Below are 110,876 nucleotides of genomic sequence, written 5' to 3' on the forward strand. Positions count from 1 at the left end.
TACGGGGAAGAAGCACTTGTAGACGTCCGCCAGGTTGCCGTCCAGGGGCGTTTCCTTGATGACCGTGCTGAACTTGGCGAACGGCTGCAGCACCGACACGCGGTCCTGAAGCAGCTGCGGCTTGAGCACCGTGGCGGGGGCAACGGCGCCCGCGCCCTGTTCCACATGGGTGTCCAGCAGAATCTCCTCAGGCATCTGCGGGGGCGTCAGCGCCGCGCGGTAGATGGGGCTGGGCGTAAAGAGCAGGTTGATGGCGGTGTAACGCGCCACCAGGGCGAGGTCTGGGCTGACCTTGCGCCCGAAGCCGATGCTGGCCTTGCGGGTGCCGTATTCCCAGATGGGCGGCATGCGGTAGTCGGGCGCGCCGTCACCGTCGGTATCAGGGTTGGTGATGTCAAAGGCGCGGGTCCAGGGATCGGGGTTGGCCGACAGGTCGTAGAACCACACGCGCTGCGCGGCGGCGCCCTGACGGGTGCTGCCCCCCCAGGCGATCAGGCGGCGGCTGCCACGTGCGCCGAAGACGGTGCCGGTATCGGTATCGGCGGCCGTGGCGCGGGTGTAGCTGTGGAACTTGAAGTCGGGGCGGTCAAACCAGTTGATGAAGTAGATGGTGTGCTCGCCGGGCTTAACGCCCACGCGGCCCACGTTGTCCGCCAGCCAGTTTTCCGTCTCCAGCGCGTCAATCTCGAGGTTGCCGGTGATGGGGCGGTTAATGTTGCCAGCCGGGGTTGCGCACGTGGGGTTCTGGGTGTTGGGGTCGGTCTGGCAGTTGTAACTGCGCTGCTGCACCGTCAGGTTCTTCTCGGTGCCCTTGCTCAGCAGGTACTTGAAGAAGTCGTCTTCAAAGGCCTGGTTGGCGAACACGTAGTTGTAGTCGAAATCGAAGGTGTTCCCCGTCTTCTCAATGCGGCCGTAGGCGCTGGGAATACGGTTGACCGCGTCGTAGGTCTTGGGCAGGGTCTGGGTAAAGTCCTGCGTGCTGATCTGGCGGGCGGTGGCCACCTGTCCGGGCAGCGTCTGGCGGTAGCCCACGAACACAATGTTCACTTTCAGCTTGGTGCGCACGGTGTCTTCCTGGCCGGGTTTCAGGGTCTGCAGGCGGCCAAAGTCCGTCTGGGTGCCGGGCGTGGGGGCCGGGGTGGGGGTCGGCTCGGGCGTGGGGGCCGGGGACGGGTTACAGGCCGCGAGCAGAGCGACGCTGAGCAGGGCGGTGGCCAGGGACAGTTTGCGCATGGGACTCCTCTGAGAAACAGCTCCAATGAATAAAAGGCGATCTGGCGCGTGTTCCGAAGACGTAAGGGGAAGTTGACGCGCGCGCCACTCATCCAATTTTCCGACGTTGCCCATCCTACCGCCTTTGGCGAGGGGGCAACAGCATCTCTGCTGCCTTTTGACTGTCGTTCCCCACGCAGTTGCAAGGTGGGTCAACAGGGCTGTCTGGACGCCCCTTCCTTTGGGTGCAGGCCCTGCCTTGACCCGCCCCTCCCCATGCCCTTACCCTGTCAGGCAGCTCCCGCGTGGAGCCAACACCCCCTTTAGAGCGCCCGAGAGACCTGGCTCGTAGACGGCGCGGCAACCGGACCTCATCACGTCACGGTGCCAAGGCCAGCCCGCAGGCGGGTCAACGATGACCGCCCGGTGGGACCAAGCGGGAAGGCTACGCGGACGATCACACGCTCAGCGCCCCTTCTCATTCGATTCAGAGCAGGGGCGCGCGCCTTTTTGACCCGGCGCGCCTCCATCCCCACCACTCCCTGAGGAGGCGTTTGTCATGGCGCACCGATTCGAAACGTTGCAGGTTCACGCGGGCCAGAAACCCGATCCCACCACGGGCGCGCAGCAGGTGCCTATTTACCCCACCAACAGCTACGTGTTTCCTTCCCCGGAGCACGCCGCCGACCTGTTCGGCCTGCGGGCCTTTGGCAACATTTACAGCCGCATTCAGAACCCCACCAACGCGGTGTTCGAGGAACGGATCGCGGCGCTCGAAGGCGGGGTAGGCGCCCTGGCGGTGGCCAGCGGACACGCCGCGCAGTTTCTGGCGATCACCAACCTTGCCCAGGCTGGGGACAACATTGTCTCCACGCCCAACCTGTACGGCGGCACCATCAACCAATTCCGCGTGACCCTGAAACGGCTGGGCATTGAGGTGCGCTTTACCAGCCGCGAGGAGCGCCCGGAAGAGTTTGCCGCCCTGATTGACGAGCGCACCCGCGCGGTCTACCTGGAAACCATCGGCAACCCCGCGCTGAACGTGCCTGATTTCGAGGCGATTGCCGCCGCCGCCCACGCACAGGGCGTGGCGGTGGTCGTGGACAACACCTTTGGCGCCGGCGGTTACTTCTGCCAGCCGCTGAAGCACGGCGCGAACGTGGTGCTGCACTCGGCCAGCAAGTGGATCGGCGGGCATGGCAACGGCATCGGCGGCGTGATCGTGGACGGCGGCAACTTTGACTGGGGCAATGGCCGCTATCTCCTTTTCACCGAGCCGAGCCCCAGCTACCACGGCCTGAACTTCTGGGAAACCTTTGGCGAGGGCAACGCGCTGGGGCTGCCCAACGTGGCCTTTGTGATCCGCGCCCGCACCGAGGGTCTGCGCGACCTGGGGCCCACCCTGGCCCCGCAGCAGGCGTGGCAGTTCCTGCAGGGCCTGGAAACCCTGAGCTTGCGCGCCGAGCGCCACGCCCAGAATGCCCAGGCGCTGGCTGGCTGGCTGGCCGCCCACCCCGACGTGGCCCGCGTCACTTACCCCGGCCTGAGCAACCACCCCCACTATGACCGCGCCCAGCACTACCTGCCGCGCGGCGCCGGGGCGGTGCTCACCTTCGAACTGCGCGGCGGGCGCGCGGCCGGCGAGGCATTTATCCGTTCGGTGGCCCTGGCCCAGCATGTGGCGAATGTGGGCGACACCCGCACCCTGGTCATTCACCCGGCCAGTACCACCCACAGCCAGCTGGACGAGGCCGCGCAGCACGCTGCCGGGGTCACGCCGGGGCTGGTGCGCGTGTCGGTGGGCATTGAGCACATTGACGACCTGCGCGAGGACTTTGCCCAGGCGCTGGCCGCCGCGCTGGTCGAGGGCGACGCCCTGGAGGCCGCCCCCGGAGAGGAGGCGTGACCGCCCTGCCTCGCCCCGCCCCCCTGATCCCCCCGCCCCTGGCCCCAGAGGACAGCCCCGAGCGATGTTCCCCGGCCCCCCGGCGCCAGACCGCGCGCCTGTTCCGGGACGCCCCGCTGCTGCTGGACTGCGGCCTGCCCGTGAGCGACGTGCGCGTGGCCTATCACACCTACGGCGAGGCGCGTGAAGAGGCCACGTTGGTGCTGCACGCCCTGACCGGCACCAGCGCCGTGCATGAATGGTGGCCGGATTTTCTGGGCGAGGGCAAGCCCCTGGACCCCACGCGTGACTACATTGTCTGTGCCAACGTACTGGGCGGCTGCGCGGGCAGCAGCAGCCCCGGTGAACTGCCCACCCTGCGCGGGACCGACGCGCCGCTGACCCTGCGCGACATGGCGCGGGCCGGGCGGGCCCTGCTGGAACACCTGGGCGTGCGCCGGGTGCGGGTGGTGGGGGCCAGCATGGGCGGCATGCTGGCCTACGCGTGGCTGCTGGAATGCCCCGATCTGGTGGAGCGCGCGGTCATCATCGGCGCGCCCGCGCGGCACTCGCCCTGGGCCATTGGCTTAAACACCGCCGCGCGCGGGGCCATCCGCGCCGCGCCCGGCGGCGAGGGCCTGAAGGTGGCGCGCATGGTGGCCATGCTCTCCTACCGCAGCCCGGACAGCTTCGCCCAGACCCAGAGCGGCCTGCGTGCCCCAGGGGTGCCCGCCATCACCTCGTACCTGCACCACCAGGGCGAGAAGTTGCAGGCCCGCTTCTGCGAGCGCACGTATCTGGCCCTCACCGGGGCGATGGACGCCTTTCAGCCCACAGACGCCGAACTGCGCACCATCCAGGCGCCAGTGCTGGTGGTGGGGATTGCCAGTGACCAGCTGTACCCGGCCGCCGAGGTCGAGGCCTACGCCCGGCAACTGCCACACGGCACCTACTGGCAGCTGGACAGCGTACACGGCCACGACGCCTTTCTGATGGACCCCGGCGGCCTGCCGGGGCAGGTGGGGGCGTTTCTGGGCGGGGGGGCGGCATTGCCCTCGGCCTGACCGGGGGCGCAGGGGTGCCCCACAGACGCCACCCTCACGCTTGCCCCCCTGGCCAATGGGGGGCCCTCTCATGTTCCCGCTGGCGTTCTCAGGGCGAACCGGGCATAGTAGCAGGGTTGCAGCGGCGGCCCCTGGCTGCCCGCGCCCGAGGTGACCCTTGAGATACGTGCTGATCGCCATTGACCTCATTGGCCTGCTCCTGTTTACCCTGTACGCGACCCAGCAACTGCTGAGTGCCGTGCAGCGTCGTCTGCGGCCACCGGAGCGCGAAGACGGCGTGCGCCTGACCTTCCTGATTCCGGCGCTGAATGAGGCGCAGGTGATCGGCGCGACGCTGGCCAACCTGCGCGCCACGGTCCCTGGCGCCCGGCTGGTGGTCATTGACGACGCCAGCGACGACGACACGGCCGATATTGTGGCCCGGGTGGCGGCGCGCGACCCCCTGGTGACCCTGCTGCGCCGCCAGCCCCCCGAGGCGCGCCAGAACAAGGGCCGCGCCATGAACTGGGCGGTGCGCCATCTGGTCCAGGGGGGCTTTTTCCCGGAGGCCCAGGACGACGTCATCGTGGTGCTGGACGCCGACGGCCGGGTGGGCCCCGACTTTCCCCGCCAGGTGCGCGGCGCCTTTGCCGATCCCCACGTGATGGCCGCCCAGGGCTGGATGCGCTTTCGACAGACCGGCGCCCCAGCGGGCCTGCGCGGCGCGCTGGGGCGCACCCTGCTGCTCCAGCAGGACATCGAAGCGTTTATTACCGGCCACATCCAGCGCTACCGGCACCGGGGCGGCACCGCCTCGCTCACCGGCAACGGCCAGTGCATGCGCGTGAGCTACGTGGCCGACCAGCTGGCCCGTGGCGTGGACCCCTGGCCCGAAGTGCTGCTCGAAGACTTTGCCAGCGCCGTGGAGATCCGCCTGCACGACCCTGCGCACCGCGTGGCCGCCCTGACCGCGCACGTTAGCCAGCAGGGCCTGATTGAGGTGCCCGGGTTTATCCGTCAGCGGGTGCGCTGGACGCAGGGGGCCATGGAATGCCTGGCCTACCTGCCCCGGCTGTGGCGCCGCCCCGGGCCGCTGCTGACCCGGCTGGATTTCAGCTACTTCATTCTGGGCCCGTGGCTGAACGCCCTGCTGATCCTGAGCATTGCCAGCCAGGGCCTGCGCCGCGTGTTCGGCTGGGAGGGCCTGCCGCTGTCTCCAGCCGCTGGTCTGGTCCTAAGCGTGCTGCCGCTGCTGTTCCAGCTGAACTGGGCCGCGCGCTACTGCCTGGAGCGCCGCCTGCCCTGGATCATGGTGCCGGTGATTCTGCTGGGCTTGCCGGTGTATTCCTTCGTGCTGCTCACCAGCCTGCCGCTGGCCTACTTCAACCACTTCACCGGGCGCCGGGGCTGGTACAAGAGCGTGCGCCACGACGACAGCGAGCCTGAAGCCCCCGAAGACACGGCCCAGGCGGCCTACGCTGCCCAGGACCCAGACCTGTCCTTCCGCTGAGTCAGGGAAGAAAAGAGCGCGCGCCTTTGACCGGGCGCGCCTGTTTGTTGTAACGCGAGGGCGTAAACCCCGTTCAGCGCCCGCTCAACCCCGCTGAGCCCCTACTCCACCGGCTCGCCGCGCTGCAGCTTCACGGCGCGCACCAGATTCTGGTACATCAGGGCGCTGGTCAGAGGGCCCACGCCGCCGGGCACCGGTGTCTGGGCCTGCACGGGCAGATTGGCCTGGGCGTCGCCCACCACGCCGTCAGGCTGCACGTTGATGCCCGCGTCAATGACCACATGATGCGGCTGCACGTGCTCGGCGCGCAGCAGCCCCGCGCGGCCCACGGCCACCACCACGGCGTCCTGAGGGGTTAGCACCGTGCCCAGATTGCGCGTGTGTTCGTTGCACAGCGTCACCGTTACGCCCCGGTTGTTCAGCATGAAGGTGAGGGGCCGGCCCACCGTGCGCCCCGGGCCAATCACCGCCACCCGGCGCCCGCGCAGGTCGTCGCCCAGGGCCGAGCGCAGCAGAAAGCGCACTGAACGCGGTGTGGGGGGCAGCAGCGCCTCGCTCTCGCGCCCGGCGGCGATCAGGGCGAGGTTGGCGGGGCTCAGGCCCTCAATGTCCTTGCGGGCGGTCAGGCGCAGCAGGGCGGCGTCGGCGTCCAGGCCCGGGGCCAGGGGCAATTCCAGCACGATGCCGTGCACGTCTCCATCGGCCGACAGGTCATCCAGCGTGTCGTGCAGCGCGGCCTGGGTGGGGGCCTCGCCCAGGTCGCGCACGCTGAAGCGCACACCCAGACGCTGGGCCCGCCGGGCCTTGCTGTCCACGTACACCCGCGACGCCGGGTCGCCGGACGCCAGCACACTCACCAGATGCGGCTGGAACTCCCAGGCCCGCAGCGCGGCGCGCACGCCAGCGGTGACCTCGTCGGCCAGGGCCTTTCCGGCCAGGGAGTGGGGGGCGGCAGGGAGCTGGGCAGGGTCAGGTCTGGGCATGGGGGCGTCCGTTCAGGCAGGAGTGTACCCCGGGGCCCGCGCCAGAGGGGCGCACCTGTCAGGAATCCCCCCCCTGGGGATAGCGTGAACTGGTTCACAGCGGAACTGACCACCGGCCACTATGGTTTTGTTCGATGTCAAGCACTTCTGCCCGTCCCGCCCGCGCCCGCAGCGCCGAAGAAAAACACCAACGCCGCGACGATATTCTGCGCGCCGCCGAGCGCCTGTGGACCACCACCAGCTACGCCGAACTGAGCATGAATCAGGTCGCGCGCGAAGCCGGCCTGGCCAAGGGCACCCTGTACCTGTATTTCGACACCAAGGAAGAACTGTTCCTGGCGCTGCTGAGTGAGCACCTGCACCGCTGGATCGAGGCCACCGCCGAGCTGTTTACCGAGCGCCAGCCGCGCACGGCCGAGCAGGTGGCGGCGGTGCTGCTGCACCACGCCGAGCACCTGACCCCGCTGCGCCGCCTGCTGGTGCTGCTGGGCACGGTGCTGGAGCGCAACGTGCGCCCCGAGCTGGCCCTGGAATTCCGCCGCGACCTGGACCTGCAACTGCGCCGTCTGGTGGGCCACATGCCCTACGACGCAGAGACCGCCATGCGCGTGCTGCGCCACCTGTACGCCATGACCATCGGCTGGCAGCAGCTCAGCGAGTCTTTGCCCGGCACCGACCCGGTGACCGCTCAGCTGCGCTCGCCCCAGGACACCGACCTGTACGGCGAATTCGAGCTGGCCCTGCGCGCCATCCTGGGGCAGCTGACCCCGGCTGAGCCCCTGGCCGCCACCGCCAGCTGACGCCCGCTCCTTTCGGCCGCCGCTGGAATCGGTTACAACCTCGGTATCAACCAAGAGAACTGGCGCGCAGGGGAAACCCACGCGCCAGTTCTCTTGACCCCCACCTCTACCAGCCAAACTTCCCGGCCCCCGCCTGCCAGTTCAGGCGCAGGGGCCGGGTAACCGCATTCAGGTTCACCCCGGCCGCCGCACAGGCGCGCGCCGCCTGGGGGGGCAGCAGCGGCAGGGCGTACAGCGCGGCGCCCTGACGGGCGGGCAGGTAGGACACCCCCAGCGTCACCCCGCGCAGGCAGGGGGGCACGCTGCCTGGAAAAAAAGCCGCGTCCCGGATCAGGGGGATCAGCGCCTGTTCGGTGGCAGAGCGCAGGCCGCCCGGCCCCAGCCACGCGAAGGCGCTGCGCTCCTGGCACTGCCCCTGCACGCACCACTGGCGGCTCAGCACCAGCAGCGCCTCCTGGCCGCGCAGGTACGTGGCGGCCCGCACGGTGGTGAACACGCTGCCCTCGGGTGTCACGCTGTGCCCACGCCAGTCCAGAAAAAACGCGGCCTCGTCGCTCAGTCGGGTGGAAAAGAGATTGCGGGTGGCGGTCCAGTCCAGCCCTTCACGGCGGGCCAGGGCCAGCAGCGACTGTTCCCCAGGCACAGGCGCGAAGGTCTGCATGAAGGCCTGCAGCGCCCGCTCTGGCCCCAGGGCCGGTTGTGCCTGCGCGCCGGCCCCGGGGCCGCCCAACAGCGCCCCCAGCAGGGCCGCCGCCAGCACGCGCACCGGCCAGGGGGCGCGCTGGCCCACGTGGTGTCTTGAACCGCTAATCATCCTGTTCTCATTCTGCCGCAGCCGGTCGGTGAGGGGTGCCGGAAATCCGGCATCTGCACAGCGGGGCTGGCCGGTGCGGGCCAGCCGCGTATGCTGGCGCACGTGCGCGTTGTTCTGAAACTGGGCACAAGTGTCCTGACGGCCGGCACCGACCGCCTGCACCGCCCCCGGCTGGTAGACCTGATGCGGGGACTGGCTGCCGTGCGGCTGGCGGGGCATGAGGCCGTGCTGGTCACCAGCGGCGCCGTGCTGGCCGGCTGGGAGGCGCTGAATTTTCCGCCCAGAACCCGCACCCTGGCCGAAAAGCAGCTGCTGGCCGCCGTGGGCCAGGGCCGCCTGATGCACCTGTACGCGCAGCTGGCCGACCTGTATGGCCTCAGCGTGGCTCAGGTGCTGCTGACCGCCGACGATTTCCGCAGCCGCACCCGCTACCTGAATGCCCGCACCACCCTGACCGGCTGCCTGGCGCGCGGGGTGCTGCCCATCATCAACGAGAACGACGCCGTGGCCCTGGAACAGCTGAAGGTGGGCGACAACGACACCCTGTCGGCCTTTGTGGCCAACCTCGTGGAGGCCGACCTGCTGGTGATCCTGACCGACGCCCCGGGCCTGTACACTGCCGATCCCCGCCTTGATCCGCACGCCACCCTGATTCCGGTGGTGGAGCGGGTGACGCCGGACATCTGGGCGCTGGCGGGCGGCGCGGGCTCACACCGGGGCACGGGCGGCATGCACACCAAGATTCAGGCCGCCGAGATTGCCACCCGCGCGGGCACCCCGGTGGTGATTGCGCCCGGCGACGCCCCCGACGCCCTGGCACGCATCGTGGCGGGCGAGGCGCTGGGCACCCGCTTTCAGGCGCACGGCTCGCGCCTGGAGGCCCGCGGGCGCTGGATTCTGGCCGAGGTGGCCGCCGGCAGCCTGCACCTGGACGCGGGCGCCGCGCAGGCCGTGCGCGAGCGGGGCGCGAGCCTGTTGCCCGCCGGCATCACGGCGGTGGAGGGCCGCTTTGAGCGCGGCCACACGGTGCGCCTGCTGGGCCCGGACGGTGCCGACCTCGCCCGGGGGCTGGCCCGCTACGCCTCAGGGGACCTGACCCGCCTTGCGGGGCGGCACTCGCGCGATATCGAGGCGGTGCTGGGCTACTCCCACGGCCCCGAAGCGGTGCACCGCGACGATCTGGTGCGCCTGTAGCGCGCCTATACTGCCGGGCGTGCTGGCCCTGCTCGCCTCGACCATAACCCTGTCCGACCCTGCTGGCGACGCGCGCGGCGACGGCGGATACGTGCTGCCCACCCGCCCCGCCATCACCCCGGACATGCTGGACCTGCGCGCCTTTTCGGCCCAGCCGCAGGGCGAGGGCATGCGCCTGACCGTCAGCTTCTCGGCTATGGGCAATCCGTGGAATGCCCCCTCGGGCCACAGCGCGGGCGTGACCGACATTTTTGTGAAAGGGCCCCTGGGGGGCCAGCAGGCGCTGGCCGACACGGGCTTGCGGGTACGCGGCCAGGGCGGCTGGGCCTACCACCTGCGGGTTTCGGGGGGTGGGGCCTCTCTGGTGCGGGCTGACAGCCAGGGCGCGCTGACCCGTCTGCCCACGCCGCAGGTGCAGGTGTCCGGCACCAGCCTGATCATTGACGCGGCGGTGCCGCCCGGCACCTACGGCTACTGGGTGACCAACAGTGTGTATACGCCGCTTTCGGCCACCGGGGTGCTGCGACCGGTGACCCAGACCGGGCCCACGCTGCTGCAGGCCGGGCGCGCCGACGCCCCCACGCCGGTGGACGTGCTGGCCCCGGCCGGGGACACGCAGGTGTACAGCGCCCTGACCCTGGCCCCGGTGGGCGAAACGCGCGACTGGGTGAGCCTGACCCTGATTGCCCTGGGGGTGGGCGGCCTGCTGCTGACGGTGGTGGCCACTGTGATCGTGTGGCGCCGGCTGGCCGGGCGGCCATGATCCGCCCCGCCCTTGGCGCGCCGCTGCTGATTCTGGCGGCGGCGGTGCTGTGGGGCCTGCTGGGGATTCTGGGCAAGCAAGCGCAGTCGGGCGGCCTGGGGCCGCTGGAGGTGGCTTTCTGGCGGGCGGTGCTGGCCGGGGGGCTGTTTACGGCGCACGCGGCCTTCACACGCGCCCGTTGGCCACGCGGGCGCGATCTGCTGGTGACGGCGGCCTTTGGGGTGGTGGGGGTGGCGGTCTTTTACGGCGCCTACCAGCTGGCGGTGCAGGCTGGGGGCGCGAGCCTCGCCAGTGTGCTGCTGTACACCGCGCCCGCCTTCGTGGCGCTGCTGGGCTGGGGGCTGCTGCGCGAGCGCCTGGGCCTGCGCGAAGGGCTGGCGATTGCGGGCACCCTGGGCGGCATTGCCCTGATCAGTCTGGGTGGGGGGCAGGGGATCACGGTCAGCGGGCCGGCGCTGGGCTGGGGCTTGACTGCAGGATTCACCTACAGCCTCTATTACCTGTACGGCAAGGCGTTTTTTACCCGCTACGACCCAGCGGCGCTGCTGGCGGTGGCCCTGCCCGTGGGCGCGCTGGCCCTGCTGCCCTTCGTGACCTTTACGGCCAAGACGCCGCCGGTGTGGGGCAGTCTGGGGGCCATTGCCGTCCTGTCCACCTATCTGGCGTATCTGGCCTACAGCGCGGGCCTGCGGCGCCTGAGCGCCACCCGCGCCAGCGTGATTGCCAGCCTGGAACCGGTGGTGGCCGCCGCCCTGGCCGCCGCACTGTTTGACGAGCGGCTGGCCGCCCTGGCCCTGCTGGGCGCCGCATTGGTCATCGGCGCCGCGCTTCTCTTAAGCTTCAGCCCCGAAGAAGCCCATCCGCAGGCCGAGTAAGAGGGGATGGGCAGAGCGCGGGTTCTGCCTGGGCTCTGGTTTCTGGGGACAGCTTCGCCTGGGCGGGAGCGTGGGATGTCCGGCCAGCTCCCGTCTGCTTGAAGTGCTCAGACGGGCAGGCCGCTGCACCTCACTCCGCAGCGGAAACGGATTTTTCCTCCGGGAGGATGGAAATAGAGATCGGTGCCGGAAGCAAAAGGGTGCCGCTCCACTTCGTTTCTCTAAGAACAGTTGAACATCTCGCGCCCCTCTTCCTACTTCTTCTCTTCCAGGGTGAAATTCCATTCGAACGAGCGGCCCCAGGGCAGTTCGGCGTCGTCCAGGGTATAGGTGTTGCCCACGCGCAGCGGAAAAAAGCCCTCGGCGGCCTGCTTCAGCGCGGCCTGCCCTTCGGGGGTGTTCAGTTGCGCTTCGGGAATCTGGGCCCGCAGCCGGGCGCGCACCTGGGCGGAATAGATCACGTCGTTGGTGAATTCGCGCGCCAGCAGGGCGTCCTGGCGAATGGGGTCGGCGCCGCGCAGGCTGAGCTTGGCGTGGGCCAGGGCCGAGCCCAGGTTGTTGCCCGGGGTGCCCCACGCGGCCAGGGCGCGCAGGTTGGCGTGCTGGCGCAGGGTGCGCAGGTCGCCCCAGAACCGGGTGTTGCCCAGGTTCACCTGCGCCACGTCAGCCACGGCCACGGGCCCCTGGCGCAGCAGCGCGCTCACCCGCAGGGCCGCCCGGCGCGGGTCGCCGCCGTTGTACACGTACAGGGTCAGGTCGGCCCGGCCGTCCACCACCGTAAACCCGGCGCCCTGGGCATGGTTCAGTGCGCTCTGGGTCAGCGGAATGCCCTCGTACTTCATGACGGCCTGCGCGGCTTTGGGGTCGCTGTATTCCAGGCGCACGGTGGCCGCTTCCGGGGCCAGGGCGCGGGCGGCCAGCATGCTCAGCACCTCGTCGGCGCCGGGGTAGACGCGCACGTTGCCCGGCGCCTCCTGGGCCAGGGCGGCCCCCTCGCCTGGGGCGGGGCTGCCGGGCAGGGCGTCGTCCCAGGTCACATGCAGTTCCTTCAGGTGGCCCTCGCGCGCCCAGTCCATCACCGCGCGCACCACCGCCAGATTGCGCGCGCGGTTGGTGGCGTCCGGCTCGCGCGGCAGGGTGATAAAGGCGTACACCGGCTGCCCGGTGCGCGCCTGCCAGGTGCGCAGGGGCGCCAGCCGCGCCAGGGCCTCCTCGGCGCTCAGGGGACTGGTGCGTGACTGCACCAGCCCGCCATAAGCCAGGGCGTCCAGCGCGGCGATCAGCGGGCCGGTGTTCGGCTGGGCCTGCAGCCACGCGCCCAGCGCTGCCGGGTCGGCCCCGGTGGTGGCGGTGCCCAGCAGCGTGGCGGGCGGCACCTGCACGTTCGCCCCGCGTAGGCCCGCCACCAGCGCGGGCAGCACCCGGGTGGCGGGGCGGGAATCCAGCGGCAGCAGGGTCTGGGCGTGGGCCGCCCCGAAGGACAGCAGCAGGGCCAGGGGCAGCAGGGCGCGCATGGCTGCCACCCTACGGGGCCCCCATGAGCGTGCCTTGCGGCTGGGGTGTGCGTGCGGCCCGCGCGGGTTCATGAGTGCCGCGCGGCGGGTGTCAGGCGGGCCCGGGGCGGCGCCGCCTCTCCGGGCCCTGCCGCCATGTCCCGCCCGGCGCAGCGTAGCCTGAGGACCATGAAGGCAGCTGACCTCTGGAGACTCGCGTGGCGGGGCCTGACCCGGCGCCGGGTGCGGACCCTGCTCACGGCGCTGGGCATCACGGTGGCCGTGGCCAGCATGGTGATTTTTCTGTCGCTGGGCGAGGGCATCCGCAAGGTGTTCGTCTCGGAACTGGGCGGGATTGGCCCGGATATTCAGGTCAGCCTCACCCCGCTGTCGCAGGGCATGTCGCTGCACCCCAACCTGCCGCAGAGCACCGTGGCTGACCTGCAACGCCTGGCGCCGGAACTGGGCATTCAGAGCGTCACCCCGGTCATCATGGCGGTGCGCGGCAGCCTGGACCCCACCCAGAGCGCGGTGCTGTATGGCCTGCCCGCCGGGGGGCAGGGTATTGCCGCCGTGTTTCCCAGTGCGGCGGTGGCCCGGGGCCGCACCCTGCAGGCGAGTGACAACGCCGGGGGCGCGGCGGTGGTGGGGGCCAAGGCCGCGCAGAACCTGCGGCTGGACCTGGGTAGTCGCCTGAATCTCAACCGCCGCTCCAGCGTGAAGGTGGTGGGCGTGCTGGCCCCTGAATCGGGGCTGGTGGACAACTTCATCTTCCTGCCGCTGGACACCCTGCAGCAGGCCGAGGGCGCCCAGGACCGCGTGTCGCTGGTGGCGGTCAAGTTGCAAAACCCCCGCGAGGCCCGGGCCGTGGCCACCCAGATTGCCCAGAAGCTGGATCTCGAAGCCGCCACCCAGTCCGATTTCCTCAGCTTCATTGAGCGCGCCCTGCGCATCAGCGACGCGGTGCGCTTCGGCATTTCCCTGATCGCCCTGATCGTGGGCGGGCTGGCGGTAGCGAACACCGTCATGATGGGCGTCTTTGAGCGCACCCGCGAATTTGCCACCCTGCGCGCCATCGGTGCCCGCCCGGCCTTTGTGCGCGCGCTGGTGCTCACCGAATCGCTGCTGCTGTCGCTGGCTGGTGGGGTCTTCGGGGTGCTGCTGGGGCTGGTGGGGATTGTGGTCGTGAACCTGTACACGCAGCAGCTGGCGGGCATTGACGCGGCGGCCCTGACCCCACGCCTGACGCTGCTGGCGCTGGGCATTTCCTTCCTGCTGGGGTTGCTCTCGGGCCTGCTGCCCGCGCGCAGTGCCAGCCGCCTGAACATCACCGAAGCGCTGGGGCGGGTCTGAGATGAGCGGAGCCCAGATGACGGTGCCTGCCTCTGCCCACCCCCTGACCCTGCGCGTACAGGACCTCTCGCGCGTGTATCCCAGCGGCGACGGGCAGGTGCAGGCCCTGGCCCCCTTCACCCACGCCTTTGCCCCCGGCCTGACAGCGGTGGTGGGCCCCTCGGGCAGTGGCAAGAGCACCCTGCTGAACCTGCTGGCGGGCTTTGATACCCCCACCACCGGGCATGTGGAGGTGGGCGGCACCAACCTCACCGCCCTGCCCGAAGCCGCCCGCGCCGATTTCCGGCTGGCGCACTACGGCTTTGTGTTCCAGAACCACAACCTTGTGGGCATTCTGAGCGCGCAGGAGAACGTGGAGTTCCCGCTGGCCCTGGCCGGGCGCCCGCCCCGCGAACGCCGGGAGCGCGCGCGCGAACTGCTGGCCCTGGTGGGCCTGGAGCGCCGCGCGGGCCACCTGCCCGGGCAGCTGTCGGGCGGCGAAGCGCAGCGGGTGGCGATTGCCCGCGCTCTGGTGGGCAACCCCGGCGTTCTGCTGGCCGACGAACCCACCGGCAACCTGGACACCCGCACCGGCGAGCGCGTGCTGGAACTGCTGCGCGGCGCGGCCGGGCAGGGGCGCACCGTGGTCCTGATCACCCACGACCGCGACATCGCCGCCCAGGCCGACCACCACCTGAACGTGCGCGACGGCGCGGTGACCCCGGGGTAAAGTCAGCGGGGCCGCAGAGCGCCTGAGGCCTGCGCCGCGTCGTTGAGCGCCTGCAGCAATGATTGGCGCCGGGCGGGCGTCAGCTGCGCCCGGACTTTGGGGGAAAAAAGCCGCTGCAGGTCGCCGGAATACAGGCTGCCGTCGCGAGGGGCCCGGAGGCGCAGCAACTGACCTGAGGCATTCAGCTCCAGCCGGTAGGGCACGACTTCCCCCGCCTGGAACGTCAGCCCGCCGCCCCTTACCTGAATCTTCGCGCAGGCAGCGTAGACACTGACGGCTGCCGGGGTGCGTTCCAATACCTGATGAACACACACGCTGTCTCCTCCGCCAAACCGGGCCCTGAACTGGTGTTCAAGGGCCACGTTCACCTGTCTGGGTGTCAGCGCCAGCGCGGCAGAGCACAGGGACAGGAACAGCGCCAGAGCGCCACCAGACCAGATGGCCCTCCCCGCCCTCTTCAGGGGGCCTGACCCACGCGGGTCTGGGCGCCGCGCAGCCACAGCACGCGGCCCCGGTCGTCCAGCAGGCGCACGACCACCTGCACCGGCTCGCCGGGTTGCAGGCCGGCCACGTTGCGGCCCCACACCGTCGCCTGGGTGCCCGCGCCGCGAATGGGCGCTTTCCACAGGCCCTCGCCGCCCACCACAAAGACGCCGTCCAGCCGCACTGGCGGCAGGGGGCTGCGCGCCGAATTCAGCTGCACGCGCACGCCAAATCCCCCGGCGCCCGCCGCCGGGGCCGCGCCCACCGTCACCATCTGGCCATTCACGTTCAGGGCTGTGGGCGCATTCAGCAGCTCGCCCACCTGCGGCGGGCTGGGCTGCACACCACAGGCGGCGAGCCACAGGCCCAGGAAGGCTGGCAACAACCGCTTCATGACCTCCAGCCTACCTGAGAACCATTGGCAAGGCGTGAACATTTAGGTGGAGGCCGGGCGGTTCACCAGACCAGATCGGGCGGGGTGACCACCCGGTCGGCGGGCTGGTCGGTGAACAGGGTGTAGGTCAGGGTGTAGGTGCCGGGAATCACGCGCGTCAGCACAATCGCGTCGCCCTCAAAGCGGGGATTGGTGTTGGCGAGGCTGGGGCCCTGCACCTGCAGCGGCCCGCGCACGGCCGGCTGCGCGCCGCCCGTGGGCAGGGGGTCGGTCAGGCGCACGTTCTCCAGCGTGCTGTCCACGGTCAGCACCAGGGTCACCTGATAGCCCTGCGCGGCGGCCTCCACACTCTTTTGCAGGCTGGCGCGCGCGCCGCCCTCCACGGTACGGGTCACGTTGGCGCCCCCGGGGTTGCGCACCCGCGCCTGCCCGGTTACGCGCAGGGCGGCCGGGTCCAGCGTGGCCTCGGCGGTGTCGGTGCGGCACACGCGCACTGGCACCTTCAGGCGCAGCGGCTGCGCGGCGCTGAATTCACCGGCCACCTCCAGCGGGTAATCGCTGGTCCAGCCGGTTGGCAGGGTCAGGTTCAGGCGGCCCGGCAGGCGGTAGGGAAAGTCCGTCTTGGCCAGGGCGGTCAGCTGCGTCACGTCGCACACGTTCAGGATGTCCGGGGCCGTGACCAGCGTGAGGTCGGTGCGCACGCGGTACTCGATGGTCACGCGGCCCGCTGCGCCGTCGCTCACGCGGCCGGGCAGGGGCGGGGTGACCGTGCTGCCGGGAATGGGCGTGGGGGTCACCGGGTAGTCGCCGGGCGCCAGGGGCACCGTGGCCGGCGTGGTCAGCGTGCGCCCCGCCACCTCAAACGGCACGCCGCTGAGGGGAAGACGCTGGCCGCCGTACAGCGCCACCGCGTCCACCTGCAACTGCCCTTCCGGCGCGCGGGCCACAAAGCGCACCTTGGTAAAGCCCGGCTGGTAGCGAACTTCGGTGGGGGAGACCATGTTGCCGGTGCCAGTGACCAGCACCGAACTGACCGGCAGATACCCCGCCGGCAGCACCGGGCGAACCACCGTGTCGCCCACCAGGGTGTACGAGGCCCCAGGAATGGGGCGGCCCTGGGGGTCCACCACTTCCACCAGCAGCTGGTTGGCGATTTTCACCGTGTCGGGCAGGGTAAACCCGCCCACGCTGGCGCGCACCGCCTGTTCACCCAACCGGAAGCTGTAACGGATGGCGTTGCTGTACTGCTTGGTGGTGGGCAGCACCCGGATGTACATCCCCCACTCGCCCACCAGCGCCGGGGTGATGGCGAAGCTGTCGGTGGCCGTCTTGCCGTTGTCGCTGGGCGTGAGGTTCACGCGGGCGCCACCGGGCTGCACTGCCCACAGTTCCGCTTCCTGGGGGCCGTCCACGTCGTAATTCAGCAGGTTCAGGGTCTTGCCCACCCAGTCGGCAGTCACGTTCAGCCGGGCGGCCAGCAGCGGCTCGGCGTCGGTGCTGCGGGCGTTCACGCTGAAATCGCTGGTTTCCAGCACAAAGGGCGCGGCCACCCGCAGGGCAAACGAGTTCTTGCCGTCGCCCCTGCTGGTGACCTTCAGGGTGTAGGTGCCCGCCGGCAGACCGCCCGCGAACAGGCCTTCCCAGGTGTGCTCGCGCCCCAGGCCGTAGCGGCGCTCGGTGACGGTGCCGCCGGGGCCGGTCAGGGTGAAGGTGGTTTCAAAGGGCTCGTTTTTCTTGTACAGCTCGTCGCCAAAGTACCCGTCGCCCCGGCGGCCGTCCACGTAGTCGGCAAGGTTAAAGCCCGGCGAGTACACCTCCAGCCCCAGCGGCCGACCGGCGTTCTGGGGCGAAACCCGGATTTCGTAGGATTCCTGGGCCTGCGGCCATTTTTCCCCCACCGACACCAGCGGCAGGATGCCGCCCGTCTGGGCGGCGGCGGCGGGGCTGAGCAGCAGGGCCCCGGCAAGAACCAGGGCGGCGGGCAGGGCGCGGGCAGAGAACAGGGTGGGCATGAGCTGCCGCCCAGCATACCGCCGGCGTCTGGCGCTCAGCTCAGGTCCCTTCGCTGCCGATCTTCAGCTCAACCAAGCAAAGCGAGCAGCGAAAAACGTGCCTCGGACCGGGAATGAAAACGCTTCGGCACTTGTCTGAAGCATTGAAAGAGGAGGGGCGAGGCCCTTAGCATTCAGCCCTGATGCGCCCTGCCCTCCCGCCCCTCCTGGCCGCCCGCGCCCGCGCCCTGCTGGGCGGCGAGGCGCTGCAGGCCAACCTCCGCGCCCTCTCGGCCCGGGCCGGCGCACCGCTGCTGCTGCCGGTCAAGGCCAATGCGTATGGGCACGGGCTAAGTGAGGTGGCCCACCTCGCTGCGCCCCACCCGAACCTCTGGGGCCTGGCGGTGGCGACCCCGCAGGAGGCAGCGGCACTGGCCGCGCTGAGGCTGGGCCGGCCCGTGGTGCTGCTGACCCCGCCCATGCCCCAGGAGGTGGCCCCCCTGGCCGACCTGGGCGTGCGCCTGCCCGTGGCTTCCCTGGCCGAAGCCGAGGCCCTGCCCAGCCACGCCCGCGCGCACCTGAAGGTGGACACCGGCATGAACCGCCTGGGTGCCCGCCCCGAAGACGCCGTGGCCGTGGGCCGCCGACTGGCCGAGCGGGGCCTGCTAGAAGGCGTGTACACCCACTTCGCCACCGCCGACGAGCCCGACCCCCGCTTTGCCCACGAGCAACTGCGCCGCTTTCAGGGGGTGCTCTCGGCCCTGCCCGAGACGCCAGCGCCGCTGCTGGTGCATGCCGCCAATGGGGGCGCGGTCCTGAGCTTCGGGGCGCTGCCGGGCATGGCCTTGGCCCGCCCCGGGCTGGCTGCCTACGGCTTTGCGCCCGCCCACCTGCACCGTGTTGTGCCCCTGACCCCGGTGATGACCTTGCAGGCCCGGATCACGCACCTGCACACGGCGCGGGCCGGCGAAACGGTCAGCTACGGCGCCCTGTGGCGCGCGGCGCAGGACACCTGGGTCGCCACCGTGGGTCTGGGCTACGGCGACGGCTATCCCCGCAATGCCACCGGGCAGGCGCAGGTGCTGGTGGCCGGCGAGCGCCGCCCGGTGCTGGGCCGCATCTGCATGGACCAGCTGATGGTGGACGTCACAGGCCTGGACGTCCAGGTGGGCGACTGGGTGACCCTGTGGACCAGCCAAGGCGTCACGGTGACGGATGTGGCGGCCTGGGGCGGCACCGTGGAATACGAGGTGCTGACCGGGGTGGGGGAACGGGTAGAGAGGGTTGTGGGCCGTGGGGTGTAGGTTGTGTGGGTTTCCTACAACCCATTCCCCACAACCTACATCCCCTTAAAAAAACCGCGTGACGTCCCGCACCACCACAAACACCATCAGCGCCATGACCAGGGCAAAGCCGGCGAGGTTAATCGCCTGCTCCTGCTGAAAGCTGAGGGGTCGGCCGCGCAGGGCGCCCACCAGCACCAGCAGAATGCGCCCGCCGTCCAGACCCGGAATGGGCAGCAGATTGAAAAACGCCAGCGAGAGATTCAGCAGGATGGCCACCTGAAGCAGCGCCCAGGGGCTGACGGCGGCGGCCCGGCTGACAATCTCGGCGGTGCCGATGGGTCCGCTCACGTTCTCGTCGCGTGAGAGGTCCAGGGTAAAGAAGCGCTGGAACAGGCCCGCAAAGGAGCGCAACACCTGCGGCACCGCCTCGGCTGTGACCTGCCAGGAGCGCACGAACGCCGTGCCCACGCCCACCGGCGCCACATCTGGGCCGTAGCGGATGCCCAGCAGCTGCCGCTGGCCGCCCTGCACCGGGCTCCAGTCGAATCGCACCTCGCGCGGCTGCCCGGCGCGCTCCACGGTGAAGGTGTGGGGGCCCGGCCGGGTCAGCACCTCGCGCAGCCCCTCCCAGCCGGCCACGGGGCGGCCCCCCACCTCGGCCGAATCGGGAATGTCGCGGCCGTTGATGGCGGTGATCACGTCGCCCGTCTGCAGGCCCAGCGCCTGGGCCCGCGAGCCGGCCACCACCTCTTCAATCCGGGCCCGGTCTGGCTGCGGCACGCCCTGGGCGCTGAAATTCACCGTCATTAGCGCCACGGCCAGCAGCAGGTTCACCAGGGGCCCAGCCAGCAGCACCGCCACCTTGCCCCAGGCAGGCAGCGCCGCAAAGCCCCGGGTGGGCTGGCGGTGACCGCCCTGGCCGTCGTCTTCCGGGGCCATGCCGTCAATCTCCACGTAGCCGCCGATGGGCAGCAGCGAGAGCCGCCACTCGGTGCCGCGCCAGAGGCGGCGCAGGAGCACCGGCCCCATACCAATGCTGAACGACTGCACGGCCACGCCCTGCCAGCGGGCCAGTGCGTAGTGCGCCAGTTCGTGAATAAAGGTGGCGGCGCTGATAATCAGCAGCGTCCACAGCAGCCCCAGCGGGGTCAGGGCGGCAGCAATGCCTTCCAGAACATTCACGCGCGCACCCCCGCCGCGCACAGTTCCCGGGCCCGCGCCCGCGCCCAGCCATCGGTGTCGGCCAGGGCCGCCCAGGTCAGGGTGCCGGCCGGCGTTTCGTCCAGCACCCGCTCGATCAGGCGTGGAATATCGAGAAAGCCAATCTGCCCGGCCAGAAAGGCGTCCACGGCCACCTCATCGGCGGCGTTCAGGGCCACAGGGCTCAGGCCCCCCGCTTCACCCGCGCGGTAGGCCAGCGCGAGGCAGGGAAAACGCCCCTGGTCCGGTGCGCTGAAGGTCCACTCGCCGCGCATCGGCCAGCCCAGATGGGGGCCCACTTCGCGCCCGCGCCGCGCGCCGTGCACGTCGCCGGGGCGGGTCATGCCGGTGGGGGCGGCGTCTATGGCATACGCAATGGGCAGCCGCATGTCGGTGGGGCCAAACTGCGCCTTCAGGCTGCCGTCCCGAAAGCGCACCGCCGCGTGAATCAGGCTCTGGGGATGAATCACCACGCCCACCTGAGACAGCGGCAGGCCATACAGGCTGGCGCACTCCATCACCTCCAGCCCCTTGTTCATCAGCGTGGCACTGTCAATGGTGACCTTCGGGCCCATGCGCCAGGAGGGGTGCCTCAGGGCCTGTTCGGGGCCCACGCCGCTCAGGTCAGCCGGGCCCTCGCGGAAGGGCCCGCCGGAGGCGGTCAGAATCACCTCGGCCACATCGGCCATGTGTTCGCCGGTCAGGCACTGAAACACGCCGGTGTGTTCCGAATCAATGGGCACCACGCGCCCGCCGCCTTTCGCCGCTGCCTCCCACATCAGATGGGCGGCCGTGACCATCGCTTCCTTGGTTGCCAGGGCCACGGCTTGCCCGGCCTCCAGCGCGGCGCGGGTGGGGGCCAGCCCAATCAGACCGCTCATGGCGTTCACCACCACGTCGGTCTCCAGCACCGCCAGCGCGCTGGGGTCGGCCACCACCGTCCGCCCGGCAAAGCGCTCGCGGGCCTGGGCATACACGGCCTCGTCCACGCTGACCACGTCCGGGCCAAATTCGCGCACCTGCTCGGCCAGCAGGTCCAGGTTCTTCCCGGCGGCCAGGGCGGTCACCCGGTAGCCCCGTTCCCGCGCGATGTCCAGTGTCTGCGTGCCGATACTGCCGGTGCTGCCCAGCACGGTGATGCGGTTGTCCTGCCCCAGCTGCGTCATTGCGGCCATGCTAGTGGAAGACCCGCCCCAAAGCTGTGGGCAAAGGCCCCGGAAACGCCAAGCGGGCGACCTCCGCAGGCCGCCCGCTCTTCTCCTGCTCCCCTCCCACGGCCCTACCGCGTAAACACGCTGATGTTCAGAAACAGATAGGTGGCGGGCACGGCGAACAGCAGGCTGTCCACCCGGTCCAGAAAGCCGCCGTGGCCGGGCAGGCTGGTGCCGCTGTCCTTGGTTTTCAGCGCGCGCTTGAGCAGGCTCTCGGCGAGGTCGCCCAATTGGCTGGCGCTGGCCACCAGAATGGAATAGAGCAGCGCCTCGAACGGTGTCCAGATGTGGGTGAGGGTGGTCAGGCCCAGCACCATCAGGAAGCTGAACAGCAGCCCCCCAATCGAGCCTTCCACCGTTTTGCCAGGGCTGACTTCCGGGGCCAGTTTGCGCCGCCCGAAAAAGTGGCCCACAAAGTACCCGCCGATATCCGCCGCGAAGGTCGCCAGCAGCGGCAGGGCAAAGTACAGCAGGCCGTCATGCCCATCCGGGCTGTAGCGCAGCAGCAGGAAATAGCCCAGCAGCCACGGGATGTACAGCAGCCCGAAAATGGAGTACACAATGCGCTCCAGGGGCCGCTCGCCGGGGCGGATCACCTCCACCACCAGAAAGTAGCCAATCGCCACCGTCAGCACTGCTTCGCGCCACGAGCCCCCGGGCCAGGGCGTTCCGGGCCACATGGGCAGGCTGGCCACCAGCAGCGCGGCGGCAAAGACCCCCAGGCTCATGCGCCGCACGTCGATGTCGTTGCGGTCCAGCATGCGGATGTACTCGCGTAGCGCCATGACCGCCACCACGATCAAGGCGGGCAGCAGCGCCCCCCAGCCGATCCACACGACCACGCTGAGAATGACAAACCCCACCACGCTGGTGAGGATGCGGCTGCTCAGCGACTCCATGCTGCCCCTCTCAGAAGGGATGTGGGCTGTGGGTTGTCGGTGGTGAGCACGGCCCCACCCCCCACAACCCACCCCCCACGACCGGCGCGCAGCGCCTTCACCCGAGGATTTCCTGCTCCTTCTTCTGGAAGGTGGTGTCTACCTTGGCCACGAACTCGTCGGTGAGTTTCTGCACCTCGCCCTCGCCGCGCTTGATGTCGTCGTCGCCCATGCCCTCGACCTTCTTCACTTCATCCAGCGCGTGCTTGCGGATGTTGCGAATGGCAATGCGGGCGTCCTCGGCGTAGTTCTTGGCGTTCTTGACCAGGTCCTTGCGGCGCTCCTCGGTCAGCATGGGCAGCGAGATAAAGATGGTGTCGCCCTTGTTGTTGGGGTTCAGGCCCAGGTCGCTGTCGCGGATCGCCTTTTCAATGGGGTTCAGCGCGCCCCGGTCCCAGGGCGTGATGACCAGCGTGCGGGCGTCGGGGGTGGTGATGCTGGCGACCTGATCAATGGGCATGGTGGAGCCGTAGTAGTCCACCAGCACCTTTTTCAGAATGCCGGGGTTGGCGCGGCCCGTGCGCAGCACCGAGAGGTTGTTTTCCAGCGCTTCAATCGCCTTGCCCATCTTCTCGCGGGCGTCGGCCTGGATGGATTTCATGTCAGCCATGGGAAAGTCTCCTTACGGGGAAGTGGGGTCAGTGTAAAGGATGGGGAGGCGGCAGGCAGGAGGCGGGGCGCGGTGAAAGGCATGGTGGCTGCCTTGCAGGTGAGCGTGATAGCCAGCCCCCCTGTCATCCCGCGCACCGCTCCTCGCACCCCGCTGCCTAACTCTGAATCAGCGTGCCCACGCGCTCGCCCTGCAGCAGGCGGCGCAGGTTGCCTTCCTGGAACAGGTCGAACACCACGATGGGCAGGCCCCGGTCCATGCACAGGGTCAGGGCGGTGGCGTCCATCACTTCCAGGCGCTGCTCCACCACCTGCAGGTGCGTGGCCTGGGCAATGAACTTGGCGTCCGGGTTCTTGCGCGGGTCGCTGTCGTACACGCCGTCCACCTTGTTTTTCGCCATCAGCACCACCTGGGCCCCAATTTCCAGCGCGCGCAGGGTGCTGGTGGTGTCGGTGGTGAAAAAGGGCGCGCCGTTGCCGCCGCCAAAAATCACCACGCGCTCCTTTTCCAGGTGCCGGATGGCGCGGCGGCGGATATAGGGCTCGGCCACCGCCGCCATCTGAATGGCGCTCATCACGCGCGTGGGCCGGCCGGCCGTTTCCATGGCGTCTTGCAGGGCCATCGCGTTCATGACGGTGCCCAGCATGCCGATGTAATCGGCGGTGGCCGGGTCCATGCCCTTGCCGTTGCGCTCGCCGCGCCAGAAGTTGCCGCCGCCAATCACGATGGCCAGCTCGACCCCCGTGCCGTCCAGCGCCGCCGTGATGCGCCGGGCCAGCGCCGCAGTGGTTTCAGGGCTGATGCCAAAACCGGATTCGCCAGCCAGAAATTCGCCTGACAGCTTGAGTAAGACGCGCTTGAACATGTGTACCTCGCTCGGGGGCGTGAACAGAAATCCGGCAGCCAGGACACGCGGCTGCCGGAGAAACGTACAGAAAAAGAGGCCGCGTCAGGAAAAAGGCCCCTTCTCAGGGGCCCTGTTCAGATTTACGCGCCGATCTCGAAGCGCACGAAGCGCTTGACCTTGGCGTCGCCCAGGTACTTGGCAACGGTCAGGCTGTTGTCCTTCACGAAGGCCTGCTCGGGCAGCACCTTCTCGGAGTAGAACTTGCCGATCTGGCCCTCGACGATCTTCTCGACGATCTGCTGGGGCTTGCCCTCGTTCAGCGCCTTGTTCGTGAGGATTTCGCGCTCTTTCTCGATGTCGCTGCTGTTCACTTCGTCGCGGGTCAGGAACTGCGGGCGCTCGGCGGCCACGTGCAGGGCCACGTCCTTGGCCTTGGTGTCGTCGCCGCCTTCCACGTCCACCAGCACGCCAATCTTGCCGTTGCTGTGCACGTAGCCGGCCACGGTGCTGCCTTCCAGGTAGGCCACGCGGTTCAGGACGATGTTCTCGCCGATCTTACCGGCGGTCGCGGCGACCAGGGTGGCGACAGTCTCGCCGTTCACGCTGAAGTTCTTGAATTCTTCGAGGTCGCTCGTCTTGGCGTCCAGCGCGGCCTGGGCCAGCTGCTCCACCACGGCCTGGAAGTCGCTGTTGCGGGCGACGAAGTCGGTTTCGCTGTTCACTTCCACGATGGCGGCGCGGTTGCCGTCCACCTTGAAGCGCACGATGCCTTCCTTGGCTTCGCGGTCACCCTTCTTCACGGCCTTGGCAATGCCGCGCTCGCGCAGCAGGGCAATGGCCTTGTCTTCGTCGTTGCCGGCGTCGGCCAGGGCCTTTTTCACGTCCATCATGCCTGCGCCCGTCAGTTCACGGAGTTTCTTGATCGATTCCAGCATGGGTATCCCTCCTGGGAAAGAAAGTGAAGCGGCTTTGGTGCGGCTTGAAAAAGGGGCGGTCCGGGCAAAGCACCTTCGCCGGACGCAGCCCCCTTCCGGCCTCTGTTTAGGCTTCGATGCTCTCGGTGTCTTCGGTCTGCTCGGCGCCGCCCTCGGCCGCGCCCACATCTTCGCCGCCGCCGCGCGCTTCGACCAGCAGGTCGCCGATGCGGTGGGTGATCAGCTGGATGGAACGGATGGCGTCGTCGTTGCCGGGCACGATGTAGTCAATGACATCCGGGTCAGAGTCCGTGTCAGCCAGGGCGATCACGGGGATGCCCAGACGGTTGGCTTCCTGCACGGCGATAACTTCCTTGGTGGGGTCCACCACGAAGATCGCGTCGGGCAGGCGGCTCATCTTGCGGATGCCGCCCACGAAGCGCTGCAGGCGCTCGCGCTCGGCGGCCAGCTTGATGCGCTCGGCCTTCAGGCGGTCATTGACGCGGCCGGACTCGAACATATCGTCGAGTTCGTTCAGGCGATCAATGCGGGTGCGCATGGTCTTGAAGTTGGTGAGCATGCCGCCCAGCCAGCGGCTGGTCACGAAGGGCATGCCGGTGCGGCGGGCTTCCAGTTCCACGATTTCCTGGGCCTGCTTCTTGGTGCCCACGAACAGGATGACGCCGCCGCGCTCGGCGAGGTCCTTGATGAAGTCGAAGGAGCGGTCCACCTGCTTGAGGGTTTTCTGCAGGTCGATGATGAAAATGCCGTTGCGCTCGGCGAAGATGAAACGCTTGAACTTGGGGTTCCAGCGCTTGGTTTCGTGGCCGAAGTGCACGCCCGCTTCCAGCAGCTGCTTCATGGAGATGTACGACATGGAAACTCCTGAGCGTTGAGTGGGAAAAAGTTTGCCGTCCGCGTGCCAGCCCCGCGTTCAGGGGCCAGGCCCAGGCGCGACGCTCGAGCGCGCACAGGCAGGGTCACGGGGGCACCCAAACGGAGAGTATAGACCAATTTCACAGCGCGGGGGAGAGGCGCAGGGCTTCCTGGGCGACCTCCAGTGTCTGCCGGGCCATGTCGGTCTGATCTTCTTCCGTATGCCACGCCGCCGATAAGCCCGCGTAGGCCGCCACCCAGGCCAGCAGGCGGGCGTGGTCCAGCCCCGCAGCGGCGGCAAGCACGCCCGCCTGCCGCGCCAGTCGCCCGGGCTGCGTTGCCACCTCCAGCGAGGGGTTGCACAGCATGTTGGCGAAATCAAAGGTTCGCTCGCCAATCAACCCCTTGGGATCGATCACCAGCCAGCCGCGTTCTGCGCTGTGCAGGACATTGCCGTGATGCAGGTCGCCATGCAGGGGGCGCACGTCCCGGGGCGAGGCCAGCAGGGTCTGGGCCACCCGCCAGCACTGCGCGAACAGATCGCTCTGCGTGGAAGCGTCAAAAAGGGCCTCAAACCACCAGTCCAGAGGAAGAAGTTGGCGTGGCGGATCAGGGCGGGGGAGATGCACCTGCGCGGCGGCCTGACACAGAATCCGGCTGGCGTCATCGTCTTGGCCTGCCGCTACCATCGCCATCAGGTCGTGTGCGCCTTCAACCCGTTCCAGCACAACCGCGCGCCTACCCTGGCGGTACACCTGCGCGGCGCCCACGCCGCCTAGCCACACCATCAGGAGGTTTCCGCGCCGCTCTTCCTCGCTCCTGGCCACTTTCAGCATGGCTTTTCTGCCCTGCCAGCGTACCGGGCACAGGTCGCTGCTGTGGGTGGCAAAGGGCTCGCCGTCCGGTTCCAGACCCCAACGTCGGATATAGGTCTGTGCCCTCATCCCCTCAGTCTGCACCTTCCGGCGGACGCCACTGCCGCTTCAGGCCGTACACTGGCGCCTTATGGACTGGTTGTACGCCATTGTGTATGGGATCGTCGAGGGAATCACTGAATTCCTGCCCATCAGTTCCACCGGGCACCTGATCCTGACGGGCAACCTGATGGGCGTGCCCTGGACCAAGGAGGTCAAGGACGCCTTTGAGGTGGTGATTCAGGGCGGCGCCATTCTGAGCGTGCTGGTGTACTACTGGCGCGACTTTCTGAAGATCCGGCATGTGGGCAGTGACCCGACCCAGCGCACCCTGTGGCTGGGGGTACTGGTGGCGTGTATTCCGGCGGTGGTGCTGGGCCTGCTGTTTGGCGACGCCATCAAGGCGTTCCTGTTTCGCCCCAGCGTGGTGGCCTGGGCCCTGATCGTGGGCGGCGTGCTGATGTGGCTCATCGAAAGCCGCAAGGTGACGCCGAACGTAGACGCCATTGAAAAGATCGGCGTGAAGCGCTCGTTCCTGATCGGCGCGCTGCAGTGCCTCGCGCTGCTGTGGCCGGGGTTCTCGCGCAGCGCCAGTTCCATCCTGGGCGGCATGGTGCTGGGCCTGGACCGCGCCACCGCCACCAAGTTCAGCTTTTACCTGGGCGTGCCCACCCTGGGCGGCGCCGCCCTGCTGAACCTGATTCAGGAGCGCGAACTGATTTTCCGTGAGATTGGCCTCGCCAACGTGCTGCTGGGCGCCGGGGTCAGCTTCGTCACCGCCTACCTTGCTATTGGCTGGCTGCTGAAGTTCGTCTCCACCAACACCTTCAAGGGCTTCGCGGTCTACCGCGTGGTGGTGGGCGCCTTGATTCTGGTGCTGATCGCCACAGGCGTGATGACCAACGGCAATCTGGCCTGAGCAAAGAGGGGGCCGCTTTCGGGCTCAACGAGTGGGTTGACAGAGATGAGGCGTGGGGGTGTTGATCCTCGGAAGGCCCACCCGCTCTGAGGGCGCTCCCAAGACCACTGCGCCCCACCACAACCCAAGCCGGCGGGCTTGCCCAGGCGGCGCAGGGAATGAGCGAGCCCCCTGCGCCGCTGCGCTTTCGGTGTTCGGCAGCGGAACAAAGAAGTTCGCTGCCGGGTTTGGGGTGTGGACACTTTGCCCGGTCCTTGGTCTGCTCCCCGACTCGCCTAAGCCCATCTGCCAGAATGCCCCGGTGGCGTCCCCCACCCTTTACCGCCCCTTCCTCAGTGGCGTCTACGCTGTCTCGGCTGGACTGTATCGCCTGGGGGCGCAGGCCATCCCCTGGCTGGACCCCCCCGCGCCCGAGCACCACACCTTCGCCTTCGATGACACGTATGCCTCGTTTATCGCCAGCAAGGCGGCGGCCCATCGCCGGGCGGCCTGGGAATACATGGGCGAGGCGGCTCTGGGTCCAGACCTGCGCGAAGTGGCGCTGACCCACGTGGCCCGTACCCTGGCGGCCGACAGCGGGGGGCAGGTGACCTGGGACGGCCGGACCCTGCGCAACATGGCCCTGGGCTGGCAGGCCACGCTGAACCTGCGCTGGAACGCCGTGGAGGACCTGCAGCGTTTTGGCGCCCCCAACGCCGCGCTGGTCCACGACCTGACCCCCCTGCACGCCCTGGACTTTCTGGGCCTGAATGCCCCCGAGGACCTTGCCCTGATCGCCCGCGACCCGGCAGGCGGGCGCGACTGGCTGGCGGCCACCCATGTCCTGAGCCCGCAGCACTGGGACCCGCGCGACAAGCTGGGGCGCGACTTCGTGGCGGTGCATACCCCGGTGGCGGGCAGCGGGCCCATGAACGCCACCGCCCCCAAACTGGTGGACGCGGTGATCGGGCGCGGGCCCTTCGTGCGCTTTGCCTGGGGCATCAGCATGACTGACCGCCTGGACCACCACCCCGCTGCCCCTGCCGACGCCGACCGTGCCCCGGACACCACCTTTGACCCGGACGCCGCGTTTCTGCGCGTGGAGCGCCAGACCCTGACTGGCTTTCCGGCCGCCCACGGCGCGCTGTTTACCATCCGGCCCTATACATATCCGCTGCACAGGGCCGTTGAAACCCCTGCCCAGGCCTGCGCGCTGGTGGCGGCGCTGCGCAGCATGACCCCTGAACAGGTGGTCTACAAAGGATTAACCCAGGTGCTGCCTGGGCTGCTGACGTGGCTGGACGAGCGCCTTCTAGACTGAACCGTATGAGGTCTGTCCGTTCGCGGCTTTTCCTGCTGGCCCCCCTGCTGCTGGCCGGGTGGCTGGTGGCCTGCGAGCCTGCGCCGGCCCAGACGACGGCCGAACCAACCACTCCTGAGCAGACCAGTCGTGGGCAGAGGGGCCGCGAGGCGCCGGCCAGCTCCGTACCCACCGCCCGCGATCCAGTCAGTGGCCTGCCGTGGATCACGCGGGCGGCCCTGCCTCCCGAAGGCCGGCAGGTGCTGGCCCGCATTGCCCAGGGCGGTCCTTTTCCGTACCGCAAGGACGGCGCGGCGTTCGGCAACCGCGAGCGGCTGCTTCCCCGGCAGCCGGGCGGCCACTACCGCGAATACACCGTGCCCACCCCCGGCGAAACCGACCGGGGCGCGCGGCGCATCGTGTGTGGTGGCGTGCCCGTGACCCGCACTGCCGAGTGCTATTACACCGCCGACCACTACGCCAGTTTCCGGAGGATTGCGCCATGATTCAGGTGTTCAATGAACCGCCCCAGGGTCTGCAGGCCGCGCCCCACGAGCCCCGCATTCTGGCGGCCGGCCACCAGATCGGGGTGCGGGAGATCAAGTTTGGTGAAGTGCACGACAAGGGCGGCCTGATGCTGGCCCTGGGCGCGGGGCTGGCCCTGCCCGGCGCCTTTGGCCGCAACTGGGACGCCCTGTACGACGTGCTGACCGACCCTGACCGCACGCCGCCCCGGCTGGCCCTGCTGCTGTGCGATTACGCCGACTTCCGCCGCCGCCATCCCCACCTCAGCCAGGAACTGGAAGCCACGCTGCTGGATGCCCAGCGCAGCGCCGCTGGGCAGGACCGGGCCCTGTGGCTGCTGCTGGAAGAACCGGAGAGTGACCCCACAGCGTGGTAGTGCGCCCGGCAGCGTGGCGTGAGCCCCCCGTCCTTCAGCGGGTCTGATCGCGTTCGTCCTCGGGGGTGCGGGCCTCAGGGGGGTCCGCGTCCGGGCGCTCGCGGCGCTGGCGGTAGTAGCGGCGCAGCCACTGGCTTAAGCCGCTGAGGTCGGGAAACAGGGTGCGCTCATTGATGTTGAACTGGTCCAGGCGGTCACGGATTTCCCACTTCAGCTCGCGCGCCACCACCACCCGCCGCGCCAGCTCCGGCTGGCGGCGCAGCCAGTCTTCGGGCCGCACATCGGGGCTGGACAGCAGGGCAAACAGGGCCGACTGCTGCACGATGCGCTGGTCAATGGAAGGCGGCTCAAGGAGTAACAGGAACGGCTCGCCGTGTTGCGCTTCCAGGCGGTCCAGCCAGCCGATCTCGGTGTCGTAGGGGAGGGGCAGGTTGGGGGCGGCGCGGCCAAAGGTGCTGAGCATCTCGGTGGTAAACACGTTGCCGCCCTCGCGCTCCAGCAGGTCGCGCAGGTCCGGGGGCAGGCCCGCCGCGCTGGCCGGGGCGTCCAGCAGCCACACCACGCCGTCCTCGTCGTCGTGGCGCTCGTCACTGGTGGCAAAGTGCAGGGCCACCAGCGGCGAATAGCTCCAGTCCAGCAGCCGGGTGGGCAGGCCGTGGTGCTGCCCGATGGTCAGCCACGTCCACAGGTCGTCCTGCGGGGGCACAGTGGCCAGCGCGTATTTGCGAAAGGCCCGCACCAGATGCCGCTCGATCTCGCGCGGGGCCTCCGAGAGCCGCTGCAGTGAAGTGGTCAGCGGCGCGGGCGTGCCCTGCCCCCGAAACACGTAGGGCGAGCGAAAGCGCCGCAGCTGCGGATTCCAGGTGTTGTGCTGCAGGGCGTCCAGCAGCGCTGACCACGATTGGGGGCGAATGTCGGCCACGGTCAGGCGTCTCCGGTCTTGTCGTTGGGGTCCGACAGCGCCTTGGACTGCGACGAGCCCACCTGCCGCAGGAAAATCGTGAGCACCACAATCGCCACCACCGCCAGGAATTCGCTTTGCCAGTTCTGGAAGGACTCGAACCAGAATTCCGGCCGGCCCATGAAGGCGCCCAGGCTCAGGGCCTCCTGCCCCCGGGCCTGTTCTTCCAGGTTGAAATCCTGCCACGAACTTACAAGGTGCAGCGCCAGCGAGCCCAGGAACAGCCCCCCCAGCACCACCGAGAGGCCGTTGCGACGCCAGAAGCCGGGCGTGGCGGCGTCGTCGGCGTCCTTCTGGCGTTCCTCGGCCGTCTGGTCCTCGGGAAAGGGATTGGATTCGGCCGAGCCGCGCTGGCGCAGGTAGATGGTGAGCGTCACAAAGGCCGCCATCTGCAGGAATTCACTTTCCCAGTTCTCGGCGGTGGCCGACCAGAAATGGGCAGACGCAAGGTACTCCCCCCAGCCCAGGGTGTGCTGGTGCAGGGTCTGCAGCTCTTCGTTGTGCACCGCCCAGCCGGTGAGGGCCTGCCCCACCCAGAACGCGGCGAACAGCAGAACCAGGACGATGGACAGTGCGTTGTTCGCCCAGAAGTGCCTCATGCTTGAGGTTATAGACAAGAGCCGGGGCTACAATTTGCGTTTCGACTTGGGCAGGCATTTAGAGACGCCGCCCAGCGCCCAGCGCAAGCGCGACCGCACGCACGCTGAAGAAAAACCCAAGAGGACCCCAAGAGTTTCTGTTCGGTGCCCGGCAGGCCTGCGTGCGATCTTTCTTCGTAGCTACGCACACAGTGCATAGGAGGAGGCTTTATGAAGCGAGACATGAAAAAGACGCTGCTGGTTCTGGCTCTGGCCGCCGCCCCCATCCCTGCCCTGGCGCAGGACACAAGCGATACGGCGACCACCACCGAGACCACCACCACCACCACCGAAACCCGTGACCAGGACGGCATGGACTGGGGCTGGCTGGGCCTGCTGGGCCTGGCGGGGCTGGCCGGGCTGTCGCGTCCCAAGCACACGGCGGTGCACACCACGACCACCACCAACCACACCCCGCGCTAAGCCGGGGCAACGAGCGAATCAGCCATCAGGCGGGCGGCCCTTTGCGGTGGCCCGCCTGAGTGTTGTTCCGCCTTCAGCTCTGCCCGCACCCTTCTTCGGAGGCCCCGCTATGCCGTCCCTGAACACCGCCGTGCTGTCCTCCATAGACCTGTATCAGCGCTGGCTGTCGCCCCTCAAGGGTTTTCGCTGCGCCCACGCGGCCTTTTTCGGCGGCGAATCCTGCTCGGCCGCCGTGCGCCGACTGGTCGCCGAGCGCGGCGCCCTGGCCGCCCGTCCCGACATCGCCGCCCGTTTTCACACCTGCGCCCAGGCGTACGGCCACCTTACTGGCGCGGCCCAGGCCACCGGCGGTTCGGTGCGCGGGGTGTGCTGCTGCGGCCCGGTGCCTATTCCCTTCCGCTGCGGGTAAAAGAGGCTGGGGTAAGGTTCCGGGCCAGTCCGCCCGTTCACGTGTGCCCTGGGGTGGAATCACCACCCTGCACTGTCTTCATCAGGACTTTATGATTTCTTTACACGCCGCCCTTATCCTTTGTGGCCGTGACCCCCACTCAACCTGGACCGCTTGACCAGACCTCGGTACGCCGCCACCTGTTGCTGCCCTTTTTCTCGTACTTCCTGCTGCTGGCTTCCACCAGCTTTATCGCGGGGGGCATCGTGCACGTGGGGCTGGGCGAGAATACGGCCTATTACCTCACGCTGGCAGTGGTGGGGGTGGTGTGCTTTACGGCCGGCAATTACTTGCAGGAATTCGTGCTGCGCGCCAACCGCCGGCCGATGAATCTGGCGTCTTTTCTCCTCATTTCCTTTGTCCTGTCGGTGGGCATGGGCATGATGACGGGCGGGGTGCAGCATTTCCTGGATAACCCCACCTACTCCTCGGTGCTGATTCCGGTGGGCCTGCTGCTGTCGGTGCTGGCCTTCCTGGCGCGCGAGGGCGTGCGCCTGGGGCGCAAGCTGCCGGCGCTGGTGGGCGGCATAGTGGCCACTGCCGCGCTGCTGTTTGGCACGCTGTCGGGCGTGGCCCGGGCGATTGCGGTGCCCGGAAGCCAGGGGCACAGCCACGGCGCTGCCGGGCATCAGGCGGCGCCCGCCACCCAGCCTGAGGCGGCTGCCGGCACCGACACCCAGGCGGCCCAGCCGGCACAGCGCGTGGCCGAGACCGGGCACGAGGCCGCCCACGCCGCGCCCGCTCAGGTGGAACCGGAACCTGCACACGCCGCAGAGGAGCATGGCGCGGCGCACGCGGCGCCTGCAGAGGCAGCGGCACACGACGCCTCCGGCGACGCGCACACCGACCACGACGACCATTAAGCGGCAAGGGGCAACGCGGCGCAGAAGCTCTCTGCGCCGCGTTGCCCTTTGGGGCCAGGCTTTGCGGGGTTTGCGGGTCCTGGCCCGGCGGGTGCCGTGTCGCTGCCCCCCTCCCAGAGGGGTCACCCCATGACCTGAAGGGTTCACCTGCAGGTCATGGGGGGCGAGCGGCGCGAGTGACCGCGACAGAGAGCGGTTGGCGTGGGGTTGAGGATGGTTTTTCCTCCTGTAGGCGGAACGGAAGACCGATCTCAGCGGTTGGTGGGTGGCGGCAACTGTTCGACTGTGCCGCCACTGCGCACCCGCACCGTGCGCACGCGCGGCTGCACCCGCACCTGAATGCTGGCGGGCGTGCCGGGCATAAGGTCCAGGGTGGCCGGTTCCAGGGTCAGGGTGGCCAGCGTGCGCAGCGGGTGCCCCTCGGGCGGCGGCACCACCACGTAGCGGCCCGGGGGCAGCGCCGCAAAAACCAGCCCGCCGGTCTCCCCGCTGATTGCCTCGGTGATGGTGCCGTCTTCTGCCTGCAGGCCCACGGGCACCCCCGCCAGCGCCGAGGGCGGCACGCTGACCACCTGCGACTCGGCGCTCAGCCGGGCAGGGTCCGGCAGTTCCAGGCGCAGCGCCCCCACCACCTGAATGCCGGGCAGCACCCGCAGGTCCTGGGTGAGCGTGCGTGCCGGGGTCACGGTCACGGCCAGGGGCACCGCCGGGCGCACCACCTGATCGGGCCCGGCCACCACATTCAGGGCCGTGGGGCCACCGGGCAGGGCGCTGAACAGGTAATGCCCGGCGGCGTCGGTGCGGGTGGTGGCGGCCCCGGCCCGCACCAGCACGCCGGCCAGGGGCTGCCCACTGGCGTCTTGCACCGTGCCCTCCAGGCGGCCCACGTTCTGCCGCTGGGCCAGGGGCAGTTCGGCGGGCACGCGCACGCTCAGGCGCCACGACAGCCCGCTGCTGGCCCCGCGTGTGTAACTCAGCTGCCCGGCCAGCTCGGCGCCGTCGGCCCACACGTACTTGCCCTCGGCGCCCACAAACCACTGCCCCGCCAGGGCGTCGCGGGTGCCGCCGCTGAGGGTCAGGGCCAGTCCATCCTGCAGCGGCAGGGTCCAGGCCACGGCCGCGCCCAGTTGCAGCGGGGCGCCCGCCACCTGCGCGAGGTCCAGGCTGGGGGTCCAGGTGCCGCTGGCCCCAGAGAGGCTGGCGCGGCCACTGTAAGCCCAGCGCCACACCGGCCCGTAGCCCACCAGCACGGTTTGCAGCGTGCGCGCCGCGTCGGTGGCCAGCGACACGCTGAGTTCGTGGTTGGCGTGCTGCGCCGTGGCGGTCTGCTGATAAGCGTAGCGCGCCGACCAGCGGCCCCAACCCAGCGCGCGGCCCAGGCTGATCTGGGCTTCGGCGCCTTCTGGGCCGTAGCCGGGCACCGTGACGCTGCCGCCCTCGTTCCACGCCCCCGCAAGGCCCAGTTCGAAGCCGCGCAGATTCAGCCAGTTGGCGCTGGCAGCGGCACGCCACTGCAGTTCGCCGGCGACGCGCCGGGCAGCCCCACTGACACTGAAGGTCTGGGTGGCAGACGCGCGGCTGAGCCCCACCTCGCCCTGCCACGTGCCGTCAGAGCGGGCGTCGCCCCCGGCGCGCAGGCGCCAGCCCGGGGCCAGCGTGAGGTTCAGGGTGCTGCCCACCCGCCACCCGCTGCCCCCCAGCAGCACCTCGGCCCACGCGCGCCGCTCCGGGGTGAGGTACAGCACCTCCAGGCCGGCGTTCCACGGTCCCGGCGCGCTCCCGGGCGTGGCCGGCCAGCTCAGCCAGCCCAGCGGCGCCGCCTGCTGGTACAGGCCAGCCGTCACCGTCAGGGGGCCGTCACCAGTCCCCAGGCGCAGGCCCTGCAACGGCTCGAAGCGCAGCCCAAACGGCACGTACCCGGCCTCGGCACTCCAGCGGTGCTGGCGGTAACTCACGCGCGGCGTGCGGGTGTTCAGGTCCACCTCCAGTTCTGCGCCATTTTCCAGCTGGGCGGTGCCGAGGGCCCCCAGCACCACGCGCACGCTGCCCGGCGCGCCCTCGGCCTCGGCGCGCAGGGCCAGTGGCAGGGTGACGTGCGTGGCCGACAGCGCCAGGGTTTCCGGCACCAGTTCAGTCACGGCGCGCGCCGCCGCGCGGGTGTAGCCGGGCAGGTCCACTTCCAGCAGGTGCCGCTGCGAGGGCACCGCCAGTCGGGGCACCGTCACCGTGACCGTCACGGTGACCTGCGCGCCGGGCGCCAGTTCCACCTGGGCCGGCGAAGCGCGCACCCGGTAGCCCAGCGCGCTGCTGGCCACCACCGGACTGCGCAGGAGTACGTTGCCCGTGTTGGTGACCACAAAGGTGGCCTCGTAGCTGTCGCCCACCGCCAGCCCGGGGGCAGACAGCGGCTGGACGCTGGCGCGGGTCAGCGCGGCCACCTCCACCTGAATGGTGGTCTCGGCCTCGCCGGCCTGCACGCGCACCGGGTAACGGCCGGCGGGCGTACCGGCTGGGGGCAGCACCGTAAGGGTCACGGCGCGCACCTCGCCGGGGGCCACACTCACGGCCTGTGGGGGGAGCAGCAGGCGCCAGCCCGGCGGCAGGGTGACGGTGGGGCGCACCTCCTCGGCGGGGCCACTGTCATGGCGCACCTCCAGGCGCAGGGTCAGGGCGCCGCGCCCGGTTTCGCCGCTGACCTCGCCGCTCAGGCGCACGGCGGCCTGGGCCCCCAGCCCGCTCAGGGTGCCCAGCCACAGCAGGGTCAGCAGGGCCGCGCGCTTCATGGCCGGACGGTCAGGGCAAAGCGGGCGCCGAACACGTCGTCGCCCCCGGCGTCGGCCAGCATCACCACCTCGTAGTCACCGGGGGGCAGCAGCGGCAGGCTGAATTTGGCCACACGGCCCTCGCCGGGCAGCGCCAGCATCTGGTCCAGTTCGGCCTGGGCCACCGGCTTGCCGCCGCTGAACACCTGGGCGGTCAGCAGCGCCGTGGTGGCCTGCACGCCCGCGTTCAGAAACTCCACGTTCAGCGTGTGGGCCGGCTGGGGCTTGCCGTCCACCGTGCGGGTGTCCAGGGCCAGGGTGGGGCGGGCGAAATCCAGCAGCACGGCGCCCGCGCCGGTCTCGCCCAGCACCGTCACCACCGAGGTCACGTAGGTGCGCACCACCTGCACCGAGACGTTGGTCTTGGCCCCTTCGGGCGTGTTGACCGGCTGCATCGGCAGGTTCGCTTCCACCAGAATGGCGCTCCAGCGGCTGCCGTTGGGGGCACTCTGCGGCACCTGCACCCGGAACGGCACCGTCACGCTCTCGCCGGCCGCCAGCGTGTAGGGGCGGCTGTCCACCGTGACCCAGCCCGCGTTGGACTGCGGCGTGCTGCCCGGCGCCGAGAGCTGCCCGCCCTGGTCCACCGACAGGTGAAAATCCGCCTGCGACACCCGGACGGTGAGCGGCAGCGCGGACGTGTTCTGAAAGGTAATGCGGCCTTCGTGCTGCATCCCGGCCCGCAGCGGCAGCAGGCGCACCAGGGGCGTGGTCACACTCAGGTCGGCGCGGGCAAACGACCCCAGCAGGCAGCACAGCAGGGCCAGAAACCACAGTCGCATGGGGGCACCTCGTGGGGAAATAGAGAAGCAGAAGGGGCGCGCGGCGGGCCAACGTCCCCGCACCCGCACCGGGGGGCCACCACCAGCGAAGCCAAGCCGGGGGCCCCTGGGGGAAGGCCGCCGGGCTTGGCACGCAGGAAGGGGCGTTAGAACGTCGTGGCGTTGACCGTGATGACGTGCGACAGGCCGTCGGTGGGAATCAGCAGCGAGGCGCCGGCGCACCAGAACATGGTCTTGGAATCGGTGCCCTGGGTAATGCTCCAGGTGATCTGGCGCCCGGCCAGCGTGTTCATCAGGCCGATGTGGTTGGCGGTGGTGCAGTCGTAGGCGCCGTCGGTGATGCTCACGTAGTACAGGCCGCTGCCGGCCATGTTGCCCGTCACCTTGGCCTGCAGGGTGTTGGACACGTTGGTCTTGGTGTTCAGGACCGTCTGCGCCTGCTTAAAGGCGATGGTGGCCAGTCCGGGGAAGTCTGCCGCCACAAAGGCGAAGGTGGGCACCCCGGAAATGGTGACGGTGTCAATGGTGGCCGTGGAGGCCGAGCCAGTGCCGGTGGCCGTGGCGGCCAGCGAGGTCCCACTCAGGAAAGCGGCGAGCCAGAGTACGTTTTTCATCCTTGATCCTCCCTGCCTGGTCCCCGGAAGCGCCCGATTCCCCCAGTGCTCCCTCCTGCGCGGCCGGGGCCAAACGGGCGCACAGTAAAAGAGGTGGCGTTTCTGTGAAGTTAAAAGGGACGTTAAAGCCCCGCCCAGCGCGTTCCTATTGCCTGCGGGGCACCGCTGCGCCGCTTGCCTCTGAGCCGATTTTCTGATTAACGTGGGAGCACCTTGGCCTGCGCTTTAGCGTCTCTTGGCGGCCCGGGTAAAGGAGGTGCCGTGTCGCTTCCTGTGACCCTGCACATGTTGGGTCCCACCTATATCTCCCGGGGCGGGACAACCGTTCACCTGTCGGCCAAGGGGCTCGCGCTGCTGACCTTCCTGACCCTGGAAGGCCAGCCCCACCACCGCGAAACTGTGGCGGCCATGCTGTGGGATTCCCCGCGCGCGCTGGCCAGCCTGCGCGTCGAGCTGACCAAGCTGCGCGCCGCCGGCTTCGCCCTGGGCGCGCCGCGTTCGGCGCTGCTGGGCATCCGGCTGCCCACCGATCTGGCCCGGTGGCGCCAGACTCCCCCGGCCGATCTGGACGCCTGGTTGGGGCTGCTGCGCGGCCTGCCGCTCTCGGGCCTGGAAGACCTGAACAGTCCGCCGCTGACTGCCTGGGTGGACCGCACCCGCCAGCGCCTGCTCGACGAGATCGAACTGGCCCTGCAGGCCGCCTGGAGCACAGCTGATCCCCGTCGCCGCGAGCGCCTGGCGCGGCACCTGGATCTGCTGGGCCTGGAATTGCCCTCGTCGGCGCCCAAGCCGCCGCCCATGGAGGCGGTGTGGCAGGCCGCGCGCCTGGCCCTGCGCCAGCCGCAGGTGCTGGTGCTGGGCGGTGCGGCGGGCAGCGGGCGGCACCGGCTGGTGGCGGCCAGTCTGGATAAACGCTGGGTGGTCGTATCGGTGCCGGCGCTGCCCAGCGCGGCGCTGCTGTTCTCGGTGGCGCGGGTGCTGGTGCAGCAGGCCGCCGGGGCGCCGCTGCCTCACCCGGCCACCTCACCGGATGAAGCGGTGGCCGGGCTGACCCAGGCCCTGCTGCGCCTGGGCCGCCCAGTGGCGCTGATTATCGGCGGGGCCGAGCGCCTGCCCGAAGCGCTGCTGGCCCATCTGGCGTTTTTGCTGCAGTGGCCGCTGCCGCTGCTGGTGATTTTCACGGTGCACCCCTCCCAGATCCAGCCTTCCCTGGAAGACCTGACGGCCCACCTGCCCCCAGAGCGCCTGCATTTGGCCGAGGTACCGCGCCTGACCCTGTCGGCGCTGCTCAATACGCTGCGCACCGCCAACACCCCCGATGAACCCCGGCGCGCGCTGTACCTGCTGCAGCAGTCTGAAGGGTGGCAGGCGGCGGCCCTGGCCCTGCGTCCCCAGGTGGCGCAGGCCCAGCCCCGCGCGCAGCTGCCCAGCCGCGAGCGCCGCCTGTTGCTGGCCGACCTGGACGCCGCGCTGCCCCACGCCCGGGGCCCGCTGGCCCGGCTGGCAGCGCTGCAGGCGCCCTTCACGGCGGCCGAAGCCCAGCTGTTGCTGGGCCCAGAACACGCCGCGCTGCTGTGGGACGCCCTGCAGGTGGGGGTGCTGCGCACCGCCCCGGGCAATCTGCACCTGGACCTGACCCAGTTAGAGGCGTGGCAGGCCCCGGACCGCGACGGCCCGCTGATGTTTTCCAGCGAACTGCAGCGCGCCGCGCTGGCCAGTACCCTGCCGGGCACCCTGCGCCTGCAGGCGCGCGAGGCCGCGCCCGCCGGAGCCTACGCCCCCGAAGCCGCCCCGGTCTCCGCGCCCGTCTGGCGGCCGGTGCTGGGGCTGCCCGAACCTCTGGGCGAACCCGCCACCTCGGTCTGGACCCCGTGCGGCTACCACGTCGTGCAGGAACAGGGGGGCTGGCATGTGCTGCGGCTGGGACAGTCGGCCCAGCCGGACCCCGGGCGCCTGCCCTGGCTACACCTGCAACTGCCGGCTGGGCCCCTGGCCTACCGCCTGCTGCACAGTTCGGCCAATACCTGCCTGGAATGGCGCCCGGCCCCTGGGGCGCCGGCCAGCGCACGCGGCTGTCCACCGCTGGGGCAGTGGGCCTTGCCCCAGGCGCCGCTGCCGGGCCTGCTGTCCATCCGCGCTTCGGACCTGGTGCTCTCGGTGGCGCCGTGGCCGCAGGTCGAGCTGGCCTTGCCCCGCCCCGGCCAACTGTTCGGCGCCGTACCGTCGCAGTTGTGAACAGCGCGCGCCTGGCTGAGCTTGCCGGCAAGCTCAGAGCCTGGGGGGTGTTCTCGCCTGTGATACTCCGTCGTGTCCCCGGCTTCTCCAGAGCCTGAGGCGCCCCACCTGGGGTGGGCGAGAGAAGACCTGCCCAAACCACAACGAAGAAACCCCGCCGGAGCGAGGTTTTTCTTGGTGGGACGTGTAGGACTTGAACCTACAACCCGCTGATTAAAAGTCAGCTGCTCTACCGATTGAGCTAACGTCCCTCACCGCTGGGCGCCACGTGGGCGCGTTCTTCAGCGGCAGTGAGTATACGGAGGCGGGCCAGGGCTGTCAACGGCCGCGCCCTAGCGCTTCAGATTTGGCGGCAGGTTCGGCATGCGCGGCGGCTTCATGCCCTTGCCGCCAGGGCCGGCCATGCGCTGCAGCATCTTCATCATGTCCTTCATCTGCTCGTGCATTTTCAGCAGCTTATTGATGTCCTGCACGCTGTGGCCGCTGCCCTCGGCAATGCGCTTGCGGCGGCGCCCGTCAATGATCTTGGGGTTGCGCCGCTCTTTAAGGGTCATGCTGGAGATCATGGCGTCAATGCGCTGAATCTGCTTCTCGTCCACGTTGAAGCCTTCGGGCAGCGCGCGGCTCATGCCGGGAATCAGCTTCAGCAGGTCGCCCAACGGGCCCATGCGGCGAATCTGGCGCAGCTGGGTCAGCAGGTCTTCGAGGTCGAAGTCGCCGGGCTTCTTGACCTCCATCGCCTTCAGGTCCGCCTGCTGGGCGCGCTCGATCAGGCCCAGCACGTCGCCCATCCCCAGAATGCGCCCCGCCACCCGGTCAGGGTAAAAGGGTTCCAGGCCGGTCAGCTTCTCGCTGGTGCCGGCAAAGTAGATGGGTTTGCCGGTCACGCTGCGCGCCGAAAGGGCCGCCCCGCCACGGGCGTCGCCGTCCATCTTGGTGATCACCAGCCCCGTGACCGTGACGCGCTGGTCGAAGGTCTGGGCCACGTTCAGGGCCTCCTGACCGGTCATGGCGTCCACCACCAGCAGCGATTCGGTGGGCTGCATGGTCACCTGCAGGTCGGCCAGCTGGTCCATCAGGGCCTCGTCAATCTGCAGGCGGCCGGCGGTGTCCACGATCACGAGGTCGCGGAAATCGGTCTTCAGGTGCTCGTCCACGCGGCGCTTGGTCTCTTCGGGGCGTTCGCCGTCGGCCACCTTCAGGATCGGCACGCCCACCTGCCGGGCCAGCACCTCCAGCTGGTCGCGCGCCGCCGGGCGCTGCGTGTCGGCGGCCACCAGCAGAACGCGGCGGCCCTTGCTCTTATAGTGCGCGGCCAGCTTGCCGGTGCTGGTGGTCTTGCCGGCCCCCTGCAGGCCCACCATGAACCACACGTTGCCTTCGGTTTTCAGCTCGGGCAGCACGCTCTTGCCGCCCAGGGTTTCAATCAGTTCGTCGTGAACCAGCTTCACCACCGTCTGCCCGGCGTTCAGGCTGCCCAGCACGTCCTGCCCCACGGCCTTCTCGCTGACCTTGGCCACGAAATCCTTGGCCACGCTGAAGTTCACGTCGGCTTCCAGCAGCGCCATGCGAATCTCGCGCATGGCGGTCTTTACCTGCGCTTCGGTCAGCTGGCGTTCCTTGCCTACGCGGTCCAGGATGTCCTGTAACTTGTTGCCCAGCGACTCAAACATGTTGCGAGGCTACCACGCAGGGCAAAGGGGCAATGGTGTCGGCACCGTGCGGGATAGGGTGGAGCGATGTGGACAAACGTGCTGTGCAGTTTGGCGCTGCTGGCTCTGAGTGCCTGCACGTTGCTGCCTGACAGAGAGGCGGAGGAGCAGGCCGCGTGGTTGGCTCTTATGCAGGCCAGGGAAGCCCGGTGGCAGGCCTATCTAAAGGCCTTTGAGCCATTGCCCCTTGAGCTGCAGGGTTCGGTGTGGCGTGGCTGTGCGCTTGGGCTTGGCTGTGAACTGGACTCGCTCTTGGGGACAGGGACCGCCACGGAAGCCCAGTGGCAAGCCGCGCTGCGTCTGGCCGGACTGCCGGTGCCACCGGGCGGTTTTGCGCTCATACGAATTCCGAAAAATTCCGTAACAGGTTATGGAATTTTTCCGACCGGAGGGAGAGGGAAAAAGTACGGATTGCCGGGAATTGGAGGAACATCCAGCTCTTTTCTGGATGTTACGGAAATGGACGGCAATCCGTATCACCCGAGCGCCCACGTTTCCGGCTCCACAGGCACAGACTGGACCGCTGCGCGCCGAGGTGCAGGTCCCCAGAACCGCGCAGGTGGGGGAGACGCTGACCCTCGCCGCCGTGTTGCATAACGAAACGGGGCGTTCGGTCAAGGTGGTCTCTGGACTGTCCCCACTTGACGCCACTCTTCGCAACGAACGCGGCGAGCCGGTGCGCTGGTACACCCCTGCGCTCGATGCTTGGCTGCAAAGCAGCCACCTCTGTCCGGTTGGCCCATGTCAATGGGATCATCTTCAGCTGGGCGCGCCCCTGAACCAGTTCAATCGCTGGCTGCCGCTCCCGCCTGGGGAATACACCGTCACCGTCCGCATGAAGGGCGTGTTCGTGGCCCAGCACGAACTCAACCTCACCTTTCCGCCGCAGCCCCTGACCATCCGCTAGGGTGACCGCATGCCCAAACTGGTCCGCGACCGCATTCCTGAACTGTTTGGCGGGCAGGCCACGCCGCTGCCAGAGGCCGCTTTCCGCGCCGCCCTGCACGAGAAGTTGCAGGAAGAGGTGACCGAGTATCTGGAGAGCGGCGAGGTCGAGGAACTGGCCGATGTCCTGGAAGTCATTTTTGCCCTGGCCGAACTGGATGGGCTAACTCCCGCCGAGTTGGAAAAGGCGCGTGCCGCAAAGGCCCAGGCACGCGGCGCCTTCGTTCGTCGGCTGTGGTGGACGCCCACCTAACGCCCGTTAGGCAGCGCGCGCTAGACTGCCCCCATGACCAAAGCTGTGATCGTGGCGGCCAGCCGCACGCCCACCGGGAAGTTCCTGGGCGCCCTGGCCGATGTGCCGGCAGTGGAACTGGGCAGCCTCACCCTGCGTGACACCCTGCGGCGTGCCGGGCTGGGCGCCGAGCTGATTGAAGACGTCATCATGGGGCAGGTCGTGCAGGCGGGCAGCGGGCAGAACCCGGCCCGGCAGGCCGCCCTGCGCGCGGGCCTGTCCCACGAGGTGGGCGCCCTGACCGTCAACAAGGTCTGCGGCAGCGGCCTGAAAGCGGTCATTCTGGCGGCTCAGAGCATCCGTGCGGGGGATCAGCAGGCGGTGCTGGCGGGCGGCATGGAGTCCATGAGCAACTCGCCCCACCTGCTGCCCGGGGCGCGAAAGGGCTACCGCCTGGGTCACGCCCAGGTGCTGGACGCCAACACCCACGACGGCCTGTGGTGCTCGATTAACGATGAGGGCATGGGCCTGACCGGTGAGCGCGTGGCCGAGAAGTACACCATTGGCCGCGAGGAACAGGACACCTACGCCACCGCCAGCCACCAGAAGGCCATCGCCGCGCAGCAGGCGGGGCGCTTTACCGACGAGATCGTGCCCGTCACTGTGAAGGGCCGCAAGGGCGAGGTGACCGTGAACACCGACGAGGGCCCCCGCGCCGACACCAGCCTGGACACGCTGGGCAAGCTGAAGCCTGCCTTCAAGAAAGACGGCTCGGTGACGGCTGGGAACGCCCCGGGTCTGAACGACGGCGCCGCCAGCCTGCTGGTGGTCTCCGAAGCCTTCGCCCAGGCACACGGCCTAAAGGTCATGGCGGAAATCACCGGCTACGCCACGGGCGGCCTGGCCCCGGAGTGGGTCATGATGACCCCGGTGCCCGCCACCCAGAAGCTGCTGAAGAATCTGGGCATGGCCGCAGGCGACGTGGACCTGTGGGAACTGAACGAGGCCTTTTCGGTGCAGAGCCTCGCCGTCAGCCGTGAACTGGGCCTGGACCCGGCGCGGGTGAATGTGAACGGCGGCGCGGTGGCTCTGGGGCACCCCATTGGCGCCAGTGGGGCGCGCATTCTGGTCACCCTGTTGCACGCCCTGCAGCAGCAGGACAAGGAGACTGGCGTGGCCACCCTGTGCATGGGCGGCGGCAATGGCCTTGCGCTGGCTGTGAAACGGGTAGGCTAAGCGCATGACCCTGCAGACCAAACCCCTGTGGATCGTGGAAAGCACCTACCTGAAGATGGGCGAGGAGCTGGCCGCCGTGACCCCCGCCCACCGCGAATGGCTGGAGCAGCACTACAAGAGCGGACTCTTCCTGGTCAGTGGCCGCAAGGTGGACCGCACGGGCGGCGTGATCCTGGCCCATGCTGACACCCTGCAGGAACTGGTGGACCTGTTTGACCAGGACCCCTTCGTGCAAAAGGGCTGCGCGCGCTACCGCTACACCGCCTTTACGCCGGTCAAGCGCAGCCGCGCCGTGGATCTGGAAGGCGTGCCGCTGGTGGAGTAAGAGACAGTGGCCGTTCTCATCGTCGACGTGGCGGACCGGGAGCACCTTTCGCTGTCAAATGCCCTCTACGGTGCGCTGAGCGAATGGGTGATCCATCGGACGGTTGACGGCGAGTTGCGGGACAGAGTTGAAGTCGCTCAATGGAACCACTTGCTAGACCTCGCCGAGTTCAGTGTCCAGCAAAGGCGGGAGCTGGCAGCCCATGTGCTTGCACTGAGGGAAAACATGGAAGCGGAGCGGGGCGCAATGGTAATGCCAGCTTTGCTCCAGCATCTTGAGCAGGTCGGCCGATTTATTCAATCTCAGTGAGGAGCCCTATGAAATTTGGAGTTATCGGCGCCGGTCAGATGGGCGGCGGCATCGCGCAGGTCGCGGCGCAAAGCGGTTTTACCGTGGTCGTGCAGGACGTCAAGCAGGAGTTTCTGGCGCGCGGGCAGGCCGTCATGGAAAAGAGCCTCGCCAAGTTGCACGAGAAGGGCCGCCTGCAAGGCACCCCCGCCGAGGTGATGGGCCGCATTCAGTTCACCACCGATCTGCACGCCTTCGCCGACTGTGATCTGGTGGTGGAAGCCATCGTAGAAAACGAGGCGGTCAAGGCCGAGCTGTTCCGGCAACTGGGGCAGATCGTCAAGCCAGACGGCATCCTGGCCAGCAACACCAGCTCTATTCCGATCACCAGTCTCGCCACCGCCTCCGGCCGGCCCGAGCGCTTTATCGGCATGCACTTCATGAATCCGGTGCCGCTGATGCAACTCGTGGAAGTCATTCGCGGGTACCAGACCAGCGACGACACCGCCCGCATCGTCACCGAAACGGCCGAGAAGATGGGCAAAACGCCGCTGTCGTGCAACGACTTCCCGGGGTTTGTCTCCAACCGCATCCTGATGCCCATGCTCAACGAGGCCATTCAGTGCGTGATGGAAGGCGTGGCCGAGCCAGAGGCCATTGACGGCATCATGAAGCTGGGCATGAACCACCCGATGGGCCCCCTGACCCTGGCGGACTTCATTGGCCTGGACACCTGTCTGGCGATCATGGAAGTGCTGCACAAGGGCCTAGGTGATGATAAATACCGCCCCAGCCCGCTGCTGCGCAAGATGGTGCAGGCCGGGCTGCTGGGCCGCAAGAGCGGGCAGGGCTTTTACCGCTACTGACCGTACGTCTGTGGGGTGCTGTGGCTCCCGCCTGTGTTAGAACAGGGGCCGATGAAGCGAATGAAGTGGATGATGGCGGCGGCGCTGGGCGCCCTGGGTCTTTCCGGGGCAGCGGGCGCCGCCGATGTGCGCCTGGGCCTGAACAGCAGCCTGGGCCTGGGCTGCCAGGTGGTGGGCGTGCGCGCCGGGGTGCAGGAGGGCCGCGTGGGCGTGCATGCCCAGGGCGCCTACTGCCTCAGTGGCGTGCAGGGGCAATCGGGCGGGGCCGCCTTTGGCGCCGCCGTGTCCTTTGACCTATTCCGCAGCGGCGGCCTGACCACCTACGCGCTGGCCGGCGCCGACCTGCTCAATGGCAACGCCGCCCTGCACGCGGGGCTGGGCCTGCGCTACGGCATTCCCCTGATTCCAGTGGAAGGCTACGTGGAAGCGGGCGTGCAGCGCATCAGCACCGCCCTGCAACCCATCGTGGGGCCCCGGCTGGCGCTGGGCGTGAACTACAAGGTGAATGTGGCCAACCTGCAGGGCACGCTGCCCACGACCGGGGCGGCGACGGGTGACGGCACCCCGGCCCCCGCCCCCGCCGAGTGCAAGCTGACCCCCGAGCAGGACGCCGCAGCCGCGCGCGCCACCGCCCAGTCGGCCGCCGAAGCCGCGCTCTCGGCCGCTGCCAGCGCGTACTCGGCGGGCTTTTCCAGCTTCTCGTATCAGGTGTCCACGGGTGGCGCCAGCGTGAATGGCAACACGGCCCAGGTGAGCGGCAGCGTGACCATCAACCTCGTGGCCCGGGGCTCGAACACGCCGACCAGCGACACCTACAGCGGCACTGTCACCCTGGTGCGCGACGGCTGCGGCTGGGTGGCCACCGGCTACAGCCGGGGCTAAGAGCCAGCGACCATGAGAAGGGGCGGGCTGCACCGCCCCTTCTCTCATGGCATCATTCGGCGCGTGACTGTGAGGGTGGAGCGGCTATACGCCAACGTCTTTCTGCTGAGCACGCCCGGGGGCCGCCTGATGGTGGACAGCGGCGCGCTGCCGTATACGCCGGTGTTTGCCCGCCTGCTGCGCACCTTTGCCCCCGACGCCGTGCTGCTCACCCACGCGCATGTGGACCACGCCGGGGGCGCCTTCGTGGCCGCCCGCGCCGGGGTGCCGCTGCTGGCGCACCCGCTGGAACACCCCGCCCTGACCGGACAGGTGCACGACCTGCCGTACCCCGCCCGGCGCCCGGAACTGGGCCCGCTGATCTCGCGGCTGCACCCCAAGGTGCCGGCCCAGGCCCTGCGCGCCGCCCTGCCCGGTCAGGACCTGCTGGGGTGGGAGGTGGTGCATTTGCCCGGCCACACCCCGGGACAGATCGGCGTGCAGCGGGACGGGGTCCTGATCGCCGCCGACGCGGTGGTGGGCGCCCCCGACGGCGCGCACCTGCCCCGCGCGGCCTACAACCACGACCATGCCCAGGCCCTGGCGACATTGGAGCGAATGGCCGACATGGATCTGCGCGAAATCTGGCCGGGCCACGGCGGGCCGCTCACGCCCGCGCAGGTGCGTGCCCGGGCAGAGAGGGTTGAAGGGCAATAGTTGATGGAAAAAGAAAGGGCGGCGGTGGGGAATGCTCCCTCCCGCCGCCCTCCTTCGGGTGGGGCTGGCAAGGCCCGGCCCCACCATCACCCATTCACTTCTTCGGTTCGTCGGCCACCTGCCCCACCACGCCAGGGGCCACCCAGGCCATGTTGTTCAGGTCGGCCACCGACATCACCTTGCCGGCGGGCACGCGCAGAATGCCGTTGCGGTCTTTCAGGGGGCCGGTGAAGGGGTCGAACTTGCCGCCCTTCTCCATCTCGGCCTTGAGCGCCATCACGCGGTCATACACGCTGATCTTCTTGCCGTTCACGGTCATGGTCTTGGCTTTCAGGGCCGGAATCCACTTGGGGTTGATGGCCATGCCGTCCTGGGCGCCCAGTTCCACGCTGCCGCCGCGCAGCAGATTCCAGTAGTCCACCTTCTGCAGGTTCTTGCTGGTGTAGGTGCCATTGCGGACCTTGGTCAGGAAATCAATGTAGATCTTTTCCCAGTGCACCAGCTGGCCGCTCACCACGTAATCGGGGGCGAACTTGTACATGGGCGAGTAGTGGGCAAAGCTGGGAATCTTGCGGCTGGCGGCGGTTTGCACCACGGTGGCGGTGTCCTCGGTAAAGGCCAGGGCGCCGGCCCCCTCGCTGATCAGGGCTTCGGCGGCCTCGCGGGCCTTGTTGGGGTCAAACCACGCGTTGATCCACTTCACGCTAACGGTGGCTTTGGGGTTCACGGCGCGGGCACCCAGGGCAAAGGCGCTGATGTGGCGCTTGAGTTCGGGGACCGGGAAGGCCGCCACATACCCCAGCTTGTCGCTCTTGCTCACGGCCGCCGCCATCAGGCCGTTGAGGTAGTAGATCTGGTAGAAGTCTGCCATGTAGGTCGCCATGTTCGGCGCGCGCTTAAAGCCGCTGGCATGGGCAAAAATCACGTTGGGGTACTTCTTGGCGGCTTCCAGCGTCTGGTCCATGAAGCCAAAGGACGTGGTGAAGATCACCTGGCACTTGTCGCGCACCAGCCGGTCAATCACGGGCGCGGCCTGACCCTCGGGTACGCTTTCCACGTACTTGGTTTCCAGCCAGGGCAGGGCCCGCTCGGTTTTCTTGCGCGCCTCGTCGTGGGCGTAGCTCCAGCCGATGTCGCCCACCGGCCCCACGTAGATAAAGCAGGCCTTGAGTTTGGCCCCTTGCTGGGCCTGGGCGGCGGGGCTGGCGGCGGTGGTCAGCGCGGTGGCCACCAGGGCCAGGGTCAGGGGTGCGGCAGCGAGCAGCAGTTTGTTCATGGAAAGACCTCCGAAAAAGGGGGCAGGCGCGGCCAGCGCCCTGGGTCTTTATTGTGCCTTCATTTGCTGGCTGGGGGGCCACCCTGTCTGGTGCCCCACCTGACGGTGAGGTGAACCGAACGCGGCCAAGCTGCGTACATCTGAGTACAGAGGAGGCCCCATGACCGAGCCGCAGACCCCCCCCGACCACCCGATGCCGACCGAGGAGCAGGAGCGCCGCCTGCTGGCGCCGGGCAATCCCCTCAACCCCCGGCGCGAGTTTCTGCGCAGCGCCGCGCTGTTTACCGTGACCGCCGGGGCCCTGGGCGGCGGCCTGGAACTGCTGACCCGCCGCCCCGGGGCCGGCAGCGCCGAGGCGCAGGCTGCCGATCCCTTCGCCCGCCCGGCCCGTCCCCTAGGCCCCTACGACACCGCCGAGGCCGTGACCCCCTACCGGCAGGCCACCACCTACAACAATTTCTACGAACTGGGCACCGACAAGGCCGACCCGGCGCGGCTGGCCGGCAGCCTGAAGCCCCGGCCCTGGACCGTGCGCATTGACGGCGAGGTGCGTAAACCCCAGACCGTGGACATCGACACCCTGCAGTCGTGGTTTCCGCTGGAAGACCGCATCTACCGCATGCGCTGCGTGGAAGGCTGGAGCATGGTCATGCCCTGGCTGGGCTTTCCGCTGGCCGCACTGATTCGGCGCCTGGAGCCCACGAGCAAGGCCAAGTACGTGCAGTTCACGGCGCTGCTGGACCCCAAGCAGCTGCCGGGCCAGCGCCAGCCGGTCCTGGACTGGCCCTATGTGGAAGGGCTGCGGCTGGACGAGGCATTGCACCCGCTGGCGTTCATGGCCGTGGGCCTGCATGGGCGGGTGTTGCCGGGGCAGAACGGCGCGCCGCTGCGGCTGGCCGTGCCGTGGAAATACGGCTTTAAAAGCATCAAGAGCATCGTGCGCATTACCCTGACCGAAAAGCAGCCGCAAACCACCTGGGCCCTGGCGGCGCCGCGCGAATACGGCTTTTACGCCAACGTGAACCCGGCGGTGCCGCACCCGCGCTGGAGTCAGGCCACCGAGCGGCGCATCGGCGAGCTGGGGCGGCGCAAGACGCTGCTCTTTAATGGCTACGCCGATCAGGTGGCGGGGCTCTACAAGGGCATGGACCTGCGGAGATTTTTCTGACGCGCCGCCGTGCGCCGCTGCGGTGGCTGGTGCCAGCGGTGGTGACGGGCGGCCTGCTGCCTGCCGCCGTGCTGGTGCTGGACGCCCTGAGCGGCGCCCTGGGGGCCAACCCCATTCAGCGCGCCACGCAGCAGACGGGCCTACTGTCGCTGGTGCTGCTGCTGCTGTCGCTGGCCTGCACGCCCCTGCGGCGCTGGACCGGCTGGACGTGGCCCGCGCGGGTGCGCAAGAGCCTGGGGCTGCTGGCTTTTGGCTACGCCGCCCTGCACTTTCTGATCTACCTGTTTGACCACGGTTTTGCCCCTGCCCAGATGGCCGAGGACGTGCTGGAGCGGCCCTTTATCACGGTGGGGTTCACGGCCCTGCTGCTGCTGGTGCCCCTGGCCCTGACCAGCACCCCGCGCGCGGTGCGGCGCCTGGGCTTTGCGCGCTGGACGCAGTTGCACCGGCTGGTCTACGTCTCGGTGTGGCTGGCCACGCTGCACTACTACTGGGGCGTGAAAAAGGACCACACGCCCCCCCTGATCGCGGCAGGAGTGCTGGCACTCCTGTTCCTGGCGCGCTGGTGGCGGCGGCCCCAGCGGCACGCGGCCTGGCCCCTCCCGACAGATCGCGGGTCGGCGTCGCCTTGAGAGGCGGGGGCCCTCTGGGTGCGGTGTGTGGGCAAGAGAATGACCGGCACAGGCAACGGCACCCGGGGGCCGACCTATGGCGAGAGGGCGGTCCAGTCCGCCGCCCTCCACTGACAACAAGCGGGGCGGGTCTGGCCCTGCCGCGCAACTTGGCCGGCGAGAACCGGGCTAGCGCGCTAGCATGGGGGCTCGCATGACCCTGAGCGCGCTGCTGTTGACCCTGGCCCTGGGCGGCCCCACGCTGAACGTCACTGTGGCCGCGCCCCCCGGCCTGAGTTTCAGTGCGCTGGCGCCGTCCACGGTGTCGGTGGTGGTGGGTGACCGTGAACAGGTGGCCGCGCTGCGGGGCGTGCCCGACCCCACGGCCCCCGAGGCCTACACCCGCCTGCTGCCTGCCCGCCTGACCCTGCCGGCAGACGCGCGGGGCCCGGCCACCGTCCGCCTGCGCCTGTTCCTGTGCGATAAGGCGCGCGGCCTGTGCACTGTGCAGGAGCAGGTGCGCCGCGTGACCCTGACGCCGGGACGGACCCTGACTGTGGCGTTTACGCCGACCCAGCACCGTTGGCGGCCGTAGGGGCAAAGGGAAGGAGGTCGTGCTTGATCGAAAAACGCCCCACACTGTGAAAGTGTGGGGCGCGCCGGCAGCGGCTTTGGGCCGCTTAGCCCTCCTCTGTCAGCGTTCGCCGCGCACGTAGGGGCGGCCCAGGGCGGCGGGGGCGTCGCCAGCCTGCCCGCGCACCCCGGCCAGCGCCAGCACGACCAGCACCAGCACAAAGGGCATGGCGCTGAAGACTTCGGTGGGCACCGGGCTGCTGCCCTGCAGGCGGAACTGCAGGTAATACAGGAACCCGAAAAACAGCGCGCCCAGCACCGCCCGCAGCGGTCGCCAGCCCACAAAAATCACCAGGGCCACGGCAATCCAGCCCAGGCCCGCCGTCATGTTGTCCGCCCACGAGGACCGGTAGGCCAGCGACAGAAAGGCGCCCGCCAGCCCGGCCAAGGCGCCGCCCCCCAGCACCGCCAGCACCCGCACCAGCGCCACATTCACGCCCAGCACGTCGGCTGCGGCCGGGTTCTCGCCCACCGAACGTAGGGTCAGCCCGGCCCGCGTGGCGGACAGCCAGAAGGCCAGCCCCGCCGCCAGGGCCAGCGCGGCCACGGTAAACGGACTGAGGGCCACGCCAAAAACTGTCCAGTCGGGGACCTTGTTAAAGAGCGGCAGGCCTTCAAAGCGCTTGCCCAGCAGGCCAGCGGTCCCGGTGCCGATCAGGGCCAGCGCCAGGCCACTCACGAACTGGTTGGCCCGCAGCGTCACAGTGGCCAGCGCGTGCAGCCCCGCGAGCAGCGCGCCCGCCGCCATAGCCGCGCCCACCGCCAGCCACAGATTGGCGTCTGGGGCACTGGCCGCCACCGCAAAGGCGGCCAGGGCGCCCACCGCCATCAGCCCTTCCACGCCCAGGTTCACCACCCCGGCGCGTTCATTCAGAATCGCCCCCAGACAGGCGAGCAGCAGCGGCGTGCCCACCGCCAGCGCGCGGGCCAAAGCTTCGAGAATCAGGGTGTCCATGTGGGGGCTCCGGAAGGGGAAGTGGGGTGTAGGAAGTGGGAAGTGGGAAAAGAAGGAAGCGGGGGGCAGGGCGCGGTGCGCGGGAGGGGTGGGGTTTGACAGGCCCGCTGGGCCGCATGAGGCAGTCTCACTGCCATCTGCCACCCCCTACCCCCGGCCCCACACCACGCGGTGACGCACAAACACTTCGCCGGAAATCAGGCACAGCAGCATGACGCCGCTGAAGATATCCACCACGCGGAAGGGCAGGTTCAGGTCAATTTTCAGGAGGTCGCCGCCGGCCAGCAGCACGCCCATCAGCGGCGCGGTCAGCAGGCACAGGGCGGGATGGCCGCGCGCCAGCCACGCCACGATCACGGCCGTAAAGCCGTAGCCCAGGCTGATCTGCCCGGCTTCCAGCAGGCGGTGGTGAATCCCGGCCACCTCGCCCGCACCGGCCAGCCCGGCGAGGCCGCCCGTCAGCAGGGCCACCAGCGTGGCGACACGCGCCGCCTTGAGGCCGGCGTAGCGGGCCGCGCCGGGGTTCTCGCCCACCACACGCAGGGCGTAGCCGAAGGTGGAGCGCGTGAGCAGCCACTGCAGCCCCAGCGCCAGCGCCACGCCCAGCACCAGCGTGGGCCAGTGCACCTGGGTGCCGCTCAGGGTGGGCAGCCACGCCTGCGGGGCAAAGGTATCGGTGTAGATGTACCCGCGCACGTCCTTGCCCTTCCAGGGCCCGGCGATCAGGTAGGTGACCAGCGCGGCGGCCACGTAATTCAGCATCAGGGTGGACAGAATCTCGTTGACATTCACCCGGCGCAGCGCCGCTGCGATCAGGGCCCAGAGGCCGCCGCCCACAAAGCCCGCCGCGAACATGGCCGGCAGCAGCAGCGGGCCGGGCAGCGGCACAAACAGCGCGGTGCCCGCCGCGAACACCGCCCCCAGCAGCAACTGCCCCTCGGCGCCAATGTTGAAAAACTGCGCCCGGAAGGCCAGCGCCAGCCCCGAGCCGATCAGCAGCAGCGGAATGGTGCGCCGCGCGACCTCGGCCAAGCCCGTGGGGTCGCCCAGGGTGCCGCGCAGCATGGTGCCGTACACCGTGCCCGGCGCCTGCCCGGCCAGCACAAAGACCAGCGCGCACAGCAGCAGCGCGGCGGCCACCGAGGCCAGGGTGACCAGTGCGGCGCGGGCGGGGGAGGGGGTGGTCAGCGGCACGAACCTCATGCGCCCACCCCCTGCTCGTTGCCGGATTGCTGGGCTCCAGGGAGGCTGTGCGGATGCGCGCCGCCCATCAGGAGGCCCAGCGACTCGCGGCTGACCTCGGCGGCGGGGTAGGGACCGCGCAGCTGGCCGCCCACCATCACCCCCACGCGGTCCGAGAGGCTCAGGAGTTCATCCAGGTCCTCGCTGACCAGCAGCACGCCCGCGCCCTGTTCGGTGCGCGAGAGCAGCGCCCGGTGCACCTGATCGGTGGCCCCGATATCCAGGCCGTAGGTGGGGTGCACGGCCAGGATCAGGCGGGGCTGGCCCGCCAGTTCGCGCGCCAGAATCAGTTTCTGAATGTTGCCGCCGCTCAGCAGCCGCACCGGGGTGTGCAGGCCCGGGGTGGCCACCGCGTAGGCCTCGACCTCGCGGCGGGCGCGTTCATCGGTGGCCTTCAGGTCGCGCGCCAGGCCCCGGCCCAGGGGCGGGCGGTCATAGTCGCGCAGGGCCAGATTCTCGCTGACGGTCATGGTGGGCACGGTGCCGCTGTGCAGGCGGTCTTCGGGAATGTGGGCCACACCCGCCTGGAAGCGCTGGGCCGCGTCCCCGGTCAGCGGCTGGCCGTCCAGGGTCACGTGGCCGGCCGCCTCCCGCAGCCCGGCCAGCACCTCCACCAGTTCGCTCTGGCCGTTGCCGGCAATCCCCGCCACGCCCAGCACTTCACCCGCGCGCAGCTCAAAGGACACGCCGCGCAGCACCTCCGGGCCCCGGGCCCCGGTCGCGCGCAGCCCCTGCACGCTCAGCAGGGTGGGGGCTGCTTCTGGGGGCGCCCCGGCGGTCCGCTTGCGCGCAAAATCCACGCTGCGGCCCACCATCAGTTCGGCCAGCGCCTCGCGGGTGGCGCCAGCGGTGCTCAGGCCGCCCACCACCTGCCCCTTACGCAGCACGGTCACGCGGTCGGCCACGTCCAGCACCTCGTCAAGCTTGTGAGAAATGAAAATCAGGCTGTGCCCGCCCGCGCGCAGTTCGCGCATCACCCGGAACAGCCCCTCGGCTTCCTGCGGGGTCAGCACACTGGTGGGCTCGTCCAGAATGAGCACGCGGGCGCCGCCCAGCAGGGCGCGCAGGATCTCCACCCGCTGCTTTTCGCCGGGCGAGAGGTCAGCCACCCGGGCCTCCGGGCGCACCTCCAGCCCGTAGCGCGCCGAAAGTTCCCCCAGCCGCGCCGCGACCTGCCGCGCCGGAAACAGCCCGCGACCCGTTCCCAGCGCCAGATTCTCGGCCACGGTGTGCCGCGCCACCAACAGGGGGTGCTGCGGCACCAGCCCAATGCCCAGCCGCCGCGCCTGCGCCGGGCTGCCGATGCGCACCGGCTGGCCCTGCACCTCCAGCGTGCCCTCATCGGGCTGATAGAGGCCATACAGCATGGAAATCAGGGTGCTTTTGCCCGCGCCGTTCTCGCCCAGCAGCGCCAGCACCTCGCCGCGCGCCACGGTCAGGTCCACGCGGTCATTGGCCACCACGCCGGGAAAGCGCTTGGTCACGCCGCGCAGGCGCAGGGCCGGGGGCCCCCCTTCGTGCAGGGGCGCGTCGGGTGGGGGCGGGGCTGGGGGCACACTCACGCCCGCCATCCTGGCACAGCGCCCGCGTGCTGGTCACGCCCAGGGTCGTGCAGGGGAGGGGAGGCAGGGTGGGCGCGTCTGGTCAGTGCTACGGAGGCCGGATCACCCGTGACCGCCTCTGTGCTTCGGTGCTTGCATGCCGCTCCGTCCCCGTTGTTCCTGCTCTGCGGCGCCGCTCTGCGAGCGCCTCTGGTCGGGTTCACCCGTTCTTCCATCACCGATGAACCGGAAGCCTTACTCCTTCCAGCGAAGAACCCCGGAGTCGCCCCCGGGGTTCCAGAACCGCCCGCGCTCACAGCGGTCTTCCGTTCCGCCCAGGGGAGGCAAGCACCCCCCTCAACGCCACTTCAACCGCTGTCTGTCCCGGTGACTCGCGCCGCTCGCGCCACATGACCTGCAGGGTTCACTGTCAGGTCATGTGGCGACCTCTATCAGTACACCGGAGTGCCGCTGGGAAACGTCACCACGTCGGCCAGCCCGCCTGGGTCCAGGCGCACGATAAACCCGGCGTCCTCGCGGTAGGCCATCCCGCTGTCCACCGCCAGACACAGGCGCCCGGCGTAGGGAATGGGGGCCCCGGCGCCCAGGGTGGGGCCGTGCAGGTGCTCGTCCAGCAGCACGTAGACCGGCGTGTGCCCGTGCACGATGCGCTGGCCGCCAAAGGTGCCCAGCATCCGCCGGGCCTTGGTGTCGCCGCCGCCCAGCACAAAGGCAAAGCGCTCGGTAAAGGCGTTCAGGAACACCCCCCAGTCGTCGGGGTTGGCGTGGGCCAGCACCGCGCGCACGCTGGCGTTCACATCGTCAATGGTGCCGCCCATCTTCAGGTACACCATGGAGTCGGCGTGCACCAGCAGCCAGTCGCCCACCCGCAGCATGGCGGGGCGTTCGGCCAGCCAGCCCAGCTCGGCGGGCTCGATCTGGTCGGCGTCGCGGGGCTGGCCGCCGTTTTCCAGCCAGTATTCGCGGAAGCCCAGGCGGTCATGGGGATCGCCCTGCTTGAACACCAGCGCGGCCAGGAACATCACCTCGTGGTTGCCCAGCAGCGCGCTCACCTGCCCGCCCGCCGAGCGCGCCTGCCCTTCCAGGCCCCGGATCAGGCGGATCACGCCGACGCCGTTGGGGCCCCGGTCCACGTAGTCGCCCAGAAACACGAGGTGGGCGTCGCCGCCCGTCCACTGCCCGCCAAAGTCAATCAGGCCCGCGCGCAGCAGCAGGGCGCGCACCTTGTCATAGGCGCCGTGAATATCGCCCACCACCCACAGCGCCTTCACGCGCCGCCCCCACCTAGGCGCGGCGTCACGCCGGGGCCCCTGCCTGACCGCTTCTGTTCCCGCTGAAGGCCGCTGTGCACATGCCGGAGTCTACCCCCCGGCGCGCCTGGGGGGGCCTCATACGCCGCCGTCCTCGTCCTCGGGGGCCGCTTCGCCCTGCGGCAGGGTGCGCCACTTGGTCATGCGCTCGGAGATGTCGTCCTGAATGCGGCGCACGTTCGTTTCCAGGCCCGAACGCGCCGCGTCCAGCTGGTGGCGCAGGCGCATGATCTCTTCCACGCCCGCCAGATTCACGCCAAGTTCCTGGGTGAGGCGGCGGATCTCGCGCAGGTGCTCAATGTCGCGCTCGCTGTACAGCCGCGTTTTGCCGCTGCTGCGCCCCGGGCGGATCAGCTGCTTGCGCTCGTACAGCCGCAGCGTCTGGGGGTGCATGTCCACCAGTTCCGCCGCAATCGAGATCACGTACACGGGCCGGTCACGCGGGTCCAGGCGGCCGTCCGGGGCGGGCAGGGCGTCCGGGCGGGCGGCCTGCTGGCGCAGTTCGCCTTCCAGGCGCTCAATCTCGGCCTCGAATTCGCCCTGTAGGTCGTCCAGCTCGTGCTGCAGGCGCATGACCTCTTCTACGCCCGCCAGGTTCACGCCAAGTTCCTGGGTCAGGCGACGAATCTCGCGCAGGTGCTCAATGTCGCGCTCGCTGTACAGCCGCGTTTTGCCGCTGCTGCGCCCGGGACGGATCAGGCCCTTGCGCTCGTACAGCCGCAGCGTCTGGGGGTGCATGTCCACCAGTTCCGCCGCCACGGAGATCACGTATACGGGCCGGTGTTTGGCGTCAGAGGGCATAACGTCCCTTGAGTATACCGGAGTCAGTTTTGCTGCGGCGCTCCGGCGGACCGGGGGTCGTGCAGGCGCCGCACATTTACCGCCAGCGCGCCCTGCACACGCCCCGGCATGCTCTCGGCGGATACGCCGCGACGGGCCATTCACCGCGCGGCACAGGAACCGGGGTTCGCTCTCGTCGGCCCCGCTCAGGCCCAGATCGTCCTTGCGCGGCGCGGGGCCGGGGAGGCGCGCCTGGGGGCCGCTCATGGCGCGCAGTGTCCCCGCTATCATTCGGCCCATGACCTCTCCAGACCTCAGCGCGCTCCTGAACCGCGAGCAGGCCCAGGCCGAACTGTTTGACCTGCTGCGCATTCCGTCGGTCAGCGCCGACCCCACGCGCGGCGCCGACATGGCCCGCGCCGCCGAGTTCCTGCGCGCCAAGCTCGCGGCCCTGGGCTTTGCGGCCCGGGTGGACGCCACCGCCGGGCACCCCGTGGTGTACGCCGAGCACCTGCAGGCCCCCGGCAAGCCCACCGTACTGATTTACGGCCACTACGACGTGCAGCCCGAGGCCCCGCTGGAAGAGTGGGTGACTCCGCCCTTTGAGCCCACCGTGCGCGACGGCCGCATCTACGCGCGCGGCAGCACCGACGACAAGGGACAGGCCTACGCCCACGTGAAGGGCGCTGAACTGCTGCTCTCGCAGGGCGAGTTACCGGTGAACGTGAAATTCCTGCTGGAAGGCGAGGAAGAAATCGGCAGCCCGAACCTGGAGGCCTACCTGCGCGAGCACGCCGCCGAACTGAAGGCCGACGTGATCCTGATCAGCGACGGCAGCCGCTTTGCCCCGGACGTGCCCACCATCACCTATGGCGTGCGCGGCCTGAGCTACGTGGAAATTCACGTGCAGGGCGCGAACCGCGATCTGCACAGTGGGTCGTACGGCGGCGCGGCCCCCAACCCCATCAATGCGCTGTGCGAGATCATCGCGCGGCTCAAGGACGACCAGGGCCGCGTGACCATCCCCGGCTTTTACGACGGCATTGACGAATTGACCGAGGACGAGCGCCAGATGTGGGCCAGCCTCCCCCACAGCGACGAGGACTTTGCCGGCAGCATCGGTGTGCCCTCACTGCCCGGCGAGGCGGGCTATTCCACCCTGGAGCGCCTGTGGGGTCGCCCCACGCTGGACGTGAACGGCATCTGGGGCGGCTACCAGGGCGAGGGCAGCAAGACCGTAATCGCCGCCAAGGCGGGTGCCAAGGTCAGCATGCGGCTGGTGCCCGGCCAGGACCCGGAGCGCATCACGGGGCTGATTGCCGACTACGTGCCCAAGATCGCCCCGGCGGGCGTGAGCGCCAAGGTGGTGCCGCACCACGGCGGGCGGCCCTTCAAGTTCGACCTGAACAGTCCCTTTAACAAAGCCGCCAACCGCGCCCTGAAGCGCGTGTATGGCCGCGAAGCCGTGTTTGCCCGCACGGGCGGCAGCATTCCGATTGTGGCGGCCTTTAACGACATTCTGCAGGCCCCGGTGCTGTTCGTGGACCTGGGCCTGAACGAAGACGCCCCCCACAGCCCCAACGAGAGCTTTGCCGTGCAGGACTACTTCAACGGGATTCTGACGAGCGCGTATCTGCTGCAGGAGCTGGGGCAGTGACAGGAAGCAGTGCGCGGTGTGCGGTGCGCGGTCACTGCGTCCCGCGCCCTGCCGCCTGCATCCCTGGCGCGGAGCGCCTGTGAACCTCGCCTTCCTCGCCTCGCACGGGGGCAGCGCGGCGCGGCACCTGACCGAAGCGTGCCGGCGCGGCGAGCTGCAGGCGGCGCCAGTGGCGCTGGTGAGCAACAACAGCCGCAGCCCCGCACTGGCCTGGGCGCAGGCGGCGGGGCTGCGCACGGCGCACCTCAGCAGCGCGAAATACCCTGATCCCAACGAGCTGGACGCCGCCATTCTGGGCTTCTTGCAGGACGCGGGGGCGGACACGCTGGTGCTCAGCGGCTACATGCGCGAGATCGGGCCCCGGGTGCTCTCGCACTTTGCGGGGCGGCTGCTGAACATTCACCCCAGCCTGCTCCCGCGCCACGGCGGGCGGGGCATGTACGGGGACCGGGTGCATGAAAGCGTGCTGGCGGCCGGCGACACCGAAAGCGGCGCCACCGTGCATCTGGTCACCGCCGGCATTGACGAGGGCCCCATGCTGGCGCAGGCCCGGGTGCCGGTGCTGCCGGGCGACACCCTGGACACCCTGAAAGCCCGCGTGCAGGCGGTGGAGGGCGAGCTGATGCTGCGCGCGGTGCAGGCCCTGGCGGCGCAGGCGGCCGTGCGGGCCACACCATGAAACGCAAGGTCTTCGATCTGCGGCAGTGGGCGCGCGTGCGCCGCTGTACCGAGAGCGTGCTGCGGGTGCCCGGCCACGTGATCGTGGATCTGGCGATTCATGAGGTGACGGGCCCCAAGGACGTGCCTTTCGGAGACCAGACCATCCGCGTGGTGGACCACGGCTACCGCTGGGTGCGCGTTCACCCCACCGGCAGCGGCGAGGGCGTGCCCGGCAGCGCCCTGAGCGCGATGCTGGACGAGGGCGGGCAACTGGTTCAGCTGTACGTGGACCTGCACGGCGGCGAGGGGCTGACCGATGCGGGCCTGCCCTGGCACGACGATCTGTACCTGGACGTGATTGCCAACTGGGTAGTGGATGAGCGCGGCCACGGGCAGGTGACCGAAGCGCACATCATTGACCGTGAAGACCTGGACGACGCGGTGCGGGCGGGGCTGGTGGACGCCGCGCAGGCCGAAGCCACCTGGACCCATGCCGCGCAGGTGCGCGCCGAATTGCTGGCTGGGACCTACCCGCCGCTGGCGGTGCTGCGGCGGTATCTGGAAGACCCGTACACCTGAGCCGGAGGGTGGAGGGGGCGCCGATGAAGCAGGGGCGCCTTGTTTCATGTCGGGTGGAAGAGGAGAGGTTGAAGGGGGCTCAGGCCAGCCATCGAAGGCAGCCCGGAGCCTGTTGCTGACGCCGATAAACCACAGTTCGGCCCCGTCCCCGGCCACCTTTCGGTGTTGACCGCTTTCGCCCTTTCCCCTCAATGGCGGGGGGCGCTGGTTCGAGTCATGGCGCGCGCCGGGTGCAGGCCGCGCACCACCCGCGTCATGGCGGCCACGCAGTTGCGCCCGGCGGCCTTGGCGCGGTACAGCTGCTCGTCGGCGGCGCGCAGCACCTCGGCCCGGTCGCCGCTGAGGGGGGTCAGGCCGCCCGAGACGGTCACGCTTTCACCGGGCAACTGGGCGCGGGTGGCCACCTGCAACTGCACGCAGCGCAGGATGTGCTCGGCCACGGCGAAGGCGGCGTCTTCGTGGCATTCGCCCAGCACCACCGCGAATTCCTCGCCGCCCAGCCGGTACACGCCGTCGCTGGTCCGCACCGCCCCGCGCAGGGTGGCCCCCACGATCACCAGCACCTGATCGCCCACCTCGTGCCCATACGAGTCGTTCACTTGCTTGAAGTGGTCCAGGTCCAGCATCAGCAGGTAGGCGGGCTGGCGCGCGTGGGCAAAATCTTCTTCAAAGCGGCGGCGGTTGGCGCAGCCTGTCAGGCTGTCCACGTACGCGAGGTCTTCCAGTTGCAGGGTGCGCTGGGCCGCGCGCAGCCGTCCCTGCTGAATGCTGTGGGCCACCACCAGCCCCACGCTGCTGAACAGGGTCAGTGCTCCGTAGGTGAGCAGGGCGTCCGGCAGTGGGCGCTGGGCCAGGGCAAAGCCGGGGAACACCGCCAGATTGGCCACCGCGAACACGCGCAGCGGCACCCACCACTGCCGCCGCAGGTCGTCGTCGGGCGACCAGGGCACGCGGCGCAACCACCCCGTGTTGCTGCCCGCCAGCACCGCCACCAGCACCAGATTCAGCAGGGCCGGCCCCACCCCGGCGCCGCCCAGGAGCCAGCGGTAAGCCGCCAGCGGCAGCGCCACGGCCAGCCCCGCCAGCACGCCGTAGCGCTGCGCGGCCAGCGCCACCACCACGCTGCGCAGGTCCAGCAGCAGCCCGGGGGCCACCGGCACCGCGTTGTACATGAGCAGCAGCCCCAGCCCCGAGGCCCCCAGGAGGCTCAGGGGGAGCAAGCGAGGCTGCGGGGGGCCCGGGCGGTCCAATCGGGCCAGCAGCAGCACCCCGGCCATCAGGAGCGCCAGATTCAGCAGCAGTTCATTCAGCATGCCTCTCCCGCTGGGGAAAAGGACTCAGGGCCGCCCGCTCAGGCGGCGTGCGGCACAGGGCAAGCGGCGAAACAGCGAAGCGGGGGCCGTCAGAAAACAGTGAACGCATGAAGCCTGCCAGGGAGGATGCAAAAAGGTGGGAAGCAGACTGAGCGCCAGATAGGCAGGAGAAGACGAATGCCACAGGGCCGTGAATCTGACCCCAACATGAATGCACCATATTGCCGGCGGCGCTGCTTTGGGAAAAGGCTCAGGCTTCCTTCATGAACCCGAGGCGGAGAGGGGAGTTTAGTGCTGCCGCGTCCACCGTGCCGCCCTTATACTTGGACCGAGTTCAAATTCGAATCCACCCGGAGGTTTTCCCATGACCCAGCCTGCTGCCCTGCCCGCTTTCGCCGCTGCCGCCGTAAAAAAAGCCCTGCACGACATTCCTATGAACGCCACCGTGGGCGTGCAGATTACCGATGTAGGTGTGGGCTGGGCCACCGGGCAGGCGCCCGATACCGCGCCCTTTCGCAACCACCTGGGGACCATTCACGCGGGCGTGCAGTTCCTGCTGGCCGAGGCCGTGAGCGGCGCCGCCTTTGCTGGGGCCTTTGCCGCGCAGCTGATGAGCGCCGTGCCCCTGATTGAGAAACTGGAAACCCACTACGTGAACCGCGCCGTGGGCGACCTGACCGCCCGCGCCGAGTTGGCCGACCCGGCGACCCAGCCGGGCGCCCACGCGGACTTCGCCCGCGAAGGCAAGGCCCGGCTGGTGGTGAACGTGACCGTGCAGGACGGCGAGCAAAAGGACGTGATGCGCGCTGTGGCGCACTGGTACATCCGCGCGCGCCCGCAGTAGGGGGAGTGGGGTGTAGGCAGTAGGAAGTGGGAAAAGAACTTTGCCTCCTCCGGCCTCTGCGGAGGGCGCTTCGCGGCCATTTCGTATTAGCCTGCGCGCATGTCTGTGCTGCTGCTGGATCATGTCGCCATTGCCACCCCGGACCTGGACGCCGGAGCCGCGCCGTATGAGGCCCTGGGTCTTCACCCCGAAGGCCCCGACGAGGAGGTGGGCACCCAGGGCGTGCGCGTGCGGGCCTATCAGGTGGGCGACACCTTGATCGAACTGCTGACGCCCACCCGCCCGGACAGCCCCATTGCAGCCTTTCTGGAGAAGCGCGGCGCGGGGCTGCACCACACTGCCTACCGCGTGGCCGATCTGGACGCCGAAATGGCCCGCCTAAAGCTGGGGGGCGCCCGCTTTCTGCAAGAAGCCCCGGTGCCGGGGCGGGCGGGTACGCGCGTGGCCTTTTTGCACCCCAAATGGGGCCAGGGCACCCTGATTGAACTGGTGGAACACCCGCACGGCGGGCCCCACCCTTGAGCGCGCGCCCCCGCCCCGGCTGGTGGGTGCCGGCGCTGGTGGTGATGGGCCTGATCTGGTTGTTCAGCGGCCAGCCGCAGACCCCCGGGCCCCGGCTGGCGCATCCCTGGGACTGGGCTGTTCACTTTTTCAGCTACGCGGCGCTGGGCCTGTGCGTGGCGCGGGCCACTGGGCGCCCGGCCGCAGCCCTGGTGCTGTGTGCGTGGTTTGGCGCCCTAGACGAGATTCATCAGGCGTTCGTGCCGCCCCGTGAAGCGGGAATTACCGATTGGCTCTTCGATGTGGCGGGGGCGTGGCTGGGGGCCCGCGTGGGGACGCGGCGCGCAGACCCGCCCACCCCGGTTGTGGCCAGGGCGCCGGTAGAACAGGACTTCCTGTAGCGGATGCCTGGGCTCTTGAGCGCTGGGACCTTTGACCGCTCTGGGGGGACAAGAGCGGCAGTCATGGGTGTTGTTCTGCCGCCCAAGCGCAGTGAGCCGCCTCTGCACCTCGCTCCTGCTTAGCCTTGCCCTGGCCTCTCACCATAAAGCCTCCTTCATCGCCTTCAGGGGTAGGCCCAGAAGCCCTCGCACCGGCCCTGAACCTCACTTCACGCGCCCCTGACGTGCCAGCGGCAGAGTGGTGGGGTCTGGGCGGCGGCAGAGCCACCAGACCCCAGAAGGGCGGCGTCCACCTTCCTGAAAACGGACGCGCGAGCGGGTCACTCGAAGGCCCCAGGTCGGTTCGAGGCCGGCCACCCGCACCTTCCCTCCCGGGGCGCCCACGAGGTGCCCCGGCGTTCTGTTGGGGGTCGCTGGGTGAAAGGGGAGGCCGAGTGCAGGCTCCTTCAGCTGTTTCCCTCGTTGCTTGCCTCTGCCCCCGCTCCGGCTCAGTCCTCGGCCAGTTCGCCCACCTCCAGGGGCGCGTCCGGCCAGACAGGCGCCGCGCTGAAAGGATTGAGCAGCGGGTCAACGGTCATTTCGCGGGCGGTGCGCTTGCCCCGGGTGCTCTTGGCCAGGGCCGCCAGGCTGGCCTTGGGCCGGCGGTCCTCGTCCAGCAGGCCGTTTTTCTCCTGGAACGTGTCGGTCAGCTGGGTGTAGCAAAAACCAGACAGCCCGTGGCAATCGTGCACGGCCGCCAGCAGGGCCGCGTAATCGCGCTGAAAGTCTTCCTCGCTCTGCGACTGGCTGTAGCCCCACCCCACCGAGTGGTCGGGGATATACGCGATGCCGCCGAACTCCGAGAGAATGATCGGCTGCTCGGCCTCCTGAAAGCCGTGCAGAGTCAGAAAGCGGTCGGCGGGCTGCTGCATGCGCAGGGTGGCGCGGGTGGCGTCCAGGGTGCCGTAGCGTTGCCGGAGCACCGCCGTGTCGTCGGCGTAGTCGTGAATGGTCAGGATGTCGGTGGCCACGTGTTCCCAGCCGTCGTTCCCGATCACCGGGCGCGAGGGGTCCAGGGTCTTGGTCAGGGCGTACAGGGCGCGCACATAGTCGCGGTGGGCCGGGTTGGTGGGCAGATCCGGCACCCCCCATGACTCGTTGAACGGCACCCACGCCACGATGCAGGGGTGCGACTGGTCGCGGGCCAGCACCTCCTGCCACTCGCGCACCAACCGCTCGACCGCCTGGGGCGTAAAGCGGTACGGGCTGGGCATCTCGGCCCACACCAGCAGGCCCAGCACGTCGCACCAGTACAGCCAGCGCGGCTGCTCGATCTTCTGGTGTTTGCGCGCGCCGTTAAAGCCCAGCTGCCGCGCCAGTTCCACATCCCGGCGCAGTTCGGCGTCGGTGGCGGTCATCAGGCCGCCGGGCCAGTAGCCCTGGTCCAGCACCATTTTCAGGTAATACGGGCGGCCATTGAGCAGAAAGCGGTTGCCCGCCACGCACACCGAGCGCAGGGCCGTGTAGCTGTGCACCCGGTCCACCACCTCTTCGCCGCGCAGCAGTTCCAGGCAGGCCCGCAGCAACTGGGGATGCCCGGGGCTCCAGAGCAGTTCGTTGCGAAAGTCGTCAATGCCGGGGTCGGGCAGGGCAATCTGGCGTTCAACCTCGTGGTTGGACAGGCTGTAGCGGTCATGGATCAGCAGCGTGTCGTCCCGCCACAGCCGCACCCGCACCGACAGGTCGGGCGTGTGGGGTCCCCCCAGTTCCAGCTTCAGCCCAAGCTGCCACTGGTCCAGGTTGCTTGACCAGCCCACCTTGCGCAGGTAGGTCTCGGGCACCCGCTCCAGCCACACCGTCTGCCAGATGCCGGTGGTGCGCGGATACCAGATCGAATGCGGGTGGCGTTGCCAGTCCTGCTTGCCGCGCGGCTTGGCCAGGTCGTGCGGATAGTCCTGCGCGCGCACGGTCAGCTCCACCGTGCCCCCGGCCCGGGCCTGCCGCGTGAGGTCGGCAGTAAACGGTGTGTGCCCGCCCTCGTGGGTGGCCACCAGTTCGCCGTTGGCCCACACGGTGGCGGCGTAGTCCACCGCCCCGAAATGCAGCAGCAGCCGGCCCTGGCGCTCCTGGGCTGTCAGGGTGAGGGTCAGGCCGTACCAGACCACCGGGTGAAAGTCCTGGTCATGCAGGCCGCTCAGCGGGCTCTCGGGGGCATAGGGCACCTGAATCTCGCGGTCAAAGCCCACCTCTGAGGGGTGATCCCAGCGGCCCTGGTCGTCGAAACAGAAGCGCCAGGGGCCGCTGAGGTCGCGCCAGTCGTCGCGTTCCAGCAGGGGCGTGGGGTGGGCGGTGTGGCGCACGGCGTCTCCTTCAGGCCGGCTGGCCTGGGGCAGCAAGGGGGGAGGGCCAGGGCACATGCACGCGCCCTGGCCGCCTGGAAGGCGGATGGGGGAGGCGGTCAGGGTCCAGAGCGGTCCCCGGGCGGGGCGCCATTCACCACAGCGGCGTCGGCCCGCCCGTCACCGTCGCCGTCGGGGTCCGGCGGGCCGGCGCTGTCGTCGCTCACGGCTCCGGAGACAGCCCCCGCGCCGCTGCTGGCGCCACTCTCGTCCAGCGCCTCTATCTCGTGTTCGTCCTGCGCGTGTTCGTCCGGCGTTTTCGTCATGTGGCCGTTCCTCCCCGGCTTTTCACCTTAGAGAGCGCGGCGGTCTGCCTTCCTGCCGGGCCGCTGAAGGCCTGCCCGTGGCTTGTGTGGGGGCCCCGCTCCAGCGGCGTGAGGCTGCCTTGCCCAACTTCACATCTCGCCCCCTGGAGGCCCGCCTGACTCTGTTTTCACGTCTTCTGAAGCCTGCGGGCGCCGTTGCAGTTTTGTCAGAGGGCGCGCTCTAGGCTTTTTTCCATGACCACCCTGCCGCTGACTCCGCCCGCGCACGCCAGCCACGCGGCGGCGTTGCAGGCGGCGGTGACCCAACTGGAAGGCGTGATTCTGGGCAAGAGCACCCAGATCCGCCTCGCGCTGACCTGCCTGCTGGCGCGCGGACACCTGCTGATCGAAGACCAGCCCGGGGTGGGCAAGACCACGCTGGCCCAGGCGCTGGCCAGGACCTGCGGCCTGCACTTTCGCCGCGTGCAGTTCACGGCCGACCTGCTGCCCGCCGACCTCACGGGCGTGTCGGTATGGGACGCGCCCAGTGCGTCGTTCCGCTTTATCGAGGGCCCGGTGTTCAGTGAACTGCTGCTGGCCGACGAGATCAACCGCGCCACCCCCCGCACCCAGGGCGCGCTGCTGGAGGCGATGGAAGAGCGGCAGGTCTCCGAAGGCGGTGTGACCCGGCCTCTGCCGCAGCCCTTTTTTGTGATTGCCACCCAGAATCCGGCCGCGTTCGTGGGCACCAGCCCCCTGCCCGAAGCGCAGCTGGACCGCTTTCTGATGACCGTGACCCTGGGCTACCCCGACGTGCGCGCCGAGCGACTGCTGCTGGAAACCGGCGGGCGCAGCCTCTCGGTGCGCGACCTGCCTGCCGTGCTCAGCGCGCCCGTGCTGCTGGCCATGCAGGCCGAGGTGGACCGGGTGCACGCGGCGGCCCCGCTGCTGGACTATCTGCAGGTGCTGGCCCGCGCCACCCGTGAGCACCCCGCCCTGGCCGGCGGCCTGAGTCCACGCGGCCTGCTGGCGCTGCTGGCGGCGGCGAGAGGCTGGGCGTATTTGGCCGGGCGCAGCATGGTGCTGCCCGAGGACGTGCAGGCGGTCTTTGTGCCGCTGGCCGCCCACCGCCTGAGCCTGCGCGACCCCGCCACGCCGCTGCCGGGCCTGCTGGAACGGCTGCTGGCCGACACCCCCATTCCTTGAAAGGCCCCGTTGTGGCGGCGCCCCCCCTGACCCTGCGGCCCACGGGCTTCGGCGTGGCCTTTTTGCTGGTGATCCTGCTCACCCTGGTGGGCTGCGTGAACTACGGCCTGAGCCTGGGCTACGGCCTGACCTTTCTGCTGGGCGGCGTGTGGGTGATGACCGCCACCCAGGCCCTGCGCGCGGCGCGCGGCGCCGTGGTGACCCTGCGGCCGCCGCCCGGTGCGGTCGCCGGGGGCGAGGCCGCCGTTCAGGTGGTGCTCAGCGGCGGGGGCGACGGCGCCCTGGCCCTGACCCTGCGGGGCGGCCCGCGTCCGGTGGCGGGGACGTGGCCGCTGGTGGGGGGCCCGCTGGAGGCCACCCTGGCCCTGCCTGTGACGCACCGGGGCCCGCTGACCCTGACGGCCACGCCACAGGTGTATGACCGCCTGGGGCTGTGGCGGGTGCCGCTGCCCGCCCCCGAATCCCTCACCCTGCTGGTGCAGCCCGCGCCTGAGGTAGGCGCCCCGCCCGCCCCGGCGCGCACCCTGCCTGGCGAGGGCGAGGGCGCTGGCCGCACCCGGGGCGACGAGGACTTTGCGGGGCTGCGGCCCTACGCCCCCGGCGACTCGCCCCGGCAGGTGTCGTGGCGGCACGTGGCGCGCACCGGCGCCCTGCTGACCCGTGAAACCGACGCCCCACAGGGCCGCGCCCGCCTGCTGGACTGGGCCGACACGGCCGGGCCCCCGGAAGCCCGGCTCTCGCGCCTGAGCGCCTGGGTGACTGAACTGGGGCGCGCCGGGGTGCCATTTGCCCTGCACCTGCCCGGCGCGCAGCTGCCGGTAGGCCAGGGCGAGGCCCACGCGCTGGCCGCGCAGCGGACCCTGGCCCTGCACGCCCCGCTGCCCAGCCAGGACGCGGCCAAGGCTGCCCCCACTCCCGAAGCCCCCAACCCGGTTGCCCTGCGCGGTACGCTGCTGGCCCTGGCGGTCACCCTGGCCCCCACTGCCCTGCGCGCGCCGGTGTGGCTCAGCGCGGTGGTGGCGGCGCTGCTGGTGCACGCCCTGTGGCGCACCCACGCGGGGTCGGGTACGCCCCGGCCGCCCCTGCCCACCTGGCTATTGGGCCTGCTCGCGGTGGCGGGGGGCGCCGCGCTGAACGCCGTCTACGGCACCCTGCTGGGCCGCGACGCGGGCACGGCCTTTCTGGCGCTGCTGCTGGCCCTCAAGGTGGCCGAGAGCCGCAACCGCCGCGACGGCCAATTGCTGGTGCTGCTGGGCCTGTTTACCACCAGCACCCACTACTTCTTCAGCCAGGGGCCGCTGACGGCCGCGCACACGGTGCTGTCTTCGGCGCTGCTGCTGGCCGCCGCCCCCGCGTGGCGTGCGCCGGGGGCCGCGCAGGGCCGCTTTGGGCTGGACCGCCCCGCCCTGGGCCGCGCCGTGACCCTGCTGGGGCTGGCCGCGCCGCTGGCCCTGGCGCTGTTCGTGCTGTTCCCGCGTCCCGCCGCGCCGCTGTGGCAGCTGCCAGTGCAGGGGCAGGCGATCTCGGGCCTGTCGAGTGAGATTCGCGCCGGGGAATTCAGCAACCTCGCCCAGAGTGACGCGGTGGCGTTCCGCGCCGATTTTGACGGCGCCCCGCCGCCCCAGCAGGCCCTGTACTGGCGCGGCCCCGTCTACGAAGCCTACGACGGCCAGACGTGGCGGCAGGTGCGCGGCAGCCGGGTCAGCCCCAGCGTGGAGGCCACAGGCCCAGCTCAGCGCTACACCCTGACCCTGGAACCCAGCGGCACGCCGTGGCTGCTGGCACTGGACGCCCCCAGCCGCGTGCCGGACGGGGCCTTCGTGTCCACCGCTTTTCAGGCCGTGACCTTCCGCCCGGTGACCACCCGGCGCCGCCTGGACCTGGAAAGCCGCCCGGCGCTGCTGGGTCGCCAGGAGGACCCCGCACGGCTGAACTTCAACCTCTTCCTGCCGCAGGGCCAGAGCCCGCGCGCGGCGGCGTTGGGGCAGTCCTGGCAGAGCCTGCCCCCCGAAGGCCGGGTGCAGGCGGCCCTGAACTACCTGCGCCAGGGGGGCTTTACCTACACCCTCTCGCCGCCCACGCTGCCCGCCCAGGACCGCATTGACGCTTTCCTGTTCACCACCCGCACCGGCTTTTGCGAGCACTACGCCGGGGCCTTTGCCTTCCTGATGCGCGCCGCTGGCCTGAGTGCGCGGGTGGTGGGCGGCTACCAGGGCGGCGAACTGAACCCGCAGGGCGGCTACCTGATCGTGCGCCAGCGCGACGCCCATGCCTGGACCGAGGTGTGGCTGCCGGACCAGGGCTGGGTGCGGGTAGACCCCACCGCCGCCATTGCCCCGGCGCGCGTGCAGGCGGGGCTGCAAACCGCCCTGACCCGCCCGAATGCCACCGCGCCGCTGACCCCCAGCACCCTGGGCCGGCTGCGCCTGCGCCTGGACGCCCTGCAGAACCGCTGGAACGAACTGGTGGTGGACTACGACGGCGAGCGGCAAGCGGGGCTGCTGGCCCGCGCGGGCCTGGGTGGGGTGGGCCAGCCCGCCTACCTGCTGCTGCTGCCGGCGGTGGTGGCTCTGACCCTGCTGCCGGCTCTGGCCCTGCTGCGCCGCCGCGCCGCGCCCGTCGACCCGGCGGCCCGCGCCCTGCACGACCTGGGCGTGCGCCTGGGGGAACCGCGCGCCCCAGGTGAGACGGCCGCCGCCTACGTGGCGCGCCTCAGCGCCCAGGCCCCCGAACAGGCGGGCGCCCTGCAGGACGTGCTGCGCGCCTACCACGCCGCGCGCTACGCCCCAGGTGACCCCGCACGCGCCCTGGCCGATCTGCGCGCCGCCACGCGCCGGGTGCGCCGCCTGGGCCGGGGGCGGGCTCACCGTTAAGTGGCTGGCTGTTGATCCTTAGAGCAGTTGACATCAAGATAATGCTGGTTCTTGAGTAGCTCCTTAGCACGAAGACTTCCGGTGCTAAGCAGTTACCTCCTATTTATAACTCTTATTATTTCTTCTCCAATCCTTTGGAGAGGCATATCTTCATAATCCAACGCAAAATCGTTTTTGGTTGCCTCGTATATTGGAGCAATGGATAAGCAGTTGCCTATCTCTCCTAACGCTTCAAGAATTTGCACTTTTTTAAACGTTTCCTTTTCTAAAAGAAGTATTTCCTCTAAAAATCTCCTTGAGAAATCACTATCGTGCTCACGAAGAGTGAGAATAATCTGTATTTTAGAAAAATTCCCCTCACTATTATATTGATCTCTTAGGAATCTAACCCTATCAATTTTCTCCGAAGAGAGAATTTCCTCAAGAATTTGCAGCTTGTTGATAGTATCCGTTTCGGATTCAAGCGATTCTAGTAGTGTTTTCATTTGAACACTCAACGCGAGAAGTTAGGCATAAGGATATTGCCACGCAAGACACTCACGAGACCGTGCAAAACATTCGCCCCCTGCTTGTGAAGGGTGGCCGTATAGCTCCGAACACGGCAGAAGTTCATACTCCCCTTCGCTGAACGAAACCCACCAGAGACTTTGCGTTTCACACAGGCCATCTGAATGGCCCGCTCTGCCTGATTATTGTCAAACGGCACTTGTTGGTCATCGAGGAAACGCAGGATCGCTTCACGATGCCGCTGGCACCGCAGCGCCAGGTTGCGCCCCCGGGTCTGTTTCACCCGACCCCGTTGCCCAGGGACTGAGTCTGTTGCTGGATTCACGTCTAACCCCGCTTGGACCAACCTGTCGAATTGGTCCAGGAACGCAGCTTTTCCCTCGGAGGTCAGCGTCCCTGCTTTGTGCTCGTGATAGACGCGCTGCATGGCGCTGCGGAGTTCTCCTGCCCAGAGCTGTCCATGTTCCTCAGCCAGGTGCCGCCATTCCCTCAACAGATGGGCCTTGCATAAGGCATGCTGTACAGGCAACTGGAAATAGGTGCTCCAAGCGTCATGAACGACGGTGCTCTGAAAGCGGGGAAGGACATTCATGTCCTTCAGAGCCGCGTGCCCTCGTTGCTCGTGATGTGCGTACAACGTGAGCTGCTTGCAGCTCACCACATGCATCCAGGCCAGCTTCCCGTTCACCTTGCTGCCGGTTTCATCTGCGTGCAGGACAGGTTGTTTCAACAGCGCGGTTTTAAGCTCGGTCTCAAAAGTGGTCAGACGCCCTACGGCCACATTGAGGCTCAGGGCAATGGTGCCGTCACTGATTGTTGCTCCACAGACGGCTTCCAGAATGGTTGCCGTGCGTTTGAGCGGAACGAAGTGCACCGCATTCAGGTACACCGCCAATCCGTGGATGCGTGGACCGTACTGCACCCGACCAGGCACGTGAGCTGGAAACGAAGCCTGCTCGCGGTGATGACACGTCGGACACACCTTGACCTGGGCGCGGTACTCCACCGCCTGCAGCCGGATCTCAGGCAGGTCCAAAACCTGCCGCGCCAGTTCATCGGTGACTGTGACCGTGTCCCAGGCCTGACCACACCCACAATGCCCAGTGACAGGAAGCGTGATGAGCTGGTCAGGGTGCTCGGTCATCTTCAGCGTCTTGCCTTTGTGACTAGGTTGAGCGCCAGAAGACCGGCTGGTCTTCTGGCGCTCACTCTTCGGCGTCCAAGGCTTATCCTGGCTCGGAGGTTGGTGCGAGGTCGTGCTATTCAGGCCGAGATGCGCCTTGATGTCCTGAAGTTCAGCGAGCACGGTGGCCAGCTGAGCTTCCAACTTTTTGCAATTCGGGCAGGCGTCGTTCGAGATGCCACTACTCTACCTGTTGACCTAAGTCCAGGCCCCCTGCTGAGCAGTCACGTTCTTGACCCTCCGCCCTCATGGGGCTCAAAGAGCTGCGCCGCAGAGAGGGCCTCGCGCCGCGAGGGGTGAGGGGGTTCTTTGGTCAACCGCTCTAGATCAACCGGGCGGACTGGGACAGCGGCGCCGCAGAGCGAGGAGCGAAAAAAGTGCCTTGCACCGGGAATGGACACGTTTCTGCGCTCTTCCGAAACGTTGGAATGGGAGGGGCGAGGCACTTGGCGGCGCGCTCCTCCCGTAGCATGGGGCCGTGAACGTGCAGAGAATTGCCCTGACTTTCATTGCCGGGTGTTCCGCCGCCCTGATCGCGTATGGGGCCGCCTTTGTGCGCGGCGACCTGGGCGGCGTGTTCGCCTATCTGCGGGCGCGCGGGGCCCTGAAGCGCCTGCGCGAGAGCGGTACCGAGGCGCAGGTGGCCGAAGCCCAGCGCCAGTTGCACGCCCTGGGCTTGCAAGTGGGCGACCCCGCCCTGGCCGCAACCCTGATTCCGCTGGCCCTGCTGCTGGGCGCCGGGGTGGCCTTTTTGGTGTGGCGCAGCTTTGGCCGCCGCCTGGACACGGCGCCCCGACTGGACGTGCAGGAGCGCATGGTTTACCGCTTCGCGCACCGCAAGGGCGGGCGTTTTACCCTGGACGACCTGCGCGTGGGCAGCCCCCTGACCGACGAACAGGCCCAGACCGTCACCGCGCGCATGCTGGACCTGGGCCGCCTCGTGCGCGAGGGCGACGCCTTCCGCCTTGCCTGACTTGCCTGAGATGACCCCGGACCTGCTGGCCGCCCTGCTGGACGACGCCAACCACAGCCCCGCCCACAGCGTGCGCGCGGCCCTGGCACGGGTGGACGGCCAGCCACACCCGCGCGTCGCGGCGCTGACCGCCCACCTGCGCGCGGTGAAGCATGAAACCTGGGTGGCGGTCACGGCGGCAGCTGGGCAGGCACCCCCCCCGGACGACGCGGGCTTGACCCGCCTGATGGCCTGGGAAGTCACGGCCGCCCGCGCCCTGCCCCCAGGGGCCCTGGCCCTGCCTCTGGGGTCCACCGGCCCCACCGTGCAGGACGCCCTGCTGGCCCTGGTCCGGCATACCGTCTGGCACGCTGGACAGATTGCGGCGCTGGCCCGGCGTCCCCTGCTGGTCTAACCGTGCCCCAGGACCGCCCGTTTCTGACCGACCCCAGCCCGGACGGTGTGGCCCCAGCTGGCGCCGTGCCGGCCGCGCTGTTCGATCTGGCCGTCAACCGCGCCTGGGCCGCGCTGCGGGGCCTGCGCCCGGCCCAGCCCGGCGCCGCGCTGGCCGCGTGGCATGCCCGCACCCGTTTTGCCCGCCGCGTGCCCCTGGCCGCAGTGGAGGCCGCGCTGGCCGCCCGCCCTGCAGAGGGCGAATGGCACTGGGCCGGCGGCGAACAGGGCGCGTGGGTACCGGGCCGCGCACCGTTTCCATAACGGGTGGGTCAGTTGATGCGGGCAGGGCGAGCGTCCTTCCCCGTGATTGAGGCTCAGTGCTCTGCGGTGCAGAGGCTGAAACCTGGGGCGTAGGGCAGCAGCGGAGAATGGGGGAGAGGTGCGTCAAAGAAGGCTGTTCTGAGAGCGAACCCCAGAGCCACCTCCGGTTTTGCCTTTAACAGCGCTGGGGTGAACGAGGGGAGACAGGGGACAGATGCAGGGCAGATGTTTTGCCCCGGGGTGGCCTGGGCCGCCGCTCTGACTGGGGCGGGACGGACCACTCCCGGACCTGCACGCCACCTCTGCCCGTCGCCCTTTCTGGATCAGCTGTTCCCGTTTAAGCTTTCCAGTGCCACCCGCACTGCCCGCGTGATCTCGGCGTCGGGCAGGTAGGGGAGTGGGGGGCGGTCCTCGGGCCACGCCAGGGCCACGGCCGGGTTGGCGGGCACATGCATAAAGGCGCAGGGCACCCCGGCGCGCCCACCCTGCGCCAGATGGTGCAGCGCGCGGTACAGCACGAAATTGCACACGTACAGCCCCGCCGTGTTGCTGATGTGCCCCGGCAGGCCCGCCGCCCGCCACGCCGCCAGGGTGGCGCGCAGCGGCCACGTGCTCAGGTAGGCTGCAGGCGCGCCGGCGGGGCCGGCCGGCTGGTCGCGGTAGGTCTGCCCGGCGTTGTCGGGAATGGCGAAGTCCATGACGTTCACGGCCACCCGTTCCAGCGTCACCTGGGGGCGCCCGGCCGCCAGCCCGGTCAGCAGCACAGCGCCGGGCTGCGTGCGGTCCAGCGCTTCGGTCAGTTGCTGGGCCGCGGCGTGCGGCTCCACGGGCAACAGGGCCGATTCAATCTGCCAGTCGCCCACCTGCAGGCCGTGCAGCGCCCGCGCCGCGTTCGCGCTGGGGTTGTCCGGGTGGGTGTGAAAGGGCTCGAAGCCGGTGAGCAGCGCGGTGGGCATGGCCCGAGGATAGAGGCCCGGTGACAGGAAAGGTGGTGGGCGACGCAACGGTCAACCAGTGCCCAGTCAGCCTCGCGGCGCGTCAAGGGCATGGTACGTTGACGGCACTTCTCCAAGGACCACTCATGTTCAAACGCCTCTAACCCTCACGCTCCACAACGGCACTCCACGTGTTGGGGTGCAGGTTGTGTTGTTCGTGAGGGACGGCGGAGGGGAAAACTGTTCCCCTTTGTGCAGACCGTCTTCCCTCGCTTTCTTGCCTTTTCATGATGTCGAGGGAGGCCCGCATGAGCGAGTCCTTATCCACCATTTCAAGCACCTGCCATTTGCTTCTTCCCCACCCCCATCAGGCCGCCCTGCTGTTCGTGCCTGACCAGGGGGCCTGGGCCCTGCCGGCCGTGACGCCCACCGATCCGCATTTCGGGGTGGTTGCCCACCTGAATCAGGCTGTCCAGCGGGCCTTCGGCCTGGACGCCGTCACCCTTCGTTCGCTGGGGGATGACTGGCGGCCCGGCGCTGAGGTCATCAACAGCGTGTACGAGTTGGAGAACCTGACCCCGGACGCCCGGCTCCCGGCCGGGTGCCGCTGGGTGACACAGGACGAGATCGCGGGCCTTTCACTCGCGGCGCCGCAGCACCGCCCCTATCTGGACCACTGGTTCAGGGAGCAGCGAGCTGGGCGTCCGAATATTCGTCGTCCCTGGGCGCGGCCCGGCTGGTTTCAGGCTGTCAGAACCTACATCGAAGAGCAGGCCAGGATGCAGGGCCTCAGCCTGACTGGTCCGGTCCGGCAACTTCGCAACTGGGAGCGGTCCACGCTGTTGGAGGTGCCGACGCAGCAAGGGCGGCTGTACTACAAAGCGGCGCCTGCGCCGTTGGCGCAGGAGGGGCCGCTCCTGTGCTGGCTGGCAGAGCGGTTTCCAGGCGAAGTGCCGCAGGTGATGGCCCTGGACGAGGCCAGGGGTGGCTTTCTGATGCAGGATCTGCAGGCCGTTCCCCTCCATGAGACCCAGGATCTGGCACGGTATGAACAGGCTGCGCGCCGCTACGGCGAGATGCAGCGGGCACTCGTGGGCCAGGGGCCAGACCTTCCCCACGCCTCCTGCATGGCGCTGGCTGATCAGGTGGACTGGCTGCTGAACGCGTTGCCTGAACGGTCACTCCCGCTGGGGCCTCACGATCTGGAACGGCTGCAGGCCGTTGCCCCACAGCTCAAAGCCCTCTGTGCCCAGTTGGCGGCCTGTGGCGTACCAGACACGCTGGAGCATGGCGATTTCTGGCCCACCAATGTGGCGGTTCGGCGGGAGGAGGTGGTGTTCTTCGATTTTTCAGACACCACGATCACCCACCCGTTTTTCAGTCTGCGGCTGTTTCTGGCAGAGCTTGAGACGTTTCTGCCCGCCCAGCCAACGGCGCGTGACTCTATTGTCGAGGCTTACCTCTCGGCCTGGGTGGGGGTCACCACACCAGCGCGGCTTCGCCGGGCTTACGAACTCTCGCGGCCTGTGGCTGCGCTGCACGCGGCCCTTCTGTATGTCGGCCGTCTGCTTCCCGCCATAGAAGCGCAGTGGGAAATGGAAAACATGGCGGTGTGGGCGCTGCATGACCTCTTGCATGAAGCAGAGGCCACCATGCTGTAAAGGGCTGAAGCCGAATCTGGGGGGCACATTTTTCCCGAACGTGCAAGGCGCCCCCTGGGCTACTCCTCTTCCGAGCAGAAAGGCCCTCCACGGCTTCTGGCCGGCCTTTTAACGGGGCCTCGGTGTACTAAGCGACAGGTGCCCTGCGCTGGGTCATAACGGGCCCGGCAGCAGGGTACGCTGGGCACATGAACCATGTCCTGGCTCTTGTTCTGCTGGCTCTGGTGCCCTCGGCGCTGGCCGCGCCGGTCACGCAATACGCCATCCTGAAGGCGGCGAAAGTGCAGGCCGGCCTGATGACCATGACCCTGGATTACATCGAGGTGTTTTACGACTCGCCAGAGGACGCCGCCCGCGCGGTGGAACTGGGATACTACCCGAATGCCCGCGCGTTTCGGGCGGCTATACCGCCCAGTGGCGTGCTGGCCCGCAACGTGAATCCGCAACTGCGCACCCTGAAAACCGATCCCCGCACGGTCTTCGAGCTCGCCTGCCCCGAAAAGCCCGGCGTCGAGTCCTCGGACATCGTGCCCAGGCCGGTGCCGCTCATACGCTTCGTCGCGTCGTGGAAGGGCAACCCGGCCGCCTGCTGGCCTTTTGCGGGCGGGGTCGTGCGCCTGCGCCTGGACGGCGCGCGCGTGCTGAAGGTCAGTCAGGTGTACTTCCCCTGATCATTCCCCGCCCCTGACCGTCCCCTGCGCCGCAGTTGCCCGCGCCAGGGCAGGGCTATGCTGCCCCCATGCCGGAACTGCCGGAAGTGGAAACCACCCGCCGCAAGATCGAGCCGCTGCTTTCGGGCCGTACGATTCTGGAGGTCGTGCACGACGCCCCGCACCGCTACCGCGACACCCACCGGGCCGCCGGGCGCCGCATCGCTGGCCTCAGCCGCCGGGGCAAGTACCTGCTGCTGCACCTCGCCGAGCAGAGCGCGGCCCAGGACGAGGCCCACGACCTCGAACTGCTGGTGCACCTGGGCATGACCGGGGGCTTTCGCCTGGAGCAGGGCCAGCACACCCGCGTGACCCTGCGCACCGACGGCGGCGACCTGTATTTCGATGACCCGCGCCGCTTCGGCAAGATGGCGGTGGTGCCAGCTGGGGAATACGCGGGGCACCCCACCCTGCTGGCGATGGGCCCCGAACCTCTCTCCGACGACTTCCGCGAAGAGGCCTTTGCCCGGTTGGCGGCGACGTGTGGTCCGGTGAAACCCTGGTTGCTCTCACAGAAACCCGTGAGCGGTGTGGGCAACATCTACGCCGACGAGAGCCTGTGGGCCGCGCAGCTGCACCCCGCCCAGACCCGCCTGACCCGCGAGGAAGCCGGGCGCCTGTACCACGCGGTGCGCGAGGTGATGGGCCATGCGGTGGCGGCGGGCGGCAGCAGCCTGGGCGACGGGGTGGGCAATTACCGCCAGCACGACGGCCAGAGCGGCGGCTACCAGACCCAGCACCACGCCTACGGCCGGGCCGGGCAGCCGTGCGAGCGCTGCGGCGCGCCCATCGAAAAGATCGTGCTGGGTGGGCGGGGCACCCATTTCTGCCCGGTCTGCCAGCCGCTGCACCCCCGCGCCCGCCAGGAGACCCCATGACCGACCTAACCGGGCTACGGCTGTCCTACACGCGCGCCGAACTGCGCCGTACGGCCCTGCACGCCAACCCCCTGCAGCAGTTCCAGGCGTGGCTGCAAGAAGCCCTGGAGGCCGGGCTGCGTGAGCCCTACGCCCTGAGCCTCGCCACCGCCGACGCCAAGGGGCGCCCCAGTGTGCGCACCGTGCTGTTGCGCGGGGCTGGGGAAGAGGGCCTGACCTTCTACACCAATTTCGAGTCGCACAAGGGCCGCGACCTGGGGGCCAACCCGCAGGCTGAACTGCTGTTTCACTGGGCCGAGCACGAGCGGCAGGTGCGCGCTTACGGTCCCGTCACCCGCGTGCCAGACGACGAAGCCGACGCCTACTTTCACGCCCGCCCCCGCGAAAGTCAGCTGGCCGCCCACGCCAGCGACCCGCAGAGTGCGCCCATTGCCAGCCGCGAGGCGCTGGAGGCCGCCTTTGCTAACCTGCATGCCCGCTACCCCGGCGAGACCCCAGTGCCCCGCCCAGCCTTCTGGGGTGGTTTCCGGGTGCAGGTGCAGGAGTGGGAGTTCTGGCAGGGCCGCGCCAACCGCCTGCACGACCGCTTCAGGTACACCCGGGCAGGCGGCGACTGGCGGATCACCCGCCTGATGCCCTGAGTGGGTGGACAGCGCCTTCGATCCGACTTCTGGAAACGTTCGTGACGCGAGTTGGCCGTTTGGACAGCAAGGCCTCGCGGGGAGAAACAGCTCTGGTGTGTCGGGCCGTGGACCTGAGGGCGGCCACAGGAGAGCAACCTCCTGAACGGTTCAGAGATGGGCGGCTGTCTGAGCGATGGTGCGGCCAGGCTTTAAGCGAAGCCAGCAGGTCATAAGAAAAACGTTCTCTGGGACGTGCGTTTCCCTTCGGCTTTTGCCCTGCCTTCCCTGGCAAAAGGGGAGGAGAGCGCTGGGTTCACCCTGTTGCCCCAGCTGACGTGCTGTAACTCTCCGCGCCTTGCTGAAGGGCGCCGTAAATCGGCACGGGGCCAGCTCCCAGCCGGGGTAGCATGGGCCCATGCCGCTGCATGTGGTCGAATCCAGCGTCCGCGCCCGCACGGGGCAGCCGGAAGACGGCGCCGACCTGCTGGTGATTACGCCCCACCACGTGGCGGTGGTGGCGGGCCTGAGTTTTGGGGCCACCACCGGGGGCGCGCGGCCCCACGACCAGCCCCCGGGCCGGTTTGCCGCCAGTGCGGGCGCCGCCGCCCTGCGCGACCTGCCCCCCACTGCCGACCTGCGCGACGCCGCTGACCGCTTCACCCGCACCCTGGACCAGGCGGTGGGCCGCGTGAGCGGCGGGGCCGGGCGCCTGCAGGTGGCCTACGCGGTGGCGGCCGTCAGCCACGCCCGGCGCGAGGTCTGGCAGATTGGCGCCGTGGGCGCCCAGTGGGACGGCGGCACCGGCCCCCAGGCCAGCCACGGGCTGCCCAGCCTGCTGCCCTCGCTGGCGGCGGCGGCCCAGGCGCGGGCGGTCTTTCTGCACGCCCTTCTGGCGCGCGGCGACGCCCACCACACCCCGGCCGCCCTGCGCCACGACGACCCGGCCCAGCCCATCCTTGCCCCGCTGCTGGCCGCGCACGCCGCGCTGGCAAACACCACCGGCCCCTTTGGCTACGGCCTGGTGGACGGCCGCGCCATCCCCGACGAGCACCTGCGCGTCTCGGTGCTGCCCCCTGGCCCGCGCGAGGTCTGTCTGGCCAGCGGCGGCTATCCAGCGGTGCTGCCCACCCTGGCCGCCGCCGAGCGCCACCTCGACGACTTGCTGGCCGCCGACCCGCTGCTGATCACGCGCTTTCCCTACGTGCGGCCCCATCGCCCCGGGCAGGACGGCTACGCCGACCGGGCCTACGTGCGCGTGCGCGTCTGGTAAAGGGGGAGGCTGGGGCTGCCCCTCACGCGGGAACACCCTGTTTGTGGGCTACAGCGCCGTTGCCTGGGGCCCAGGCGGGCCATGCTGGCGCGCATGAGTAACCTCTATACCGCCCAGGCTGTCGCCACCGGGGGCCGCGCTGGCACCGTGCGCAGCGAAGATGGCCGCCTGAACCTGAACCTCAGCGTCCCCGCAGGGCTTGGCGGGGACGACGGCCCCGGCACCAACCCCGAGCAGCTGTTTGCTGCGGGCTACGCCGCCTGCTTTCTGGGCGCCCTGGGGGTGGCCGCCCGGCGCCAGAAGCTGGACCTGGACCCCGCCAGCACCGTCAGCGCCCAGGTGGGCCTGCGCCGCGAGGGCCTGAGCTTTGCGCTGGACGTGGAACTCGAAGGCCACTTTCCCGGCCTCAGCCCCGAGCAGGCCCAGGCCCTGATGCACGCCGCCCACGAGGTCTGCCCCTACAGCGTGGCGACCAAAGGGAACGTGGACGTGCGCCTCACCGTGCGCTGAGGCGAGAAGCAAAGCGGTTTCTGCCGCTGGTGGCAGATCCGGGGTGAGCACGCGGCGAAAGAGCGTGGCTCACCCTTCTCTGTCACCCATGCCTGGGCTGTGCGTAAGGAGCTGCTATGTGTCGCGACTGGACGTAGGTGGTCGAAGGCAGCCAGAAATCTGTCCGGGACTTTAGGCCAGAGAGGCCCAAGGGGAGCTGAATCCGGCTGCCAGCCGCTCTCACTTCCGAAAGAGGCCGTGAACTGTGAAGGCATGGCGTCGACCGAAGGGACGCGCAGAGCGGTGCAGCAGAGCAGGAGAAGCAACGGGTTGCTGTGAATTGCGCCGGAGCTGCGCCGAGGGCGGGGAAGGCCAGGTCTGTTCTGGATGGTCCAGGCATGGTCGGCCCTGCATCCAAGCTTGGCCTGGGCCGTATTCCCGGTTGGGCGAGCTGGCCTCCGGTCTTTCCTTCAGCCGCGTGGGTCCAGGCTGGTGTCGCTGAACTCCTCACCCAGGAGGTTCTGGCGCTCTTCGGGGGTCAGGGCCACCATCACCTGCCGCAGCACGACGTCCACGGCCTGCTCGGCGCTTTCGTCCAGCGTCAGGCCGTCCAGCAGTGGCACGCCCTGAGCGCGGGCCAGGGCTTCGAGTTCATCTTGCATGGCGCGAATTTCATCGAAATAGGCCATGTAGCGGTGCAGGGGGCGGCTGGCGGCGGTCTCGGCGTCGCGGCTTTCAAAGTGGCGGCGGTGCTCGGCCGGGTCGGGCAGGGTGACCAGCATGGGGACCATCAGCGCGCCCTGGAACGCCTCGGCGCGCAGGTAGCCGGGAACCAGATGCACACCCTCCAGCACCAAGCTGCTGCCCTCCTGCACACTGCGTTCCACCACAGCGCTCAGGCCCACGCTGACCTGCCCCACCTGATCGCGGAAGCCCGCCAGCAGCGCCTCGCGGGTGGGGCGCTCGGGGCGCTCGGCGCCGGGGGGCAGCAGGGCTTCCCAGGCATTGAAGGTGCTGGCGTGTAGGGTCGGCACCAGGGCCGGGGAGACCATCGCCCGCATCACCTCGCGGATGGAATCGGTGCTCACCACGCGCGCAATGCCCAGGCGGTAGGCAATCTCGGCGGCCAGGAAGCTCTTGCCCGTGCCCGACACACCGCCCAGCAGCACAATCACCGGGCGGGGCGGGCGGCGAATCACCCGCAGCAGGCGGTAGCGGGCGCTCACGTCCGGGCCCACCTCGTCACGCAGCAGGGCTTCCACCTTGGCCTGAATGGCCTGCCGGGTCACCACCCGGTCCTCGCGCCCGCGCAGGTCACGCTGGGTTACCCGCGCCACCTTGCGCGCCACGTCCGGGGTCACGCCCGCCGCCAGCATGGACTGCACCAGAATCCCCTTGGAAAAAGGGCCGGGCACGGTGCTGCCCTCGCCAATCACGCCCAGTTTGCCCCGGTTGTGGCGCAGGTAGCGGTAGGTCAGGCGCAGGTGTTCGCCGTAGCGCTGGGCGAGGGCGTCTTCGGTGAGGTTATCAATCTCCTCGGCGCTCAGGCGGCGCACGCCCCGCTGGCGCAGCCGCACGTCGACCACGCTGGCGGTGGCGTAGGCGTCCTTGCTGGACAGCCCGGTGTCTTCCAGCGTGCGCGCCAGCACGCCCCGGCTGAAGGGCAACTCGCCTTTCTTGGCCGTCACCAGAATGTCGGCAAAGGCGGGGGTCTGCGCCTCGGCGGCCCGGGCTACCTCTGGGCCCAGCACGTCGCGGGCCACCTCCACCATCAGGGCCTGCAACTCGGCCGGGCTGACCACCGTGCGCCGCGCCAGGCGCAGCTGCTGCTCTATGCGGCGGGCAGCGGCGGCGGCCTGGGCGCCCTCGGCCCCGGCGTTCACCAGTGACTCCACCAGCAGGCCCCGGCTGAACGGAAAGGCGTGGCGCGCGGTGCCAATCCGCAGTTCGGGCTGGGTCACGGCGAAGGAATGGGGGAGAGGGGCGCGGAGCGGTTCACCCGGGCAGTCTACTCCCCTGGTCCGGCGCCGCCGAAGGCCCAGGGCACGGTGTGGCCGGGGGCCGTGCAGAACGGCGCGGCTTGGGGTGTGTGTGCCCCAAGCCGCGCCTTGACTGTACCCGGGCCTCGCCCGGTGCCCACTGGCCTCAGCTCCGCCCCTCGCGCTTGATCGCGCCTTCCAGCAGCAGCCCCAGGGCCAGGCGCATTTCTTCGCGCAGCGGGCGCTCGGTGCCGTAGGCGCTCCAGCGCAGCGCCACCATCAGGTAGGTATCGGCAATCAGGTTGCTGATGCGCTGCAGGCTGAGGTCGGTGCGCATCTGCCCGGCGTGGTGCATGGGCCGCAGAATCAGCTCAATGACCTTGCTTAGCGGCAGCGCCTGGTACGCGGTGCGGGCGCGCTCGGGGTTGGGGTTCATGACCTCGTAGGCCAGCGGCGGAAACAGGTCGCGCTCGCGGGTGTTTTCCTCGGCCAGCCGGTCCCAGACCTCGTACAGCACCGTCAGGGGCGGGGTGCCCTCGTGCAGCCGGGCCTCGGCGTGGTCACGCAGGCGGTTCATCACCTCGCTGCCGTAGTCCAGCAGCACCGCTTCCTTGTAGGGGTAATAGTTGAAGAAGGTGCCGCGCGAAACGTTGCTGGCGCGCGCAATATCGGTTGCGGTGGTGGTCTGGAACCCGCCGCGTTTGAACAGGTCAATGGCAACCGAATAGATGCGGGCGCGGCGGCGCTCCTTCTGGCGTTCGCGCAGCGAGGTGGAATCCATGATTCCCCAAGGTATAGCGTGCCGGGTTCAAAATTGCACCCTGTTCAAACAGGTTCCGGGAAAGGGCGCGCCATAGGGCTCTGGTACGCTGTGCCTCATATGACCGTGATTCTGGGCATCGACATTGGTGGCAGTGGCATCAAGGGCGCGCCCGTGGATACGGCCACGGGACAGTTGGTGGCCGAGCGCCGCCGCATCCCCACCCCCGAAGGCGCCGCGCCAGACGACGTCAAAGCGGTGGTGGCCGAACTGGTGGGCCACTTTGGCTTGCCCGGGCCCGTGGGCGTGACCTTCCCCGGCATCGTGCAGCGCGGCCATACCCTGTCGGCGGCCAACGTGCACAAAGACTGGATTGGCCTGAACGCCGACGCCCTGTTCACCGAGGCCACCGGCCACGACGTCTTTCTGATCAACGACGCCGACGCCGCCGGGCTGGCCGAGGCGCGTTTTGGGGCCGGGGTGGGCCAGAGCGGCACCGTGCTGGTGCTGACCTTCGGCACCGGCATTGGCAGCGCCCTGATCCATGACGGTGTGCTGGTGCCCAACACCGAACTGGGCCACCTGTGGCTGCGCGACAAGCACGCCGAAACCTGGGCTTCTGACCGCGCCCGCGAGCGCGACGACCTGAACTGGAAGCAGTGGAGCAAGCGCGCCTGCACCTACCTGCAGCACCTGGAACTGCTGTTCAGCCCCGAACTGTTCATTATTGGCGGCGGCATCAGCAAAAAAGCCGAGAAATGGCAGCCGCACCTGAACCTGGAGCGCAGCCGCGTGGTGCCGGCGCAACTGCAGAACGAAGCCGGGATCGTGGGCGCCGCCATGATGGCTGCCGGGCACCTGCCCCCGGCCCCGGCCAAGCCCAGCCGCAGTGCCAAAAAAGTTTAGACTGAAGCTCAAATGTTCTCCTAGGAACTTTTCGCGCGCCGCAGGCGTACAGGGGGTCGTATGGGATTCTTGAAACGAATGATGGCAGCAGTCGGCGTGGGCGGAGCAAAAGTGGACGCCCAGGTCAATAACTCCACCGTGCGCATTGGCGAGAGCGTCAACGGCGTGATCGTGGTGCAGGGCGGCTCGGTGGATCAGCGCATTGAGCGCATCAACCTGGGGCTGGCCACCATGTACAAGGCCGACGACACCTACGTGCACCACCAGCTGAGCAAGGTGCCGGTGATTCCGGGGTTCGACCTGCGCGCCGGAGAGCGCCGCGAGTTCCCCTTCAGCATTCCGGTGGCCCCCGGCACCCCGCTGACCCTGAGCGGCACCCGGGTCTGGCTGGCCACCGACGCCGACATTGCGGGCGCCGCCGATCCCGGCGACCAGGACAACCTGCAGGTGCTGCCCAGCCGTGAGATGGAGGTGCTGTTCAAGGGCGCGCAGAAGCTGGGCTTCCAGATTTCGGGCAGTGAGGTGGAATACCACCACGGCCGCATTGCCCAGGAAATCAGCTTCCGCCCCCCCCGTGGGCAGTACAAGATCGAGGAAATCGAGATGATGATTTTCCCGCAGGCGGGCGGCCTGGACGTGATTCTGGAGGTGGACCGCCGCGCCACCGGCATGGCCAGCATGTTCGCCACCGAAATTGAGCGCAAGGGCAACTGGCACCTGAGCAGCCAGACCCTGAATGCTGGGGTGGACGCTGTGGCCCGCGAGCTGGAGAAGAAGATTCGCAGCCTGATGTAAGCAGCCCAGGACGAGCGGGACGGTGCCTTATATGCGCACCGTCCCGCTCGTCCTGGGAAATGGTCGGTCTGGTGGCCTCGCCGCTGCACCGGGCGCCGTGCCCCTGAACACTGCTGGCGCAGCAGGGCCCTGGCCGCGTGGTGTCGTACCCTGGCTCCATGCGCCCCGACGCTCTGACCCTGGTGGAAATGGCGGACCTGCTGGACGCGGCGTACCGCGCCCAGCGCGACGACGACGCCCAGGGCCCCATTCCCGAGACCCGCGCGGCCCTGGCCGATTACCTGGGCTGCCACCCGGAAACCCGCGCCGCTGTCTGGTCCATCTGGAAAACCCAGCTGGACGCGGCTGGCGAGGACGCCGCCGCCGCCGAATACTGGCTGGATGCCGAGTTCACCGAACCCTGCCCGGAGCAGCGCCTGGACGGGCCACCGGTGTAGGCGGGCGTTCCAGCTTCGCGGTCGCCTACCCCTGGAGGGGTGCCCCGTCGCGCTGTGGCCAGCTTTTCTGCTGTGAACGGTAACCCTGTCGGGGGAGCAGGAGAGTTCAGGCCCCAAACACCTCACTCATTTATTTTTTCTTTATCTTGAGATCGTCTGCCCGAAGACCAGGGCCGCCGAGAAGGGATGAAGGAAGATGACGGAACACGAGCAGCTGGTGGAGCGCTTCAGGGCACTGGGCATAGACCCAACCACGCCCGGCTTTCTTCGGGACCAAGCGTTCCTGGCAGCGGCCGCGCACGATCCTTTTCTGCCCGAGGCGTATGCCCGTCTGGTGCTGAGCCGCGCGTCCTCTCCTGCCGAGTGCGTGCGGGCACGCCGCCTGGTGCTGCAGACCGCCCGGCTGGTTCATGCCCGGCTGCTGGAGGATGGTCGTCTGGGCCACTGCCTGCCCACCGCGCAGGTGATCAGCAGGTTGCTTGATGCGCAGGGCGTCTGGAATGTCGTGGTCAACGGAGCTCTGGGCATCACGCTGCCCTATACCCGGCTGAGTCTGCCTGCCATTGCCGACCTGCAAGGCCGCACCGTCACAGGGCACGCCTGGGTTGTGGCGCCGCCCTTTCTGGTGGTGGACGTCAGTGTGCAGCGTCAGCCCTGGGATGACCACCTGACCCTGCTGCCCCAGGTGGTCCTGAGTGAGCATCTTGAACCCGCCCATGTGTATGCCGATACGCTGCTGCGCGCGGAGGCCCACGCGGCCCTGGAGGCGGCGCTGGGCCGCTCCCCCACCGTGGCCGATGTCCAGGCGCGCGTGCCCTGGCTGACCAAGGCGTTGCGCCGCCTCCCCACAGGCGCGGTGCTGTTCGGCGAGGTTCGGCTGGATTATGTGCCGCTGACAGTGCCCTCTGAGTTGGAGGCGGGCCACCTGACGTTGGCCGGGCAACCGTGGCAGGCGTTGTCTCAGCAACTCGCGGGCTGATTATGGCCGGTCAGGCGGGGATGCCACCAAGTGCCTCGCCCCTCCCATTCCAACATTTCAGAAAAGCGCAGAAACGTTTCCATTCTCGGGGCGAGGCACTTTTTTCGCTTCTCGCTCTGCGACGCAGCTGTTCCAGCCCGCTCGGTTGATCTAAAGAGCAACAGCGAGCGACTTAGAAACTGAGGAACGGTCCCGGGCGTTTACCTCCCCAGGCAGCCCGATAGAGCAGCGGCGGCTTCCTGAGGACAAACGGAAAGCCGTGTAGGGCTGGACTCTCCATGGTCTGGCATCAGGTGTTGTCCTGACGGGTCTCCGCCCCCTCTTCGCCGCCCAGGTGGTCCTGTAGATCAGGGCTCGAAATGCTGCCCCTGTTGCCCGTGATGAGGCCTTGGGCGGGGGCAGGAGCGCGGCCCCACGTTTTACCAAAGGTCAAACCCCGCCCTGGCTACAGCCAGAACGGGGCCCGGTACAGCGGGGTTTACTTCACCACGATATTGATGATTCGCCCCGGCACGTAGATCTCTTTTACCACCGTCTTGCCCTCGATAAAGCGGGCCACGTCGGCATTGGCCTTGGCGGCGCCCAGGGCTTCCTCGGCGGTGGCGGTCTTAGAAATGGTGACCTCGCCGCGTACCTTGCCGCTCACCTGCACGCCCAGGGTCACGCTGTCGCGGGTGGCGGCCTGTTCGTCCACAGCGGGCCAGCTCTGGGTGTGCACGCTGCCCCCCCCGCCACGCTCGGTCCAGATCTCCTCGGCGATGTGGGGCACGATGGGCGCCAGCATCAGGTTGAAAATGTGCAGGGCCTCGTCCCAGGCGGGGGTGCCATATACCGGCGCGCGCTTGGCCTTGACCAGGGTGTTCGTCAGTTCCATTAGCGCGGCCACGATGGTGTTGAAGCTCAGGCGGTCAAAGTCGGCCCCTACCTTCTTCAGGGTGCTGTGAACCGCGTAACGCAACTCGGCGTCGGTGACTTTCTCGGCGGGGCCCACGGGGCTCTCCTCGAAGTACAGGTTCCACACGCGCCCCAGCCATTTGGCCGGTCCGTTGATGCCCTGCGGGTCCCAGGGGCCGCCCAGTTCCCACGGCGCGATAAACAGCAGGTAGGTGCGCACGGTGTCGGTGCCGTACTCGCGCACCAGGTCGTCGGGGTCCACCACGTTGCCCCGGCTCTTGCTCATCTTCTCGCCGTCCTCGCCCAGAATCATGCCCTGGTTGCGCAGCCACGCAAACGGCTCGGATTGCGTGGTCAGCCCCATGTCGCGCATCACCTTGGTCCAGAAGCGGCTGTACAGCAGGTGCAGAATCGCGTGCTCAATGCCGCCCGTGTACAGGTCCACCGGCAGCATCCCTGCCTTGGCGGGGTCGAAGGGGTGCGCCTCATCCTTCGGGCTCAGGTAGCGGTACATGTACCATGACGAATCCACGAAGGTGTCCATGGTGTCGGTGTCGCGCTCGGCCTCGCCGCCGCAGATGGGGCAGGTCGCGCGCAGCCACTCGGTGTTCAGCTTCAGCGGGCTCTGACCGGTGGGCGTGAATTCCACGTTGTCCGGCAGGCGCACGGGCAGCTCCTCGGCGGGAACGGGCTGCGCGCCGTGCTCCGGGCAGTACACTATGGGAATGGGCGTGCCCCAGTAACGCTGGCGGCTGACCAGCCAGTCGCGCAGGCGGTAGGTCGTCTTGGCCTTTGCCACGCCGCGTGCTTCCAGCTGCTCGACGATCACCGCAATGCTGGCCTTGCCGCCGGGCATGCCGTCAAACTCGCCGGAATTCACGATCTGGCCCTCGCCCACGTAGGGCTCGGCCGCGTCGTCGGCCATCGCCTCGCCGCCTTCGGGGCGGATGACTTCCCTGATTTCCAGGCCGAACTTCTTCGCAAAGGCGAAGTCACGCTCGTCGTGCGCGGGCACGGCCATGATCGAGCCGGTGCCATACGTGACCAGCACGTAATCCGCCACCCAGATCGGCAGCTGATGGCCAGTGATGGGGTGCGTGGCGAACGAGCCGGTGAACACGCCGGTCTTCTCACCCTCCTGTTGGCGCTCCACGTCAGTCTTGCGGCCAGCAGCGGCCACGTACGCCTCCACGGCCCCGCGCTGCTCGTCGGTGGTCAGGGCCGGGACCTTGGCGTGCTCGGGGGCCAGCACCATGAAGGTGGCGCCCATCAGGGTGTCGGGGCGGGTGGTGAACACGGTCTCGGGGCCGGCCGGGGTGTCAAAGGTCACTTCCGCGCCCACCGATTTGCCGATCCAGTTGGTCTGCATCAGGCGGACTTTTTCCGGCATGTCTGTCTGGGCAAAGTCCAGCAGTTCGTCGGCGTAATCGGTGATTTTCAGGTACCACTGGCTCAGGTTGCGCTTTTCCACCGGGGTGCCGCAGCGTTCGCAGGCGCCGTTCACCACCTGTTCGTTGGCCAGCACGGTCTGGTCCTTGGGGCACCAGTTCACCAGGCCGCCTTTCTTGTAGGCCAGGCCGCGCTTGAAGAACTCGGTGAAGAACCACTGGTTCCAGCGGTAATACTCCGGGTCGCAGGTGGCGAAGGCGCGGCTCCAGTCAATCATGGTGCCCATGCGCTGGAACTGCCCGGTCATGTACTCGATGTTGCGGTAGGTCCAGCCCGCCGGGTCCACGTTATTCTTGATCGCCGCGTTCTCGGCGGGCAGACCGAAGGCGTCAAAACCCATGGGAAACAGCACGTTGTGCCCGCGCATCCGCATCCAGCGGGCCCGCGCGTCCGGCGCCACATTGGCGTACCAGTGCCCGATGTGCAGGTTGCCGCTGGGGTAGGGGAACATGGTCAGCGCATAGAACTTCTCGCCCGGCGCGTCCTCGTTGAAGGTGTACAGGCCTGCCTTCGCCCAGGTGTCCTGCCACTTGCCCTCAATGGCGTGTGGGTTGTAGCGCTCCATGCGCGGTTCCTGAATGTTGATGCTGGATTCGTTCGTCTGGGTCATGGCATGGCTCCTTCGGAGGTTGAACGGAAGAGGGTTGATCGTTGCTGAAGGGGGCGCATGGTGTTGTGCATCAACTTTCCACCATCACCCCTCAACAAAAAAAGCGCCCCGGCACGCAACCGGGGACGCTCGAACATAGCGGTTGGGCTAGTCGAGGCGTCCCCGGGTGGTAAGCGCAGAGCGGATCATGGCGCGCATTGTACCGCATGGGTGCGGTGGCCGCGCTAGCGAACTGGCGTACCGCCCACATGGACCAGGGTGCCCGCGCCCCGGTGCTCAGCGATATACAACACGCGCTCGCGGCCTCGGGTCAGCACCACCTCGAACTGAATGCCGTCGTCGGGGCGGGTGGTCAGGCGGGAAAAGCCAGCGTCTTCCAGGCGCTTCAGCACCGCTTCGGGCTGCCAGTCGGAGAACAGATACTGCTCAAGGCGGGTCTGCCCAGCGCGGATCTCGGCCCGCACGGTGCGCGATTCGGGGCAGGTGGGGGTGGCCCCGGCGGGCAGGGGCGAGAGCCCCCACACCTGCCCGGGCCGCTCAAAGCAGTACAGGGCCCCGCGCCAGCGTGCGCCGCTCTGCCACCACGCGGCGGTCCCCAGCAGCACGGCCAGCAGGGCAACGGACAGCACAACCAGGGGGCGCTTCATGGCCCGCAGGGTAGCCCAGGCGGCCCGGGCAGGCGCCCCGGCGCAGTGGGTGGGCCGCCGCGTGGCCGCGCCTTCTGCCCAGCCGTGAGCGCCGCGCCCGCGACGGTTCCCTGTGCCTTCGTTACACTGCCCTTCACATGCGACCCTCTTCTCGCCGGGCGCGCCCCCTTGTGCGCGCGTTTCTGGGCTTGCTGCTGCTGACCGGGGCACTGGCGGGCCTGGTCTATGCCCTGACCGATCATCCCCGCCCGGTGCAGGCTGCCGAACTGGCCTGCCCGGCGGGCACGCCGACCCTGCAGGCCGGGCAACCCGTGAAGGTCCTGAGCTGGAACGTGCAGTACCTCGCCGGACGCGGGTATGTGTTCTTCTACGACACCCTGGCTGGCGACGGCCCCGACACCCGCCCTGCCCCCGCAAGTCTGGCCCGCACGCTGGACGAGGTCACGGCCGTGATCCAGGCAGAAAACCCCGACCTGATCCTGCTGCAAGAGGTGGACCGCGACAGCAAGCGCACGGATTACGCCGACCAGCTGGCGCAGCTGCAGGCGCGCCTGGGTGGGGCGTACCCCTGCGCTGCCAGCGCCTCTTACCACCGCGCGGCGTTCGTGCCGCACCCGAAGATCATGGGCAAGGTGGGCCTGAGTCTGGTGACCCTCAGCCGTTACCGTCTGGACACCGCCACCCGCTACGCCCTGCCGCGCATCTGTGGCGATCCGCTGACGGTGGCGTTCAACTTCAAGCGCGCCGTACTGGGCGTCACCCTGCCTGTGCAGGGTGGGCGGCCCCTCACGGCCTACCAGACGCACATGGACGCCTTTGCTCAGGGCTGCGACACCATGCAGCGGCAGGTGGGCGCTCTCCATGAGCTGCTGCGGGCCACCCCCGGCCCCTGGCTGATCGGGGGCGACTTCAACCTGCTGGGCACGGCGGGGGCGTATACACGTCTGCGCGAGCGGGAGCGCGCCTACTTCAATCCAGCGACTGAACTTGAGCCCCTGATGGCCGCGTACGACTCATTTCCCAACGAGGCGCAGATTGACAGCGGAGACGCCCGCTATTTCACCCACTTCCCCAACGACCCGGCCGTGGGCCGCCCCGACCGCACCATTGACTACTTCTTCTACGCCCCGGGCCTGCGGCACACGGATGACCGGATTCGCCAGGACCAGCCCAAGATCAGCGATCACTTTGCGATGCTGACGACGGTGGCGCTGCCATGAAGGTCAGATTCTGGGACGGAGTAGAGGCGTGGCTGGATCACCTTGACCTGAGATACACGTATGCCGGTCTGGTCGAGGGTAGGGTCTGCACCCAGCTGAACACCTGGATTCTGGAGCAGGCCGCCCAGAACGCGCATCTGGTGCTGGCACCCACGATCACACCGGGCCCGCCAGCTCAGCTGTCGCCCGAGCAGGTCCGGCTGGAGGCGTTGCCCAGTGTGCAGGCTCAGGCGCAGTTCAAGGCCCACGCCGCGCGATCAGCGGTGGACGGTGTGGGCAGCGTAAGCGCCGTGCTGCGACTGGTCTGGTGGCAGGACGAAATGCCCGACCACCTGTCCTCATGCCTGCGGACCGTGGCAGGCACTGTGAACTGGTGGTCGGGGGCGGAAGAGGTGGATCCGGTGCTTACTCCTGGCTGGTGATAAATGGCAGATTCCGGTCAAACTGCGCGCGGTCCAGGCCATAGCCGTACACAAAGGCGTCGGGAATGGTAAAGCCCAGGTACTCCACGGGGATTTCCACCTTGCGGCGGCTGGGTTTGCTGAGCAGCGCGGCGATCTTGAGGCTCTTGGGGCCGCGCCCTTCAAGGTAGTGCAGCAGGTAGTTCATGGTGATGCCGGTGTCCACAATGTCTTCCACCAGGATCACGTGGCGGTCACTGATGGGAAACTGCAGGTCCTTGACAATCCGCACCTCGCCGCTGGACTGCTTGGCGTTGCCGTAAGAGCTGGCCTGCAGGAAATCAATGGTGCAGGGCATGTTCAGGGCACGCACCAGATCGGTGTGGAACATAAAGGCGCCGTTAAGCACGCAGATCAGGTGCGGTTCCAGGCCACGGTAGTCCTCGCGGATTCGGGCCGCGATTTCCTGAATGCGCGCCTGAAGCTGCTCCTGCGTGATCTGAACGGGGCCGTTGCCGGGGGCGAGAGTCATACCTGTTCAGGCTAACACGGGGCCGCGCCGCGCTATCCTCGCCCGCATGACAGGGGGGGGCGTGGGGGTAGAACTGGACTTTTCCCGGGTGCCGGGGGTGCTGGGACGCATTGTGGCTGAGCGGGTGGCCGATTACCGGGAGGCAGACCCGGCGCTGGGTGAGGTCCGCCCGGCTGCCCGGCGCTTTGAGTCCGCCCTGCGTGGCCCCGGGCTGGCCCTGATTGCCGAGGTCAAGCGGGCCAGCCCCAGCCAGGGCGCCATTGCGCCGCTGGACCCGGCGCAGGCGGCGCGGGCCTACGAAGCCGGGGGTGCGGCGGCCATCAGTGTGCTGACGGAGCCCCGGCATTTCGGCGGCGACGCCCAGGCGCTCCGTGACGTGGTGGACCGGGTTGCGCTGCCCGCGCTGCGCAAGGACTTCGTGGTGCACCCGGCCATGCTGCGCGAGGCGGCTGACTGGGGGGCCTCGGCCGCGCTGTTGATGGTGAGTGTGCTGGGCGAGGCCACGGGCGAGTTCCTGGCCATGGCCCATAGCCTGGGCCTGGACGCCCTGGTGGAGGTCCACGACGAACGCGAACTGGATCTGGCCCTGGCCACCGGCGCCCGCATCATCGGCGTGAACAACCGCGATCTCACCACCCTGCACATTGATCTGGGGGTCAGTCCCCGCCTGATTCGCCGCGCCCGCGAGGCCGGGTTTGACGGCGTGCTGGTGGCCGAAAGCGGCTACCGCACCCCGGCCGACCTGCAGGCTGTGCGCGGCCTGGCGGACGCCGTGCTGGTGGGCACCAGCCTTGCGGGCAGCGGCGACCTGGAACGCGCCGCCCGTGACCTGATGGCGCTGTCCTGAGGTGACGGCCCCGGTCACCCTGACCCTGCTGGGCACCGGCGACAGCAAAGGCGTGCCGCGCTTCTGGTGCGCCTGTGCAGTGTGTACCGAAGCCCGCCAGACCGGCATCAACCGCCGCCGCCGCACCGCGACCCTGCTGCGTGTGGGGCCGCAGACGGCGCTGCTGGACGCTGGACCCGACACGCACGCGGCGCTGGCCGGCCTGGACCGCCCCCTGGTGCCGGACATGGTGCTGCTGTCGCACGCCCACAACGACCATGTGCTGGGCCTGGGCGACCTGCTGGACTACGTGCGCTACGCGGGCGGCACCTTGCCCGTATATGCCCCGGCCAGCGTGATTCCCGCGCTGCGCGAGCGCTTTGGCTACGCCTTTCGGGTGCGCTCGCCCGTGCAGGTGTGGCCGGAGGAGGGCGTCATGCTGGGCGGTGTCCAGATACGCGCCTTTGCAGTGCCCCACGGTGCCAACGGCCAGAGCCACGCTTTCCGGCTGGACGGCCGCGGCTGGGCCGCCGCCGTGGTGACGGACGCCATAGACGTGCCAGACGAGGTGGCTGCCCGCTGGTTGGTGAACCTGGACCTGCTGGTCCTGGGCACGTCCTTTGCTGACGAATCTGGCCAGCCCCACGCCAGCCGCAGCGTGTACGACGTGCGCGAGGGCCTGGCCCTTCCGTGGGCGCGTTCGGCGCGGCGGGTGGTGCTCAGCCACCTGTCGCATGGGGTGGATGTGCGCGGCACGGCCCTGCTGCCAGTTGGCTGGCGTTACGCCCACGACGGCCTGTGTCTGCCGCTGCCTTGAGCACGCTCTGATCGCAGCCCACTCTGGCCCGGGGTCAGACGGCCCTGTGTGCCACGCTCCGTGACCGTCGGCTGTCCCTTGCTGCACGGGCTTGCCTGCTCTCCCGCAACCGCTTCACTTTTTGAGGACGAAATTCACCGAAGGGGGCTCTACACTGTCCCTTCGATGACGGCCGCTGCCCACCCTCCCCGCTACCTGCGCTGGTTGATCCTGGGGGGCGCGGCGCTGCTGCTGATCGTGGTGGCGCTGCAGCCAGAGGTGCGCGCCTTCCTGGGCCGGGGCTACGCCGCGCTGACCAGCAGTGACCCGCAGGTGACACACGCCTTTGTGTCGGGGCTGGGGTGGGCGGGGCCGCTGGCCCTGATCGCGGGCTTCGTGCTGCAGGCGGTGCTGCCGGTGCTGCCCGCCCTGGTCATGACGGCCGTGACCGCGCGCGCCTATGGCCCGGTAGAAGGCTTTGTGATCGTGTACGTGGGCACGCTGCTGGGCGCGGCGGCCGGCTACGGCCTGGGGCGCCTGGTGGGCGATACCCTGGTGCGCACCCTGGCAGGGGAGCGGGCGCGGCTGGCCGCCCACGCCTTTGCCGAGCGCCACGGCGTGCAGGGCGTGCTGATGGTGCGCCTGATGCCGGTGCTCTCGGCCGACGTGATGAATCTGGTGGCGGGGGCCGCCCGCATGGGGTTCCGGCCCTTCATGCTGGCGACCGCTGCTGGGGCGCTGCCCGTCACGGCCCTGGTGGTGTGGCTCAGCGGCAGCGGTCAGCGGCTGATGTGGGGCCTGGGGCTGCTCTCGGCAGTGGTGGGGGCCGTGGCCCTGGTGCGCTGGTGGCTGTCGCGCCGCGCGGGGGCTGGGCGCCGGGATGAGGGCCCGGGTCGCGAATAGGGGACAGGCACTGAATCGGCTCCGGGCCTCGCGGATCAGGCCTGCGCAGGAAGAGGCTCACCACACTTGAGAAAGCTGATTCTGGTGCGTGGCTGGCCGTCTCATACGGATGTTGAATCATCCGTTCCAGCCCCTCCGCTTCGGTGCTTCTACACCCCTGCGTCCTCCTTTTCCTTTCTCTGCTGCGCAGCTCTGCGAGTCCGTCTGGTTGGGTTCAACGGTTCATCCAAAATTGGTGAACTGGAAGCCTTATGACATCGGAACCAAGAGGGCACCACTCCCCAGACTGGCACAGGCCGCCCCTCTCACGCGGGGGACCTGGGACACCACGTCTCTCCCCGGACACGTCCTTCGCCCCGGCTGGGCGCCCCTGGTAGACTGGGCGGCAGAACGTGTCGCGGCTCACCGAGGCACGGCAGGAGGCTCATGACAGGGAACACGACAGGCGCGCCCGCCTCGGCTTACGAGCGCTCGGGGGTCAGTATTGATGCCGGGCACCGCGCAGTGGAACTGATGAAGGGGGCGGTGGCCCGCACCCACACGCCCCAGGTGCTGGGCGGCCTGGGCGGCTTTGGCGGCCTGTTCCGCGCCGCCTTTGGGCATATGGAAGACCCCGTGCTGGTGGCGAGCACCGACGGCGTGGGCACCAAGACCAAGGTGGCGGTACGCACCGGGCAGTTTGCCGGCCTGGGCGCCGACATCGTGAACCACTGCGTGAACGACATTCTGGTGCAGGGCGCGCGGCCGCTGTTTTTTCTGGACTACGTGGCCATGGGCAAGCTGCTCCCCGAGCGCGTGGCCGAAGTTGTGACCGGCGCCGCCCAGGCCTGCGAGGCGCTGGGCGTGGCCCTGCTGGGCGGCGAAACCGCCGAGATGCCTGGCGTGTACGTGGAAGGCGAGCTGGACATCGTGGGCACCATCGTGGGCGTGGTGGACCGCCCAGCGCTGGTGAATGGCCGCCGCATTCAGGCCGGGGACCGCGTGGTGGCCCTGCCCAGCGCGGGGCTGCACACCAACGGCTTTTCCCTGGCCCGCATGGCGCTGGACGACCTGGACTGGCAGGAGGCCCGTGCCGACCTGGGCGGCCAGACGCTGGCCCAGGTGCTGCCGGTGCCGCACCGCGCCTACCTGCACGCTTATGGCGCCCTGCAGGGGGCGGGGGTGGACGTGCGCGGCATGGCACACATTACCGGGGGCGGGCTGGTGGACAACCCGCCGCGCGTCTTTCCCCAGGGGATTGGCATGCAGGTGGACCTGGACTCGTGGACGGTGCCGCCGGTCTTTGAACTGATCGTGGCCCGGGCGCAGGTGGCGCGCGAGGAAGCCTTCCGGGCCCTGAACATGGGCGTGGGCTTTCTGTTCATCGTGCCGGCGGCCGAGGAGGCGGCGGCGCTGGACACCCTGCGCGCGGCGGGCGAGCAGCCCTGGGTGCTGGGCGAGATGGTGCCGGGCCAGGGCGTGAGTTTCCGGGGCGCGTCTTGACCCAGCGTCCGGCCAAACTGGCCCCCACCGGGTTTGCGGCCCCTGACCGCGCCAGCGCCACCGAGTTCTGGGTGGTGCGCCACGGCGAGAGCACCTGGAATGCCGATGGCCGCTATCAGGGGCAGGCGGACGTGCCCCTGAGCCACATTGGCATTCTGCAGGCCGCCAGCCTCGCCGAGCGCCTGACCGGCCAGACCTTCGACGCGGTGTACACCAGCGACCTGCAGCGGGCCTCGCGCACCGCCGAGATCGTGGCCGAGCGATTGCAGGGGGCCCCGGCGCCGCAGACGCACCCAGGGCTGCGCGAAATTGACGTGGGCGAACTGTCGGGGCTGGTGATCACCGAGATTCGCGCGCGCTACCCATCCTACCTGCAGGCCCTCTCTACCGAACCCTGGAGCACCCGGCGCCCCGGCGGCGAGAGCATGGAGGACCTGTACGCCCGCAGCGGCGCGGCCTTTGGGGCGCTGCGCGCCAGCCACCCCGGCGGGCGGGTGCTGGTCTTTACGCACGGCGGCGTGGTGCGCGTGGCGGTGGGGCTGGCCCTGGGCGGCGTGCCCGCCAATGCCTGGGCCCGCCTGAGCGTGTCCAACACCTCTATTACCCGGGTGCTGCTGGGCGAGGGCAGCGGCATGCTGCTGGGTTTCAACGACGACGCCCACCTGGAAAACCTGCTGGAAGCCACCGAAGCCGACGACGTGCTGGGCCAGGCGCCCTAAGTTCAGTCGGCCGCGCCGTGGTCTCTCCCTGGCACGGGGGCAGGCCACGGCGCCGCCCGTTTGCCCCTTTGGAATTTGCCCACCTTTGGGATGCGGTTCAATCCTGCATGGCGTCCCAGGTTGTGGGGACCCCCCGTGGGCCGCGCGCAGGCTGGGGGCGTGCGCTGCGGCGTGGGGTGGGCGGGTGGGCCGCTGCACCCACTGAACCGGCCCGCAGCGAAAGGAACGACCATGACCACCCTGTCTGCCCCCGCCGCTGCTTCCGCGCTTCCTGTTTCCGTGCCCCTGCCCCGCATCATTCAGGGCGGCATGGGCATCGCCGTGTCCGACTGGCAGCTGGCCCGCACCGTGTCGCAGCAGGGCGGGCTGGGCGTGGTGTCCGGCACCGGCATTGACACGGTGCTGCTGCGCCGCCTGCAGGACGGCGACCCCGGCGGGCACCTGCGCCGCGTGCTGGCCACCTTTCCCAATCCTGTGCTGGTGCAGGCGTGCCTGCAGCGGTTTTTCCGCCCAGGGGGCCGGGCGCCCGGCGAACCCTACGCCCGCCTGCCGCTGCCGTCGGCTGGCCGCTACCGCGACGCCTGGGAGATGACCCTGCTGGGCGCCTACGCCGAGGTGGCCCTGGCCCGCGAGGGGCACGTGCAGCCGGTGGGCCTGAACCTGCTGACCAAGCTGCAACTGCACACCCTGCCTGCTCTGTACGGCGCCCTGCTGGCGGGGGTGGACACCGTGATCATGGGCGCCGGGATTCCCCGCGACATCCCGGGCATTCTGGACGCCCTGGCCGCCGGGCAGCCGGCCACGCTGCGGCTGGACGTCAGAGGCGGCGAGGCCCTGCCCCTCACCTTTGATCCGGCCGATTTCGGGCTGCCCCGCGTGCCCCTGGCGCGGCCCAGGTTTTACCCGGTGGTGTCTTCGCACGTGCTGGCGGGGGTGCTGGCGAAAAAGGCCAGTGGAGCGGTGCAGGGCTTCATCGTGGAGGGGCCCTCGGCGGGCGGGCATAACGCGCCGCCGCGCGGCCCCCTGACCCTGGACGGCCAGGGCCAGCCGGTCTACGGCGAGCGCGACGCCGCCGACCTGGGCGCCATGCGCGCGCTGGGGCTGCCCTTCTGGCTGGCGGGGGGCTACGGCACGGCCGCAGGGCTGCAGGCGGCGCTGGCCGCCGGGGCGGCAGGCATTCAGGTGGGCACCCTCTTTGCCTTTGCCCAGGAATCTGGCCTGCGCCCCGACCTGAAGGCAGACGTGCTGGCGCGCGCCGCTCAGGGACCGCTGGCGGTGTTCACCGACCCGCAGGCCTCGCCCACCGGCTTTCCCTTCAAGGTGGTGGCGCTGCCCGGCACCCTGGCCCAGCCCGAGGTCTACGCCGCCCGCACCCGGGTGTGCGATCTGGGGTACCTGCGCGAGGCCTACCGCACCGAGCAGGGCGGCGTGGGCTGGCGCTGCCCCGCTGAGCCGGTGGCGGCCTACGTGGCCAAGGGCGGCGAGGCGGCCAGCACCCAGGGCCGTAAGTGCCTGTGCAACGCCCTGCTGGCCGACGCCGGCTACGCCCAGGTGCAGCGCGGCGCCCAGCCCGAGCCGGGGCTACTGACCAGCGGCGACGACATAGGTGCACTGCAAGACTGGGTCCCCGGGTACCGCGCGGCAGACGTACTGCGCGTGCTGGGCGCCTGAGGGGGCGCGGCCCGGCCGGTGCGCTAGGGTGAGGCCCGACATGCACCCTCACCCTCCGTTCCCTGACTGGGGGCGCCCGTGAGCGCTCCTTCTGCCCCGCCCACGGGCCCGCTGCTGGAGCGCTACCGCGCCGGGGACCTGCGCGCCCTGGCCCGCGCCGTCACCCTGGCTGAGGCGGGACTGGACGGCGCCCGGCCGCTGCTGCGCGCCGCCCGGCAGCGGGCCGCGCGGGGTGAGCGCGCCGTGGTACTGGGCGTGACTGGCAGCCCTGGCAGCGGCAAAAGCACCCTGGTGGACGCCCTGATTGCCGCCCTGCGTGCCCGGGGGCAGCGGGTGGCGGTGCTGGCGGTGGACCCCAGCAGCCCCTACAGCGGCGGGGCGATTCTGGGCGACCGCATTCGCATGCTGCGTCACCACGCCGACCCCGGGGTGTTCGTGCGCTCGCTGGCCAGCCGGGGCGCGCTGGGCGGCCTCTCGGAGCGCACCCCGGGCGTGCTGGCCCTGATGGAAGGGGCGGGTTTCGACTGGGTGATTCTGGAAACCGTGGGCGTGGGCCAGAGCGAGGTGGACATCGCCGCTGCCTGCGACCACACCCTGCTGGTGCTGACCCCGGCGGGCGGCGACGGCGTGCAGGCCTTCAAGGCGGGCATCATGGAAATCGCCGATGTGATTGCCGTGAACAAGGCCGACCTGCCCGGCGCCGACCGCACCGTGCGCGAGCTGATGGCCGCGCAGGGCCTGGGCGCCCACGACGAACACACGTGGTTTGCGCCCATTCGCAAGACTATGGCCGCCAAGGGCGAGGGAATAGACGCCGTGATTGCCGCCGTAGAGGCCCACCGCGCCCACCTGGGGGAAGCCGGGCTGCTGGCCCGCCGCGAGGCCCGCGCCGAATACGAGGTGCGCACGCTGGTGCAAGAACGCCTGCTGCGCCGCGCCCGCGCCCAGGGCCGCGACCTGTACCAGCGGGTGGCCCAGGGCGAACTGGACGCCGATCAGGCCGCCGATGACCTGCTGGGGGCCCGGTGAAGGCCCGCTTGGCCGCGCCGCTGCTGGTGGGCGCCCTGGGCGCGCAACGCCTGCTGGAACTGCGGGTGGCCCGCGCCAACGAACGCTGGGCACGCGAGCGGGGCGCCGTGGAGTACGGGCAGGCGCATTACCCCCTGTTTTTTGTGCTGCACCCGGCCTGGCTGCTGGGCACGTTGCTGGAGGGCCGCCGTGCGGGCGCGCGCGTCAGCTGGCCGGCCCTGGGGCTGCTGCTGCTGGCCCAGCCGCTGCGCTACTGGGTCATTCGCACCCTGGGGCGCTACTGGAACACCCGCATCCTGATTGTGCCGGGGGGGCAGCGGGTCACGGGCGGGCCCTTTCGCTACCTGAAGCACCCCAACTACGCGGTGGTGGCCCTGGAGCTGGCGGCGGCCCCGCTGGCGGTGGGCGCGTGGCGCACCGCCCTGGCTTTTACCCTGCTGAACGCCGCCTTGCTGCTGGGCCTGCGCATTCCCGCCGAGGAAGCGGCGCTCCGGGCGTACGCCCAGGGAAAGCCGGACACCCAGGGCAGAGAGTGAGCCTGGAGAGAGAACCCTCGCCGGACATCCCGCTCACTGATCCACGGTGCCCCAGTCGGTGTGGCTGCGGTTTAGGCGGGCCGGGCACAGCAAAAGGGGGCCCTCGCCGGACCCCACATAGACTGCCGCTCAATTACTCCGGCTGCGGAATGCGGCGCTCGAACACCAGCCCGCCGGGGGTATCGGCCAGCAGCACCGGCACCAGCAGGGGCACGCCCTGAAACTCCAGCCGGGCCCGGCCCAGGCCATTGGTGCGCTCCACGGCCGCCGCCAGGGCCTGTACCCGCCAGCCCAGGTGCTCGGCGTGCAGCAGGGCCTGCAGTTCCGCCGAGCCGTCGGTGAGTTCGGGAGTCAGCAGGGCGGCGCTGGGGCGGCCACGCACGTCGCGCATGTCCGGCAGGTCGTGCAGGCCCAGCACCGGGTCAAAGGGCGCCAGATACGTGCCGCGCAGCGAGGCGGTGGCCGCCGCCAGGGCCTCGGCGCCGGGCAGGGCCACCAGCACGTCCACCTCGGGCAGGCGGGCGCTGAAATACTCCGCCAGGGCCTGCACCGCCACGCCGGGCAGGTCCAGCAGCCGGGCACGCACCCCGTCCACGCTGGGCAGGGCACTGGCGATGGCGTCACGGAACACGGCGGGCATGGCCCGAGCTTAAGGCGCCCTGTCTTGCACAACTGTCACATTCCTGTGACAGTTCACCTGACGGGTGTCTGAAGACGGCCAGCAAGGAGAGGGGCTGGCCCGGCAGACCGGACAGGCCCCAGACAACAGGCGTACCCTGGCCGCCATGCAGGCCCGCCTCGCCACCACCGGCCACGCCACTGCCATTGCGCTGGCGGTCACTGCCGGGCACTTCATCAACGATGCCTACGGCGCCATGCTGACCCCGCTGACCCCGGCCCTGCAGGCCAAGTACGGCGTGAGTATCGCCGCCGTGACCTTTCTGTCCAGCGTGTACTCGCTGACCAGTTCGGTGCTGCAGCCCCTGCTGGGCATTCTGGGCGAGCGCCTGGACCGCCGCTACGCCGCTGCGTTGGGCCCGCTGCTCACCGGCCTGGGCCTGACCCTGATGGGCTTCATGCCCTGGTTTGGCGCGCTGGTGCTGCTGGTGGCGGTGGCGGGCTTTGGCAGCGGGTTTTTCCACCCGGCCGGGGCCGCCTATGTCGCCCAGCACAGCCCGCCCGACAAACGGGGTCTGTGGGCCAGCCTGTTCAGCGCCGGGGGCACGGCCGGCATGGCGCTGGGGCCGGTCTTTGCGGGGGTGGGCCTCACGCATCTGCCCTGGTTCGCCCTGATCGGCGCGGCGGTGGCGGCCCTGACCTTTGCCGTCACCCCGGCGGGGGTGCAAAAAGCTCGGCGCGTGTCGCTGGTGGAATACGCCGGTATTTTCCGGGGACCGCTAGCGTGGTTGTGGGGCATGGCGGTGCTGCGCTCACTGGCCAGCATGGGCTACAACGCCATGCTGCCCTTCATCCTGCTGGGCCGGGGCTACGGTCCGCGCGAGGTGGGCCTGACGCTGGGGGTCTATTCCGTGGCCAGCGCGGTGGGCGGCATCATCGGCGGGCGCCTGAGTGACCGTCACGGGCGGGTGCCGGTGCTGCGCGGCGCCATTCTCACCACCATTCCCCTGTTTGCGGGCCTCATTCTGTCCAGTCCAGGCGACTGGTGGTTTTATCCTTTGACCTTCGTGGTGGGGGCCGCTGTGAACGCCAGCATTCCGGTGGGCGTGGTGGCCGCCCAGGAATACGCGCCGGGGCATGTGGCGGTGGCCAGTTCGATCATGATGGGCTTTTCCTGGGGCTTTGCGGGGCTGCTGCTGTTCTTGGTGGGGGCTCTGGCCGATGTGACCAGCCCCGTCACGGCGGCGCTGGCCAGCCTCGCCCTGCTGCTGCCCAGCGCCCTGATTGCGGCGCGCCTGCCCGAGCCACCCCGGGCCGAACTGAAGTAGAGCGGCGTCCTTTAGGGGCGGCAACAGCGGCCAGAGGCGACAGGGTGAGACTAGGCCCAGCCCCATGTGCGGTCTCTGGGCGGGCGTCCGTCCCCTATGCTGCGCGGGCGGCCCGGGTCGCCTGGGCCCACGCCCACCAGCCCAGCCCCGGCGAAAGGAACCCATGCCCCACCCCCACATCCTGCTGCTGACCCTGCACGATCCCACCGAATTTGCCTTTCCAGCGTGGCTGCCCGGGCTGCCTCCCGGCGCGCTGAGCCTGGTGCTGGACGGAGACAGCGTGACGGCCGAAGACCTGACGGCCCTGGCGGCTGACCCGGCCTACGGCTTTGTGCGCGCCTACCCCAACTACCTGAACAACGGCAACGTGTATGCCGATCTGGACGCCCTGCACCGCACGCGCCCCGTGACCCACATCCTGGCCTTTGGCGAGGACGATGTGCTGCGGGCCGCCCGCCTGCGCGAACGCTGGGGCCTGCCGGGGCAGGGGGTGGCCAGCGCCGCGTCCTTCCGCGACAAGGTGCTGGCCCGCGCCCAGGTGCAGGCGGCGGGGGTGCCGGCCCACGCGGGCGCCGCCCTGAACGGCCCGCTGGACCTGCTGGATTTCGTGGCCGTGCATGGCCTGCCCGTCTTCGTAAAGCCCCGGACCAGTTCGGGCTCGGTCTTTGGGCGCCAGATCGCGGACCCGGCTGCCCTGACGGCCTTTCTGGAAAGCGGTTTTGCCCCGCGTGTGCCCTACGCCGAATACGTCTCAGACCTGTGCGTCGAAACCTTTCACCCGGGGCGGCTGTACCACGTGGACGGCATCGCGGTTGGCGCCCAGGTGGCCTGGAGCTGGCCCAGCCAGTACCTCACGCCGGGGCTGGAGATCGGCGCCTTCGCCCAGACGCAGGTGGTGGGCAGCTTCATGCTGAGCCGCCAGGACCCGCTGTTCGGGCCGCTGCAAACGTACGCGCGGGCGGTGTGCGCGGCGCTGAACCTGCCCAGCGGCCACACCTTCCATGCCGAAATTTTTGTGCACGAGGACGGCTCTTTGTCCCTGTGCGAGATCGCCTGCCGCACCGGCGGGGGCCGCATCAATGACACGCTGCACCGGGCGGGCGGCCCGAACCTGAACGAGTGGCAGTGCCGCCTGCAGGCCGGGATGGTGGACGAGGCCACCGCACAGGCCCAGCTTCAGACCCTGGAACCGGCGCAGCTGTGCGGCTGGCTGCTCTTCCCGCCGCAGGAGGGCATGTGCCTGCAGGTGCCGGACTTCACGGAGCTGCCGGGGGTGCAGTCGGCCCAGCTGAACATTGCTCCCGGCGAGGCGGGCTGGGCGCGGGGCTTCAGTGGGGACGCGGCCGGGCATGTGGTCATGGGTGCCCCGGACGGTCCTGCGCTGGCGCGGGCCATGGGGGCAGCCCTGGCGCGGGTGCAGGAGGGTTTGGTGTTTGGCCCGGCAGAAGTGGCTCTGCCGCCCTGCTGACATGACGTTTGAACAATTCCGGAATTTTTCTGACCGGAGGGACCCACAGAGCGGCGGGGCAGAGAGGGAAAAGAGACGGATTGCCGGGCATGGGGCTGAAACAGCGCCGGGGGCGGGGAACAGCCCGTTCGTTTCTGGATGATCCGGCAATGGACGGCAGCCCGGATGACGGCTTCATCGGCTGCGCCCAAAGGTGGATGCCGGGCCCAGGGGCAGGCCGGTACGGTGCCAGGGTGCCCACCTTTGCCGAACTTGGCTTTCTCCTGCTTGCCCTGGGCGGCCCACTGGTGCTGTACCGCTTGATTCCTTCAACCCGCCACCTGCCCAGATTCACCGGGCCGCAGCGTGGGGGGCTCCTGGCCCTGGATCTGATCCGGGTTGCGGGCTGCCTGTTCTTGCCCTACGCGCTGACAGCGCTTCTGAGCACCCTCTGGGACACCCATTTCGGCTGGTGCGCAAAGGTGGATCTGACGGCGCAGTGCTGGGATCACCTGAGCATGGGGCTCTTGACCTGGGGCCTCGCAGTGGGCGTCACGGCCCCACTGCTGACCGGCCTGATCTGGGTGACGCGCCCACTGGGCCAGAACGCTGATGGTCAGGGGAAGAAACGCCCTCTAGGGTGAGGGTATGTTGATTGTGCTTGCGGGCGCCTCTGGTTCGGGGAAAAGCACGTTGCTGCCCTGGCTGAAGGCGGTGCAGCCCGACATTCGCTGGCATGACTTCGATGAACGCTGGGTGGGCGGCGGCAAGCGGGAGCGCCAGCAACTCACCGAAGGCTGGATTCAGACGGCCCTGCACAGTCCCCGGCCCCTGGGCCTGCTGGGGCCCTGCCCACGGGGTGAAGTGCTGGCGGCCCCTGGGGCCCAGCACCTGAGTGCCGTTCATCATCTGCTGCTGGACGTGGCCGACCCCGAACGGGTGCGTCGCCTGCGGGCGCGCGGGGACGGGCACGCCACCCAGGACATGCTGAACTGGGCGGCGTGGTTGCGGGCGCATCAGGTTCTGGCCGACTGGGAACCCCAGGTCCTGACCGACGATGCCTGGGAGGAGATGCGCTGGCCCCAGTGGCAGGCGGCTCCCCAGACAACGTGGCCGGGGCAGACGCTGGACACCACGGGCCTGACGCCGGAACAGACGGCGCAGCGCGTACAGGTCTGGCTGCATGGGCCGCCTGGGTTGGCCGAGGCCCACTGACAGCGGGCCCCAGAAAGGGTGGCGTGGACGTGAGGTGAGGCTACTGTCTGGCTTCAGGGTGAAACGGGCCGCTGCTGTGAGCGCGCGCTGGCGGAAGTGAGGCTGTCTCCAGATGAGCTTCCTGGCTCACCTAGCCGCCCTGGCCTTCCCTTCACGCGGCCCGCCTATCCTGTGGCGCATGACGGGGGCTGTGTGAACAACGAGATCCGGGGGGCGGTGCCCGGGGGCCAGGGCGAGGTGATGGCGCACGCTGTGGACGCCTGCGTGCACTGCGGCTTCTGCCTGCCCGCCTGCCCCACCTACGCGCTGCTGGGCGACGAGATGGACAGCCCCCGTGGCCGCATTGTGCTGATGAAAGAGGTGCTGGAGGGCGCGCTGCCCCTGGCCGACGCCGCGCCGCACCTGGACCGCTGCCTGGGCTGCCAGGGCTGCGTGACCGCCTGCCCCAGTGGCGTGCCCTACGGCGAACTGATCACGGCGTTTCGCGGCTGGTCGGAGCCCCAGCGGGCCCGCTCACCGCTGGACCGGGCCAAGCGGTCGGCCATTCTGAAGATTCTGCCGGCCCCGAAGGTGTTCAGTGTGGCGGCCCGGGTGGGGCAGTACACCAAGCCCCTGGCGCCGCTGCTGCCCGCCGCCCTGCGCGCGCCGCTGGACCTGCTGCCCGAAACGGTGCCCGCCATGCAGCCCAGCCCCGCCGTGACCCCGGCCCGGGGCGTGCAGCGCGGCCGGGTGGCCTTTTTGGTGGGCTGCGCCCAGCAGGCCCTGACCCCTAACTTCAACGCGGCGACCCTGCGGGTGCTGGCCCGCAACGGCATTGAGGTGGTGGTGCCAGAGGGCCAGGGCTGCTGCGGCGCCGCCGCCCTGCACACCGGCGCGCGGGACGAGGCCCTGACCCTGGTGCGCCGCAACCTCGCCACCTTTCACCCGGGCGACTACGACGCCATCCTCTCCAACGCAGCGGGCTGCGGGGCGGGCCTCAAGGAATACCCGATGGTGCTGCGCGGCGAACACGATGAAGCGCGGGCCAGCGCTTTTGCCGCCAAGGTCATGGACATCAGCGAGTATCTGCACCGGCTGCTGCAAGCGGGTGAACTGGAGCCGCCCCTGCCTGCTTCGCGCCCCATCACGGTGGCTTACCACGACGCCTGTCACCTAGCCCACGCCCAGGGGGTGCGCGCCGCGCCCCGCGCCCTGCTGCGCTTCATTCCGGGGGTCACCGTGCAGGAGGTTCCCGAAGGTGACCTGTGCTGCGGCTCGGCGGGCACTTATAACCTGGAACAGCCCGAACTGGCCAGCCAGCTGGGCGCGCGCAAAGCGAAGAACATCCTGTCCACGGCGCCGGACCTGATCGCCAGCGGCAACATTGGCTGCCACACCCAGATTCAGAGCCATGTGCGCCGGGCAGGCAGCCGGGCACCGGTGATGCACACGGTGGAAGTGCTGGACCGGGCGTACCGGGGGGAATTGTGAGTGGGAAGTGGGGAGTGGGAAGTGGGAAAAGACAGGCCTCCGGTCCTCCTCCCCACTCCCCACTCGCCACGGACCTCCTGCGCCGCCTGCCCTCCCACCAGGTGCTCACCACCCTCGCCGAGCGGCGCAATTACCGCTACGACGCCATTCAGTTCGGGGAAACGCCGCTGGCGGTGGTGCTGCCCGAGACCACGGCCGATGTGGTGGCGGCGGTGCAGGCGGCGCGGGCGGCCGGGGTGCCGGTGGTGGGGCGCGGCGCGGCCAGCGGGCTTTCGGGGGGCGCGGCGCCGTTGGAACCGGGACTGGTGATCTCGTTTACCCGCATGACCGGGCTGCGCATAGACCCCGCCCGGCGCGAGGCCCGCGCGCAGGCAGGCGTGGTCACGCTGGCGGTCAGCGAGGCCGCGCGCCCCCACGGCCTGATTTACCCACCCGACCCGGCCTCCTTCCGCACCAGCACCATCGGGGGCAATCTGGCGGAGAATGCGGGCGGCCCCATGTGCTTCAAGTACGGCGTGACCGGCGATTACGTGCGGGCGCTGCAGGTGGTGGACGCGGCCGGCGAGGTTCACGAACTGACCCGCGACGCCTACGATCTGGCCGGCCTGTTCATTGGCTCCGAGGGCACCCTGGGCCTGATGACCGAGGCCACGCTGCGCCTCGTGCCGCCCCCGCGCGTGACCCGCACCCTGATGGCCCATTTCCCGGAGGTGGGGGCGTGTGCCGAGGCGGTGAGTCAGGCGATTGCGGCGGGCGCTGTGCCCAGCAAGCTGGAATTCATGGACCGCGCCTGCACGAACGCCGTCGAGGACTACCTGAGCCTGGGCCTGCCCCGGGGCGCCGAGGCCGTGCTGCTCGTGGACACCGACGGCGACGACCTGCCCACCGTGGAAGAGGAGCGCGCCCTGGTGGAAGCGGCCTGCGTGGCGGCGGGCGGCACCGTGCGCCGCGCCGGGACCGACGCCGAGGCCGCCGCACTGTGGCAGGCGCGGCGCAGCGTCAGCCCCGCCCTGGGCCGCATTCGCCCGCAGCGCATGAATGAGGACATCGCCGTGCCCCGCTCCGCCCTGCCCGAAGTGGTGCGCGAAATCCGCGCCCTGGGCGACGCCAGCGCCTTCACGGTGGTGCAGTTTGGCCACATTGGCGATGGCAACCTGCACCCCAACATCCTCTTTGACCCCCGCCATGACGACCCACACGCGGTGCATGACCTCGCCCACCGCATCGCCCTGGTGGCGCTGCGGCACGGCGGCGTTCTCAGCGGCGAGCACGGCATCGGCACCATGAAACGCGATTTCATGCGCGACGCCGTGGATCCCGTGACCCTGGGCGCCCTGTGGTCGGTCAAGGGTGCGCTGGACCCGGCCGGGCTGCTGAATCCAGGCAAGGTGCTGCCGGAAGAGGTGAAGGGGTGAGGGGTGATGGTCGAAGGAAGATGGTGAAGCGTCGGGGGTGGGGCGATGGGGCTACCGGCTCCGCCCTGAGATTCAGGCGTCAAAGCCTGTTCGTGCAGTCAGCATCCTTTTCCATCAACCATCACCCATCAACCATCCCCACGCCGGAGGCGTTCCATGCCTGTTCTTGACCTCTCGCCGGGGGACCAGACGATCACGGTCAGCGGGGACACCTCGCTGCCCGAGGTCTATGCGGCGCTGCCAGCCGGGCTGTTTCCGCCGTTTCCGCCTGTGGGCCTGCCGGGCGGGGTGGGCGGGCTGGTGCAGCGTGGGGGCTTCGGGCAGACCTTTTTCTTTGCCGGGGACGTGCTGGGCGTGACCTTTCGCGCGCCCAGTGGGCGGGTGGTGCGGGCCGGGGGGCGCACGGTCAAGAACGTGCAGGGGTATGACCTCACCCGGCCGTTTGTGGGGTCGTTTGGCCTGCTGGGCGAGCCGCTGGACGTGACGCTGCGCCTGCGCCCGGGGGTGCACTGGGGGCATGTGGTGTATGCGGGGCCCCTGGTGAGCGCCGCGCGCTTCTCCTGGCAGGCACCGGACGGCACCCACGCCCTGCACTTTGGCCACCGGGCCGAGGTGCAGGCGGCGCTGGCCCTGCCGGGTGCGGTGCCGGTTGCTGTTCCCCCCGATTACACCGCGCTGTTCCCGGGTGGCCTGGGCGTGGGCGAGGGCGGCCCGCTGCGCGACGTCCGTTTTGGCTGGGTGAATGGGGGAGAGGTGCCCGCCCCGCCCGCCCTGTTCCGCACGCTGGCCGCGCAGCTGTAACCGGCGCAGATTCCACTCTGAATGGGCGAGGTCCAGTATTCTGTGGGGCGTGCTTAAACACATTCCCCTGATGACGGCCCTGCTGCTCGGCGCAGCCGGTGCCCAGACTGTCGAGCTTCGCATTCTGGAAACCACCGACCTGCACACGGCAGCCAAGGGGTACGACTACTACCAGGACAAGCCCACGGGCGAATTCGGCCTGGAATACACCGCCACCCTGATCAAGAACGCCCGCGCCGAAAAGCGCAACAGCCTTCTGTTCGACAACGGCGACCTGATTCAGGGCAACCCCCTGGGGGACTACGCCGCGCGCGTGGCGCCCATCAAGGACGGCGAACTGCACCCCATGCACCAGGCCATGCGCGGCCTGCGCTTTGACGCCGCCACGCTGGGCAACCACGAGTTCAACTACGGGCTGGACTACCTGGACCGCGTGCTCAAAAGCGCGCCCATGCCCTACGTGAACGCCAACGTCCTGAACATGGACGGCAGCAACAAGTACACCCCGTACGTCATCCAGCGCAAGCTGGTGTACGACACCCAGAACCGGCCCTACTACCTCAACGTGGGCGTCATCGGGTTCACCCCGCCCCAGATCGTCAACTGGGACAAGGCTCACCTGGACGGCAAGGTGCAGGTGATGGACATCGTGGAAAGCGCGCGCAAGTTCGTGCCTCAGATGAAGGCCCAGGGCGCCGACATCATCGTGGCGCTGGCGCACACCGGCATCAACACCGGCACCTACACCCCCGGCCAGGAGCAGGCGGGCGCCGAGCTGACCAAGGTGCCTGGGCTGGACGTGGTGCTCACCGGGCACAGCCACCTGGAATTCCCCAGCGCCACCTACAAGGACGTGCCTGGCGTGAACCTTGCCAAGGGCACCATCAACGGCAAGGTCGTGCTGATGCCCGGGTTCTGGGGCAACAACCTGGGTGTGGCCGACCTCAAACTGACCTTTGACCGCAAGAGCCAGAAGTGGACCATTGCCGACGCCCAGGGCGCCATTCGCCCCATCTGGGACAAGGCGGCCAAGAAGAACCTCGTGACGGCGGATACGGCGGTGGCGGCGGCGGTGGAGGGCGCACACCAGGGCACCCTGGGCTACGTGCGCGGCAAGGTGGCCGACCTGACGGCCCCCATCAACTCCTACTGGGCGCTGGTGCAGGATGACCCCAGTGTGCAGCTGGTCAGCAACGCCCAGATCGCCTACGTGAAGGCCGCGCTGAGCACCACCCAGTACAAGGACCTGCCGGTGCTTTCGGCCGCCGCGCCCTTCAAGGCTGGGGGCCGCGCGGGTGCCAGCTACTTCACGGACATTCCGGCGGGCACCCTGGCCATCAAGAACGTGGCCGACCTGTACGTCTACCCCAACACGGTGCAGGCTGTGGTGGTCACGGGCGCGGGGCTCAAGGAGTGGCTGGAGCGGAGTGCCGGGCAGTTCAAGCAGATTGACCCCAGCAAGACCGAGCCCCAGGCGCTGGTGGACGAGTCCTTCCCCACCTACAACTTCGACGTGATTGACGGCGTGACCTACGAAATCGACGTGACCCAGCCCAACCGCTACAACAGCAAGGGCGAAGTGGTGAACGCGGGCGCCAATCGCATTAAGAATCTGCAGTACCAGGGCAAGCCCATTGATCCGCAGCAGCAGTTCGTGGTCGCCACGAACAACTACCGCGCGTCAGGCGGCGGTTCCTTCCCCGGCCTGAACGGCAAGAACATCGTGCTGCAGGCGCCGGACGAAACCCGCGAGGCCCTGGTGAAGTACTTCAACGAGCAGAAGACGGTGAACCCCACCGCCGACGGCAACTGGAAACTGACCCCCATCCCCGGCGCCACCCTGCTGTATGTCAGCAGCCCCAACGCCCAGAAGTACCTGCCCGCCGGTGCCCAGCTTCTGCGCACCCGCGAGGACGGCTTCGCGGAATACACCATTAAGTTCTAAGCAGGCCACAGGGAGAGGCACCCGGCGGTGACGTTGCGGTGCCTCTTTTTGGCTGTGGGCTCTGGGCCATGAGCTGTGGGGCAGAGCAGGGCCGGAGGAGAAGCTGTCGTTTGGCGAACACCAGCGCGACCCTAGAGCCGTTGCCATCAAGAAGATGTTGAGTCTCGACCCTTTCCTCTCGTGGGACTCGAAGAGTTGCGCCGCAGAGAGGGCCCCCGCGCAGCGAGGGGTGAGGGGGGTCTTCTGTCAATCGCTCCAGAGGCGAACCGTCCGTCGCCCCGGAGCGAACACCGGCGAACAACATCGGCAGACGTGGAATTGAGGCCCGCGCTCCAACCCCTCAATCCCACTCCTGATCCCCGCTCAATTCCTTTTTTTCCTCATGGCCCATAGCTCATGGCTCAGAGCCAACAGAAAAGCACCCCCGCAGAGGTGCCTTTCGTGCCTTCCTTCAGTCGCGGTCAATATTGCGCAGGAACGCGGGGATGTCGTAGTCCTTGGGATCGTAGGCGGTGCCGCCGCGCACGGGCTTGACCATCGTGTCAATCACGCTGGAGCGCAGGCCGCCCGCCACCGTCACGGGCATGTCGTTAAAGCCGGTGGCAATCACGGTCACGCGCACCTCGTCGCCGGCCGCCTCGTCGGGCGTAATGCCGAACAGAATGTCGGGTTCCTCGAAGCCGGTGGCCTCGCGGATCTTCTCAACGATCTCGTTGGCGTCGGTCATGGACAGGTCGTAGCTGCCGGTCACGTTCACCAGAATGCGGCGCGCGCCTTCAATGCCGCGCTCCAGCAGCGGCGAGTGAATGGCGCTCATGGCGGCTTCTTCGGCCACCTTCTCGCCGCGCCCGGCCCCGATACCCATGAGCACCGTGCCAGAGTTCGCCAGCAGGTTGCGCACGTCGGCGAAGTCCAGGTTGATCATGCCTTCCACGTTGATCACGTCGCTGATGCCCTTAACGCCGTAGTACAGGACGCGGTCGGCAATCAGGAAGGCTTCGCGGAAGGAGACCTTCTTGTCCACGGCGGTGAGCAGCTTCTCGTTGTTCACCACGATCATGCCGTCCACACGGTCGGCCAGCTTGCCGATGCCCTCTTCGGCCACGCGCAGGCGCTTGGGGCCTTCAAACTTGAAAGGGCGCGTGACAATCGCCACGGTCAGAATGCCCATCTCGCGGGCAATCTCGGCCACCACGGGCGCGCTGCCGGTGCCGGTGCCGCCGCCCATGCCGGCCGTGATGAACAGCATGTCGGTGCCTTCAAGGTATTCCTTGATGCGCTCGCGGTCTTCCAGCGCGGCCTTTTCGCCCACTTCGGGGTCGGCGCCGGCACCCAGGCCACGGGTCAGGCGGTCACCCAGCTGAATGCGGATCTCGGCGTGGCTTTTGGCCAGCACCTGCGCGTCCGTGTTTCCGGCGATGAACTCCACGCCTTCCAGTCCCGATTCAATCATGCGGTTCACGGCGTTGTTGCCGGCGCCGCCCAAGCCAATCACGCGAATTCTGGCCGCTTGCATCATGTCTCCTTACGTTCCTGACCCGCGCGCGGGGGCGCCGCCAGATTCACTGCCGCGTAGTGTACCGCAGCGCAGCGCGCTGGCCACAGCAAAAGAGCCAGAGCGGTGTGCGCGGCTCCGGCCCTTTTGCGGCGGCTCACATCCAGTCCTTGAACCAGCCGCGCACGCGGTCGGCCAGGCTGGGCCCGGTCTTTTTCTCCTGGGTGATCGGCGTGGCCGGCGCGGTGGGCGCAGCCGGCACCACGGGCGGCACTTCGGGAACATTGAGGGGCGCCGGCTGGGTCTGGGCCATGTCGCCGTACACCAGATGCGGCACCTTGCCGTCCTCGCCAATGCCGTACAGCACCAGCCCCACGCTGCCCGCGTGGCCGGGGCCACTGACAATATCGGTCAGGCCGCCAATGCCGCGTGGGCGGCCCACCCGCACCGGCAGGCGAAAGCGGTCGCGGGCCAGTTCGGGTGTGCCGCGCAGCAACGCCGCGCCGCCGGTCAGGATCACGCCCTGGGCCACCAGTTCCACCGGGCCCAGGGTGTGGTCAATCTCGTCGCGGATCAGGCCGAAAATCTCGGCGAGGCGCGGCTTGATGATCCGCGAGAGTTCGAAGGCTGTGATGGCGTGGGTGCTGCCCGAGGCGGTGGTGATTTCCAGCGTCAGGTCAGGGTCGGCCAGTTCCGGCAGGGCCGCGCCGTAGCGCCGCTTGACGTTCTCGGCCTCCTCCATGGGGATCTTGAGAATCTGCGCGAGGTCGGCCGTGACATGCTCGCCGCCCAGCGGAATGCAGGCCGAGTGGGCCAGATTGCCGCGCTTGAACACGGCCACGTCAGTGGTACCGCCGCCCATGTCCACCACCACGACAGTCTGGGCCTGCTCGGCGGCTTCCAGGGTGGCCAGCCCGCTGGCCAGGGCGTGCAGCGCAAAGCCTTCCACCCGCAGCCCCGCTTCCTGCACGCAGCGGCGCAGGTTCAGCAGCGGCCCGGCGGTGCCCGCCACGATATGCACGTCCACTTCCAGGCGGACCCCGTGCATGCCGACCGGGTTCTTAATGCCTTCCTGGCCGTCCACCAC

At 69.1% G+C, this 110,876-nt stretch carries 109 protein-coding genes, 1 tRNA gene and 1 riboswitch (2 of these 111 running past the window's edge); of the genes, 68 read left to right on the top strand and 42 right to left on the bottom strand.

Annotated features, from left to right (window positions below):
- A protein-coding gene (locus KMW22_RS02085; RefSeq protein ID WP_221088339.1) for a zinc metalloprotease crosses the window boundary here: on the bottom strand, positions 1-1,233 show its 5' portion. It extends 834 nt beyond the left edge of the window; the window shows 1,233 of its 2,067 coding nt (coding positions 1-1,233); its start codon is at positions 1,231-1,233; the stop codon falls past the left edge of the window.
- A gap of 295 nt (positions 1,234-1,528) precedes the next feature.
- A riboswitch (SAM riboswitch) is annotated at positions 1,529-1,622 on the top strand.
- A gap of 149 nt (positions 1,623-1,771) precedes the next feature.
- Here KMW22_RS02085 and KMW22_RS02090 point away from each other — a divergent pair.
- The 3 genes from KMW22_RS02090 (at position 1,772) to KMW22_RS02100 (ending at position 5,650) form a co-directional block, all read left to right on the top strand.
- On the top strand, positions 1,772-3,118 hold the full coding sequence (locus KMW22_RS02090; RefSeq protein WP_221088340.1) for an O-acetylhomoserine aminocarboxypropyltransferase/cysteine synthase family protein: 1,347 nt from the start codon (positions 1,772-1,774) through the stop codon (positions 3,116-3,118).
- On the top strand, positions 3,115-4,161 hold the full coding sequence (locus KMW22_RS02095) for a homoserine O-acetyltransferase family protein (protein ID WP_221088341.1): 1,047 nt from the start codon (positions 3,115-3,117) through the stop codon (positions 4,159-4,161). The genes KMW22_RS02090 and KMW22_RS02095 overlap by 4 nt, the downstream gene beginning before the upstream one ends.
- A 166-nt stretch (positions 4,162-4,327) precedes the next feature.
- Positions 4,328-5,650: a glycosyltransferase family 2 protein gene (locus tag KMW22_RS02100; RefSeq protein ID WP_328774573.1), complete on the top strand. Its 1,323-nt coding sequence runs from the start codon at positions 4,328-4,330 to the stop codon at positions 5,648-5,650.
- Between the two features lie 101 nt (positions 5,651-5,751).
- Here KMW22_RS02100 and KMW22_RS02105 read toward each other — a convergent pair whose 3' ends face one another.
- Positions 5,752-6,633 carry a bifunctional 5,10-methylenetetrahydrofolate dehydrogenase/5,10-methenyltetrahydrofolate cyclohydrolase gene (locus tag KMW22_RS02105; RefSeq protein ID WP_221088343.1) on the bottom strand — a complete coding sequence of 294 codons (882 nt, stop codon included), beginning with the start codon at positions 6,631-6,633 and terminating at the stop codon, positions 5,752-5,754.
- A gap of 134 nt (positions 6,634-6,767) precedes the next feature.
- Here KMW22_RS02105 and KMW22_RS02110 point away from each other — a divergent pair, with 134 nt between their 5' ends.
- The gene (locus KMW22_RS02110; protein WP_221088344.1) at positions 6,768-7,433 is read left to right on the top strand and encodes a TetR/AcrR family transcriptional regulator; all 666 of its coding nucleotides are present in this window, start codon (positions 6,768-6,770) and stop codon (positions 7,431-7,433) included.
- Positions 7,434-7,539: 106 nt separating this feature from the next.
- Here KMW22_RS02110 and KMW22_RS02115 read toward each other — a convergent pair whose 3' ends face one another.
- Positions 7,540-8,247, bottom strand: a complete 708-nt coding sequence (locus KMW22_RS02115; RefSeq protein WP_221088345.1) for a hypothetical protein — start codon at positions 8,245-8,247, stop codon at positions 7,540-7,542.
- A 102-nt stretch (positions 8,248-8,349) separates the two neighbouring features.
- On the opposite strand from KMW22_RS02115, the gene proB reads away from it, so the two are divergent.
- The 3 genes from proB to KMW22_RS02130 are packed head-to-tail and all read left to right on the top strand — an operon-like array spanning position 8,350 to position 11,079.
- Positions 8,350-9,441 carry a glutamate 5-kinase gene (gene proB / locus KMW22_RS02120; protein ID WP_221088346.1) on the top strand — a complete coding sequence of 364 codons (1,092 nt, stop codon included), beginning with the start codon at positions 8,350-8,352 and terminating at the stop codon, positions 9,439-9,441.
- Positions 9,442-9,460: 19 nt separating this feature from the next.
- Positions 9,461-10,204: a glucodextranase DOMON-like domain-containing protein gene (locus tag KMW22_RS02125; protein ID WP_328774558.1), complete on the top strand. Its 744-nt coding sequence runs from the start codon at positions 9,461-9,463 to the stop codon at positions 10,202-10,204.
- Positions 10,201-11,079, top strand: a complete 879-nt coding sequence (locus KMW22_RS02130; RefSeq protein ID WP_221088347.1) for a DMT family transporter — start codon at positions 10,201-10,203, stop codon at positions 11,077-11,079. Before KMW22_RS02125 ends, KMW22_RS02130 begins: the two co-directional genes overlap by 4 nt.
- A 254-nt stretch (positions 11,080-11,333) precedes the next feature.
- Here KMW22_RS02130 and KMW22_RS02135 read toward each other — a convergent pair whose 3' ends face one another.
- Positions 11,334-12,593, bottom strand: a complete 1,260-nt coding sequence (locus tag KMW22_RS02135; RefSeq protein ID WP_221088348.1) for a DUF4127 family protein — start codon at positions 12,591-12,593, stop codon at positions 11,334-11,336.
- Positions 12,594-12,761: 168 nt separating this feature from the next.
- Between KMW22_RS02135 and KMW22_RS02140 the strand changes: the two genes are divergently transcribed.
- The gene (locus tag KMW22_RS02140; RefSeq protein WP_221088349.1) at positions 12,762-13,925 is read left to right on the top strand and encodes an ABC transporter permease; all 1,164 of its coding nucleotides are present in this window, start codon (positions 12,762-12,764) and stop codon (positions 13,923-13,925) included.
- A 16-nt stretch (positions 13,926-13,941) separates the two neighbouring features.
- Positions 13,942-14,634 carry an ABC transporter ATP-binding protein gene (locus tag KMW22_RS02145; RefSeq protein WP_221088350.1) on the top strand — a complete coding sequence of 231 codons (693 nt, stop codon included), beginning with the start codon at positions 13,942-13,944 and terminating at the stop codon, positions 14,632-14,634.
- Between the two features lie 2 nt (positions 14,635-14,636).
- On the opposite strand, the gene KMW22_RS02150 is transcribed toward KMW22_RS02145, so the two are convergent.
- From KMW22_RS02150 to KMW22_RS02160, 3 genes are all read right to left on the bottom strand, one after another.
- A complete protein-coding gene (locus KMW22_RS02150; protein ID WP_221088351.1) occupies positions 14,637-14,996 on the bottom strand; it encodes a hypothetical protein in 360 nt (119 codons plus the stop codon).
- Positions 14,997-15,091: 95 nt separating this feature from the next.
- Positions 15,092-15,511: a hypothetical protein gene (locus tag KMW22_RS02155; protein ID WP_221088352.1), complete on the bottom strand. Its 420-nt coding sequence runs from the start codon at positions 15,509-15,511 to the stop codon at positions 15,092-15,094.
- Positions 15,512-15,573: 62 nt separating this feature from the next.
- Positions 15,574-17,523: a hypothetical protein gene (locus tag KMW22_RS02160; protein ID WP_221088353.1), complete on the bottom strand. Its 1,950-nt coding sequence runs from the start codon at positions 17,521-17,523 to the stop codon at positions 15,574-15,576.
- 182 nt (positions 17,524-17,705) lie between these two features.
- Here KMW22_RS02160 and alr point away from each other — a divergent pair, with 182 nt between their 5' ends.
- Entirely contained in the window at positions 17,706-18,806 is a 1,101-nt protein-coding gene (gene alr / locus KMW22_RS02165; protein WP_221088354.1) for an alanine racemase, read from the top strand.
- A gap of 45 nt (positions 18,807-18,851) precedes the next feature.
- Here alr and KMW22_RS02170 read toward each other — a convergent pair whose 3' ends face one another.
- The 8 genes from KMW22_RS02170 to KMW22_RS02205 all read right to left on the bottom strand — a co-directional run bounded on the left by KMW22_RS02170 (position 18,852) and on the right by KMW22_RS02205 (position 26,328).
- A complete protein-coding gene (locus KMW22_RS02170) occupies positions 18,852-19,970 on the bottom strand; it encodes a M50 family metallopeptidase (protein ID WP_221088355.1) in 1,119 nt (372 codons plus the stop codon).
- On the bottom strand, positions 19,967-21,154 hold the full coding sequence (dxr, locus tag KMW22_RS02175) for a 1-deoxy-D-xylulose-5-phosphate reductoisomerase (RefSeq protein ID WP_221088356.1): 1,188 nt from the start codon (positions 21,152-21,154) through the stop codon (positions 19,967-19,969). The genes KMW22_RS02170 and dxr overlap by 4 nt, the downstream gene beginning before the upstream one ends.
- Positions 21,155-21,267: 113 nt before the next feature.
- Complete coding sequence (locus KMW22_RS02180; protein ID WP_221088357.1) at positions 21,268-22,098, bottom strand: phosphatidate cytidylyltransferase; 831 nt, start codon at positions 22,096-22,098, stop codon at positions 21,268-21,270.
- Between the two features lie 97 nt (positions 22,099-22,195).
- Positions 22,196-22,747 (bottom strand): ribosome recycling factor, encoded by a 552-nt coding sequence (frr, locus tag KMW22_RS02185; protein WP_221088358.1) that lies wholly within the window; start codon positions 22,745-22,747, stop codon positions 22,196-22,198.
- Between the two features lie 157 nt (positions 22,748-22,904).
- Complete coding sequence (gene pyrH, locus KMW22_RS02190) at positions 22,905-23,612, bottom strand: UMP kinase (RefSeq protein WP_221088359.1); 708 nt, start codon at positions 23,610-23,612, stop codon at positions 22,905-22,907.
- Positions 23,613-23,734: 122 nt separating this feature from the next.
- On the bottom strand, positions 23,735-24,529 hold the full coding sequence (gene tsf / locus KMW22_RS02195; RefSeq protein WP_221088360.1) for a translation elongation factor Ts: 795 nt from the start codon (positions 24,527-24,529) through the stop codon (positions 23,735-23,737).
- Positions 24,530-24,635: 106 nt separating this feature from the next.
- Positions 24,636-25,385: a 30S ribosomal protein S2 gene (gene rpsB / locus KMW22_RS02200; protein WP_221088361.1), complete on the bottom strand. Its 750-nt coding sequence runs from the start codon at positions 25,383-25,385 to the stop codon at positions 24,636-24,638.
- A gap of 139 nt (positions 25,386-25,524) precedes the next feature.
- Complete coding sequence (locus tag KMW22_RS02205; protein ID WP_221088362.1) at positions 25,525-26,328, bottom strand: aminoglycoside phosphotransferase family protein; 804 nt, start codon at positions 26,326-26,328, stop codon at positions 25,525-25,527.
- A gap of 61 nt (positions 26,329-26,389) precedes the next feature.
- Here KMW22_RS02205 and KMW22_RS02210 point away from each other — a divergent pair, with 61 nt between their 5' ends.
- The 4 genes from KMW22_RS02210 (at position 26,390) to KMW22_RS02225 (ending at position 29,397) form a co-directional block, all read left to right on the top strand.
- Positions 26,390-27,217, top strand: a complete 828-nt coding sequence (locus KMW22_RS02210; protein WP_221088363.1) for an undecaprenyl-diphosphate phosphatase — start codon at positions 26,390-26,392, stop codon at positions 27,215-27,217.
- A gap of 301 nt (positions 27,218-27,518) precedes the next feature.
- On the top strand, positions 27,519-28,517 hold the full coding sequence (locus KMW22_RS02215) for a heme-dependent oxidative N-demethylase subunit alpha family protein (protein ID WP_221088364.1): 999 nt from the start codon (positions 27,519-27,521) through the stop codon (positions 28,515-28,517).
- Between the two features lie 5 nt (positions 28,518-28,522).
- On the top strand, positions 28,523-29,002 hold the full coding sequence (locus tag KMW22_RS02220; protein ID WP_221088365.1) for a ribonuclease domain-containing protein: 480 nt from the start codon (positions 28,523-28,525) through the stop codon (positions 29,000-29,002).
- The gene (locus KMW22_RS02225; RefSeq protein WP_221088366.1) at positions 28,999-29,397 is read left to right on the top strand and encodes a barstar family protein; all 399 of its coding nucleotides are present in this window, start codon (positions 28,999-29,001) and stop codon (positions 29,395-29,397) included. The genes KMW22_RS02220 and KMW22_RS02225 overlap by 4 nt, the downstream gene beginning before the upstream one ends.
- 34 nt (positions 29,398-29,431) lie before the next feature.
- Here the strand turns inward: KMW22_RS02225 and KMW22_RS02230 are convergent, their stop codons facing one another.
- Positions 29,432-30,319 (bottom strand): FRG domain-containing protein, encoded by an 888-nt coding sequence (locus KMW22_RS02230; protein ID WP_221088367.1) that lies wholly within the window; start codon positions 30,317-30,319, stop codon positions 29,432-29,434.
- Positions 30,320-30,321: 2 nt separating this feature from the next.
- Positions 30,322-30,957, bottom strand: a complete 636-nt coding sequence (locus KMW22_RS02235) for a DUF6766 family protein (protein WP_221088368.1) — start codon at positions 30,955-30,957, stop codon at positions 30,322-30,324.
- Between the two features lie 210 nt (positions 30,958-31,167).
- On the opposite strand from KMW22_RS02235, the gene KMW22_RS02240 reads away from it, so the two are divergent.
- The 3 genes from KMW22_RS02240 to KMW22_RS02250 all read left to right on the top strand — a co-directional run bounded on the left by KMW22_RS02240 (position 31,168) and on the right by KMW22_RS02250 (position 32,730).
- Positions 31,168-31,419: a WGxxGxxG family protein gene (locus KMW22_RS02240; protein ID WP_221088369.1), complete on the top strand. Its 252-nt coding sequence runs from the start codon at positions 31,168-31,170 to the stop codon at positions 31,417-31,419.
- Positions 31,420-31,528: 109 nt separating this feature from the next.
- Positions 31,529-31,828, top strand: a complete 300-nt coding sequence (gene yidD, locus KMW22_RS02245; RefSeq protein ID WP_221088370.1) for a membrane protein insertion efficiency factor YidD — start codon at positions 31,529-31,531, stop codon at positions 31,826-31,828.
- A 128-nt stretch (positions 31,829-31,956) separates the two neighbouring features.
- Positions 31,957-32,730, top strand: a complete 774-nt coding sequence (locus KMW22_RS02250) for a hypothetical protein (protein WP_221088371.1) — start codon at positions 31,957-31,959, stop codon at positions 32,728-32,730.
- A 251-nt stretch (positions 32,731-32,981) separates the two neighbouring features.
- Here the strand turns inward: KMW22_RS02250 and KMW22_RS02255 are convergent, their stop codons facing one another.
- The 3 genes from KMW22_RS02255 to KMW22_RS02265 form a co-directional block, all read right to left on the bottom strand.
- On the bottom strand, positions 32,982-35,513 hold the full coding sequence (locus KMW22_RS02255) for an NEW3 domain-containing protein (RefSeq protein WP_221088372.1): 2,532 nt from the start codon (positions 35,511-35,513) through the stop codon (positions 32,982-32,984).
- On the bottom strand, positions 35,510-36,334 hold the full coding sequence (locus tag KMW22_RS02260; protein WP_221088373.1) for a hypothetical protein: 825 nt from the start codon (positions 36,332-36,334) through the stop codon (positions 35,510-35,512). The genes KMW22_RS02255 and KMW22_RS02260 overlap by 4 nt, the downstream gene beginning before the upstream one ends.
- A 146-nt stretch (positions 36,335-36,480) precedes the next feature.
- Positions 36,481-36,948, bottom strand: a complete 468-nt coding sequence (locus tag KMW22_RS02265; RefSeq protein ID WP_221088374.1) for a hypothetical protein — start codon at positions 36,946-36,948, stop codon at positions 36,481-36,483.
- A 261-nt stretch (positions 36,949-37,209) separates the two neighbouring features.
- Here KMW22_RS02265 and KMW22_RS02270 point away from each other — a divergent pair, with 261 nt between their 5' ends.
- Entirely contained in the window at positions 37,210-39,183 is a 1,974-nt protein-coding gene (locus tag KMW22_RS02270) for a hypothetical protein (protein ID WP_221088375.1), read from the top strand.
- A 175-nt stretch (positions 39,184-39,358) separates the two neighbouring features.
- Here KMW22_RS02270 and KMW22_RS02275 read toward each other — a convergent pair.
- Together KMW22_RS02275 and ffh are read right to left on the bottom strand one after the other, a co-directional pair.
- Positions 39,359-39,434: transfer RNA gene (locus KMW22_RS02275), tRNA-Lys, on the bottom strand.
- Between the two features lie 81 nt (positions 39,435-39,515).
- Entirely contained in the window at positions 39,516-40,856 is a 1,341-nt protein-coding gene (ffh, locus tag KMW22_RS02280; protein WP_221088376.1) for a signal recognition particle protein, read from the bottom strand.
- 409 nt (positions 40,857-41,265) lie between these two features.
- Here ffh and KMW22_RS02285 point away from each other — a divergent pair, with 409 nt between their 5' ends.
- The 8 genes from KMW22_RS02285 to KMW22_RS02320 all read left to right on the top strand — a co-directional run bounded on the left by KMW22_RS02285 (position 41,266) and on the right by KMW22_RS02320 (position 46,365).
- Positions 41,266-41,802, top strand: a complete 537-nt coding sequence (locus tag KMW22_RS02285) for a hypothetical protein (RefSeq protein ID WP_221088377.1) — start codon at positions 41,266-41,268, stop codon at positions 41,800-41,802.
- Positions 41,803-41,811: 9 nt separating this feature from the next.
- Complete coding sequence (locus tag KMW22_RS02290; RefSeq protein ID WP_221088378.1) at positions 41,812-42,093, top strand: nucleoside triphosphate pyrophosphohydrolase; 282 nt, start codon at positions 41,812-41,814, stop codon at positions 42,091-42,093.
- 33 nt (positions 42,094-42,126) lie between these two features.
- Complete coding sequence (locus KMW22_RS02295; RefSeq protein WP_221088379.1) at positions 42,127-43,308, top strand: thiolase family protein; 1,182 nt, start codon at positions 42,127-42,129, stop codon at positions 43,306-43,308.
- A gap of 4 nt (positions 43,309-43,312) precedes the next feature.
- A complete protein-coding gene (locus KMW22_RS02300; RefSeq protein ID WP_221088380.1) occupies positions 43,313-43,633 on the top strand; it encodes a YciI family protein in 321 nt (106 codons plus the stop codon).
- A 6-nt stretch (positions 43,634-43,639) separates the two neighbouring features.
- The gene (locus tag KMW22_RS02305; RefSeq protein ID WP_221088381.1) at positions 43,640-43,942 is read left to right on the top strand and encodes a hypothetical protein; all 303 of its coding nucleotides are present in this window, start codon (positions 43,640-43,642) and stop codon (positions 43,940-43,942) included.
- An 8-nt stretch (positions 43,943-43,950) separates the two neighbouring features.
- The gene (locus KMW22_RS02310) at positions 43,951-44,787 is read left to right on the top strand and encodes a 3-hydroxyacyl-CoA dehydrogenase family protein (RefSeq protein WP_221088382.1); all 837 of its coding nucleotides are present in this window, start codon (positions 43,951-43,953) and stop codon (positions 44,785-44,787) included.
- 51 nt (positions 44,788-44,838) lie between these two features.
- A complete protein-coding gene (locus KMW22_RS02315) occupies positions 44,839-45,669 on the top strand; it encodes a hypothetical protein (RefSeq protein ID WP_235692422.1) in 831 nt (276 codons plus the stop codon).
- 63 nt (positions 45,670-45,732) lie between these two features.
- Positions 45,733-46,365, top strand: coding sequence for an MBL fold metallo-hydrolase (locus tag KMW22_RS02320; protein WP_328774559.1), 633 nt, complete (start codon positions 45,733-45,735; stop codon positions 46,363-46,365).
- Positions 46,366-46,459: 94 nt separating this feature from the next.
- On the opposite strand, the gene KMW22_RS02325 is transcribed toward KMW22_RS02320, so the two are convergent.
- Positions 46,460-47,641: a BMP family ABC transporter substrate-binding protein gene (locus KMW22_RS02325; protein ID WP_221088384.1), complete on the bottom strand. Its 1,182-nt coding sequence runs from the start codon at positions 47,639-47,641 to the stop codon at positions 46,460-46,462.
- Between the two features lie 160 nt (positions 47,642-47,801).
- On the opposite strand from KMW22_RS02325, the gene msrP reads away from it, so the two are divergent.
- The 3 genes from msrP (at position 47,802) to KMW22_RS02340 (ending at position 50,015) form a co-directional block, all read left to right on the top strand.
- Positions 47,802-48,809, top strand: a complete 1,008-nt coding sequence (gene msrP, locus KMW22_RS02330) for a protein-methionine-sulfoxide reductase catalytic subunit MsrP (protein WP_221088385.1) — start codon at positions 47,802-47,804, stop codon at positions 48,807-48,809.
- A 29-nt stretch (positions 48,810-48,838) separates the two neighbouring features.
- Positions 48,839-49,441 (top strand): protein-methionine-sulfoxide reductase heme-binding subunit MsrQ, encoded by a 603-nt coding sequence (locus tag KMW22_RS02335; protein ID WP_328774560.1) that lies wholly within the window; start codon positions 48,839-48,841, stop codon positions 49,439-49,441.
- A 193-nt stretch (positions 49,442-49,634) separates the two neighbouring features.
- Positions 49,635-50,015, top strand: a complete 381-nt coding sequence (locus KMW22_RS02340) for a hypothetical protein (RefSeq protein WP_221088386.1) — start codon at positions 49,635-49,637, stop codon at positions 50,013-50,015.
- A 99-nt stretch (positions 50,016-50,114) separates the two neighbouring features.
- Here the strand turns inward: KMW22_RS02340 and KMW22_RS02345 are convergent, their stop codons facing one another.
- The 5 genes from KMW22_RS02345 to hspR all read right to left on the bottom strand — a co-directional run bounded on the left by KMW22_RS02345 (position 50,115) and on the right by hspR (position 55,923).
- Positions 50,115-51,008, bottom strand: a complete 894-nt coding sequence (locus tag KMW22_RS02345; protein WP_221088387.1) for an ABC transporter permease — start codon at positions 51,006-51,008, stop codon at positions 50,115-50,117.
- Positions 51,009-51,155: 147 nt separating this feature from the next.
- Positions 51,156-52,211 (bottom strand): ABC transporter permease, encoded by a 1,056-nt coding sequence (locus KMW22_RS02350; protein ID WP_221088388.1) that lies wholly within the window; start codon positions 52,209-52,211, stop codon positions 51,156-51,158.
- Positions 52,208-53,812: an ABC transporter ATP-binding protein gene (locus KMW22_RS02355; protein WP_328774561.1), complete on the bottom strand. Its 1,605-nt coding sequence runs from the start codon at positions 53,810-53,812 to the stop codon at positions 52,208-52,210. The genes KMW22_RS02350 and KMW22_RS02355 overlap by 4 nt, the downstream gene beginning before the upstream one ends.
- A 431-nt stretch (positions 53,813-54,243) precedes the next feature.
- Positions 54,244-55,083 carry a metallophosphoesterase gene (locus tag KMW22_RS02360; protein ID WP_221088390.1) on the bottom strand — a complete coding sequence of 280 codons (840 nt, stop codon included), beginning with the start codon at positions 55,081-55,083 and terminating at the stop codon, positions 54,244-54,246.
- Between the two features lie 117 nt (positions 55,084-55,200).
- Positions 55,201-55,923, bottom strand: coding sequence for a heat shock protein transcriptional repressor HspR, fused homodimer type (gene hspR / locus KMW22_RS02365; protein ID WP_221088391.1), 723 nt, complete (start codon positions 55,921-55,923; stop codon positions 55,201-55,203).
- Positions 55,924-56,200: 277 nt separating this feature from the next.
- Between hspR and KMW22_RS02370 the strand changes: the two genes are divergently transcribed.
- The 3 genes from KMW22_RS02370 (at position 56,201) to KMW22_RS02380 (ending at position 58,798) form a co-directional block, all read left to right on the top strand.
- Positions 56,201-57,559, top strand: coding sequence for a dipeptidase (locus KMW22_RS02370; RefSeq protein ID WP_221088392.1), 1,359 nt, complete (start codon positions 56,201-56,203; stop codon positions 57,557-57,559).
- 79 nt (positions 57,560-57,638) lie between these two features.
- Entirely contained in the window at positions 57,639-58,238 is a 600-nt protein-coding gene (gene purN / locus KMW22_RS02375; RefSeq protein ID WP_221088393.1) for a phosphoribosylglycinamide formyltransferase, read from the top strand.
- Complete coding sequence (locus tag KMW22_RS02380; protein WP_221088394.1) at positions 58,235-58,798, top strand: DUF402 domain-containing protein; 564 nt, start codon at positions 58,235-58,237, stop codon at positions 58,796-58,798. Before purN ends, KMW22_RS02380 begins: the two co-directional genes overlap by 4 nt.
- A 188-nt stretch (positions 58,799-58,986) precedes the next feature.
- Here the strand turns inward: KMW22_RS02380 and KMW22_RS02385 are convergent, their stop codons facing one another.
- Positions 58,987-60,111 (bottom strand): GGDEF domain-containing protein, encoded by a 1,125-nt coding sequence (locus KMW22_RS02385; RefSeq protein WP_221088395.1) that lies wholly within the window; start codon positions 60,109-60,111, stop codon positions 58,987-58,989.
- Positions 60,112-60,475: 364 nt separating this feature from the next.
- Here KMW22_RS02385 and KMW22_RS02390 point away from each other — a divergent pair, with 364 nt between their 5' ends.
- The 3 genes from KMW22_RS02390 (at position 60,476) to KMW22_RS02400 (ending at position 61,857) form a co-directional block, all read left to right on the top strand.
- Entirely contained in the window at positions 60,476-60,955 is a 480-nt protein-coding gene (locus tag KMW22_RS02390; RefSeq protein WP_221088396.1) for a DUF4442 domain-containing protein, read from the top strand.
- A 99-nt stretch (positions 60,956-61,054) separates the two neighbouring features.
- A complete protein-coding gene (mce, locus tag KMW22_RS02395; RefSeq protein WP_221088397.1) occupies positions 61,055-61,477 on the top strand; it encodes a methylmalonyl-CoA epimerase in 423 nt (140 codons plus the stop codon).
- Positions 61,474-61,857, top strand: coding sequence for a VanZ family protein (locus KMW22_RS02400; protein WP_235692423.1), 384 nt, complete (start codon positions 61,474-61,476; stop codon positions 61,855-61,857). Before mce ends, KMW22_RS02400 begins: the two co-directional genes overlap by 4 nt.
- Positions 61,858-62,345: 488 nt before the next feature.
- Here KMW22_RS02400 and KMW22_RS02405 read toward each other — a convergent pair whose 3' ends face one another.
- Positions 62,346-64,196, bottom strand: a complete 1,851-nt coding sequence (locus KMW22_RS02405) for a glycoside hydrolase family 2 protein (protein WP_221088398.1) — start codon at positions 64,194-64,196, stop codon at positions 62,346-62,348.
- 98 nt (positions 64,197-64,294) lie between these two features.
- Positions 64,295-64,501, bottom strand: a complete 207-nt coding sequence (locus tag KMW22_RS02410) for a hypothetical protein (RefSeq protein WP_221088399.1) — start codon at positions 64,499-64,501, stop codon at positions 64,295-64,297.
- A gap of 234 nt (positions 64,502-64,735) precedes the next feature.
- On the opposite strand from KMW22_RS02410, the gene KMW22_RS02415 reads away from it, so the two are divergent.
- Both KMW22_RS02415 and KMW22_RS02420 read left to right on the top strand, forming a co-directional pair.
- Complete coding sequence (locus KMW22_RS02415) at positions 64,736-65,686, top strand: AAA family ATPase (RefSeq protein ID WP_221088400.1); 951 nt, start codon at positions 64,736-64,738, stop codon at positions 65,684-65,686.
- Positions 65,683-68,559, top strand: a complete 2,877-nt coding sequence (locus KMW22_RS02420; protein WP_235692424.1) for a transglutaminaseTgpA domain-containing protein — start codon at positions 65,683-65,685, stop codon at positions 68,557-68,559. The genes KMW22_RS02415 and KMW22_RS02420 overlap by 4 nt, the downstream gene beginning before the upstream one ends.
- Before the next feature lie 92 nt (positions 68,560-68,651).
- On the opposite strand, the gene KMW22_RS02425 is transcribed toward KMW22_RS02420, so the two are convergent.
- Together KMW22_RS02425 and tnpC are read right to left on the bottom strand one after the other, a co-directional pair.
- Positions 68,652-69,044 (bottom strand): hypothetical protein, encoded by a 393-nt coding sequence (locus KMW22_RS02425; RefSeq protein WP_221088401.1) that lies wholly within the window; start codon positions 69,042-69,044, stop codon positions 68,652-68,654.
- Between the two features lie 8 nt (positions 69,045-69,052).
- Positions 69,053-70,426: an IS66 family transposase gene (gene tnpC / locus KMW22_RS02430; protein WP_221088542.1), complete on the bottom strand. Its 1,374-nt coding sequence runs from the start codon at positions 70,424-70,426 to the stop codon at positions 69,053-69,055.
- A 301-nt stretch (positions 70,427-70,727) separates the two neighbouring features.
- On the opposite strand from tnpC, the gene KMW22_RS02435 reads away from it, so the two are divergent.
- Genes KMW22_RS02435 through KMW22_RS02445 form a run of 3 tightly spaced genes read left to right on the top strand, consistent with a single transcriptional unit; the run spans position 70,728 to position 71,918 of the window.
- Positions 70,728-71,222, top strand: a complete 495-nt coding sequence (locus tag KMW22_RS02435; RefSeq protein WP_221088402.1) for a hypothetical protein — start codon at positions 70,728-70,730, stop codon at positions 71,220-71,222.
- Complete coding sequence (locus KMW22_RS02440; RefSeq protein ID WP_235692426.1) at positions 71,215-71,616, top strand: hypothetical protein; 402 nt, start codon at positions 71,215-71,217, stop codon at positions 71,614-71,616. The genes KMW22_RS02435 and KMW22_RS02440 overlap by 8 nt, the downstream gene beginning before the upstream one ends.
- Positions 71,617-71,618: 2 nt before the next feature.
- Entirely contained in the window at positions 71,619-71,918 is a 300-nt protein-coding gene (locus KMW22_RS02445) for a hypothetical protein (protein WP_221088403.1), read from the top strand.
- A gap of 323 nt (positions 71,919-72,241) precedes the next feature.
- Here the strand turns inward: KMW22_RS02445 and KMW22_RS02450 are convergent, their stop codons facing one another.
- Positions 72,242-72,874 (bottom strand): pyroglutamyl-peptidase I, encoded by a 633-nt coding sequence (locus KMW22_RS02450; RefSeq protein ID WP_221088404.1) that lies wholly within the window; start codon positions 72,872-72,874, stop codon positions 72,242-72,244.
- Positions 72,875-73,161: 287 nt separating this feature from the next.
- On the opposite strand from KMW22_RS02450, the gene KMW22_RS02455 reads away from it, so the two are divergent.
- The 6 genes from KMW22_RS02455 to KMW22_RS02480 all read left to right on the top strand — a co-directional run bounded on the left by KMW22_RS02455 (position 73,162) and on the right by KMW22_RS02480 (position 78,505).
- The gene (locus KMW22_RS02455) at positions 73,162-74,514 is read left to right on the top strand and encodes a phosphotransferase (protein WP_221088405.1); all 1,353 of its coding nucleotides are present in this window, start codon (positions 73,162-73,164) and stop codon (positions 74,512-74,514) included.
- 188 nt (positions 74,515-74,702) lie between these two features.
- A complete protein-coding gene (locus KMW22_RS02460) occupies positions 74,703-75,185 on the top strand; it encodes a hypothetical protein (protein ID WP_221088406.1) in 483 nt (160 codons plus the stop codon).
- A gap of 68 nt (positions 75,186-75,253) precedes the next feature.
- Positions 75,254-76,102: a DNA-formamidopyrimidine glycosylase gene (locus KMW22_RS02465; protein WP_221088407.1), complete on the top strand. Its 849-nt coding sequence runs from the start codon at positions 75,254-75,256 to the stop codon at positions 76,100-76,102.
- Positions 76,099-76,743 carry a pyridoxamine 5'-phosphate oxidase gene (pdxH, locus tag KMW22_RS02470; RefSeq protein ID WP_221088408.1) on the top strand — a complete coding sequence of 215 codons (645 nt, stop codon included), beginning with the start codon at positions 76,099-76,101 and terminating at the stop codon, positions 76,741-76,743. Before KMW22_RS02465 ends, pdxH begins: the two co-directional genes overlap by 4 nt.
- A 397-nt stretch (positions 76,744-77,140) precedes the next feature.
- A complete protein-coding gene (locus KMW22_RS02475; protein ID WP_221088409.1) occupies positions 77,141-77,995 on the top strand; it encodes a hypothetical protein in 855 nt (284 codons plus the stop codon).
- A gap of 93 nt (positions 77,996-78,088) precedes the next feature.
- Positions 78,089-78,505, top strand: a complete 417-nt coding sequence (locus KMW22_RS02480; RefSeq protein ID WP_221088410.1) for an organic hydroperoxide resistance protein — start codon at positions 78,089-78,091, stop codon at positions 78,503-78,505.
- Positions 78,506-78,954: 449 nt separating this feature from the next.
- Here KMW22_RS02480 and KMW22_RS02485 read toward each other — a convergent pair whose 3' ends face one another.
- Positions 78,955-80,445, bottom strand: a complete 1,491-nt coding sequence (locus tag KMW22_RS02485; RefSeq protein ID WP_221088411.1) for an ATP cone domain-containing protein — start codon at positions 80,443-80,445, stop codon at positions 78,955-78,957.
- A 184-nt stretch (positions 80,446-80,629) separates the two neighbouring features.
- Entirely contained in the window at positions 80,630-81,244 is a 615-nt protein-coding gene (locus KMW22_RS02490) for a TetR/AcrR family transcriptional regulator (RefSeq protein WP_221088412.1), read from the bottom strand.
- Positions 81,245-81,343: 99 nt separating this feature from the next.
- Here KMW22_RS02490 and ppgK point away from each other — a divergent pair, with 99 nt between their 5' ends.
- The 4 genes from ppgK to KMW22_RS02510 all read left to right on the top strand — a co-directional run bounded on the left by ppgK (position 81,344) and on the right by KMW22_RS02510 (position 84,340).
- The gene (gene ppgK, locus KMW22_RS02495; protein WP_221088413.1) at positions 81,344-82,129 is read left to right on the top strand and encodes a polyphosphate--glucose phosphotransferase; all 786 of its coding nucleotides are present in this window, start codon (positions 81,344-81,346) and stop codon (positions 82,127-82,129) included.
- A 78-nt stretch (positions 82,130-82,207) separates the two neighbouring features.
- A complete protein-coding gene (locus tag KMW22_RS02500) occupies positions 82,208-82,924 on the top strand; it encodes a sporulation protein (protein ID WP_235692516.1) in 717 nt (238 codons plus the stop codon).
- Positions 82,925-83,082: 158 nt separating this feature from the next.
- Entirely contained in the window at positions 83,083-83,361 is a 279-nt protein-coding gene (locus tag KMW22_RS02505) for a hypothetical protein (RefSeq protein WP_221088415.1), read from the top strand.
- Positions 83,362-83,557: 196 nt separating this feature from the next.
- A complete protein-coding gene (locus tag KMW22_RS02510) occupies positions 83,558-84,340 on the top strand; it encodes a hypothetical protein (RefSeq protein WP_221088416.1) in 783 nt (260 codons plus the stop codon).
- Positions 84,341-84,818: 478 nt separating this feature from the next.
- Here KMW22_RS02510 and leuS read toward each other — a convergent pair whose 3' ends face one another.
- Both leuS and KMW22_RS19530 read right to left on the bottom strand, forming a co-directional pair.
- Entirely contained in the window at positions 84,819-87,293 is a 2,475-nt protein-coding gene (leuS, locus tag KMW22_RS02515; protein WP_221088417.1) for a leucine--tRNA ligase, read from the bottom strand.
- 224 nt (positions 87,294-87,517) lie between these two features.
- On the bottom strand, positions 87,518-87,940 hold the full coding sequence (locus KMW22_RS19530) for a hypothetical protein (protein WP_221088418.1): 423 nt from the start codon (positions 87,938-87,940) through the stop codon (positions 87,518-87,520).
- A 137-nt stretch (positions 87,941-88,077) separates the two neighbouring features.
- Here KMW22_RS19530 and KMW22_RS02525 point away from each other — a divergent pair, with 137 nt between their 5' ends.
- Together KMW22_RS02525 and KMW22_RS02530 are read left to right on the top strand one after the other, a co-directional pair.
- A complete protein-coding gene (locus KMW22_RS02525; protein ID WP_221088419.1) occupies positions 88,078-89,160 on the top strand; it encodes an endonuclease/exonuclease/phosphatase family protein in 1,083 nt (360 codons plus the stop codon).
- Complete coding sequence (locus KMW22_RS02530) at positions 89,157-89,582, top strand: hypothetical protein (protein WP_221088420.1); 426 nt, start codon at positions 89,157-89,159, stop codon at positions 89,580-89,582. The genes KMW22_RS02525 and KMW22_RS02530 overlap by 4 nt, the downstream gene beginning before the upstream one ends.
- Here the strand turns inward: KMW22_RS02530 and hpt are convergent.
- A complete protein-coding gene (gene hpt, locus KMW22_RS02535; protein WP_221088421.1) occupies positions 89,566-90,093 on the bottom strand; it encodes a hypoxanthine phosphoribosyltransferase in 528 nt (175 codons plus the stop codon). The genes KMW22_RS02530 and hpt overlap by 17 nt on opposite strands.
- Positions 90,094-90,139: 46 nt before the next feature.
- On the opposite strand from hpt, the gene trpC reads away from it, so the two are divergent.
- The 8 genes from trpC to KMW22_RS02575 all read left to right on the top strand — a co-directional run bounded on the left by trpC (position 90,140) and on the right by KMW22_RS02575 (position 98,055).
- Positions 90,140-90,940 (top strand): indole-3-glycerol phosphate synthase TrpC, encoded by an 801-nt coding sequence (gene trpC / locus KMW22_RS02540; RefSeq protein ID WP_221088422.1) that lies wholly within the window; start codon positions 90,140-90,142, stop codon positions 90,938-90,940.
- Between the two features lies 1 nt (position 90,941).
- Complete coding sequence (locus KMW22_RS02545; protein ID WP_221088423.1) at positions 90,942-91,736, top strand: MBL fold metallo-hydrolase; 795 nt, start codon at positions 90,942-90,944, stop codon at positions 91,734-91,736.
- 165 nt (positions 91,737-91,901) lie between these two features.
- Entirely contained in the window at positions 91,902-92,618 is a 717-nt protein-coding gene (locus KMW22_RS02550; protein ID WP_221088424.1) for a TVP38/TMEM64 family protein, read from the top strand.
- 426 nt (positions 92,619-93,044) lie between these two features.
- Positions 93,045-94,100 carry a phosphoribosylformylglycinamidine cyclo-ligase gene (purM, locus tag KMW22_RS02555; protein WP_221088425.1) on the top strand — a complete coding sequence of 352 codons (1,056 nt, stop codon included), beginning with the start codon at positions 93,045-93,047 and terminating at the stop codon, positions 94,098-94,100.
- A complete protein-coding gene (locus KMW22_RS02560) occupies positions 94,097-94,819 on the top strand; it encodes a histidine phosphatase family protein (RefSeq protein ID WP_221088426.1) in 723 nt (240 codons plus the stop codon). Before purM ends, KMW22_RS02560 begins: the two co-directional genes overlap by 4 nt.
- Before the next feature lie 231 nt (positions 94,820-95,050).
- Entirely contained in the window at positions 95,051-96,490 is a 1,440-nt protein-coding gene (locus KMW22_RS02565) for a nitronate monooxygenase (protein WP_235692427.1), read from the top strand.
- A gap of 78 nt (positions 96,491-96,568) precedes the next feature.
- Positions 96,569-97,519, top strand: coding sequence for a methylmalonyl Co-A mutase-associated GTPase MeaB (gene meaB / locus KMW22_RS02570; RefSeq protein ID WP_221088427.1), 951 nt, complete (start codon positions 96,569-96,571; stop codon positions 97,517-97,519).
- Positions 97,516-98,055, top strand: coding sequence for an isoprenylcysteine carboxylmethyltransferase family protein (locus tag KMW22_RS02575; RefSeq protein ID WP_221088428.1), 540 nt, complete (start codon positions 97,516-97,518; stop codon positions 98,053-98,055). Before meaB ends, KMW22_RS02575 begins: the two co-directional genes overlap by 4 nt.
- Positions 98,056-98,188: 133 nt before the next feature.
- Here KMW22_RS02575 and KMW22_RS02580 read toward each other — a convergent pair whose 3' ends face one another.
- Positions 98,189-98,695, bottom strand: coding sequence for a hypothetical protein (locus KMW22_RS02580; protein ID WP_221088429.1), 507 nt, complete (start codon positions 98,693-98,695; stop codon positions 98,189-98,191).
- Positions 98,696-98,840: 145 nt separating this feature from the next.
- Between KMW22_RS02580 and KMW22_RS02585 the strand changes: the two genes are divergently transcribed.
- The 8 genes from KMW22_RS02585 to cpdB all read left to right on the top strand — a co-directional run bounded on the left by KMW22_RS02585 (position 98,841) and on the right by cpdB (position 108,294).
- Positions 98,841-100,001 carry an MFS transporter gene (locus KMW22_RS02585; protein ID WP_221088430.1) on the top strand — a complete coding sequence of 387 codons (1,161 nt, stop codon included), beginning with the start codon at positions 98,841-98,843 and terminating at the stop codon, positions 99,999-100,001.
- 163 nt (positions 100,002-100,164) lie between these two features.
- On the top strand, positions 100,165-101,469 hold the full coding sequence (locus KMW22_RS02590) for an ATP-grasp domain-containing protein (RefSeq protein ID WP_221088431.1): 1,305 nt from the start codon (positions 100,165-100,167) through the stop codon (positions 101,467-101,469).
- 233 nt (positions 101,470-101,702) lie between these two features.
- Positions 101,703-102,092 carry a hypothetical protein gene (locus KMW22_RS02595; protein ID WP_221088432.1) on the top strand — a complete coding sequence of 130 codons (390 nt, stop codon included), beginning with the start codon at positions 101,703-101,705 and terminating at the stop codon, positions 102,090-102,092.
- Between the two features lie 4 nt (positions 102,093-102,096).
- Positions 102,097-102,663, top strand: a complete 567-nt coding sequence (locus KMW22_RS02600) for a hypothetical protein (RefSeq protein ID WP_221088433.1) — start codon at positions 102,097-102,099, stop codon at positions 102,661-102,663.
- A 192-nt stretch (positions 102,664-102,855) separates the two neighbouring features.
- Positions 102,856-104,133 carry a glycolate oxidase subunit GlcF gene (gene glcF, locus KMW22_RS02605; protein ID WP_221088434.1) on the top strand — a complete coding sequence of 426 codons (1,278 nt, stop codon included), beginning with the start codon at positions 102,856-102,858 and terminating at the stop codon, positions 104,131-104,133.
- A gap of 14 nt (positions 104,134-104,147) precedes the next feature.
- Complete coding sequence (locus tag KMW22_RS02610) at positions 104,148-105,548, top strand: FAD-binding oxidoreductase (RefSeq protein ID WP_407928418.1); 1,401 nt, start codon at positions 104,148-104,150, stop codon at positions 105,546-105,548.
- Between the two features lie 156 nt (positions 105,549-105,704).
- Complete coding sequence (locus tag KMW22_RS02615) at positions 105,705-106,349, top strand: DUF5639 domain-containing protein (protein WP_221088435.1); 645 nt, start codon at positions 105,705-105,707, stop codon at positions 106,347-106,349.
- A gap of 70 nt (positions 106,350-106,419) precedes the next feature.
- Positions 106,420-108,294: a 2',3'-cyclic-nucleotide 2'-phosphodiesterase gene (gene cpdB, locus KMW22_RS02620; RefSeq protein ID WP_235692524.1), complete on the top strand. Its 1,875-nt coding sequence runs from the start codon at positions 106,420-106,422 to the stop codon at positions 108,292-108,294.
- Between the two features lie 451 nt (positions 108,295-108,745).
- Here cpdB and ftsZ read toward each other — a convergent pair whose 3' ends face one another.
- Positions 108,746-109,810 (bottom strand): cell division protein FtsZ, encoded by a 1,065-nt coding sequence (ftsZ, locus tag KMW22_RS02625; protein ID WP_221088546.1) that lies wholly within the window; start codon positions 109,808-109,810, stop codon positions 108,746-108,748.
- Positions 109,811-109,946: 136 nt separating this feature from the next.
- Positions 109,947-110,876 carry the 3' portion of a cell division protein FtsA gene (gene ftsA / locus KMW22_RS02630; protein WP_221088437.1) on the bottom strand. 399 nt of this gene lie beyond the right edge of the window, so 930 of the gene's 1,329 nt are visible here — the last part of the coding sequence; its start codon lies beyond the right edge, outside the window; the stop codon is at positions 109,947-109,949.

The organism is Deinococcus aquaedulcis, assembly GCF_019693445.1.
In the GTDB taxonomy this organism is placed as follows: Bacteria; Deinococcota; Deinococci; order Deinococcales; family Deinococcaceae; genus Deinococcus; species Deinococcus aquaedulcis.

Excerpts from the sequence above, each read along its gene's own strand:
- KMW22_RS02295 (WP_221088379.1), top strand. The coding sequence starts at position 42,127 with ATGACCAAAGCTGTGATCGTGGCGGCCAGCCGCACGCCCACCGGGAAG.
- purM (WP_221088425.1), top strand. The coding sequence starts at position 93,045 with ATGACAGGGAACACGACAGGCGCGCCCGCCTCGGCTTACGAGCGCTCG.
- KMW22_RS02115 (WP_221088345.1), bottom strand. The coding sequence starts at position 8,247 with ATGATTAGCGGTTCAAGACACCACGTGGGCCAGCGCGCCCCCTGGCCG.
- alr (WP_221088354.1), top strand. The coding sequence starts at position 17,706 with ATGCGCCCTGCCCTCCCGCCCCTCCTGGCCGCCCGCGCCCGCGCCCTG.
- KMW22_RS02350 (WP_221088388.1), bottom strand. The coding sequence starts at position 52,211 with ATGAGGTTCGTGCCGCTGACCACCCCCTCCCCCGCCCGCGCCGCACTG.
- KMW22_RS02140 (WP_221088349.1), top strand. The coding sequence starts at position 12,762 with ATGAAGGCAGCTGACCTCTGGAGACTCGCGTGGCGGGGCCTGACCCGG.
- KMW22_RS02465 (WP_221088407.1), top strand. The coding sequence starts at position 75,254 with ATGCCGGAACTGCCGGAAGTGGAAACCACCCGCCGCAAGATCGAGCCG.
- KMW22_RS02300 (WP_221088380.1), top strand. The coding sequence starts at position 43,313 with ATGACCCTGCAGACCAAACCCCTGTGGATCGTGGAAAGCACCTACCTG.
- mce (WP_221088397.1), top strand. The coding sequence starts at position 61,055 with ATGTCTGTGCTGCTGCTGGATCATGTCGCCATTGCCACCCCGGACCTG.
- hpt (WP_221088421.1), bottom strand. The coding sequence starts at position 90,093 with ATGACTCTCGCCCCCGGCAACGGCCCCGTTCAGATCACGCAGGAGCAG.
- KMW22_RS02370 (WP_221088392.1), top strand. The coding sequence starts at position 56,201 with ATGACCTCTCCAGACCTCAGCGCGCTCCTGAACCGCGAGCAGGCCCAG.
- KMW22_RS02580 (WP_221088429.1), bottom strand. The coding sequence starts at position 98,695 with ATGCCCGCCGTGTTCCGTGACGCCATCGCCAGTGCCCTGCCCAGCGTG.
- KMW22_RS02455 (WP_221088405.1), top strand. The coding sequence starts at position 73,162 with ATGAGCGAGTCCTTATCCACCATTTCAAGCACCTGCCATTTGCTTCTT.
- KMW22_RS02145 (WP_221088350.1), top strand. The coding sequence starts at position 13,942 with ATGACGGTGCCTGCCTCTGCCCACCCCCTGACCCTGCGCGTACAGGAC.
- KMW22_RS02345 (WP_221088387.1), bottom strand. The coding sequence starts at position 51,008 with ATGGACACCCTGATTCTCGAAGCTTTGGCCCGCGCGCTGGCGGTGGGC.
- frr (WP_221088358.1), bottom strand. The coding sequence starts at position 22,747 with ATGGCTGACATGAAATCCATCCAGGCCGACGCCCGCGAGAAGATGGGC.
- KMW22_RS02585 (WP_221088430.1), top strand. The coding sequence starts at position 98,841 with ATGCAGGCCCGCCTCGCCACCACCGGCCACGCCACTGCCATTGCGCTG.
- KMW22_RS02530 (WP_221088420.1), top strand. The coding sequence starts at position 89,157 with ATGAAGGTCAGATTCTGGGACGGAGTAGAGGCGTGGCTGGATCACCTT.
- KMW22_RS02135 (WP_221088348.1), bottom strand. The coding sequence starts at position 12,593 with ATGCGCGCCCTGCTGCCCCTGGCCCTGCTGCTGTCCTTCGGGGCGGCC.
- KMW22_RS02290 (WP_221088378.1), top strand. The coding sequence starts at position 41,812 with ATGCCCAAACTGGTCCGCGACCGCATTCCTGAACTGTTTGGCGGGCAG.
- KMW22_RS02310 (WP_221088382.1), top strand. The coding sequence starts at position 43,951 with ATGAAATTTGGAGTTATCGGCGCCGGTCAGATGGGCGGCGGCATCGCG.
- rpsB (WP_221088361.1), bottom strand. The coding sequence starts at position 25,385 with ATGTCGTACATCTCCATGAAGCAGCTGCTGGAAGCGGGCGTGCACTTC.
- ftsZ (WP_221088546.1), bottom strand. The coding sequence starts at position 109,810 with ATGCAAGCGGCCAGAATTCGCGTGATTGGCTTGGGCGGCGCCGGCAAC.
- KMW22_RS02480 (WP_221088410.1), top strand. The coding sequence starts at position 78,089 with ATGAGTAACCTCTATACCGCCCAGGCTGTCGCCACCGGGGGCCGCGCT.
- pyrH (WP_221088359.1), bottom strand. The coding sequence starts at position 23,612 with ATGTTCAAGCGCGTCTTACTCAAGCTGTCAGGCGAATTTCTGGCTGGC.
- KMW22_RS02205 (WP_221088362.1), bottom strand. The coding sequence starts at position 26,328 with ATGAGGGCACAGACCTATATCCGACGTTGGGGTCTGGAACCGGACGGC.
- KMW22_RS02105 (WP_221088343.1), bottom strand. The coding sequence starts at position 6,633 with ATGCCCAGACCTGACCCTGCCCAGCTCCCTGCCGCCCCCCACTCCCTG.
- KMW22_RS02600 (WP_221088433.1), top strand. The coding sequence starts at position 102,097 with ATGTTGATTGTGCTTGCGGGCGCCTCTGGTTCGGGGAAAAGCACGTTG.
- KMW22_RS02425 (WP_221088401.1), bottom strand. The coding sequence starts at position 69,044 with ATGAAAACACTACTAGAATCGCTTGAATCCGAAACGGATACTATCAAC.
- msrP (WP_221088385.1), top strand. The coding sequence starts at position 47,802 with ATGACCGAGCCGCAGACCCCCCCCGACCACCCGATGCCGACCGAGGAG.
- yidD (WP_221088370.1), top strand. The coding sequence starts at position 31,529 with ATGCCGTCCCTGAACACCGCCGTGCTGTCCTCCATAGACCTGTATCAG.
- KMW22_RS02235 (WP_221088368.1), bottom strand. The coding sequence starts at position 30,957 with ATGAGGCACTTCTGGGCGAACAACGCACTGTCCATCGTCCTGGTTCTG.
- KMW22_RS02340 (WP_221088386.1), top strand. The coding sequence starts at position 49,635 with ATGACCCTGAGCGCGCTGCTGTTGACCCTGGCCCTGGGCGGCCCCACG.
- KMW22_RS02385 (WP_221088395.1), bottom strand. The coding sequence starts at position 60,111 with ATGCTGAATGAACTGCTGCTGAATCTGGCGCTCCTGATGGCCGGGGTG.
- KMW22_RS02255 (WP_221088372.1), bottom strand. The coding sequence starts at position 35,513 with ATGAAGCGCGCGGCCCTGCTGACCCTGCTGTGGCTGGGCACCCTGAGC.
- KMW22_RS02450 (WP_221088404.1), bottom strand. The coding sequence starts at position 72,874 with ATGCCCACCGCGCTGCTCACCGGCTTCGAGCCCTTTCACACCCACCCG.
- pdxH (WP_221088408.1), top strand. The coding sequence starts at position 76,099 with ATGACCGACCTAACCGGGCTACGGCTGTCCTACACGCGCGCCGAACTG.
- cpdB (WP_235692524.1), top strand. The coding sequence starts at position 106,420 with ATGACGGCCCTGCTGCTCGGCGCAGCCGGTGCCCAGACTGTCGAGCTT.
- KMW22_RS02090 (WP_221088340.1), top strand. The coding sequence starts at position 1,772 with ATGGCGCACCGATTCGAAACGTTGCAGGTTCACGCGGGCCAGAAACCC.
- KMW22_RS02240 (WP_221088369.1), top strand. The coding sequence starts at position 31,168 with ATGAAGCGAGACATGAAAAAGACGCTGCTGGTTCTGGCTCTGGCCGCC.
- KMW22_RS02475 (WP_221088409.1), top strand. The coding sequence starts at position 77,141 with ATGCCGCTGCATGTGGTCGAATCCAGCGTCCGCGCCCGCACGGGGCAG.
- KMW22_RS02525 (WP_221088419.1), top strand. The coding sequence starts at position 88,078 with ATGCGACCCTCTTCTCGCCGGGCGCGCCCCCTTGTGCGCGCGTTTCTG.
- KMW22_RS02220 (WP_221088365.1), top strand. The coding sequence starts at position 28,523 with ATGAGGTCTGTCCGTTCGCGGCTTTTCCTGCTGGCCCCCCTGCTGCTG.
- hspR (WP_221088391.1), bottom strand. The coding sequence starts at position 55,923 with ATGCCCTCTGACGCCAAACACCGGCCCGTATACGTGATCTCCGTGGCG.
- KMW22_RS02510 (WP_221088416.1), top strand. The coding sequence starts at position 83,558 with ATGACGGAACACGAGCAGCTGGTGGAGCGCTTCAGGGCACTGGGCATA.
- KMW22_RS02390 (WP_221088396.1), top strand. The coding sequence starts at position 60,476 with ATGACCCAGCCTGCTGCCCTGCCCGCTTTCGCCGCTGCCGCCGTAAAA.
- KMW22_RS02285 (WP_221088377.1), top strand. The coding sequence starts at position 41,266 with ATGGAATTTTTCCGACCGGAGGGAGAGGGAAAAAGTACGGATTGCCGG.
- KMW22_RS02565 (WP_235692427.1), top strand. The coding sequence starts at position 95,051 with ATGACCACCCTGTCTGCCCCCGCCGCTGCTTCCGCGCTTCCTGTTTCC.
- ffh (WP_221088376.1), bottom strand. The coding sequence starts at position 40,856 with ATGTTTGAGTCGCTGGGCAACAAGTTACAGGACATCCTGGACCGCGTA.
- KMW22_RS02260 (WP_221088373.1), bottom strand. The coding sequence starts at position 36,334 with ATGCGACTGTGGTTTCTGGCCCTGCTGTGCTGCCTGCTGGGGTCGTTT.
- KMW22_RS02410 (WP_221088399.1), bottom strand. The coding sequence starts at position 64,501 with ATGACGAAAACGCCGGACGAACACGCGCAGGACGAACACGAGATAGAG.
- KMW22_RS02590 (WP_221088431.1), top strand. The coding sequence starts at position 100,165 with ATGCCCCACCCCCACATCCTGCTGCTGACCCTGCACGATCCCACCGAA.
- tsf (WP_221088360.1), bottom strand. The coding sequence starts at position 24,529 with ATGCTGGAATCGATCAAGAAACTCCGTGAACTGACGGGCGCAGGCATG.
- KMW22_RS02325 (WP_221088384.1), bottom strand. The coding sequence starts at position 47,641 with ATGAACAAACTGCTGCTCGCTGCCGCACCCCTGACCCTGGCCCTGGTG.
- ppgK (WP_221088413.1), top strand. The coding sequence starts at position 81,344 with ATGACCGTGATTCTGGGCATCGACATTGGTGGCAGTGGCATCAAGGGC.
- KMW22_RS02615 (WP_221088435.1), top strand. The coding sequence starts at position 105,705 with ATGCCTGTTCTTGACCTCTCGCCGGGGGACCAGACGATCACGGTCAGC.
- KMW22_RS02505 (WP_221088415.1), top strand. The coding sequence starts at position 83,083 with ATGCGCCCCGACGCTCTGACCCTGGTGGAAATGGCGGACCTGCTGGAC.
- KMW22_RS02155 (WP_221088352.1), bottom strand. The coding sequence starts at position 15,511 with ATGAAGCGGTTGTTGCCAGCCTTCCTGGGCCTGTGGCTCGCCGCCTGT.
- KMW22_RS02180 (WP_221088357.1), bottom strand. The coding sequence starts at position 22,098 with ATGGAGTCGCTGAGCAGCCGCATCCTCACCAGCGTGGTGGGGTTTGTC.
- KMW22_RS02380 (WP_221088394.1), top strand. The coding sequence starts at position 58,235 with ATGAAACGCAAGGTCTTCGATCTGCGGCAGTGGGCGCGCGTGCGCCGC.
- KMW22_RS02225 (WP_221088366.1), top strand. The coding sequence starts at position 28,999 with ATGATTCAGGTGTTCAATGAACCGCCCCAGGGTCTGCAGGCCGCGCCC.
- KMW22_RS02550 (WP_221088424.1), top strand. The coding sequence starts at position 91,902 with ATGACGGCCGCTGCCCACCCTCCCCGCTACCTGCGCTGGTTGATCCTG.
- KMW22_RS19530 (WP_221088418.1), bottom strand. The coding sequence starts at position 87,940 with ATGAAGCGCCCCCTGGTTGTGCTGTCCGTTGCCCTGCTGGCCGTGCTG.
- KMW22_RS02500 (WP_235692516.1), top strand. The coding sequence starts at position 82,208 with ATGATGGCAGCAGTCGGCGTGGGCGGAGCAAAAGTGGACGCCCAGGTC.
- KMW22_RS02110 (WP_221088344.1), top strand. The coding sequence starts at position 6,768 with ATGTCAAGCACTTCTGCCCGTCCCGCCCGCGCCCGCAGCGCCGAAGAA.
- trpC (WP_221088422.1), top strand. The coding sequence starts at position 90,140 with ATGACAGGGGGGGGCGTGGGGGTAGAACTGGACTTTTCCCGGGTGCCG.
- KMW22_RS02265 (WP_221088374.1), bottom strand. The coding sequence starts at position 36,948 with ATGAAAAACGTACTCTGGCTCGCCGCTTTCCTGAGTGGGACCTCGCTG.
- KMW22_RS02130 (WP_221088347.1), top strand. The coding sequence starts at position 10,201 with ATGATCCGCCCCGCCCTTGGCGCGCCGCTGCTGATTCTGGCGGCGGCG.
- KMW22_RS02490 (WP_221088412.1), bottom strand. The coding sequence starts at position 81,244 with ATGGATTCCACCTCGCTGCGCGAACGCCAGAAGGAGCGCCGCCGCGCC.
- KMW22_RS02415 (WP_221088400.1), top strand. The coding sequence starts at position 64,736 with ATGACCACCCTGCCGCTGACTCCGCCCGCGCACGCCAGCCACGCGGCG.
- leuS (WP_221088417.1), bottom strand. The coding sequence starts at position 87,293 with ATGACCCAGACGAACGAATCCAGCATCAACATTCAGGAACCGCGCATG.
- KMW22_RS02160 (WP_221088353.1), bottom strand. The coding sequence starts at position 17,523 with ATGCCCACCCTGTTCTCTGCCCGCGCCCTGCCCGCCGCCCTGGTTCTT.
- KMW22_RS02315 (WP_235692422.1), top strand. The coding sequence starts at position 44,839 with ATGAAGCGAATGAAGTGGATGATGGCGGCGGCGCTGGGCGCCCTGGGT.
- dxr (WP_221088356.1), bottom strand. The coding sequence starts at position 21,154 with ATGACGCAGCTGGGGCAGGACAACCGCATCACCGTGCTGGGCAGCACC.
- KMW22_RS02460 (WP_221088406.1), top strand. The coding sequence starts at position 74,703 with ATGAACCATGTCCTGGCTCTTGTTCTGCTGGCTCTGGTGCCCTCGGCG.
- KMW22_RS02210 (WP_221088363.1), top strand. The coding sequence starts at position 26,390 with ATGGACTGGTTGTACGCCATTGTGTATGGGATCGTCGAGGGAATCACT.